This is a genomic window from Pseudomonas mandelii, from assembly GCF_900106065.1.
Classification (GTDB): Bacteria; Pseudomonadota; Gammaproteobacteria; order Pseudomonadales; family Pseudomonadaceae; genus Aquipseudomonas; species Aquipseudomonas mandelii.
In genome coordinates this window covers 1,087,099-1,198,725 of sequence record NZ_LT629796.1, presented here as the reverse complement: position 1 = coordinate 1,198,725, position 111,627 = coordinate 1,087,099, and the positions used below count along the sequence as shown (strand labels likewise).

Genomic DNA, 111,627 nt, shown 5'->3' with positions numbered 1-111,627 from the left:
CCAACAGGCCGGTGCCCAGCAATGCGGATAAAACCAAGGTATGGCGCATGACGCTCCCTTTTCTTGTTCTCTAAGTGTCTTCAATGAACCGCCGTCCCGTCCGCGGACGTGGAGGCATCACTGAGTTCAAACCATGCCATGCAGCAAAACCGAGAGCCCACGCATGAACTGGTCAGATCCCGACGGTATGAGCCGTGGGTCCGGCAGTAAATGCGTAGAGTCCGAAAGACTTGTGGGAAAAGGCAACGCATCCGACATCACGATGGTCATCCGTGACGGAATTGGATGTAGGCGTTTTCCTACTTTCTCGGCAGATAAAACAACGGCGACGTTAAATACGTCGCCGTTGCAAAACCTTATTTGCTGACGCTGACGCCGTAGAAGGAGTTCAAGCCAAACGGGCTGATCTTGAAGTCCTGCACGTTGTCGCGCATGGGTTGGAACACCGTCGAGTGAGCGATAGGTGTCATTGGAACAGCGTCTTTGAGGACGTGCTGCGCCTGTTTGTACAGTTCGGTGCGCTTGCCCTGATCGGTCGTGCGCTTGGCCTCTTTGACGATGCCGTCGAACTTCTTGTCGCACCACTTGGAGAAGTTGTTGCCCTGCAGCGAGTCGCAGCCGAACAGCACGTTCAGCCAGTTGTCCGGGTCACCGTTGTCGCCGCTCCAGCCAATCAGCATCGCGCCGTTTTCGCCGCCTTTGGAGCGCTTGATGTACTCGCCCCACTCGTAGGTCACGATCTTGGCCTTGATACCGATCTTGGCCCAGTCGGACTGCAGCATTTCAGCCATCAGTTTGGCGTTCGGGTTGTACGGACGCTGTACCGGCATCGCCCACAGGTTGATCTCGGTGCCTTCCTTGACGCCGGCTTCCTTGAGCAGCTCTTTGGCTTTCTCAGGGTTGTACGGCGCATCCTTGATGGTGGTGTCGTAAGACCACTGGGTTGGCGGCATGGCGTTGACGGCCAGTTGACCAGCACCTTGGTAGACGGAGTCGATGATCTGCTGCTTGTTGACGGCCATGTCCAGTGCCTGACGCACTTTCAATTGAGCCATCGGGTTCGGCTGATCGCTGCCCTTGATCTTGTCCATCACGTTGTAGGCGATGTAACCCAGGTTGAAACCAGCCTGGTTAGGCACCTTCAAGGTCTTGTCTTCTTGCAGCGCCTTCAGGTCGGCCGGACGTGGGAACAGAGTGATCTGGCACTCGTTCTTCTTCAGCTTCTGAATACGCACCGACGGGTCGGTGGTGATGGCGAAGATCAGGTTGTCGATCTTGACGTCGTCAGGCTTCCAGTAGTCCTTGTTCCCGGTGTAGCGGATGTTGGAATCTTTCTGGTAGCTCTTGAATACGAACGGACCGGTGCCGACCGGCTTCTGGTTGATGTCGGCGGCCTTGCCTTCCTTGAGCAGCTGGGCAGCGTACTCGGCGGACTGGACGGAGGCGAAGCTCATGGCCATGTTCTGGATGAACGCGGCATCAACTTCTTTAAGGGTGAACTTGACGGTGTGGTCGTCGACTTTATCGATCTTGGTGATGTTGGTATCCATCCCCATGTCGGTGAAGTACGGGAATTCGGTCGGGTACGCTTTGCGGAACGGGTCGTTCTTGTCAATCATGCGATTGAAGGTGAACAGCACGTCGTCGGCGTTGAACTCACGAGTCGGCTTGAAATACGGGGTGGTGTGGAACTTCACGCCTTCACGCAGGTGGAAGGTGTAAGTCAGGCCATCATCGGAGATGTCCCACTTGGTTGCCAGACCAGGAATCACGGCGGTGCCGCCGCGCTCGAACTGGGTCAGGCGGTTGAACATGGTTTCTGCAGAGGCGTCGAAGTCGGTTCCGGTGGTGTACTGGCCTGGGTCGAAACCGGCCGGGCTGCCTTCGGAGCAGAACACCAGGTTAGTCGCAGCGGATGCGAAAGGTGCGGAGGCTAACAAGCCTGCGCCGACTAAAAACGGAATGACCGCGTGTTTAAGCATGTTGGCCTCATGATTTGTTGTCATTTTTGGAATTAGAGGACGACCTCGTGAGCCGTGCCTGCGGATACTTATGCAGGGGCCATACCCATTGCAAGATCCAGAGCGACCACAGGCGTTAAACGGTGGCACGAACGTACCTTAATGTCGCATATGTATAAATTCATGCGCATTTGACCGTTTGCGCAGGGTTTTTTCGGTGCATCTGGCGCACCGCGACGGGGCAATCGGCACGACTTTCGCACCCGGTTGGAGCGAGGTGTTACTTATTTATACCCATCTTTGAGGGGCGTGGATGAGAGGTGTGGGCGTGAATGAGATTGAGTTGTAGTTGGGTGGGTAGGTGTTTGTTGTTTAAAGGGTTGTTGTGTCTGTGGGGGCAGATTGTTGCGTTACTGTCTGGCAGTGGACATCTGTGGGGATGATTTGGATCCGGAAGGTGATGGAGGCTACGTGGGAGTGGTGGGTAGTACCAAGGGTGCAACCTGTCTGCTGCTTGCGGTAGCACTATTGGCTGTTTTGATCCTTACTTCCAGATGACCCCAGTCCTCTGTAGGAGCGAGGCTTGCCCGCGAAGGCGGCCTGACAGCCGACCTGTCTCTTTCTGTTGCTCCCGATTGATCGTTCCCATGCTCCGCGTGGGAATGCCGCCCGGGAGGCTCCGCGTTCCATTTTTGTGTGTTGAAAGATGTGTAAAAAACACAGCGATTTCCCACGCATTTTTCAGGTTGCCGGGTAGGAAGCAGTGTCTCTAACCTCTGACTGTCGCTGAAGAACTCAGCGAACGGGTGTGAGAACCCGGGAACAGATATGTATGAATCTAGCGCCAGCATCACCATAATTGCCGCCAGCTATACGCTGCCTGTAATGCTCTATGGCGGCTGTGTGCGGGCGGACTTCGGTCCGGCCGGTTCTCTGTTCCCGGCTTTCTCACCCTGCACATAGCTGCCACCACTTTCCGTGTGAGAAACGAAAAGTGATGGCTCCAAAAATGAACAGGGAAAGCAAATGAGCAAAATTGTCCCCGATCCACCCTTCAACACCACAACCCCCACCGCCGAAGCCACCGAAGCCGAAACGCTCCTCAAAGACCGCGAAGCCATAAAACGCGCCCTCGATTACTACCTCGATCCCCCCGATCAATACGCCCCCAAACCCCGCCGTCCCAGCACCATGTTCATGGTCGCCCCGGACATGGACAGCGAAAGTCTCCTGGCACAAGCTTGCGAGTCATTGGCGTCCGCCAGTGTCATGGCCAGTGATTTCGCAGCAAACCTGATCGGCCCGCAGAGAAATACGGTATTGGCGATTCAGCAGATCATCATGCTGGCGGAGTTGGCAGTGAATCGGGCGCTGGATAACGTCGATCCGGCGTAGACCGCGTTATCGTTTTTCGCGAGCAGGCTCGCTCCCACTGGGGGCGAGTGTGTACATGGGTTTTGTGTACGACTCTGATCCCATGTAGGAGTGAGCCTGCTCGCGATGACGGTGGATCAATCACCACAAAATCATCAGACAAACCTGCCGGCTTTCCGCCAGGCAACAAAAAACGGCGATCACTTCAGTGACCGCCGTTTCTGTGTACGGGTTATCGAATCAAGGCATCAACACTTCAATCGCGCCATCTGCCGTCATGCTCACCTGGCTGGTGCCGGCCTCAACCTCTGGCGTCACCGGAGCGCCATCCATGCCGGCCGCTTTCATCATCATCGGCCCACGCATGTACGGCTGTGGATAACCGTTGCTGTTCAGGTTCAGGCTGACGATTTTGTAACCCTTGCCACCCAACGCATCGGTTGCCAGCTGCGCGCGGGCCTTGAAGGCGGTGACAGCTTCTTTAAGCAGCGCATCTTCGCTGGCCTTGCGCGTTGGCGTGGCGATGGCGAAGTCCATGCCACCCATTTTCAGGTCGGTCAGCAGTTCGCCGGTCAGCTTCGACAGTGCGGCGAAGTCGGAGCTTTCCATGCGCAGTTCGGCGCGTTCACGCCAGCCGGTGATTTTCTGGCCCTTGGTGTCGTAGATCGGGTAGCTGTTGCGGCTGCCCTGGCGCAGGGTGACTTCCTTGACTTGTTTGGCCTGGGCCAGCGCTTTGTTCATGGTGGTGCTGACGTCGGCGGCGAGTTTGGCCGGGTCGGTGTTCTGTTCTTCGGTGTAGAGGGTCACGATCATCTGATCGCGGGCCACTTCCTGGCTGACTTCGGCACGCAGGGCGATCTGGTTGTAATGAAGTTCGTCGGCGGCCAGGGCCGGGAGGCTGGCGACGGTGCCAACGCTAAGGGCAAGAAGGGCGGCGCTGCGGCGGAAACTGTGCATGAAAACTCCTTGGAGGTGCGCAGGGGTTAAGGTCCGAGCCTGCGTGAAACCATCAGACTCTAACTTTATTGATCCGGTTCGCACAGTTACAACTTCCATACAGATGGAATGGGGGAGACCGTGTCGAGGCCATTCGCGGGCAAGTCTCGCTCCTACAGGAATGTGTCGTACGCCAATCCTTTGAACGACACATTCCTGTAGGAGCGAGGCTTGCCGGCGAAGGCGTCCTTATAGACGCAGCAGTACTTCCTGCCATGTGGCTGTTTGCCGCACTTTTGCCTGCCAGCCCCCGTGCTTGGTTATACTCCGTGCGATCCGCCTGGAGCGCTCATCAGGAGAGCTCATGCTCGCCCCCGTTCAAATCACTTCCGCCACTCGCCAAAACCTTTGGCGGCTGACCTTCATCCGCACCTTGGTACTCGCCGCTCAGGCTGGTTCCGTGGGCCTGGCCTACTGGTTCGATCTGCTGCCGTTGCCGTGGGTGCAACTGGCGATGACCCTCGGCTGTTCGACGCTGCTGTGCGCGTTCACGGCGGTTCGCCTGCGCACCTCGTGGCCGGTCACCGAGCTGGAATATGCCCTGCAACTGGCCTGTGATCTGTTTATCCACAGTGCCTTGCTGTATTTCTCCGGCGGTTCGACCAACCCGTTCGTTTCCTATTACCTGGTGCCGCTGACCATCGCCGCCGTGACGTTGCCGTGGCGCTATTCGGTGATTCTGTCCGGTATCGCGCTGGCGCTTTATACGTTGTTGCTGGCGCGGTTCTATCCGCTGGAAACCTTCCCCATCGCCCGGGAAAACTTGCAGATCTACGGCATGTGGCTGAGTTTCGCCCTTGCCGCCGCCGTCATCACATTCTTTGCCGCGCGCATGGCCGAAGAGCTGCGCCGCCAGGAAGAACTGCGCGCCATCCGTCGTGAAGAAGGCCTGCGTGACCAGCAATTGCTGGCCGTCGCGACCCAGGCGGCCGGCGCCGCCCATGAGTTGGGCACGCCGTTGGCCACCATGAGCGTGTTGCTCAAGGAAATGCGCCAGGACCATCCCGACCCGCTGTTGCAGGATGATTTAAGCGTGTTGCAAGATCAGGTCAAACTCTGCAAAGAGACCTTGCAGCAACTGGTGCGCGCCGCCGAGGCCAATCGACGCCTGGCAGTGGAAATGCAGGACGTCACCGACTGGCTCGACGAAGCGCTGAACCGCTGGCACTTGATGCGCCCGGAAGCCAGTTACCGTTTCCAACGGCTGGGCCAGGGCACGGTGCCACGCATGGCACCGCCGCCAGACCTGACGCAAGCCTTGCTGAATTTGCTCAACAACGCCGCCGATGCGTGCCCCGAAGGGCTGCAAGTGACGCTGGACTGGAATGCCGAGGACCTGACCATCAGCATTCGCGACCATGGCGCCGGCGTGCCGCTGGCCATTGCCGAACAGATTGGCAAGCCGTTTTTTACCACCAAGGGCAAAGGTTTCGGCCTGGGCCTGTTTTTGAGCAAGGCCAGCGTGACACGCGCCGGCGGCTCAGTGAAACTCTACAGTCATGAGGAAGGCGGCACGCTCACCGAGCTGCGCCTGCCCCGTGTCGCCCGAGGAGACGAACATGAGTGACGAGATCCAAGTTGAAGGCGAAGAACTGCCGCATTTGCTGCTGGTAGACGACGATGCAACCTTTACCCGTGTGATGGCCCGCGCCATGGCCCGCCGTGGTTTTCGCGTCAGCACCGCCGGTTCCGCCGAAGAAGGGCTGACCATCGCCCAGGCCGACATCCCGGATTACGCCGCGCTGGACCTGAAAATGGACGGCGACTCAGGCCTGGTGTTGCTGCCCAAACTGCTCGAACTTGACCCGGAAATGCGCGTGGTGATCCTCACCGGCTACTCGAGCATTGCCACCGCCGTCGAGGCCATCAAGCGCGGCGCTTGCAACTATCTTTGCAAGCCGGCTGACGCTGACGACGTGCTGGCCGCGCTGCTTTCCGAGCATGCTGACCTCGACACCCTGGTGCCAGAAAACCCGATGTCGGTGGACCGCCTGCAATGGGAGCACATCCAGCGCGTACTGACCGAACACGAAGGCAACATCTCCGCCACTGCCCGCGCCTTGGGCATGCACCGCCGCACGCTGCAGCGCAAACTGCAAAAGCGTCCGGTCCGCCGCTGAACGGACGCTGAACGATTAACGCCAGCCCTCGCGATAACCCGAACCGATCATCTATGATCGGTTCGGGTGTGTTCTTTTCTTTATCGAGCCTTTTCCATGAATCAGAACGCTGAGTATTCCGCGGTCAACGATGCTGTGCGCGGGCAGTTTTTTCGCAAAGTCTGGGCGATGACCACGCCGTATTGGCGCAGCGAAGAGAAGGGCAAGGCCTGGACATTGCTGATCGCGGTGATTGCGCTGTCACTGTTCAGCGTGGCGATTTCGGTGTGGGTCAACAGTTGGTACAAGGATTTTTACAACGCCCTGCAAAAGAAGGACGAAGCGGCTTTCTGGCAACTGATTCTGTACTTCTGCGGGATCGCGGCGGTGGCGATTCTCGGCGCGGTGTATCGGCTCTACCTGACGCAGATGCTGACGATTCGCTGGCGGGCCTGGCTCACCGAGCAGCACTTCGCCCGTTGGCTCGGTCATAAAAACTACTACCAACTGGAGCAGGGCGGTTACACCGATAACCCTGACCAGCGGATTTCCGAAGACCTCAATAGCTTCACCTCCAATACGCTGGGCCTGGGGCTGGGCCTGATCCGCAACGTCGTCAGTCTGGTGTCGTTTTCGATCATTCTGTGGGGCGTGTCGGGCAGCATCGAAGTGTTCGGTTTCACCATCCCCGGCTACATGTTCTGGTGCGCTCTGGTTTATGCCGCCGTCGGCAGCTGGCTGACGCACTTGATTGGCCGTCGTTTGATTGGCCTCAACAACAATCAACAACGCTTCGAAGCTGACCTGCGTTTTTCCATGGTGCGAGTTCGCGAGAACGCGGAAAGCATCGCGCTGTACAACGGCGAACCCAATGAAAACCGCCGTCTGAGCGGGCGCTTCGGGCTGGTCTGGCATAACTTCTGGGACATCATGAAAGTGTCCAAGCGCCTGACCTTCTTCACCTCCGGTTATGGCCAGATCGCAATCATTTTCCCGTTTATGGTCGCCGCGCCGCGTTACTTCGCCGGCAAGATCGAGCTTGGCGAGCTGATGCAAATCAACTCCGCGTTCGGCAACGTGCAGGAGAACTTCAGCTGGTTCATCAGCGCCTACCAGGACTTGGCCGCTTGGCGAGCCACCTGTGATCGTCTGCTGAGTTTCCGCCAGGCGATGACCGACAACGAAGAGCGAGCGCCGGCGATTGATGTGCAGAATTCGGGTGCAGCCTTGAAGGTGCACAACCTGGGCCTCGATCTGGCCGACGGTCGTCACTTGCTGACCAACGCCGACATGACCGTGGAGGAGGGCGAGCGCGTCATGCTCAGCGGTCGTTCCGGCAGCGGCAAGTCGACCTTGCTGCGGGCGATGGGGCACCTGTGGCCGGCGGGTCATGGCAGCATTCGTCTGCCGACGGCGCGTTACCTGTTCCTGCCACAAAAGCCGTATCTGCCGATTGGCACGTTGCGCGAGGCACTGAGTTATCCACAGGCCGGCGGGACTTATCCGCACGAGCGGTATGTGCATGTGCTGGAAACTTGCCGCTTGCCGCACCTCGTTGCGCGCCTGGACGAGGCCAATCACTGGCAGCGCATGCTGTCGCCGGGTGAACAGCAACGGCTGGCCTTCGCTCGTGCGCTGCTCTATGCACCACAGTGGTTGTACATGGACGAGGCGACGTCGGCGATGGACGAAGAGGATGAGGCGTCGCTGTATCAGGCCTTGATCGATGAAATACCGGGGTTGAGCATCGTCAGCGTCGGGCATCGCAGCAGTCTGAAGCGTTTCCACCCACGGCATGTGCGCATTGAAAATGGTCATCTGGTGGACCAGACCGTGATCGCATAACACCACAATCCGTGTGGGAACGAGCTTTTGTGGCGAGGGGATTTATCCCCGCTCGGCGACGCAGCCGTCGCAAAACCACTGCACTCGGCATACCTGATGCACCGAGGCTGTGGGTTTTGGGATGGCTGCGCCATCCAGCGGGGATAAATCCCCTCGCCACTGGTTGCTCTTACAAAAGTGGGTGGTGGTGATCGTACAACCGCGTTGAGCTATGATGCGGTTTCAGCCGCAATTTTCGAGACAGACGTTCACCATGGAAAACCCGATCGACGCACCACGCCTCCCTCGCAAGCGCCGCAGCCTCGCACAGGAATTGGTGACGGTGCTGTCCGAGCAGATCCGCGACGGCCACCTCAAACGTGGCGACAAATTGCCCACCGAGTCGGCGATCATGGATGCCCATGGCGTCAGCCGAACCGTGGTTCGCGAAGCAATTTCACGTTTGCAGGCCGCTGGCCAGGTGGAAACCCGTCACGGCATCGGCACCTTCGTGCTCGACACCCCGAGCCCGAGCGGTTTTCGCATCGACCCGGCGACCGTGGTCACCCTGCGTGACGTATTGGCGATTCTGGAACTGCGCATCAGCCTCGAAGTGGAGTCCGCCGGCCTCGCTGCACAGCGCCGCAGCCCGGAACAGTTGGCCTTGATGCGCGCCGCGCTGGACGCCTTGAATGAAAGCGCCGCCCACGCCAGTGATGCCGTGGCGTCCGACTTCCAGTTCCACCTGCAAATCGCCCTGTCGACTGGTAACCGCTACTTCACCGACATCATGACCCACCTGGGCACCAGCATCATTCCGCGCACCCGCCTGAACTCCGCGCGCCTGGCCCATGATGATCAGCAGCACTACATGAGTCGCCTGAGCCGCGAACACGAAGAGATTTACGACGCGATTGCGCGCCAGGATTCGGATGCGGCGCGGGCGGCAATGCGTTTGCATTTGACGAACAGTCGGGAGCGGCTGCGCCACGCGCATGAAGAGGCTGAGGCGCAGCGCTGAGAGTTGCGGTTGGTGGGACCCAGTTTTTTTGTAGCGCTTTTGCTAACGCACCACGATGAGACGAAGGGGGTGTGATTCTTTTTTGATCCCGTCAATTTCTACCTCATACCAAAACTGGCTCTTCGCATTTAAGGGTGTAGCTGATTTCTAAACCCTCCTGACTTCAGCAAGCACCTGGCTATGTAATTGGTTAAATTTCTAAAGCCCAAGGCGGTACCTCGTAAGTGCTCAAGTCGCCCGTTGATAGCTTCTGTTGGACCGTTGCTGGTTCCTGGCCGGTCGAAGTAGGCAAGGATGCTCTCAGCGTATTTTTTCAGCGTTTCCCCCAAGCCTTTCACCTCGATGAGCGCTTTGGGCAAGTCGCTGGCTGTAATGATATTTATGACCTCTTCCATGAGTTTTTTACCACGTTTTCGATCCGGCTCGTTGTAGGCGCTGACCACCCGTTGGTACATGCTCCAGGTGCAATCCACTTCGAGGTGGTGCTCATCTGCAAACAGCTGGAACAGTTGCTTTTTGTTGGCGTCAGACAGGTAGCTGATCCGAGTCAGTAGCGTTCGACGGCTTTTGTAGAGCGGGTCATTTTTACGCCCTCTGCGGCCCAGGATGTCGTGTTGCACACGCCGGCGGCATTCATCCAGCATGTTGCTTGCCCAGCGCACGACATGGAAAGGATCCAGCACGGTTTGGGCTTGAGGCAGGGCTTCTTGCGCTGCAGATTTAAACCCCGTAAAACCGTCCATGGCAATGCTTTCGATCTGGTCACGCCACGATTTGGGGCGACTCTGTAGCCATTGCTTAAAGGCTTGTTTGGAGCGGCCTTCCAGCACATCGAGCAAGCGGGCCGGCCCGTTTTTGTTACGCACGGGCGTAAGGTCAACCACGATGGTGACGTACTTGTCACCACAGCGTGTATGTCGCCAAACATGCTCATCCACGCCCAGCACGGTCACACCGTCAAAACGTGTCGAGTCATTAAAAAGCAGGCGCCGTCCTTCGTTGATAATGGCATTATTAGCGGTGTGCCATGCAACATCAAGCTGGCTCGCAACACGAGATACCGACAGATGATCCAGCACGATGGCAGCTAATGCCCAGCGTATCGCCCCATATGAAAGCTTTGAACGTGGAGGTGCTGCACTGTTTGTATCTTCATGCCAGAAACAGCCGCAAGCACAACGCCAGCGACGGATACGCAGCAGCAATCTGGTTGGTCGTTGTCCGTAAGGTGTGTGAGCAAGATGCCTATCGACAGTACCGCGTGAAACACCAGCAGCCCCGCACTTGGGGCATGGCTCGGGTGCTTTGGTTAAACGACATTCGATGACGGCGCGCTCTGCACAAAGATGTTGTCCAGTGGCAGTCAGGCCGAGGTTATTCAGTTGGCAAAAGCTGGAAAGATCAGGGCTAGAAAAGGTAAGATTGTTCACGTCGGGGGCTTAGTTTTTGTTGGTGTGAGAGCTTACATTTTCTAAGATCCTCGACTCCTTTTCCAGCCGGTCAGATTTTTTCTACACCCTTAAATGCGAAGAGCCCCAAAACTCAGCCGTACTTTTGTTAACGATGGGCTCGAGTGTATACGTGGTGATTTTTGAGATGTGCTGCTCGGTGTCTTTAATATCAATTCCGCCGCGCCATAATTCTTCGTAACCGCTCTCATTGTGAAATTTTATAAAGTATTTGCATCGTTGTCCGCTAGCTTGACCTTTATATTTAACGGCAAGCTTAAATCTAAATTGCTGGATTTCTCCGAAGTTCTTTAGGTAGAGGGTAGTTCCGTCTGTTTCAGGGGCAGTGGGCGCGGCTAGTTCTGGTGATACTGGCGATTTTACAGGTTTTTCCACTTTTGTTAGTTCGACAGTGCTCATGGCGAATCTCCATATATAAAAAGTAATTTTGCGATAACTTATCCGCGACATCAGTTCATCAGATGCTTTTAATGTTGGCTACTGTCAGAATTGACAGTTGCGACCAGGGGTCGTTACGCGCTGGACCGCGCGCGTAGCCCATGACGATCAACAGCGCATGAGTCGCCTGAGCCGTGAGCACGAAGAGATTTACGACGCGATTGTGCGCCAGGATTCAGATGCGGCGCGGGCGGCGATGCGTTTGCATTTGACCAATAGCCGCGAGCGGCTACGCCATGCGCATGAAGAGGCTGAGGCGCAGCGTTAATGCTTTTTATCGCCGATAGCTGAGTTTGTATAAGTCGCAATATTCCAAAGCGCCGGGTTAATCAGGTGATGCACGCGCTATAGAAGATCTCGGTGGCCATAGCGGACAGTAATCTGATTAACAGAACTGTCCGCGTCTCTTATTGTACGAGCCTAAATTCCACCTTAGGGGAGTGTCTCACTTCCCCATCTCTTGTCACAGTGTATTGCACTTCAACACTGGCGCCTTCTGCCAAACCTGTTTCGAAGAAGCTTTTTTCGGCTCCGTATCCGTATGCATCTGATGGAATTTCTATAGTCACTGAATACACGATGGATTTGCCTGTAGAGGTTTTTACAATAAATGCTAATTCATCCCCCTTGTTCGCATCTGCGATGGGTGCCACTGTTATTGAGACTGATCCAATAATTTGGCTAACGCTCAAAACACCTTCTTCAACATTTTTAACTTTTGGGGGCGCCAAGTCGTTCTTTTGTACTGTCATGAATAAAGTCCTTCAACAATAAGTCGAACCATTTTGATAAACGCTCTTTTATAAGCGTTCTAAGGGGCCGGTTCGTTAACTCCTGAGGTGATTAAGTCACCGCAGTTGATGTCGTGCTACTGTCAGAATTTACAGTTCAGACGAACGGTCAGTGTTTTGTGTCGTGTGTTTACCTGTCCCGAGATTTGCGTTCAAAGGCAGGCTCGCTTCCATTTGGGATCTAATCAGTGGAATACCAAAGACTAATGGGTGCGAGCCTGCTCGTGATGGGGCAATCGCCTCAGCCGGTTTTCAGAACTGAACGATCCACCCGTACCGCCAATTCAGTCTTCGCCGATTTAACCTCGAAGGTCACACCCCCCTGCTTATCCACAACTCCGCGGGCAATGGGCACACCCTTGGACAACAACTCCAACGGCGCACCCTCCAGCGATTGCCCTGAAGCCAGTTCCAGTTTCAATTTAATCGTCATCATCAATCTCCTTATCAAGCCACGTTGCCAGTGGGGTTGTAATCCTTGAGCAGCAAGTAAGTACTCCAGCCCCACCAGTCATCGACGGTGGCGGTGTCGTTCAGGTTGTTGACGTCCTTGCGCCGCAGCACCTTGCTGCCTTCAACCCGGAACAACGGTGAAAAGTTGTTCGCAGGATTCAATACGGCTTGCAGATCCGGGGTCTTTTTCAAGGCGCCAAAATTATCGGGAACCGTGACGGTGCCGCTGAGATACGCCGCAAACACTTCATCCGCCGACACCTGCACCGCCTGATTCACCTGGACACGATTGGCGCTGTCGATGGCGTCGAAGTAGCGTTTGTCGCCGTACCCACGCCAGTGATCGCCGGTGCCGTTGCGCACATTGAGGCCGAACTTGCTGTCTTCGTCGTGCATGAAGCGGGTAATCAGTGAGCCCAGATCACTGGGCGTGACCACCGCAGCCAACTGTTTACGCGGCACGCGCAAATGGCCGGCAGAAAACAGGTCGGTCAGGTAGTGATCGGCAAACGCGTTCATCGCGTAGGCCAGTTCCAGCTGCTTTTCATCGTTGCTGCTGTGAGCCTTCACCGCTTGTTGCAGGGCTGCCGTGTGCCCGGAGATATAGGCCAGCAGCGCCCATTCGGCAAAGTGGTCAGCATTATTGGCGGCCAGTTTCAGATAGCGCCCCAAGGGAAACAGCGCCGAGACGAAACTGCCGCCGCCCGTGATTCTGTTCCACTCTTCTGACAACGTATCTCCGAGTGCGTCATACGCCTCGTGAGGCTGTTTGCCGTCTTTGATTGCCTGTTTAACGGCGGCGATTTCCTTCTGCATGACGCCGAGGATCAGCTTGGCTTCGGCATTGGACGCCGGCAGCACCGCCAGCGAGTTGAAGGCATTGGTAAAGCGCTGGACGCGGTCGGCAGGCGTGGCGCCTTCGCTGACTGGTTGATCGGGAATGCCATAAAAGTCACCGCCCAGGGCGACGATCTGACCATATGTCAGCGCCAGTCCATTGGGTAAATGCAGCGCTACCTGCGAGGCGGGCACAGCGGGCGCGTCCTTGATAAAACGCAGCAACGTACCGTCACCGATGGCCGTGTGCTCGCCGCCCTCAAACCTCAGCTGTGGCTTGCCTTTCAAGGCTTTGCCAGGCGTAGCGTTAGTTGTTTGAGGTGCGTCGTGATGTTCGCCGAGCTGCAGCATAAGCGAACTGTTGGCGGTGACGGCGATACCGTCTTCAGTAAAAAGATCGTCCAGGTTCGCGATGATCTGTTCTGGTTTTTCCTGCGGTTGAGCGTGTAGACCTGACATTTCTGGCTCCTTGATATGTCGTCGGTATGATTCAAGATGACTGTATGTATATACAGCTAATCAGAGCTTAGGTGAGAAACTTCCTACGTCAAGAAAATCTTCTTCCGACACAAATTTCCAGGCGCGACGATGAAATGCAGTTGACGGTTATTATTTAAGTTGTACGATGACCTACAACTCGGCCACAGGCTGAACGCTTTTCTCACACAAACGTTGCTACCCAGGGTGTTCGAATAATGAATCCACAAGAACTGAAGTCCATCCTCTCTTCTGGCCTGCTGTCTTTCCCGGTCACCGATTTCAATGCTCAGGGCGACTTCCATCGCGCGGGCTATATCAAGCGTCTCGAATGGCTGGCCCCATACGGCGCCACGGCGTTGTTCGCCGCAGGCGGCACCGGTGAGTTCTTCTCTCTGGCGGCCAGCGAATATTCGGAAATCATCAAGACCGCCGTCGACACCTGCGAAAACAGCGTGCCGATTCTGGCTGGTGTGGGCGGTTCCACTCGCCAGGCCATCGAATACGCACAGGAAGCCGAGCGCCTGGGCGCCAAAGGCTTGTTGCTGCTGCCGCACTACCTGACCGAAGCCAGCCAGGACGGCGTTGCCGCCCACGTTGAAGCCGTGTGCAAATCGGTGAACATCGGCGTGGTGGTTTACAACCGCAACGTCTGCCGCCTGACCGCGCCATTGCTGGAACGCCTGGCCGAGCGCTGCCCGAACCTGATCGGTTACAAGGATGGCTTGGGCGATATCGAGTTGATGGTATCGATCCGTCGCCGCCTCGGTGATCGCTTCAGCTACCTGGGCGGTTTGCCGACCGCTGAAGTCTATGCCGCTGCTTACAAGGCATTGGGCGTACCGGTCTACTCCTCGGCGGTGTTCAACTTCATCCCGAAAACGGCGATGGATTTTTACCACGCCATTGCCTGCGAAGATCACGCCACCGTTGGCAAGATCATCGACGACTTCTTCCTGCCGTACCTGGACATCCGTAACCGCAAAGCCGGTTATGCGGTGAGCATCGTCAAGGCCGGGGCAAAAATTGCCGGTTATGACGCAGGTCCTGTGCGTGCACCGCTGACCGATCTGCTGCCAGAAGAGTACGAAGCTCTGGCCGCGCTGATCGACAAGCAAGGTGCGCAGTAACACACCCGATTAATAAGGCCGCTGAGCAATCAGCGGCCTTTTGCGTGAGGAGATTGTTGTGGCTGATACAAAGCGTTTCGATAACTACATCAACGGTGAATGGGTGGCGGGCAGTGATTACTGCGCCAACATCAACCCGTCCGAACTGACCGACACCATCGGCGACTACGCCAAGGCTGATCTGGCCCAGGTCCACGCCGCCATCGACGCCGCTCGCGCTGCGTTTCCGGCCTGGTCGACTTCGGGCATTCAGGCTCGCCATGATTCTCTGGATAAAGTCGGCACCGAAATCCTCGCCCGCCGCGAAGAGCTTGGCACCTTGCTGGCCCGGGAAGAGGGCAAGACCCTGCCTGAAGCCATCGGCGAAGTGACCCGCGCCGGTAACATCTTCAAGTTCTTCGCCGGTGAATGCCTGCGCCTGTCCGGTGACTACCTGCCGTCGGTGCGCCCGGGTGTGAACGTCGAAGTCACTCGCGAAGCCTTGGGCGTCGTTGGCCTGATCACCCCGTGGAACTTCCCGATCGCGATCCCTTCGTGGAAAATCGCCCCGGCCCTGGCCTACGGCAACTGCGTCGTGCTGAAACCGGCCGATCTGGTGCCGGGTTGCGCCTGGGCGCTGGCGGAAATCATCTCCCGCGCAGGCTTCCCGGCCGGCGTCTTCAACCTGGTGATGGGCAGCGGTCGCGTGGTTGGCGATGCGCTGGTGCAGAGCCCGAAAGTCGACGGCATCAGCTTCACCGGTTCTGTCGGTGTCGGTCGTCAGATCGCCGTCAGCTGCGTCTCGCGTCAGGCCAAGGTTCAGCTGGAAATGGGTGGCAAGAACCCGCAGATCATTCTCGACGATGCCGACCTGAAGCAAGCGGTCGAGCTGTCGGTGCAGAGCGCGTTCTATTCCACCGGTCAGCGTTGCACGGCGTCGAGCCGCTTCATCGTCACCGCCGGGATTCACGACAAGTTCGTCGAAGCCATGGCCGAGCGCATGAAGTCGATCAAGGTCGGTCACGCGTTGAAAACCGGCACCGACATCGGTCCGGTCGTCTCGCAAGCGCAGCTTGAACAGGACATGAAGTACATCGACATTGGCCAGTCCGAAGGTGCTCGTCTGGTCAGCGGCGGTGGCTTGGTGACTTGCGATACCGAAGGCTACTACCTCGCGCCAACGCTTTTTGCCGACAGCACAGCTGCGATGCGCATCAGCCGTGAAGAGATCTTTGGCCCGGTGGCGAACATCGTTCGCGTCGCCGATTACGAGGCCGCACTGGCCATGGCCAACGACACCGAATTCGGTCTGTCGGCGGGCATCGCCACCACGTCGCTGAAGTACGCCAACCACTTCAAGCGCCACTCCCAGGCCGGGATGGTGATGGTCAACCTGCCGACGGCGGGCGTGGATTACCACGTTCCATTCGGCGGGCGTAAAGGTTCATCCTATGGTTCCCGCGAGCAAGGTCGCTACGCGCAAGAGTTCTACACGGTCGTGAAGACCAGCTACATCGGTTCGTAACGCAACACCCTCTGTGGGAGCGAGCCTGCTCGCGAAGGTCTTGAGGACGCGGCGGTAAACCTGATGCCCCGCGTCATCGTTGACCATCATCGTGAGCAGGCTTGCTCCCACAGAAAAACCAAAGATTCACCCGCGCATAAAAATAATCAGTGGGAGTACATGTACATGCAAGCGACCAAGCCGACTCACGTCCGCTATTTGATTTTGCTCATGCTTTTCCTGGTGACCACGATCAACTACGCCGACCGGGCCACTATCGCCATCGCGGGCTCCAGCCTGCAAAAAGACCTCGGCATCGACGCGGTCACCCTCGGTTACATCTTCTCTGCATTCGGTTGGGCTTACGTGGCCGGGCAAATTCCCGGTGGCTGGCTGCTGGACCGTTTCGGCTCGAAAAAAATCTACGCGCTAAGCATTTTCACCTGGTCGCTGTTCACCGTGCTGCAGGGCTATGTCGGCGAATTCGGCATGTCCACCGCAGTGGTTGCGCTGTTCATGCTGCGCTTCCTGGTGGGCCTGGCCGAAGCGCCATCCTTCCCGGGTAACGCCCGTATCGTCGCGGCCTGGTTCCCGACGGCTGAACGTGGCACGGCCTCGGCGATCTTCAACTCGGCGCAGTACTTTGCCACCGTGTTGTTCGCACCGCTGATGGGCTGGATCGTCTACAGCTTCGGCTGGCAGCACGTGTTTATCGTCATGGGCGTGATCGGCATCATCTTCTCGGGGATCTGGCTGAAGGTGATCTACAGCCCGCGCCAGCACCCGATGATCAACGACGCCGAGTTCAAGCACATCGCCGACAACGGCGGCATGGTCGACATGGACCAGGACAAAGGCAAAGGCAAAAAAGGCGACGGTCCGAAGTGGGACTACATCCGCCAGTTGCTGACCAACCGCATGATGCTCGGCGTGTATCTGGGCCAGTACTGCATCAACGGCATCACGTACTTCTTCCTGACCTGGTTCCCGGTGTACCTGGTGCAAGAACGCGGCATGACCATCCTCAAGGCCGGTTTCATTGCTTCGTTGCCGGCGATCTGCGGCTTTATCGGGGGGGTGCTTGGCGGGGTGATTTCCGATTACCTGCTGCGCAAGGGCCATTCCCTGACCTTCGCTCGCAAGGCACCGATCATCGCGGGTTTGCTGGTCTCCAGCAGCATCGTGGCGTGCAACTATGTTGATGTCGAGTGGATGGTCGTCGGCTTCATGGCCCTGGCCTTCTTCGGCAAAGGCGTGGGTGCGCTGGGTTGGGCGGTGGTGTCCGACACCTCGCCGAAACAGATTGCCGGCCTGAGCGGTGGCCTGTTCAACACCTTCGGCAACATCGCTTCGATCACCACCCCAATCGTGATCGGCTACATCATCAGCTCCACCGGTTCGTTCAAATGGGCGCTGGTGTTTGTCGGTTGCAACGCACTGGTTGCAGTGTTCAGCTACCTGGTGATCGTCGGTCCGATCAAACGTGTGGTGCTGAAAGAGCCGCCAGTCAGCGGTCCTGAAACCAATAACAAATTGTCTCAAGCGCATTCCTGAGGAGCGGCGTCATGCAGTTGATTGAACATTCCGACTCGCCGCGCTACATCCGCCTGCACGAGCGGGACAACGTCGTGATCGTGGTCAACGACCAAGGCGTACCGGCCGGTACCGAGTTTCCAGATGGCCTGGTGACGGTGGACTTCGTGCCGCAGAGCCATAAAGTCACCCTCGAGGACATTCCTGAAGGCGGCCAGGTGATTCGTTACGGCCAGACCATTGGCTATGCGTTGCAGCCGATTCCGCGCGGCAGCTGGGTCAAGGAAGATCAACTGCGCATGCCCACCGCGCCACCGCTGGACAGCCTGCCGCTGTCCACCGAAGTGCCTGCGGCCCAGGCACCGCTGGACGGTTACACCTTCGAGGGGTATCGCAACGCCGACGGTACCGTTGGCACGCGCAATATTCTCGGGATTACGACGACCGTCCAGTGCGTGACCGGCGTGCTCGACCATGCGGTCAAGCGCATCAAGGATGAATTGCTGCCCAAGTACCCGAACGTCGATGACGTGGTGGCGCTCACCCACAGCTACGGCTGCGGGGTGGCGATCACTGCCACTGACGCGTACATCCCGATCCGCACCGTACGCAATCTGGCGCGCAACCCGAACCTGGGTGGCGAAGCCTTGGTCATCAGCCTGGGCTGCGAGAAATTGCAGGCCGGGCAGGTGATGCACGAGGGCGACAGCTCGGTGGATTTGAGCGAGCCGTGGTTGTACCGCTTGCAGGATTCGAGTCACGGTTTCACTGAGATGATCGAGCAGATCATGGCGCTGGCCGAGACCCGTTTGAAGAAGCTCGATCAGCGTCGCCGGGAAACTGTGCCGGCGTCCGAGCTGATTCTGGGCATGCAGTGCGGCGGCAGCGATGCGTTTTCCGGCATCACCGCCAACCCTGCGCTGGGTTATGCCTCTGATTTGTTGTTGCGCGCTGGCGCGACGGTGATGTTTTCCGAAGTCACCGAGGTGCGCGACGCGATTTATCTGCTGACCTCCCGCGCGGAAACTGAGGAGGTTGCTCAGGAGCTGGTGCGGGAAATGGACTGGTACGACCGTTACCTGGCCAAGGGTGAGGCGGACCGCAGCGCCAACACCACGCCGGGCAACAAGAAGGGCGGGTTGTCGAACATTGTCGAAAAGTCTTTGGGCTCGATCGTCAAATCCGGTAGCAGTGCGATCAATGGCGTGCTCGGCCCTGGCGAGCGCTTCAAGCGCAAAGGGCTGATCTTCTGCGCGACCCCGGCCAGTGATTTTGTCTGCGGGACGTTGCAGTTGGCGGCGGGGATGAACCTGCATGTGTTCACCACCGGGCGCGGCACGCCTTATGGTTTGGCGATGGCGCCGGTGGTCAAGGTATCGACCCGGACCGAACTGGCACAGCGCTGGCCGGACCTGATCGACATCGATGCCGGGCGTATTGCGACCGGACGCGCTTCGATTGAAGACCTTGGGTGGGAGTTGTTCCACTACTACCTGGACGTGGCGAGCGGCAAGAAGCAGACGTGGGCCGAGCAGCACAAACTGCATAACGACATCACCCTGTTCAACCCGGCGCCGATAACATGAGATAGCGCTGGGTGAACTATGCTGGATTCGACTCGGAATGCGATCACCCAAGTAGAATTCACCGGCAGATAAGGCGCGCCGCCTCTCCATCGCTACAGCGATTACTGATCGTCAGTAGCAATGGAGGATGGCTTTCGATCAGCACCCTAAATACCTTGTCGATCAAGTGTTAATGCGGTGCTTTTAGCTTTTTATGGATGCCTCAGACTAAACCAATGACCACGCCAGATTATCCAGATAAACGTCGCCAGCGGTCACGGAGAAGTTGCCAGAAAAGCCGACGATCAATAGTTCATCAAAGGGTATTTCTGCAATTTCGAACGCTTTGTCTTCGGAACTGATAGGGGCGCCGTATACGACTTCTTCTTTCTTCATTGCAATAATATAGGCAGTACCACTTTCATTGCCGCCAGCTGCCTTGATCTGGAACCTCAGGCTATTCACATAGTTTCCAAATGAAAGTTTCAATCTGGAACCACTTGGCAAATATAGACTTTTATCGCCGAAGCCCGCCCCATCGGGAGCTTTTACTATTCCTGACGTTTTATCGTCCGGTTGATCTTCGACAGTAACGATTAAATTGTTACTGAATCGCACGGGTAGTTGCAACAAAAAAGACTGGAGGGGTTCTCTTTCCCAGTCCTCCTTGTTCTCTGAGACAGTACCGGTTTTTGAAGCGCCTGAAAATTTATCGCCTGTTGATTTAACTGACATATTTTTTACTCCTGTAATTTGTTTTATTTGCGGGATTATTAAGTGCCCGATGACTAAGCATTGGCTACTGTCAGATCTGACAGTAGCGACGAACGGTCCACATAAATATCAGCTCGAAATCAGTGGGATTTATAGAAAATCAGTGCAGGACGTGACCATGTCAGCGAAGTCGTTCTCTCACACGCAAAGGTCCCCAGTCGCTTATCATTAGCCCCCTAACGACGCCCACCCAAGGTTCCCCCCGGCATGCTGGCTATCTTCCTCGAAACCCTGAACATCACCGCGCCGGTGTTTGCCATGCTGTTTCTAGGGGTGTTGCTCAAGCGCATCGACTGGATCAACGACAACTTCATCCACACCGCGTCGGCCCTGGTGTTCAACGTCACCATGCCGGCGCTGCTGTTTCTAGGCATCCTGCATGCCGACCTGCACGCCGCGTTGCAACCGACGCTGCTGATCTACTTCTCGCTGGCCACCCTGGCGTGTTTTGCCATCGCCTGGGGCTGGGCGATCTGGAAGTGCCCGCGTGAAGATCGAGGGATTTATACCCAAGGCGCTTTTCGCGGCAACAACGGAGTCATCGGCCTTGCGTTGGCGGCCAGCATGTACGGCGATTACGGGATTTCTCTCGGGGCGATTCTCGCGGCGCTGGTGATCCTGTTTTACAACACGCTCTCGACCATTGTGCTGGCGGTGTACAGCCCGGTGATCAAGTCCGATCCGTGGAGCATCTGCAAAAGCGTGATGGTCAACCCGCTGATCATCAGCGTGTTGGCGGCGGCGCCCTTTGCCTATTTCAAGATCGGCTTGCCGGGATGGCTGGAAACGTCTGGCCAGTACCTGGCGCAAACCACGTTGCCGTTGGCGTTGATCTGCATCGGCGGCACGCTATCACTGGCGGCATTGCGCAAAAGCGGCAAGATGGCGCTCAGCTCAAGTCTGGTGAAGATGATCGGCTTGCCAGTGTTGGCGACGTTGGGGGCATGGCTTTGGGGATTTCGCGGGGCTGAGTTGGGGATTCTGTTTCTGTACTTCGGCAGCCCGACCGCCGCGGCCAGTTTTGTCATGGCCCGCCAGGCAAACGGCAATCATGAACTGGCGGCGGCGATCATCGTGATCACCACGTTGATGGCGGCGGTCACCACCAATGTCGGAATCTTTTTGTTGCAGTGGGGGGAGTGGATCTAGCGTCGGGATTTTCGCTGGTGTCCAGGGCTGGCAAGCCTCGCCCTGTAGGAGCGAGGCTTGCCCGCGAAGGCGCCAGTCCTGTCACCACAACTTTTGAAGACTCACTCAGGCTTCTGATAGCTGTCGATCACTTCCTGCGCCGCCCGAAACGCATCAATCGCCGCCGGCACACCGGCGTACACCGCGCAATGCAGCAACGCCTCGCGAATCTCTTCCACGGTGCAGCCGTTGTTCAGCGCGCCGCGGACGTGGCCTTTCAACTCCTGCGGGCACTTCAACGCCGTCAGCGCGGCGAGGGTGATCAGGCTGCGGGTTTTCAGCGGCAGGCCTTCGCGGTTCCACACGGCGCCCCAGGCGTGTTCATTGACGAAGTCCTGCAGCGGCTGGGTGAACTCAGTGGCATTGCCCAGTGCGCGGTCGACGAACGCATCGCCCATCACCTGGCGGCGGACTTCTACACCAGGCTTTTTGTTGTCAGTCATGGCATTTCCCTCTTGTGGTGTTGGCGACGCCAGGCGCGCAGCGATGTGAACAGCAGAAACGCCACCAGCGCCGGCAGGACGAAAAACAGCATCAAGTGTTCAAGCTTGCCGGCCAGGGGCATGCCGGTGGTGAACGACACCACGTGCAGACCGTAAGCGAGATACAACCCCAAAAACAGCAGACCTTCGGCGCGGGTCACCCGGTAACCGGTGTAGAACAGCGGCAGGCACAGCACCGCCACACCGAGCATCACTGGCAGGTCGAAATCCAGGGCATTGGGCGAGACCGACAGCGGCGAGGGGGCGACAAGCGCGGTCAGGCCGAGTACGCCCAGGAGGTTGAACAGGTTGCTGCCGATCACGTTACCCACGGCAATGTCCCGCTGACCGCGCAAGGCCGCGATCAATGAGGTGGCCAGTTCCGGCAGGGAGGTGCTGATGGCGACGATGGTCAGGCCGATGACCCGCTCCGACAGACCCAGATCGGTCGCAACCGCCACGGCGGCGCCCAGCAACAAATGGCCGGCGTAGACCAGCATCGCCAGTCCGGCGACGATCATCAGCACGCTGCTGAACCACGGTGCCTGGGGCGTTCCGTCGTGGGAGGGCGGACGGGTCGAGTGCCGCGACTGGCGCAGCAACAAGCCCAGGTACAGCGCCAGGGCCGCCAGCAGAACGATGCCGTCCATGCGGGTCAGCTCTTCATTCCACGCCAATACAAACACCAGCAGGCTGGCGCCGATCATCAGTGGAATATCCAGGCGCACCAGTTGCCGTGAAACCCGCAGCGGAATGATCAGCGCCGAAAGCCCCAAGGTGACGAGGATGTTGAAGATGCTGCTGCCGATCACACTGCCGACGGCGATGTCGGCGTTTTGCGCCAGGGTGGCTTGCAGGCTGACCGCCATCTGCGGTGCGCTGCTGCCCAAGGCGACGATGGTCAGCCCGATGATCAGCGGCCGCACCTGCAAGCGCGCCGCCAGGCGCACGGCGCCACGGACCATCAGTTCGGCACCGGCGATCAGCAACAGCAGGCCGCCGAGCAACTCAATCAGGCTGATCAGGGGTAAATCGGCAAGTCCGAAAATGGTCGGGGCTCCGTCTGTTAATCGCCGAGGGCTTGCACGCGAACCCGTGCGGTGCCGCTACGGAGCATACCCAGTTGTTCGGCGGCCTCGTGTGAAAGATCAATCAGGCGCCCGCGGGTGTGCGGCCCGCGGTCGTTGATTCGGACCACGCAGGACTTGTCGTTATTCAGATTGGTGACCTTCACCCGCGTGCCGAACGGCAATTGGCGATGGGCGGCGGTCAGGGAATTCTTGTTGAAACGCTCGCCGCTGGCAGTGCGTTTGCCTTGGTGTTTGGCGCCGTAATAGGACGCCGTACCGGTCTTGTCGTAGCCGTGTGGGTCGATGACGTCGTTACTGGCGCAACCGGCCAGCAGAGCGAGCAGGGCGCAGGCACCCAGTAGACGCTTCATTTAAAGGTATCCACATACAAATGTGGGAGCGAGCCTGCTCGCGATGGCGGGCTGTCTGACACATCAATGTTGGATGTGCTGCCGTCATCGCGAGCAGGCTCGCTCCCACAGGGATCGGAGCCAGGCTTTAAATCTGGCTCCATGCTCATCAGCCTTCGAGCTTGCTTTTCAGCAGTTCGTTGACCTGTTGCGGGTTGGCCTTGCCTTTAGAGGCTTTCATGGCCTGGCCGACGAAGAAGCCGAACATCTTGCCGCGTTTGGCTTCGTCTGCCGCGCGGTATTGCTCGACCTGCTCGGCGTTGGCCGCGAGCATTTCGTCCAGCACCGCCGAGATCGCGCCGCTGTCGGTCACTTGCTTGAGGCCGCGCTTGTCGATGATCTCGTCCGCGCTGCCTTCGCCGTTGGCCATCGCTTCAAACACCACCTTGGCGATCTTGCCGGAGATGGTGTTGTCCTTGATGCGCAGCAGCATGCCGCCCAGTTGCTCGGCCGAGACCGGCGACTGGTCGATTTCAACGCCTTGCTTGTTCAGCAGGCTGCCCAGTTCAACCATCACCCAGTTGGCCGCCAGCTTGGCGTCGCCGCTGATGCTCACGACTTTCTCGAAGTAATCGGCTTGCTCGCGGCTGGTGGCCAGGACGCTGGCGTCATACACCGACAGGCCGAACTGCGCCTGGAAGCGCTCGCGTTTCTGTGGTGGCAATTCCGGCAGCGTGGCGCGTACTTCGTCGAGGAACGAGTCTTCGATGACCACTGGCAGCAGGTCCGGGTCGGGGAAGTAACGGTAGTCGTTGGCTTCCTCTTTGCTGCGCATCGGACGGGTTTCGTCCTTGTTCGGATCGTACAGGCGGGTCTGCTGGATCACTTTGCCGCCGTCTTCGATCAGCTCGATCTGACGACGCACTTCGCTGTTGATCGCCTTCTCGATGAAGCGGAACGAGTTGACGTTCTTGATCTCGCAGCGCGTGCCGAATTCAACCTGGCCTTTCGGGCGGATCGACACGTTGCAGTCACAACGCAGCGAGCCTTCGGCCATGTTTCCGTCGCAGATGCCCAGGTAACGTACCAGCGCGTGGATGGTCTTGACGTAGGCCACGGCTTCCTTGGCGCTGCGCATGTCCGGCTCGGAGACGATTTCCAGCAGCGGCGTGCCGGCACGGTTCAGGTCGATGCCGGTGGCGCCGTTGAACTCTTCGTGCAGGCTTTTACCGGCGTCTTCTTCCAGGTGCGCACGGGTGACGCCGACACGTTTGATCGTGCCGTCTTCCATGGCGATGTCCAGGTGGCCCTTGCCGACGATCGGCAATTCCATCTGGCTGATCTGGTAGCCCTTCGGCAGATCCGGGTAGAAATAGTTTTTACGGGCGAACACGTTGTGCTGGCCGATCTCGGCATCGATCGCCAGGCCGAACATCACGGCCATGCGCACGGCTTCCTGGTTCAGCACCGGCAGTACGCCAGGCATGCCGAGGTCAACGAGGCTGGCCTGGGTGTTCGGCTCGGAACCGAACGTGGTGGAGCTACCGGAAAAGATTTTCGACCGGGTGGTGAGCTGGGTATGAATCTCCAGCCCGATCACGACTTCCCATTGCATGTGTTTCTCCTCAGAAGCCGGTTGGGGTGCGGGTGTGCCAGTCAGTGTTCAATTGATACTGATGGGCAACGTTCAACAGGCGACCTTCCTGGAAATACGGGGCGAGCAATTGCACGCCGACCGGCAGACCATCGACGAAACCGGCAGGCATGGACAAGCCCGGCAGACCCGCGAGGTTGGCGGTGATGGTGTAGACGTCTTCCAGGTACGCAGCCACCGGGTCGCTGTTTTTGGCGCCGAGCTTCCAGGCCGGGTTCGGCGTGGTTGGGCCGAGAATGATGTCGACCTCATTAAAGGCTGCCATGAAGTCGTTCTTGATCAAGCGACGGATCTTCTGCGCCTTCAAGTAGTAGGCGTCGTAGTAACCGGCCGACAGCGCGTAGGCACCGACCATGATCCGGCGCTGCACTTCCGGGCCGAAACCTTCGCCACGGGAACGCTTGTACAGATCGATCAGGTCTTTCGGGTTCTCGCAGCGATGGCCAAAGCGCACGCCGTCGAAACGCGACAGGTTGGAAGACGCTTCCGCCGGGGCGATCACGTAGTACGCCGGGATCGCGTGCTGCATGTTCGGCAGGCTGATTTCCTTGATCACGGCACCGAGCTTTTCCAGCTCCTTGATGCTGTTGTGGATCAGATCGGCAATGCGCGGGTCGAGGCCGGCGCCGAAGTATTCCTTGGGCACGCCGATGCGCAGGCCTTGCAGCGAGCCGTTGAGGCTGGCGCTGTAATCAGGCACGGGCTCGTCGATGCTGGTGGAATCTTGCGGGTCGAAACCGGCCATGTCTTGCAGCAGGATCGCGCAGTCTTCGGCGGTGCGAGCCAGAGGGCCGCCCTGATCGAGGCTGGACGCGTAGGCAATCATGCCCCAGCGCGAAACACGACCGTACGTCGGTTTCAGGCCGGTGAGGTTGGTCAGTGCGGCGGGCTGACGGATCGAGCCGCCTGTGTCGGTGCCAGTGGCCGCCGGCAACAGGCGCGCGGCAACCGCGGCCGCCGAACCACCGGACGAACCGCCCGGAACGTATTCCAGGTTCCACGGGTTTTTCACCGGGCCGTAGTAGCTCGACTCGTTGGCCGACCCCATGGCGAACTCGTCCATGTTGGTCTTGCCCAGGGTCACCGCGCCGGCAGCCGCCAGTTTGGCAACGACCGTGGCGTCGTACGGGGCTTTGAAGTTGTCGAGCATCTTCGAGCCACAGCTGGTGCGGATGCCCAGGGTGCAGAACAGGTCTTTGTGGGCGATCGGCGCGCCGAGCAGGGCGCCGCTCTCACCTTTGGCGCGGCGTGCGTCAGCGGCTTTCGCCTGCTGGAGCGCCAGGTCTTCGGTGAGGCTGATGAAGCTGTTGAGCTGCGGATCGAGCTGGGCGATACGCGCCAGCAGGGTTTTGGTCAGCTCTTCGGAAGAAAACTTTTTATCGGCGAGTCCGCGGGCGATCTCGGCCAGAGTCAATTGATGCATTGCAGGCTCTTTCCCTTTAGTCGATGACTTTCGGAACCAGGTACAGGCCGTTTTCGACCGCTGGTGCGATGGACTGGTAGGCCTCGCGATGATTGGTCTCGGTCACGACGTCTGCACGCAGGCGCTGGCTGGCTTCCAGTGGGTGGGCGAGCGGCTCGATACCGTCGGTATTGACCGCCTGCATTTCGTCGACCAGCCCGAGAATGCTGTTCAGGGCTGAAGTAATGTGTGGAAGATCGGCATCATTGAGGCCAAGGCAGGCCAGATGAGCGATTTTTTCCACGTCGGAGCGTTCAAGCGCCATGGGAATCTCCAGTGGAAAACAGAACGGACGGCGTCCGTGTGTTAGATTGTCGGAACACTACCGCATTTCTACGGTCATAAGGCCGCGATTGTGGGGGTTGGTGCACAGAAAAGCGGCCAATTTAACATATTGGCGCCTTGCCCAAAATCCCTGTCGTTGTTAGAGTTTGCCGCACTTTTTTACCCACGCGTTGCCTAGGGTCCCTTTCCCATGTTCAAGAAACTGCGTGGCATGTTTTCCAGCGATCTTTCCATTGACCTGGGCACTGCCAACACCCTTATTTACGTGCGCGAGCGCGGTATCGTCCTGAATGAGCCATCGGTTGTGGCTATTCGGACACACGGTAACCAGAAAAGTGTCGTTGCTGTCGGCACCGAGGCGAAGCGTATGCTTGGCCGTACGCCGGGCAACATTGCTGCCATTCGTCCGATGAAGGACGGCGTGATTGCCGACTTCAGCGTCTGCGAAAAGATGCTGCAATACTTTATCAACAAGGTTCACGAAAACAGCTTCCTGCAGCCAAGCCCGCGTGTGCTGATCTGCGTTCCGTGCAAATCCACTCAGGTTGAGCGTCGTGCCATCCGTGAATCGGCCCTTGGTGCTGGTGCACGTGAAGTGTTCCTGATCGAAGAGCCGATGGCTGCCGCGATCGGTGCCGGCCTGCCGGTTGAAGAAGCACGCGGTTCGATGGTCGTCGATATCGGTGGCGGTACCACTGAAATCGCGCTGATCTCCCTGAACGGTGTGGTGTACGCCGAATCCGTTCGTGTTGGCGGCGACCGCTTCGACGAAGCGATTATCACCTATGTGCGTCGCAACTACGGCAGCCTGATCGGTGAATCCACCGCCGAGCGCATCAAGCAGGAAATCGGTACGGCCTACCCGGGCGGCGAAGTGCGTGAAGTCGACGTTCGTGGCCGTAACCTGGCCGAAGGCGTTCCACGTGCCTTCACCCTGAACTCCAACGAAGTGCTGGAAGCTCTGCAAGAGTCCCTGGCCACCATCGTTCAGGCTGTGAAAAGTGCGCTGGAGCAATCGCCTCCGGAACTGGCTTCCGACATCGCCGAGCGTGGCCTGGTACTGACCGGTGGTGGCGCCTTGTTGCGTGACCTCGACAAGTTGCTGGCCCAGGAAACAGGTCTGCCGGTGATCGTTGCCGAAGACCCGCTGACCTGCGTTGCTCGCGGCGGTGGCCGTGCATTGGAAATGATGGATAAACACACCATGGACCTGCTGTCGAGCGAGTGATCTCGCCCGATGCATCTATGCTGTTGAGCGCGCAGGCGGCACTTTGCAGTGCTGCCTGTTTGCGTTTACCTTCTGTCAGTCTGTATCCAGGCCGGTCTGCCGTATGAATAAACAAAACATTTGCCTGGGAGGAGCGGCTTATTAAACCGCTTTTCACCAAAGGGCCTTCACTGGGCGTGCGCTTGTTGGTGCTGGTCGTGCTATCGGTCGCGCTGATGGTGGTCGATGCCCGCTTCACACTGCTCAAGCCAGTGCGTAGCCAAATGTCGCTGGTACTGATGCAGTCTTACTGGATCACGGACCTGCCGCAGCGGCTATGGCAGGGGGTGGCCAGCCAGTTCGGCAGCCGTACCGAGCTCGTCGCCGAAAACGAAAAACTCAAGACCGAAAACCTGCTGTTGCAGGGTCGCATGCAAAAGCTTGCCGCCCTCACCGAGCAGAACGTTCGGCTGCGCGAGTTGCTCAATTCCTCTGCGCTGGTCAACGAGAAGGTCGAAGTGGCCGAGTTGATCGGCATGGACCCTAACCCCTTCACCCATCGCATCATCATCAATAAAGGTGAGCGTGACGGTGTGGTCCTCGGTCAGCCGGTGCTCGATGCCCGCGGCCTGATGGGCCAGGTGGTCGAATTGATGCCTTATACCTCCCGTGTGCTGTTGCTGACCGACACTACCCACAGTATTCCGGTGCAGGTAAACCGCAACGGTCTGCGGGCGATTGCCAGCGGCACCGGCAACCCGGAGCGCCTGGAACTGCGTCACGTCGCGGACACGGCTGATATCAAGGAAGGCGATCTGCTGGTCAGTTCCGGTCTCGGTCAGCGATTCCCTGCGGGTTACCCGGTTGCGACCGTCAAGGAAGTGATCCACGATTCCGGCCAGCCGTTTGCCATCGTGCGTGCTGTGCCGACCGCGGCGTTGAACCGCAGCCGTTACCTGCTGCTGGTGTTCACCGACGGTCGCACAGCCGAAGAGCGCGCCAACGATGCGGCCCAGGCGCAAGAAGCGCTGGACCAGCACGGCGGTGGGCCGATCATTCCGGCGACCGTGCCTAAACCCGTGCCGGCGACCGTGGTGGTGCCCGCGCCTGCTGCTACGCCCGCCGCAACACCGGCAGCACCAGCACCGGCGGCACCCCCGGCCAAACCAGCGGCCGCCAAGCCCCCCGCATCGCAACCTGCCGCAACCAAACCGCCGGCCACTCAACCGGCCGCGGTGAAGCCTGCCACCAAACCGCCTGTCTCCGCGCCGGCTTCCACAGGGGGACGAGAATAATGGTCGGTGCAACCGCATCCCGAAATGACTGGATGATCTGGCTGACGTTTGCCATTGGCATGCTGCTCAGCGTTTCACCGCTGCCGCAATTCATGGAAATCCTCCGTCCGCTCTGGCTGGCCTTGCTGCTGGCCTTCTGGGCGTTGTACTTGCCGCAGAAGGTCGGCATGGTCACCGCGTGGTGCCTGGGCCTGGCCGAAGACGTGCTGTACGGCACGTTGCTGGGCCAGAACGCGTTGATCCTGACCCTGATCACCTTCCTGGTGCTGTCGCTGCAACAGCGCCTGCGCATGTTCCCGATGTGGCAACAAAGCCTGGTGATCCTGGTCATCTTCGGCCTCGCGCAGCTTGTTCAACTATGGCTCAGCGCTTTGACCGGCAATCGACAGCCCACACTGGCGCTGGTCTTGCCAGCACTGGTCAGTGCATTACTCTGGCCGTGGATCAGCTACGGTTTGCGCGGTTTGCGTCGGCGCTACAAGATCAATTAATTCGGTCAGGCATCTGCCAGTACCTCGACAGGGAGATGTCTAGATGAAAGTGCTTTACCTCGCCTCAGGCTCGCCGCGTCGGCGTGAACTGCTCACGCAGATCGGCGTGCCGTTCTCCGCCATCAGCGCGGACATCGATGAAACCCCTTTAACTCAAGAATCCCCGTCGGACTATGTCGAGCGCCTGGCGCGCGGCAAAGCCGAGGCCGGGCGCGGCGCGGTCGTGTCCGACGCCGATTTTTGCGTGCTGGGCGCCGACACCGCCGTGGTGCTCAACGGGAAAATTCTCGGCAAACCGGTGGACGAAGCCGATGCGTGCGCCATGCTTATGATGTTGGCCGGTCAGGAACACGAAGTGTTGACCGCCATTGCGGTGCTCGACGGTGAGCGTTGTGAGTCCCGGGTAGTACGCAGTCTGGTGCGCTTTCGCAACATCGCTCACGATGAAGCGGCGGCCTACTGGGCCAGTGGCGAACCCCGGGACAAGGCCGGTGGCTATGGCATTCAAGGACTGGGCGCGGTGTTTGTCGCCGGGCTCAATGGCAGTTACTCGGCAGTGGTTGGACTGCCGCTGTGCGAAACCGCTGAGCTGCTCGGCCATTTCGGCATACCCTGTTGGCAAACCCTTAACGCGCGCTGAGCGTCGTACTGACAAGATGCGGCCATTATCGTGAACATGCCTGGACGAGACCCTGCCATGAGTGAAGAGATTCTGATCAACATCACGCCGATGGAATCGCGCGTGGCAGTGGTCGAAAACGGTGTCCTGCAAGAGGTCCATGTCGAGCGCACGCAAAAGCGCGGGATCGTTGGCAACATCTATAAAGGCAAGGTCGTGCGGGTATTGCCGGGCATGCAAGCCGCCTTCGTCGATATCGGCCTGGACCGCGCCGCGTTCATTCACGCCTCGGAAATATCCCTGCGCGAAGGCCCGGCGGTGGAGAGCATCAGCGCACTGGTTCACGAAGGCCAGAGTCTGGTCGTCCAGGTCACCAAGGACCCGATCGGCTCCAAAGGCGCACGCCTGACCACTCAGCTGTCGATTCCGTCGCGTTATCTGGTGTACATGCCGCGCACGGCCCACGTCGGCATTTCGCTGAAGATCGAAGACGAAGCCGAGCGTGAACGCCTCAAGCAAGTCGTCACCGATTGCGTGGCCAAAGAAGGCATCAAGGAGGCGGGCGGTTTTATCCTGCGTACCGCCGCCGAAGGGGCCGGTGCCGATGAAATCCTCATGGACATCCGCTACCTGCGCCGTCTCTGGGATCAGATCAACGAGCAGATCAAAACCATCGGTGCGCCGAGTGTGATCTACGAGGACCTCGGCCTGGCGTTGCGTACGCTGCGCGACCTGGTCAGCCCGAAGATCGAGAAGATCCGCATCGACTCTCGGGAAACCTTTCAGAAAACCACGCAGTTCGTCGCCGAACTGATGCCGGAAATCGCCGATCGTCTTGAGCATTATCCGGGCGAGCGGCCGATTTTCGACCTGTACGGCGTCGAAGACGAAATCCAGAAAGCCCTTGAGCGCAAAGTGCCGCTCAAGTCTGGCGGTTATCTGGTGGTCGACCCGGCCGAAGCCATGAGCACCATCGACGTCAACACCGGGGCGTTCGTCGGCCATCGCAACCTCGAAGAAACCATCTTCAAGACCAACCTCGAAGCCGCGACCGCCATTGCCCGCCAGCTGCGCCTGCGCAATCTGGGCGGGATCATCATCATCGACTTCATCGACATGGAAGACGAAGAGCACCAGCGCCAGGTGCTGCGGACCCTCGAGAAGCAGCTGGAACGCGATCACGCCAAGACCAACATCATCGGCATTACCGAGTTGGGCCTGGTGCAGATGACGCGCAAGCGCACCCGTGAAAGCCTCGAACAAGTGTTGTGCGAACCGTGCAGCAGCTGTCAGGGCCGCGGCAAGCTCAAGACGCCGGAAACGGTCTGCTATGAAATTTTCCGCGAAATCCTCCGCGAGGCGCGTGCCTATCAAGCGGAAGGCTATCGTGTATTGGCGAACCAGAAAGTCGTCGACCGTTTGCTTGATGAAGAGTCGGGTAATGTCGCTGAGCTTGAAGGATTTATCGGACGCACCATTCGTTTCCAGGTGGAAACCATGTATTCCCAGGAACAATACGACGTGGTGCTGCTCTGAATCGCTGTGTTTCACCCTTACTAGAACGGCTGGCCTCAGCTTTTTGCAGTATTTTTGCCATGGGAGCCAACTGACATGGAACGTCTGACACGCATTTTGGCCGCACTGACCCGCTGGGGTCTTGGCCTGTGCGCGTTGGTCCTGGTGTTGATGGCGTTGTACGTCAGCCTCGGCCGGGAGCTGACGCCTCTGGTGGCCGAATACCGCGCCGACGTCGAAACCAAAGCCAGCGCCGCCTTGGGCATGCCGCTTCAGATCGGCAAGCTGGAAGGTAACTGGAGCGGCTTCGCACCGATTTTGCTGGCGCACGATGTGATGGTCGGCGAGGGCGCCAACGCCCTGCATCTGGATCAGGTGCGAGCGGTGCCAGACCTTTGGGAAAGCCTGTTGGCTCGCGAAGTGCGCATTGCCCACCTGGAACTCAACGGCCTGAAGATCAGCCTCAAGGAAGGCGCGGACGGTCAGTGGGCGCTGGAAGGGTTGCCCGTGCAACAGGACCAGCCGCTTGATCCGGAGCAACTGCTCAACCGCCTGCAAATGGTCCAGCAGCTATCGGTAATCGACAGTCAGGTGACGTTGCAACCTGTGGACCACTCGCCGCTGACCCTGACTTACGTTGGCCTGAATCTGAAAACCGGCGTCTCCCGCCAGCGCCTCGATGTCCGTCTTAATCTGCCAGATGGTCAACCGGTGGCCATGAGTGTGCACACGCGGATTCGCGCCAGCCAGTGGAAGGACGGCGAGGCCGAGGCCTACCTGAGCCTGCCGCAAAGCGACTGGTCGAAATGGCTGCCCGAGCGCCTGACTCGACAATGGAACTTCTCCGAGTTCAAGGCCGGTGGCGAGCTCTGGGTGAACTGGGGCAAGGGCGCGCTGCAAAGCGGCGCCATTCGTTTGAACGCGCCGCAACTCAAGGGCGCCTTCGTCGAACGCAAGCCGATCCAGATCAACAATCTGGCGCTCAACGGTTATTTTCAGCGCAGCACCGAAGGCATGCTGGTGACCCTTGATTCTCTGGCCATGAACTTCGGCGAGACCCGCTGGGAGTCGCGCTTGCAACTTCGACAAACCGCCGCCACCGACAAGGCTGAAGAACTTTGGCACTTGCAGGCCGACCGCCTCGACCTCACTCCGCTCACGCCGCTGATTAACGCCTTGGGGCCGCTGCCCGAAGGCGTTGCCACCGCGGTCGAGCGACTCAAGGTGACCGGTGGGCTGCGCAACGTGCTGATCGATCTGCGTCCCAATGCCACCGATGACAGCAAGTTCAGCTTTGCTGCCAACCTCGATCAGGTCGGCTTCGACGCGTATCACGGCGCTCCGGCAGCACGAAATGTCAGCGGCAGCATTAGCGGTGACCTCGGTCAGGGCGAACTGCGGATGGACAGCAAGGATTTTGTCCTGCACCTGGATCCGATTTTCGCCAAGCCGTGGCAATACATTCAGGCCAACGCCCGGCTGACCTGGAAGCTCGACAAGGAAAGCTTCACCCTGATCGCGCCGTACCTGAAGGTGCTGGGGGAGGAGGGCAAGATTGCCGGTGACTTCCTGATCCGCCTGCATTTCGACCACACCCAGGAAGACTACATGGACCTGCGGGTCGGCCTGGTGGACGGCGACGGTCGCTACACCGCCAAGTACCTGCCGACCATGCTCAGCCCGGCGCTGGACGAATGGTTGCGCACGGCGATTCTCAAAGGCGCGGTGGACCAGGGCTTCTTCCAGTATCAGGGCTCGCTGAACCAAGGCGCCGCCGACACCGCGCGCAGCATCAGCCTGTTCTTCAAGGTGCACGATGCCGAACTGGCCTTTCAGCCGGGTTGGCCGCATGTCAGCAAGGTCACCGGTGATGTGTTCGTGGAAGACAGTGGCGTGCGAGTTCTGGCCAGTAAGGGCCAATTGCTCGACACGCAGGTTCGCGACATTTACGTCAATATTCCCCATGCGCCGGAAGGGCAAAACGTTCACCTGTTCCTCGACGGCGGGTTTTCCGGCGGGTTGGGTGATGGCCTGAAGATTCTCCAGGAAGCGCCAATCGGCACGGCTGAAACCTTTGCCGGATGGGAAGGCGAGGGCGATCTGCAAGGCAAGCTGAAGCTGGATATTCCACTGGTCAAAGGCGAGCAGCCGAAGATTCTTGTCGACTTCAAGACCGCCAAGGCGCGGTTGAAGCTGGCCGAGCCTTCCCTGGAGCTGACGCAGCTCAAAGGTGATTTCCGCTTCGACAGCGCCAAGGGCTTGAGCGGGCAGAACATCACTGCGCGTGCCTTCGATAAACCGGTCACCGCGCAGATTTTTGCCGATGGCAGCGCCGGCAATCTCAAGACTCGTGTGACGGCCTCCGGTCAGGTCGAGGTCAAGAAGCTCACTGACTGGTTGAGCGTCACCCAGCCATTGCCGGTGTCCGGCCTGATCCCGTATCAACTGCAACTGAGCCTGGATGGCCCTGACAGCCAGCTCTCGGTCAATTCCAGCCTCAAAGGCGTGGCGATCGACTTGCCGGCGCCGTTTGGCATGACTGCCGATGCTGGCCGCGACACCACGTTCCGCATGACCCTGCAAGGGCCGGAACGCCGCTACTGGGTCAATTATGGTGCGCTGGCAGACTTCACGTTTGCGGCGCCGCCCGGCAATTTTGCCGACGGTCGTGGCGAGTTGTTCCTGGGCGGCGGCAGTGCCGTGCTGCCCGGCGCCAAAGGGCTGCGAGTGCGCGGCGTGCTGTCGGAACTGGATGTCGGGCCATGGAAGGATCTGGCGGACAAGTACGCTGGCCAGGATCCGGGCGGCAGTGCCAAGCAGTTGCTCAGCAGTGCAGACTTCAAGGTTGGCAAGCTCAGCGGTGTCGGCACGACGCTCGATCAGGCCTCGGTGCAGTTGAACCGCAAACCGGCTGCGTGGGCCTTGCAACTCGACAGTCAGCAGGTCAAGGGCAGCGCGAGCATCCCTGATGCGAAAGGCGCGCCGATTGCGATCAATCTGCAAACCGTGCGGTTGCCGGCACCCGACCCGACGGTCCTCGCCGACGAAAACTCACCGGATCCACTGGCCTCGGTGGACCCGACCAAGATCCCGGCGCTGGACATCACCATCAATCAGCTGTTCCAGGGGCAGGACCTCGTCGGCGCCTGGTATCTGAAAGTCCGCCCGACTGCCAAAGGTATTGCGCTCAATACTCTGGACCTGGGCCTCAAAGGTATTTTGTTGCAGGGCAGTGGCGGCTGGGAGGGCATACCCGGCAGCTCCAGCAGTTGGTACAAAGGACGGATCAGCGGCAAGAATCTCGCTGACGTGCTCAAAGGCTGGGGTTTCGCGCCGAGCGTCACCAGTGAAGAGTTTCACATGGATGTCGACGGTCGCTGGCCGGGTTCACCGGCGTGGCTGGCCACCAAACGTTTCTCCGGCACCCTCGATGCTTCGTTGAATAAAGGCCAGTTCGTTGAGGTCGAAGGCAGCGCCCAGGCCCTGCGGGTGTTTGGCCTGCTCAACTTCAACTCGATCGGTCGTCGTCTGCGCCTGGACTTCTCCGACCTGTTCGGCAAAGGCTTGAGTTATGACCGGGTCAAAGGTCTGCTGGCCGCGACCAACGGGGTTTATGTGACGCAGGAACCGATCCTGCTGACTGGCCCGTCGAGCAACATCGAACTGAACGGTACCCTGAACCTGGTGGCCGACCAGGTTGACGCGAAACTGCTGGTAACTTTGCCGGTGACCAACAACCTGCCGATTGCCGCGTTGATTGTCGGCGCACCGGCCATCGGCGGTGCGCTGTTCCTGATCGACAAGCTGATCGGTGACCGCGTGGCACGTTTCGCCAGCGTCAAATACACCGTCAAAGGCCCATGGAAAGAGCCGAAAATCACCTTCGACAAGCCTTTTTGAAAAGCCACTCCCCAGATCTATGGAGTAGCATGGTCCTCGGTCCTGATGCTACGCCCCTGATCTTTGTAGGCGCGAGGCTTGCCAGCGAATCGACGCACCGCAGTGTGTCAGGCAAGATGCCTTCGCGGGCAAGCCTCGCTCCTACAGGGTTGTGTTGATTCCCGATAAGGAAAAGGCCATGTCTTTTGCGGTGATTCAAATGGTCAGCCAGAGCGATGTGCTGGCCAACCTGGCCCGGGCCCGGCATCTGCTCGAAGAGGCGGCGGCGGGTGGCGCGCTGCTGGCAGTACTGCCGGAAAACTTCGCCGCCATGGGCCGTCGCGACATTGCTGACATCGGCCGCGCCGAGGCGTTGGGTGAAGGTCCGATCCTGCCGTGGTTGAAACAGACCGCCCGTGACCTCAAGTTATGGATAGTGGCCGGCACGTTGCCGTTGCCGCCGTTGGGCCATCCGACGTCCAAGGCGCATGCCTGTTCGTTGCTGGTCAATGATCAGGGCGAAACGGTGGCGCGCTACGACAAGCTGCACCTGTTCGACGTGGATGTGGCAGACAATCGCGGGCGTTATCGCGAATCCGATGACTATGCTTATGGCAGTGGGGTTGTGGTGGCGGACACGCCCGTCGGCCGGGTCGGCCTGACAGTGTGTTACGACCTGCGTTTCCCGGAGTTGTACAGCGAATTGCGGGCTGCGGGCGCGCAATTGATTACCGCACCGTCGGCATTTACCGCGGTGACCGGCGCAGCACATTGGGAGGTGCTGATTCGCGCGCGGGCCATCGAGACTCAATGTTATGTGCTCGCGGCCGCCCAGGGTGGGACGCATCCGGGACCGCGAGAAACCTGGGGGCACGCTGCAATCGTCGACCCTTGGGGACGCGTGCTGGCACAACAGGATCAAGGCGAGGCCGTGCTGCTGGCCGAACGCGATAGCAGCGAACAGGCGTCCATCAGGACGCGGATGCCGGTGTCCAGTCACCGGCGCTTTTTCTCGCAGGGCGCACAGCGACCTGCCCGGAACGACGAATTTAAGGCGTAAACATATGAGCGAGTTGTTGTCCTCCGTCAGTGAACACCTCCTGGCGCCCGGTGGCGTAACGATCGAGAGCCTGCAAGGTGTGCTCGGCGATCTGGCCGGTCCGGGCATCGATGCGGCGGATCTGTATTTCCAGGGGCAGATTTCCGAGTCCTGGGCGCTGGAAGACGGGATCGTCAAGGAGGGCAGCTTCAACCTCGACCAAGGCGTGGGCGTGCGTGCGCAATCGGGTGAAAAAACCGGTTTCGCCTACAGCAATGCCATCACCTTGGAAGCCCTCGGCGCTGCGGCCCGGGCGGCACGTTCGATCTCCCGCGCCGGGCAGAATGGCACGGTGCAGGCGTTCACCTCGGCGGACGTCACCCAGTTGTACGGGCCGGACAACCCGCTGGAAGTGATGAGCCGCGCGGAAAAAGTCGAACTGCTCAAGCGCATCGACGTCGCGACTCGCGCCCTCGACCCGCGTATCCAGCAAGTCACCGTAAGCATGGCTGGCGTCTGGGAGCGCATTCTTGTCGCTTCGACCGACGGTAGCCTGGCGGCCGATGTGCGGCCGCTGGTGCGCTTCAACGTCAGCGTGATCGTCGAGCAAAACGGTCGCCGCGAGCGCGGTGGTCATGGCGGTGGCGGTCGTACCGATTACCGCTATTTCCTCAGCGATGACCGTGCCATGGGCTACGCCCGTGAAGCGCTGCGTCAGGCGCTGGTCAACCTTGAAGCCATTCCTGCGCCGGCCGGTACGTTGCCGGTGGTGTTGGGTTCGGGCTGGTCCGGCGTGCTGCTGCACGAAGCGGTCGGCCACGGTCTGGAAGGTGATTTCAACCGCAAGGGCAGTTCGGCCTACAGCGGGCGCATGGGCGAGATGGTTGCGTCCAAGTTGTGCACCATCGTCGATGACGGCACGCTGGCCGGTCGTCGTGGTTCCCTGAGCGTCGACGACGAAGGCACCCCGACCGAGTGCACCACATTGATCGAAAACGGCGTGCTCAAGGGTTACATGCAAGACAAGCTCAACGCACGCCTGATGGGCGTGGCCCGCACCGGCAACGGTCGTCGTGAATCCTATGCGCATCTGCCGATGCCCCGGATGACCAACACCTACATGCTGGCCGGCGAAAGCGACCCGGAAGAAATCATCAAGTCGGTCAAGCGCGGCATCTATTGCGCCAACCTCGGCGGCGGGCAGGTAGACATCACCAGCGGCAAGTTCGTGTTCTCCACCAGCGAGGCGTACCTGATCGAAGACGGCAAAATCACTGCCCCGGTCAAAGGCGCGACGTTGATCGGCAACGGCCCGGAAGCCATGAGCAAGGTGTCGATGGTCGGTAACGATCTGGCGCTGGACAGCGGCGTGGGGACGTGTGGCAAGGATGGGCAGTCGGTGCCGGTGGGTGTCGGCCAGCCAACGCTGAAAATCGATGCGATCACTGTGGGTGGCACAGGATCGTAAAAGGATGGAGCTTCGGGTGAGCCGCTTGGCGACTCACCCGATTCGAGATTTAACGCAGGCCGCGTTGAGTCTCGTCCAGCTCACGGATGTACTTGAAGATTTTACGGCTCGATGCCGGTGGCTTGTTGGTCGCCAGTTCGTGCTGGGCCTGACGGATCAGGGAGCGCAACTGCTGACGATCAGCCTCCAGGTAGTCGAGCACGAACTTTTCCAGGACCGCATCGTCGCCCGCGATCAAGCGATCGCGCCAGCGTTCCAGGCCATGGAAACGTTCGTTGTACTGCCGGGTGGAGGCATCGAGTTGATCGAGCAGCGCCAGAATGGCGTCAGTGTCCTGATCGCGCATCAGTTTGCCGATGAACATAAGGTGCCGTTTACGCGCGATATTCGCGGTGTGCTTGGGCGCATCAGCCAGTGCCCGGCGCATAGCGTCGGTCAACGGCAGTTTTGCCAGCAAGTCAGGCTTGAGCGTTGTAAGGCGCTCGCCGAGGTCAACCAGAGCATGAAGCTCGCGTTTAACCTGGGATTTGCTTTTTTCTCCCGTATCGAGGGAGTCGTCGTAAGAATCAACCATGGTGGCCGTCCGCAAAGAAACGCCGCCATGATAACCAGTCGGGGGCCGCTTGTCCGGCCCGGTCGCTCGAAGGCCCCAGCCGAAAGCAGAATTTGAGTGGAGAACAGCATGAGTGCAGTTGAAAGCGTCGGCCCACAAGCGTTGCCGGCACTGCAAGAACAAGTCGAGCAGATCATCGCTGAAGCCAAGCGTCAGGGGGCCAGTGCCTGTGAAGTGGCCGTGTCCCTGGAGCAGGGCCTGTCCACCTCGGTGCGCCAGCGTGAAGTCGAAACCGTCGAATTCAACCGCGACCAGGGCTTTGGCATCACCTTGTACGTCGGTCAGCGCAAAGGCTCGGCCAGCACCTCGGCCAGTGGTCCTGAGGCGATTCGTGAAACCGTCGCGGCGGCGTTGGCCATCGCTAAGCACACCTCCGAAGACGAAGCTTCCGGCCTGGCAGATGCCGCCCTGATGGCCAGGGATCTGCAGGATTTCGACCTGTTCCATGAATGGGACATCACCCCGGAGCAGGCCATCGAGCAGGCGCTGACCTGCGAAGCCGCGGCATTTGCCGCCGACAGTCGGATCAAGAACGCCGACGGCACGACCCTCAGCACCCATCAAGGCTGTCGCGTTTACGGCAACAGCCACGGTTTTATTGGCGGTTATGCGTCGACCCGGCACAGCCTGAGCTGCGTGATGATCGCCGAGGCTGACGGCCAGATGCAGCGCGATTACTGGTACGACGTGAACCGTCAGGGTAACTTGTTGGCCGACCCGGTGAGCATCGGCCAGCGTGCCGCGCAACGGGCCGCGAGCCGATTGGGCGCGCGTCCGGTGCCGACCTGTGAAGTGCCGGTGCTGTTTTCCGCGGAACTGGCCGGTGGCTTGTTCGGCAGCTTCCTCTCGGCGATTTCCGGCGGCAGCCTGTATCGCAAATCGTCGTTCCTTGAAGGCACGCTGGGTCAGAAACTGTTCCCGGAATGGCTGACCATCGATGAGCGTCCACACTTGATGCGCGCCATGGGCAGTTCGGCGTTCGACGGTGATGGTCTGGCGACTTACGCCAAACCGTTCGTCGAGAAAGGCGAGTTGGTGTCCTACATCCTCGGCACTTACTCCGGGCGCAAGTTGGGCATGCCGAGCACCGCCAACGCGGGTGGCGTGCACAACCTGTTCGTCACCCATGGTGATGAAGACCAAGCCGCCTTGCTGCGCCGCATGGGGCGTGGCTTGCTGGTCACCGAGCTGATGGGCCAGGGCCTGAACATGGTCACCGGCGATTACTCCCGGGGCGCGGCGGGTTACTGGGTCGAGAACGGCGAAATCCAGTTCGCGGTCCAGGAAGTGACCATCGCCGGCAACATGCGCGACATGTTCAAGCAGATCGTTGCCGTCGGTAATGACCTGGAATTGCGCAGTAATATTCGCACCGGTTCGGTGTTGATCGAGCGGATGACCGTCGCGGGCAGCTAACGCTTGCCGCAACACAAAAAGGCGCGCCACCCATTGGGTGGTGCGCCTTTTTTATGCGCCGTTCATCGACCTCCTCGGGGAGTGAGCCTGCTCGCGATAGCGGAGTGTCAGACGACTCAGATATTGAATACTCGGCCGCCTTCGCGACCAGGCTCGCTCCCACACTGGCTGCCGGTGTGTGCTTTCGGGGTTGTTTTGGTTCTCATTATCATATAATAATAAATCTCATTACCGAATGAGCCCGGATCATGAGTTCTGCCTTGCACGAGCAGCCTTACCTCGAAAGCTGGCGCTGGATGAGTCGCCAGATCCGTTGCGCGATGGACCCCGACGAGCCGCGCCTGATCGAACATTACCTGGCTGAAGGCCGGTATCTGGCGTGTTGCACGGCCACTTCTCCCTGGACCATCGCCGAGACGTCCTTCCGTTTGTTGCTCGACACCGCCGCCGATGTCGCGCTGCCGTGGCACTGGCGGACTTACTGCCTCGACCAAGCCTGGCGCCCGCTGCGCGAACTCGAACGCCTTTCTCTGTGCAAATGCCGCCTCAAGCGCTGGCAAAGCTACACCTGGCAATTGGCGATCTGCGAGTTACAGCCCTCGATTCCCCTAAACGAACTGGTGCAAGGATTTTCTGATGACAGACCCTCAGACTCGTATTGAGCGTGACAGCATGGGCGAGCTTCAAGTCCCGGTGGACGCCCTCTATGGCGCACAGACCCAACGTGCGGTGGATAACTTCCCGATCAGCGGCAAGCCGATGCCGGTGCAGTTCATCCGGTCGCTGATTCTGGCCAAAGCCGCCGCTGCCCGTGCCAATGTCGAGCTCAAGCAAATCAGCGAATCCCAGGGCAAAGCCATCGTCGATGCGTCACTGGGGCTGCTTCAGGGCGACTTCATGCAGCACTTCCCGGTGGACATCTTCCAGACCGGTTCCGGCACCAGTTCCAACATGAACGCCAACGAAGTGATTGCCACCCTGGCCAGCCGCCTGCTTGGCGAGCCGGTGAACCCTAATGATCATGTAAACTGCGGTCAAAGCAGCAACGACGTTATCCCGACCACCATCCATGTCAGCGCTGCACTTGCCTTGCATGAGCAGCTGCTGCCGGCGCTGGTGGGTCTGGTGCAGGTCATCGAGCGAAAGGCTGAAGAGGTTCATCACCACGTCAAAACCGGTCGCACGCACTTGATGGACGCCATGCCGGTGCGCATGAGTCAGGTCCTGAATGGCTGGGCGCAGCAGCTCAAGGCCAACATCGGTCACTTGCAGGACTTGCTGCCGAGCCTGCAATCCCTGGCTCAGGGCGGTACGGCGGTCGGCACCGGGATCAATGCACATCCGCAATTCGCAGCGCGTTTCAGCCAACAGCTGAGCGAGCTGACCCACGTTCAGTTCACGCCGGGCAAGGATCTGTTTGCGCTGATCGGCTCCCAGGACACCGCGGTGGCAGTCTCCGGCCAGCTTAAAGCGACAGCGGTTTCGTTGATGAAAATCGCCAACGACCTGCGCTGGATGAACTCCGGCCCGCTGGCCGGCCTCGGCGAAATCGAACTTGAAGCCTTGCAGCCGGGCTCTTCGATCATGCCCGGCAAGGTCAACCCGGTGATCCCGGAAGCCACTGCCATGGTCGCCGCCCAAGTGATCGGCAATGACACAGTCATCACCATCGCCGGTCAGTCAGGCAATTTCGAGCTGAACGTGATGCTGCCGATCATCGCCCAGAACCTGCTGAGCAGCATCGAATTGCTGGCCAACTCAAGTCATCTGCTGGGTGAGAAGGCCATCGCCAGCTTCAAGGTCAACGAATCTCGAATCAAAGAGGCGCTGTCGCGCAACCCGATTCTGGTGACCGCACTCAACCCGATCATTGGTTACCAAAAAGCCGCTGAAATCGCCAAGAAGGCCTATCAACAGGGGCGTCCGGTGATCGATGTCGCCCTGGAGCACACCGACCTGACGCGCAGCCAACTGGAAGAATTACTCAACCCAGAGAAGCTCACCGCAGGCGGCGTGTAATCACCGCTACCGCTTTGGAGGCTCACCATGGAGCACTGGAAACGCACGATCGAAAGGGCCAATCGCCATTTCATGCTGGGCGAATTGGTCGATGCCCGCGAGGCTTACTTGCAGGCACTTGCCCTGGCCCAGGTGTTGTTCGAGCGCTGGGCGGATGCCGACGAAGCGGTGGCGGCCTGCGTGATTTCCCATCACAACCTGGCGGATCTGCATTTGCGTCTGAACCAGCCGGAGGAGAGCGCCGAATATTTGTGCGCGATCCATCAGCGGTTGTTGCAAACCCTGCAGGACCCGCGCCTGCCCCCGGCACTGCGTGAAGCCGCACAGCGCCAAAGCAGCAAAACCTATGTCGAGCTGCTGAATTTCATCAGCGACCACGGCGAATATCCGCGCACCCACCGTTTGCTGCACACCGATACCGCATCGCCTGCGCCTCTACACCATGGAGTCCATTGAAATGGCTTTTACCTTGCCTGCCCTGCCTTACGCTTACGATGCCCTGGAACCGCATATCGATGCGCAGACCATGGAGATCCATTACACCAAGCACCACCAGACCTACATCAATAATCTCAACGCCGCGGTCGAAGGCACCGAATTTGCCGAGTGGTCGGTGGAAAAACTGGTCGCCAGCGTCCGGCAGCTGCCGGAAAAACTCCGCGCGGCGGTGATCAATCAGGGCGGCGGCCACGCCAACCATTCGCTGTTCTGGGAAGTGATGGCGCCTCACGGTGGCGGCAAACCCGAAGGTGCGCTGGCCAAGGCGATTGATGAGCAACTGGGTGGCCTGGACAGTTTCAAGGATGCCTTCACCAAAGCTGCGCTGACCCGCTTTGGCAGTGGCTGGGCCTGGCTCAGCGTCACGCCGCAAAAGACCCTGATAGTGGAAAGTAGCGGCAACCAGGACAGCCCGTTGATGAATGGCAATACGCCGATCCTTGGCCTGGATGTGTGGGAGCACGCTTACTACCTGCAATATCAGAACCGTCGTCCGGAATACATCAATGCGTTCTACAACGTGATCAATTGGCCTGAAGTCGCTACGCGTTATCAGGCTGCGCTGGTTTAAGTCCTCTATAAAAACAATCCAAGGCTGACTATGGGCACTGAAACACTGGCGTTTGGCAGCGGACGAATGTTTCGTTACGCGTTGGGATCGCTGTTGCTGCTGGCGGGCATGTCGTTGTTGGTAGCGCACGGGCTGGCGTGGCTCGATCTCGAACCCAAGCTGCTGCGTGCACTGCAGGGCGGGGCGATTTGTGCCCTGGGCACTGCGTTGGGCGCGGTTCCGGTGCTGGTGATTCGCCGCATGCCGCAGGCGGTCAGCGATACGTTGCTCGGTTTTGGTGCCGGAGTGATGCTCGCGGCGACGGCGTTTTCGCTGATCGTTCCGGGGATCTCGGCTGCTGAAAGCCTGGGGCTGACACCCTGGGCGGCCAGTGGCCTTATCAGCTTCGGCATCATGCTTGGCGCGTTCGGGCTGTTTCTGGTGGACCGTAAAGTGTCGGGCGCCTCGCCAGAAATGCTCGTTGGAGCCCTGGAGCGCCCGGTCATCCCGCCACGGATCTGGTTGTTTGTATTTGCCATCATTGCCCATAACATCCCCGAAGGCATGGCAGTCGGGGTTTCGGCCGGTGGTGGGATGCCGGATGCTGACAGCCTGGCCATGGGCATTGCGTTGCAGGATGTGCCGGAAGGGTTGGTGATTGCGCTGGTACTGGCAGGGGCGGGGATGTCGCGGGTCAAAGCTTTCCTGATCGGTGCGGCATCAGGTCTGGTGGAGCCGGTCTTTGCGCTGTTGTGCGCCTGGCTGGTGAGCCTGGCCGAATTGCTGTTGCCGTTAGGGTTGGCGTTGGCGGCGGGGGCGATGTTGCTGGTGGTCACCCATGAAGTGATTCCCGAGTCGCGGCGCAATGGTCACGACAAGCTGGCGAGTCTTGGGTTGTTGATCGGGTTTTGTTTGATGATGGTGATGGATACGGCGCTCGCTTAGGCGAATGTTCAACCGCCTTCGTCGAAGAAGTTATTGATCAGTGCGACCAGCGCATCCATCGCTTCCTGTTCCTGCTCGCCTTCAGTGCTCAGGTGGATTTTGGTGCCCTTGCCGGCGGCGAGCATCATCATGGCCATGATGCTTTTGCCATCGACCGCGGATTCTGGCGTACGACCTACTCTGATGGTGCAACCCGGGAACTGACCCGCAACGCCAACGAATTTTGCCGAAGCGCGGGCATGAAGGCCCAGCTTGTTGATGATTTCAATTTCCCGAGCAGGCATCGCGATGTGAATCCTTTAGCTGAGGTCGCGGTGGCGAACCTGGACGTTCTTCAGGGATTGTTGCAGGACCTGGCCCAGACGTTCGGTCAGGTAGACGGAGCGGTGATGCCCGCCGGTGCAGCCAATGGCGATGGTGACATAAGCGCGGTTGCTGGCGGCAAAGCGCGGCAACCACTTGAGCAGGTACGTGGAGATGTCCTGGAACATCTCTTCGACGTCCGGTTGTGCCGCCAGGTATTCGGCCACCGGTTGATCAAGCCCGGATTGGTCGCGCAATTCCGGCTTCCAGTAAGGGTTGGGCAGGCAGCGCACGTCGAACACCAGGTCTGCATCAACCGGCATGCCCCGCTTGAACCCGAAAGACTCTACCAGGAACGCCGTGCCCGCTTCCGGCTGGTTCAGCAGACGCAGCTTGATGGTATCGCGCAGCTGATACAGGTTCAGGTTGGTGGTATTCACCTTGAGGTCCGCCAGATCGGCGATCGGACCCAGCAGGGCACTTTCGTCCTGAATTGCCTCGGCCAGCGAGCGATTGGCGTTGCTCAGCGGGTGGCGGCGGCGGGTTTCCGAGAAGCGTTTGAGCAACGTTTCTTCGTCGGCGTCCAGGTACAGCACATCACACTTGATATGCCGGCTGCGGACTTCTTCAAGCAATTCCGGAAACCGTGACAGGTGACTCGGCAGGTTGCGAGCATCGATGGATACCGCGACCAGCGGTTGTGCCAGCTCGGTATGAATCAGCGCGCGCTCGGCCAGTTCCGGCAGCAATCCGGCGGGCAGGTTGTCGATGCAGTAGTAGCCGTTGTCCTCGAGAACATCGAGTGCGGTACTTTTACCTGAGCCGGATCGGCCACTGACGATGATCAAGCGCATGGTTAATGACCGTTTTGCTCGTCCAGGACAACCTGATACAAGGCTTCATTGCTCGGGGCGCTGCGCAGTTTTTCGCGCACTTCCTTGCGGTCGAGCATGCTGGCGATCTGGCGCAGTAACTCCAGGTGCGCATCGGTAGCGGCTTCCGGGACCAGCAGAACGAACAGCAGGTCGACCGGGGCGCCGTCGATGGCGTCGAAATCAATGGGTGCATCAAGGTGCATCAGGGCGCTGATGGGCAAGGTGCAGCCCTTCAGGCGGCAGTGGGGAATGGCGATGCCGTTGCCAAAACCGGTTGAGCCGAGTTTTTCACGGGCAATCAGAGCCTCGAAGACATCTTGCATCTCCAGATCCGGCACTTCTTTGTGGATAAGGTTGGCAATTTGCTCGAGGGCTTTCTTTTTACTGCCGCCCGGCACGTTCACGAGGGAACGGCCGGGGGTCAGGATGCTTTCAAGTCGGATCATGGGTTGGGAGTGTTAACGACCGGTCGCGCCCTGAAGGAGGCTTTGGGTCTTTTCCTTATGCTTTTTGAGTTGTTTATCCAGCTTGTCGGTCAGTGCGTCGATCGCCGCGTACATATCGGTATGCTCCGCGTTTGCGACCACTTCATTGCCGGGAATATGCAGCGTGGCTTCGATTTTCTGCTTGAGCTTTTCGACCGTCATCGTGACCTGCACGTTGGTGATCTTGTCGAAATGCCTCTCTAATCGTTCGAGTTTTTCGCCGATGTAGGTGCGAAGAGGTTCGGTCACTTCCAGTTGGTGTCCACTGATGTTGACTTGCATACAGCTTCTCCTTCGTTGCCAGTGCATAAAGCGGCAGGCAGAAATGCCTGCCACTGGAACGCTGTGGCGTGGCTCTACATCAACCGCTTGCGTTCGCTCGAAGGCGCGATCCCGAGGGATTCGCGGTACTTGGCGACGGTGCGGCGAGCCACCTGAATGCCTTGTGCCTCCAGTAAACCAGCGATCTTGCTGTCACTCAACGGCTTTTTCTGATTTTCCGCGGCAACCAGTTTTTTGATGATCGCGCGGATCGCTGTGGACGAGCATTCACCGCCTTCGGAGGTGCTGACGTGGCTGGAGAAAAAGTATTTCAGTTCATATATGCCCCGAGGGGTATGCATGAATTTTTGCGTGGTGACCCGTGAAATCGTCGACTCGTGCATCCCCACCGCTTCGGCGATGTCATGCAGGACCAGCGGCTTCATCGCTTCGTCGCCGTATTCAAGAAAGCCGCGCTGATGCTCGACGATCTGAGTGGCTACTTTCATCAGGGTTTCGTTGCGGCTTTGCAGGCTCTTGATGAACCAGCGGGCCTCTTGCAACTGATTGCGCATGAAGGTGTTGTCGGCGCTGGTGTCGGCGCGGCGCACAAAACCGGCGTATTGGGCGTTGACCCGCAGCCGTGGCACCGATTCCTGGTTCAGCTCGACCAGCCAGCGCTCATTGTCCTTGCGCACGATCACGTCAGGGACAACATATTCGGCTTCACTGGACTCGATCTGCGAGCCCGGTCGCGGGTTGAGGCTCTGCACCAGCTCGATGACCTGGCGCAGTTCATCTTCCTTGAGCTTCATGCGACGCATGAGCTGGCTGTAATCGCGGCTGCCGAGCAGGTCGATGTAGTCGGTGACCAGGCGTTTCGCTTCGGCCAGCCAAGGCGTCTTGGCTGGCAGTTGGCGCAATTGCAGCAGCAGGCATTCGCCCAGGTTGCGGGCGCCAATGCCGGCCGGTTCGAATTGCTGGATGCGGTGCAGGACGGCTTCGATTTCGTCCAGTTCGATGTCCAGTTCCGGATCGAAGGCCTCGAGAATTTCCTCGAGGGTTTCGTCCAGGTAGCCCTGATTGTTGATGCAGTCGATCAGGGTCACGGCGATCAGACGATCGGTGTCGGACATCGGTGCCAGGTTCAGTTGCCACAACAAATGGCTTTGCAGGCTTTCACCGGCCGATGTGCGGGTGGTGAAATCCCACTCGTCGTCATCGTTGCTCGGCAAGCTGCTGGCACTGGTCTGGTAGACGTCTTCCCACGCGGTATCAACGGGAAGCTCGTTGGGAATGCGCTCGTTCCAGTCGCCTTCCTCGAGGTTATCCACCGTCGGGGCGGTTTCCTGGTAGGAGGGTTCCGAAATGTCGGCGTTGGGGAGCTGTTCGGCTTTGTCGGCCAAGGGGTCGGCGTTATCGAAGTCGTCGCCTTCTTCCTGGCGTTCGAGCATCGGATTGGACTCCAGGGCCTCCTGGATTTCCTGTTGCAGGTCCAGGGTCGACAATTGGAGCAGGCGGATGGCCTGTTGCAGCTGCGGTGTCATCGTCAGCTGCTGGCCCATTCTCAAGACTAGCGATGGTTTCATGGCAGGGGCTTAACACCTTATTCGCCGGCGCACATGCGCCATCCACTACAGGGCGCCGGAGCGCCAAACATAAGCAAATTATATGCCCGAAACTGCAGCGTTTGCCTAGAGCGCTGTAACAATAAAAAAGTATTGATTTTTTATCGAGACGAGCGCTCGGACAATCAGCCAGACACCTTACTGCTTAAAGGCGGAATTCATGGCCCAGATACACTTCCTTGACCAGTTCGTTGGCCAGGATGGTGGCGGAGTCACCTTCAGCTATCAGTTGACCATCGTTGACGATGTAGGCGGTTTCGCAGATATCCAGGGTTTCACGGACGTTGTGGTCAGTGATCAGCACGCCAATGCCTTTGGCCTTGAGGTGGTAGATGATCTGCTTGATGTCGCCCACCGAAATCGGGTCCACGCCGGCGAATGGTTCGTCGAGGAGGATGAATTTCGGGTTGGTGGCCAGTGCCCGGGCGATTTCCACCCGACGACGTTCACCACCGGACAGGCTCATGCCTAGGTTGTCGCGGATGTGGCTGATGTGGAATTCCTGCAGCAGGCTTTCCAGTTCCTTGCGACGCTCGGCCTTGTCGAGTTCCTTGCGGGTCTCGAGGATGGCCATGATGTTATCGGCGACCGAGAGTTTGCGGAAGATCGACGCTTCTTGCGGAAGATAGCCGATACCGGCCTTCGCACGACCGTGCATTGGCTGGTGGCTGACGTCCAGGTCGTCGATCAGCACGCGACCCTGATCGGCCTGCACCAGGCCGACGATCATGTAGAAACAGGTGGTCTTGCCGGCGCCGTTAGGGCCTAGCAGGCCGACGATTTGACCGCTGTCGATGGACAGGCTGACGTCACGCACGACCTGGCGGCTCTTGTAGCTCTTGGCCAGATGCTGAGCTTTCAGAGTTGCCATTAAGGAGCCTTTTTCGCGTCGTTTTTCGGCTTGGGCTGGATCACCATGTCGATGCGCGGACGCGACTCGGTAACCTTGCTACCCGTAGCACGCCCGGCGCTCGCAAGCTTTTTCTGGGTGTCGTAGACGATTTTCTCGCCCTGGGTGACGTTGTTGTCCTTGTCGACGACTTTTGCCTTGTCGATCAGCACGACGCGGTTTTGCGAGGCGTGGTACTGGATGGTCACGCCCCAGCCCTGAACAGGCTTGGTGTCGCCGGCCGTCTGCATCTGCTCGAAGTAGGCGAGGTTGCCCACCGAGGTCACCACGTCGATGTCGCCAGCCGGGGTACGGGTGATGGTCACGGTATTACCGGTGACCTTCATCGAGCCCTGAGTGATGATCACGTCACCTTTATAGGTGGCAACGCCATTCTTGTCGTCCAGTTGGGCGTCGTCGGCCTGAATGCGGATAGGCTGCTCTTGATCGTTCGGCAGAGCCCAGGCGCTCACGCTTCCCAGTGCTGCGCCCAGACTGAGCAAAATAGGGAGAGTTTTAACGAGCCTCATACTGTCCTCTTACGTTCGATAGCAGGTGTATCCTGCTTTCTTTCAAATACGCTTTCATTCCGTTGCCTGTCGATACACCGCCAGCGCCGTCGATTCTAACGGGTTGATCGGTCTGCGCATATTGCTGCTGCGGGAACACCGTCATTCGGGTGGTGGTAATCAGGGTTCGGCGGTTTTTCTCGTCGAAACGGGTGATGCGCACCGAGTCGATCAGCTCGACCTGAGTGCCGTCCGGGTTGACTTCGCCGCGCTCACTCTGGACGTGCCACGGAAACTGCGTACCGCGAAACATGTTCAGGTCAGGGTTGGTCAGCAACGTCACCTCGCTCGCTTTCAGGTGTTCGACCTTGTCGGACGTCATTTCGTACTGCAGTTTGCCGTCCGGCAGGTACTGAACGCTGTGGGCGTTGAGGGCGTAATAGTCGATTGCGCTTTCATCGACCGTGACCACCGGCTTGTCGAGGAAGCGTTCCGGGCTGATGTTCCAGTAGCCGACCGCGGCGAACAGCGCCGCGATGCAGCCGAACACCAGGATGTTACGAATCTTTTTGCTCAGCATAATGGGCTCACAGGTACGCGGCGTTGGCCGCATCGAGGCGGCCCTGGGCGCGCAGGATCAATTCACAGAATTCGCGAGCGGCACCCTCGCCACCACGGGCCAGGGTGATGCCATGGGCGTGTTCACGCACGAAGCTGGCAGCGTTTGCTACGGCCATGCCCAGACCCACGCGGCGAATCACCGGCAGGTCCGGCAAGTCGTCGCCCAGGTAGGCGACCTGTTCATAGCTTAGGTTGAGTTGGGCAAGAAGTTCGTCGAGCACCACCAGTTTGTCTTCACGACCCTGGTAAAGGTGTGGAATGCCCAGGTTCTTCGCCCGCCGTTCGACCACCGGGGTCTTGCGGCCGCTGATGATAGCGGTCTGCACGCCGGCTGCCATCAACATCTTGATGCCTTGACCGTCTAGGGTGTTGAACGTCTTGAATTCGCTGCCGTCTTCGAGAAAGTACAGGCGCCCGTCGGTCAGCACGCCATCGACGTCGAACACCGCGAGTTTGATCTGTTTGCCACGTTGCAGCAGGTCCGTGCTCATTACATTACTCCTGCACGCAGCAAGTCGTGCATGTTCAAGGCGCCGACCGGGCGGTCTTCGCTGTCGACCACGACCAGTGCGTTGATCTTGTGGTCTTCCATGATTTTCAGGGCTTCGGCGGCGAGCATTTCGGCGCGAGCAGTCTTGCCGTGCGCGGTCATGACCTGATCGATGGTGGCGCTGTGGATGTCGATGCTGCGGTCCAGTGTGCGGCGCAAGTCACCGTCGGTGAAGATCCCGGCCAGTTTGCCATCGGCTTCCAGGATCACGGTCATGCCCAGGCCCTTGCGAGTCATTTCCATCAGCGCATCCTTGAGCAGCGTACCGCGCTGAACCTGCGGCAGCTCCTGGCCAGCGTGCATGACGTTTTCGACTTTCAGCAGCAGGCGTCGACCCAGCGCGCCGCCTGGATGGGAAAAGGCGAAGTCTTCAGCGGTAAAGCCCCGGGCTTCCAGCAGCGCAACGGCCAGGGCATCGCCCATGACCAGCGCGGCGGTGGTCGACGAGGTCGGTGCCAGGTTCAGCGGGCAGGCTTCGTGCTCTACGTGAACGTTGAGGTTGACCTCGGCGGCCTTGGCCAGCGGCGAGTCCGGGTTGCCGGTCACGCTGATCAATTTGATGCCCAGACGCTTGATCAGGGGCAGCAGCGTGACGATTTCATTGGTGGAGCCGGAGTTCGACAGCGCGAGAATGATGTCGTCGCGGGTGATCATGCCCATGTCGCCGTGGCTGGCTTCGGCCGGGTGCACGAAAAAGGCCGTGGTGCCGGTGCTGGCCAGGGTGGCGGCGATCTTGTTGCCGATGTGCCCCGATTTGCCCATGCCGACCACGACCACGCGGCCTTTGCTGTCCAGAATCATCTCGCAAGCGCGTACAAAATCTGCGTCGATATGGGGCAGCAAGCCTTGTACGGCTTCCAGTTCGAGGCGGATGGTGCGTTGTGCAGATTGAATCAGGTCGCTGGATTGGCTCATGTCAGAAATCGTATAGCCTGATGAAAAGGCGGCGATTATAGCGGTAATGATCAAAACCCTCACGCAAGTTCGTCACGCTTTGTCATTCCCTGTTACTGAATCCCTTCTGAACAAGGCTTTTTGCCTGTCAAGTTGCTGAACATGGGCCGGCGTGGGCCTTGGGCGCTTGGCCTTTGCAGTGATATAGTTCGCCGCCAGTTCGGCCTGCCCGGGGAGGTATGTGCTTTCGTCAGAAAGACAGGCGTCCGAGTGTGAGGCTGCATCGCAAGGAGTTTAGATGAGTGCCGATAACGCCTACGCGGTCGAGCTGAAGGGACTGTCCTTCAAGCGCGGTGCGCGCAGCATTTTCAATAACGTCGATATCCGTATCCCGCGCGGCAAGGTCACCGGCATCATGGGGCCTTCCGGGTGTGGCAAGACCACGCTGTTGCGGTTGATGGGCGCGCAGTTGCGGCCCACCAAGGGCGAAGTCTGGGTCAATGGCCAGAACCTGCCAAAGCTGTCGCGCAGCGATCTGTTCGATGCGCGCAAGCATATGGGTGTGCTGTTCCAGAGCGGCGCGCTGTTTACCGACCTCGACGTGTTCGAGAACGTCGCCTTTCCGCTGCGCGTTCATACCGAGCTGCCGGAAGAAATGATCCGTGACATCGTCCTGCTCAAATTGCAGGCCGTGGGGTTGCGTGGCGCCATCGAGCTGATGCCTGACGAACTGTCCGGTGGCATGAAGCGCCGTGTCGCGCTGGCGCGGGCGATTGCCCTCGATCCGCAGATCCTCATGTATGACGAACCCTTTGTCGGCCAGGACCCTATCGCCATGGGCGTGTTGGTGCGCCTGATCCGCTTGCTCAACGATGCGTTGGGCATCACCAGTATCGTGGTCTCCCATGATCTGGCCGAGACCGCCAGCATCGCCGACTACATCTATGTGGTGGGCGACGGCCAGGTGTTGGGGCAGGGCACTCCCGAGGAGCTGATGAACTCGCAGGAACCGCGGATTCGTCAATTCATGACCGGCGATCCCGACGGTCCGGTCGCATACCACTTTCCAGCGACGGATTACCGCGCAGATCTTCTGGGGAAGCGTTGATGCGCAAGATTTCACTATTGGAACGCGTGCGTCGGTTCGGCCATGCCGGCATCGATGTGCTGGCGGTGTTCGGCCGTTCGGCGATTTTCCTGTTTCATGCCTTGCTCGGTCGCGGTGGTATCGGCGGCGGCTTTGGCCTGCTGATCAAGCAACTGCATTCGGTGGGCGTGATGTCCCTGGTGATCATTGTGGTCTCCGGGGTGTTCATCGGCATGGTGCTGGCGCTGCAAGGCTTCAACATCCTGTCCAGCTACGGTTCGGAGCAGGCGGTGGGGCAGATGGTTGCGCTGACGCTGTTGCGCGAACTCGGCCCCGTGGTCACGGCACTGCTGTTCGCCGGGCGTGCAGGTTCGGCGCTGACCGCCGAAATCGGCAACATGAAGTCCACCGAACAGTTGTCCAGTCTGGAAATGATTGGCGTCGACCCGCTCAAGTACATCATTGCCCCGCGCCTGTGGGCCGGCTTCATTTCCCTGCCAGTGCTGGCGATGATTTTCAGCGTGGTGGGTATCTGGGGCGGTTCGTGGGTGGCTGTCGACTGGCTGGGTGTCTATGAAGGTTCCTACTGGTCCAACATGCAGAACAGCGTGACGTTCACCGATGATGTGCTCAACGGCATCATCAAGAGCATCGTCTTTGCCTTCGTCGTGACCTGGATCGCCGTATTCCAAGGCTATGACTGCGAGCCCACTTCCGAGGGGATCAGTCGTGCCACTACCAAGACCGTGGTGTACGCCTCTTTGGCTGTGCTCGGCCTGGACTTTATTTTGACCGCCTTGATGTTTGGAGATTTCTGATGCAAAACCGCACCCTGGAAATCGGTGTCGGCCTTTTCTTGCTGGCTGGCATCCTGGCTTTGCTGTTGCTAGCGTTGCGGGTCAGTGGCCTGTCCCCAAGTGCCACCACCGATACTTATAAACTTTATGCATATTTCGACAATATCGCCGGTTTGACGGTCAGAGCTAAAGTGACCATGGCCGGTGTGACCATCGGCAAGGTCACGGCGATCGATCTGGACCGCGACAGTTTCACCGGTCGAGTGACGATGCAGCTGGAAAAGCGCGTAGATAACCTGCCGACCGACTCCACTGCATCTATCCTGACCGCTGGCCTGTTGGGCGAGAAGTACATCGGTATCAGCGTGGGCGGCGAAGAAGGCTTGCTCAAGGATGGTGGAACCATCCACGACACCCAGTCGTCGCTGGTGCTCGAGGACCTGATCGGTAAATTCCTGCTCAATACCGTTAGCAAAGACGCCAAATGAGGAGCTTTTGAATGATCTCTACCTTGCGACGTGGCCTGTTGGTATTACTCGCGGCCCTGCCGTTGATGGCTAACGCCGTGGCAGCGCCCTCAGCGCACGAAATCGTGCAGGACACCACGACTCGGTTGCTTGCAGACCTGTCGGCCAACAAAGAGAAGTACAAGCAGGACCCACAAGACTTTTACACGGCGCTGAACACCATCGTCGGGCCGGTCGTGGATGCCGAGGGCATTTCCAAAAGCATCATGACGGTCAAATACTCGCGCAAAGCAACGCCGGCGCAGATGAAGACCTTCGAAGAAAACTTCAAGAGAGGTCTGTTCCAGTTCTATGGCAACGCCTTGCTCGAGTACAACAATCAGGGCATCACCGTCGACCCTGCCAAGGATGAGTCCGGAGACCGTACCAGCGTTGCCATGACGGTCAAAGGCTCCAACGGCTCGATCTATCCTGTGTCTTACACTCTCGAGAAAATCAACGGCGAGTGGAAACTGCGCAACGTGATCATCAACGGCATCAATATCGGCAAGCTGTTCCGCGATCAGTTCGCCGATGCGATGCAGCGCAATGGCAATGACCTGGACAAGACCATCAACGGTTGGGCCGGGGAAGTCGCCAAGGCCAAGGATAAAACCGCAGACGCCTCCGAGAAGTCTGCCCAATGAGTGTGTCGGCCATTCGCATGAGCGAAACCGGCGAGCTGCGACTGAGCGGCATGCTGGATTACCGCACCGGCCCTGGTCTGCGCAAGCAGGGGCAGGCGTTGATCAAGTCCAGCAAGGCCGCCGAACTGGTGGTTGATTGTTCGGCAGTGTTGAAGTCCAGCAGCGTAGGCTTGTCCCTGCTGCTGTGCTTCATGCGCGATGCAGAGGCGGCCGGCAAGGCGCTGAGCATCCGCGGAATGCCAGAAGACATGCGTGAAATCGCTCAGGTCAGCGAATTGACCGAGCTGTTGGCGCATCCCTAACCAGCATCTATAAAGAAGCCCCCCGTCAGAGTCCTGCTTCGCGGGGTTCGCAGGCGCGGGGCTTTTTTGTATGATGTCCGACCCGCGCGCACAGGGCGCCGATTGAGGTTGAGCATGCAGGCCGTAGAAGTGAAGAGCTTCCTTGAAGGAAAGCTGCCCGGAACGTTGGTAGAAGTTGAGGGCGAAGGCTGCAATTTCCAGCTGAACGTGATTAGCGATGAACTGGCGGCGTTAAGCCCGGTGAAGCGTCAGCAGCAGATCTATGCCCATTTGAACCCATGGATCACCGATGGCAGCATCCATGCGGTCACTATGAAATTTTTCAGCAGCGCGGCCTGGGCCGAGCGCACCTGAGCCCAAGGGCGTCGAGATTCTTATGGATAAATTGATTATTACTGGCGGCGTTCGTCTTGATGGCGAAATCCGCATCTCCGGGGCGAAGAACTCTGCCCTGCCGATCCTGGCTGCAACCCTGCTGTGCGATGGCCCGGTAACGGTTGCCAACCTGCCGCACCTGCACGACATCACCACCATGATCGAGCTGTTCGGCCGCATGGGCATTGAGCCGGTGATCGACGAGAAGCTCAGCGTCGAAATCGACCCGCGCACCATCAAGACCCTGATCGCACCGTATGAGCTGGTGAAAACCATGCGCGCATCGATCCTGGTGCTGGGCCCGATGGTTGCCCGTTTCGGTGAAGCCGAAGTCGCCCTGCCTGGCGGTTGCGCCATTGGTTCGCGTCCGGTTGACCTGCACATCCGTGGTCTCGAAGCCATGGGCGCGGTCATCGACGTCGAAGGCGGCTACATCAAGGCCAAGGCGCCAGAAGGCGGCTTGCGCGGTGCGCACTTCTTCTTCGACACCGTCAGCGTGACCGGTACCGAAAACATCATGATGGCCGCCGCCCTGGCCAAGGGCCGCAGCGTGTTGCAGAACGCCGCTCGCGAACCTGAAGTCATCGACCTGGCGAACTTCCTGATTGCCATGGGTGCCAAGATCACTGGCGCCGGCACCGACACCATCACCATCGATGGCGTTGAGCGTCTGCACCCGACCACCTACAAAGTGATGCCTGACCGTATTGAAACCGGCACCTACCTGGTGGCGGCAGCCGTCACCGGCGGTCGCGTGAAGGTCAAGGACACTGATCCGACCATCCTCGAAGCGGTTCTTGAGAAACTCAAGGAATCGGGCGCGGAAATCACCTGCGGCGAAGACTGGATCGAGCTGAACATGCACGGCAAGCGGCCAAAAGCCGTCAACGTGCGGACCGCTCCGTACCCGGCGTTCCCGACCGACATGCAGGCGCAGTTCATCTCCCTCAACGCCATTGCCGAAGGCACGGGCGCCGTGATCGAGACGATCTTCGAAAACCGCTTCATGCACGTTTACGAACTGCACCGCATGGGCGCCAAGATCCAGGTGGAAGGCAACACGGCCATCGTCACCGGTACCGAAAAGCTGAAAGGCGCGCCAGTGATGGCCACCGACCTGCGTGCTTCGGCCAGCCTGGTAATCTCGGCACTGATCGCCGAAGGCGACACCCTGATCGACCGCATCTACCACATCGACCGTGGTTACGAGTGCATCGAAGAGAAACTGCAGATGCTCGGCGCCAAGATTCGCCGCGTACCGGGCTAGTTTCTGCTGCATGGGCGCAGGGACGCGTCCGTTGAATTTGTTTCAAGTCGAGCCAGTTTCTGGCTCGATGTGTGTCCGGCGCCGTTTGCGACCGGGCATCAGTAGCCTGATAAGGACTGACGTTTCCCATGTTGACCATCGCACTGTCCAAGGGCCGCATCCTTGACGACACCCTGCCGCTTCTGGCTGAAGCGGGCATCGTGCCGACCGAGAATCCGGACAAGAGCCGCAAGTTGATTATCCCCACGACCCAGGCCGACGTGCGCCTGCTGATCGTGCGCGCCACCGATGTGCCGACCTACGTCGAGCATGGTGCCGCGGACCTGGGCGTCGCCGGTAAAGATGTGCTGATGGAATATGGTGGCCAGGGTCTGTACGAACCGCTGGACTTGCGAATTGCCCTCTGCAAGCTGATGACCGCCGGCCGTGTCGGTGATGTCGAACCCAAGGGCCGCCTGCGGGTAGCGACCAAGTTCGTCAACGTTGCCAAGCGTTACTACGCCGAGCAGGGCCGTCAGGTCGACATCATCAAGCTCTACGGCTCGATGGAGCTGGCGCCGCTGATCGGTCTGGCGGACAAGATTATCGACGTGGTCGACACCGGTAACACCTTGCGTGCCAATGGCCTGGAACCCCAGGATTTCATCGCTGACATCAGCTCCCGGCTGATCGTCAACAAAGCGTCGATGAAAATGCAGCATGCCCGTATCCAGGCGTTGATCGACACCCTGCGCAAGGCAGTGGAGTCTCGACACCGCGGCTGATTCACCTGCGCGACGTTAAGTCGCGCCCGTCTATCCGCCTCATAGCCAGAATTCTCAGGTGCCCAAGCGGAAACGACTGCTAAGTTAGGGCGCCTGAGTTTTTGCCATTCCTATGAGGCTCTCGCTATGACCGCACCGACTGCAATTCGCCGACTCAATGCTGCTGACCCGGATTTCGCGCATCATCTGGATCATCTGCTGAGCTGGGAAAGTGTGTCTGACGACTCGGTCAATCAGCGAGTGCTGGACATCATCAAAGCCGTGCGCGAGCGTGGCGACGCAGCGCTGGTGGACTTCACCCGGCAGTTCGACGGCCTGGACGTTGCGTCCATGGCGGATCTGATCCTGCCGCGCGAACGCCTGGAACTGGCCCTGACCCGCATCACCGTGCCTCAGCGTGAAGCGCTGGAAAAAGCCGCGGCCCGCGTGCGCAGCTACCACGAAAAACAGAAACAGGATTCCTGGACCTACACCGAAGCTGATGGCACGGTGCTGGGCCAGAAGGTCACGCCACTGGATCGCGCCGGTCTGTACGTCCCGGGCGGCAAGGCGTCGTACCCATCCTCCGTGTTGATGAATGCAATTCCGGCCAAGGTCGCCGGTGTGACCGAAGTGGTCATGGTGGTGCCGACACCGCGCGGTGAAATCAACGAGCTGGTGCTGGCGGCGGCGTGCATCGCCGGTGTTGACCGCGTTTTCACCATTGGCGGCGCGCAAGCGGTTGCCGCATTGGCTTACGGTACCGAAAGCGTGCCGAAGGTCGACAAGGTGGTTGGCCCGGGCAATATCTATGTCGCCACCGCCAAGCGCCATGTGTTCGGCCAGGTCGGCATCGACATGATCGCCGGTCCGTCGGAAATCCTCGTGGTGTGCGATGGCCATACCGATCCGGACTGGATCGCCATGGACCTGTTCTCCCAGGCCGAGCACGACGAAGACGCCCAGGCGATTCTGGTCAGCCCGGACGCAGAGTTCCTGGACAAGGTCGCGGCCAGCATCGCCAAACTGCTGCCGACCATGGAGCGCGCCCAGATCATCGAAACCTCGATCAATGGCCGTGGTGCGTTGATCAAGGTTCGCGACATGGAGCAGGCCATCGAAGTGGCCAACCGCATTGCGCCGGAACACCTGGAGTTGTCGGTCGCCGATCCGCAAGTCTGGCTGCCGCTGATCCGTCACGCCGGCGCGATCTTCATGGGCCGTCACACCTCTGAAGCCCTGGGCGATTACTGCGCAGGCCCGAACCACGTGTTGCCGACGTCCGGCACCGCGCGGTTCTCTTCGCCGCTGGGTGTGTACGACTTCCAGAAACGCTCGTCGATCATCTTCTGCTCCGAGCAGGGTGCGTCCGAACTGGGCAAGACCGCTTCCGTGCTGGCCCGTGGCGAGTCGCTGACTGCCCACGCCCGCAGCGCCGAATACCGCATCGTTGATGAGCAAAAGGGGAACTGAGCATGAGTAAATTCTGGAGCCCGTTCGTCAAGGATCTGGTGCCTTACGTGCCGGGCGAGCAGCCGAAACTGGCGAAACTGGTGAAGCTCAACACCAACGAAAATCCTTACGGCCCATCGCCAAAAGCGCTGGCGGCGATGCAGACCGAACTCAACGACAACCTGCGTCTGTACCCGGACCCGAACAGCGATCTGCTGAAAAACGCCGTGGCTACGTATTACGGCGTGCAGACCAACCAGGTGTTCCTCGGCAACGGTTCCGATGAAGTCCTGGCGCACATCTTCCACGGCTTGCTGCAACACGACAAAGCGGTGCTGTTCCCGGACATCAGCTACAGCTTCTATCCGGTCTACTGCGGGTTGTATGGCATCCAGTTCGACGCGGTGCCGCTGGACGAGCAGTTCCAGATCAACCCGGCGGCCTACGCCCGACCAAACGGCGGGATCATCTTCCCGAACCCGAACGCACCGACCGGTTGCCTGCTGGCACTGGACGCGGTTGAGCAAATCCTCAAGGCCAGCCCGGATTCGGTGGTTGTGGTGGATGAGGCCTACATCGACTTCGGTGGCGAGACGGCGATCAGCCTGGTGGACCGTTATCCGAACCTGCTGGTGACTCAGACCTTGTCCAAATCCCGCTCGCTGGCCGGCCTGCGGGTGGGCCTGGCGGTGGGGCATCCGGATTTGATCGAGGCGCTGGAGCGGATCAAGAACAGCTTCAACTCCTATCCGCTGGATCGCCTGGCAAATGTCGGGGCGGCGGCGGCGTTCGAGGATCGCGAGTACTTCGACAAGACGTGCCGGTTGGTCATCGAGCATCGTGAGTGGGTGGTTGCGCAACTTGAAGCGAAGGGCTTTGAAGTGCTGCCGTCGGCGGCGAACTTCATTTTTGCCCGTCATCCAAAGCACGACGCGGCCGGGCTGGCGGCGAAATTGCGCGAGCAAGGCGTGATCGTCCGGCACTTCAAGCAAGAGAGGATTGCCCAGTTCCTGCGGATTTCCATCGGCACGCCGGAACAGAACCAGGCACTGATTGATGGTTTGGGGAATTTGTAAGACGTCGGTCGGTAATGGGGGCACTGATCGGGCTTGGAAGTAGGAGCCTGATCAGTGCCGTCGCTGTAACGGATCAGCTTTGTTGTACGTCAAACTCGCCGGTAACTGTCCGCGGCGATGAATCATCTGTGATGAACTCAAATTCACCTTTGGCCTTTGTCATGCCTTCAGTGAACGTCACTGTTATCGAACCGGTTTTAACATGGTGGCTGTTCGTACCGTCAAAGAGAACCCACTTAGGATCGTTCTCGTTGAAATCATCTGGGTATTTTTTTGTTACTTTTTGATTGTCGACGATTCCAGTCGGAAATCCGATAAAAATTGAAAGCGTGTTTTTTGTCCCGCGGATATATCCAGCAGGTTTTTCCCCCGCAAACTTGTGAAGTTTAACTTCGGCCGCACTAAAGTGAGGGTCAACACTGATTGTTGCATTAAAAGTACCTGAGTCCTTTTGAGATTTTTGTGTGGCCATGAATAAAGCTCCCTTCGGTCAAATTAAGAGTGGAAGACAAAAGCGTCATTCCTCCTGCGGTATTAACGTTAACGACGGGAGCTTTCGAAAGGTACTGTCATAAATGACAGTTCATTAGCTTTATTTGGAATAAGTTTCTGTTCTTGCATATCAAATACTTCAGGTGTGGCAGGAAGATAGTTCTGGCCGCGAAGAACCCTGACGCGATTTAGCTGTTACGCCACGCCATCGTTCTCCACGGGCAAGTCGGACCGCCGCACCGTGCGCGCCTACAGAGGGTTACTCGTGATGCGGTTCGCCCAGAAACGTCAGCGAACTGAACACCCCCCGCGTCGCCACATCCGGATTGTCCTTCAGCACGATCTCCATCTGCGCCGAAATCACGTTCAACCCTTCATTACGCACCACCACCTGCGCACGCCCGTCCTCATCTGTCTCGGTACTCAATGTATTCGGCGCACTTCGATAGTCGCCAATCAACTTCACCCCCGCCGCCGGCTTCCCATCCAATAACACCTGCACGGGCAGCAACTTGCCCGGTCCGACCGTCAGAGGATCAACCTCCGGCAGAATCAGCAGTTTCATCTGATCAAGCTTGGGTAACTTCGCCCCAGGCTGATAAATCGCCAGGCTGTATTTGAACGTCTGTGTCGACTCGATGGCCCCCGGCACTTTGCTGCGTCCTTCGTTGATCCATTTTTTATCCGCCGTTTGCGACCACATGCCGTTGTCCAGCGCCACCGCCATCACGGCAGGCGGCTTCAGCGGTTGCAGACGTGCGTGATCGGCCAGGCGCTGGACGGTCACCGGGATCATTTTGCCGTTGACGTCATAAGCCCAGGCGCCGCTGATTTTTTGTGCCTTGAAGGCGTTGTCTTCGGCGCCGTGGCCGTAAATCACTTCGATGTTGCCGCGACGCTGTTCGGTCCAGAGACCATGGGCCGAGACCTGGCCGGTAAACAACAGGCCGAGCAGCAGGCTGAGCAGTGCGGGTTTGAGGTTTTGCATTGAAACTTCCTTTTACAGATTGAGTGTGAGGCTGACGGTGAAATTGCGCGGCTCACCGGGGTTGACCCAGTAATTGCTATAGGAGCGCTCGTAGTATTTCTCGTCGAAAAGGTTGTTCAGGTTCAGGCCGACAGTGACGTATTTGCTGGCCTTGTAATGGGCCAGAAGGTCGACGGTGTGGTAGGACGGCAGCTCGAAATCGCTGCCGGATTCGCCTGAACGATCGCCGACGTAAGTGAACGCCGCGCCGACGTCGGAGCCTCGTAAATGGCCATCCTGAAATTCATAAACGCCCAGCAGGCTGCCGCTGCGCTTGGCGACGCCAAGGATTCGGCTGCCGGTGGGAATTACCTTGTCGCCCTCGGTGACCTCGGCGTCGATGTAGGCGAAGGCACCGATCACCCGCACGGCGTCGGTCACTTGCCCGGTGACTTGCAGGTCGAATCCCTGGCTGCGGGCCTTGCCCATGGCGCGGCTGGTGTCCGTGCCCGGGTCTAGTGCAAGGACGTTTTCCTTTTCAATATGGAAGGCGGCGAGGGTGGTGCTCAAGCGGTCGTCGAACAGCTCGCTCTTGATCCCGACTTCGTAACCGACGCCTTCTTCCGGGTCGAAGGATTGGCCGCCAGCGTCCAGGCCGTTGTTCGGCTTGAACGAGGTGGAGGCGTTGGCGAACAGCCCGACTTCGGGTGTCAGCTGATAAAGCAGGCCGGCCCGTTGGGTCAGTGCGTCGTGGCTTTGGCGGCTGGTGGCACCGCGGCTGTGATCGTCGATGCTTTGCTCGAAATGTTCGAAGCGTGCACCGAGCATGCCGCGCAGTTTGTCGGTGAAGACAATCTGGTCCTGCAGGTTCAGCGCCCGGCTTTCGACGTGTTCAAAAAGGTCGGTGCCGGAGCGCTTGCCGTTGGGTTTCGGCTGACCGTAGACGGGCTGATAAATGTCGATAGCGTAGGGGCCGCCGGCAATGGTCGTGACCCGTTCGTTCTTGCGGAAGTTTTCATACTCGCTGCCAATCAGCAGTTCGTGCTGCCAACTGCCGAGGTCGAACAGACCGCGCAATTCGAGTTGGGTGATGCTGTCGTGCCAGTTTGTGTCGCGCTCGCGATAGCGCCGATTCACAGTGTGGCCGTCGGCATTCAGCGGGCGACTTTCGGAAGCGTAGCCCCAGAGTTTGCCTTCCTTGTAATGGCTGGCCAGGCGCAGCTTCCAGTTGTCATTGAGATGGTGTTCGAGGGCTGCTTGCAGCAGGTTGTTGTGGTTGTCGATGTTGCCGTCATTGGGTTCGCCAAGGAACGTCGAACGGGACACGCCACTCCATTTGTTGTTCGGCGCGACGATGCCGCGATCGAACGTGGAGCTGTGACGGACGAATTCGCTCTCCACCAAGAGGCTGGTGTCCGGGTTCAGTTGCCAGCTGAAGGAGGGCGCGACAAACACTCGCTGGCTGTCGACGTGATCGCGGAAGCTGTGGTTGTCCTCGACGGCCAGGTTGATTCGCGACAGCACGTTGGCTTCGTCATCCAGCGGCGTGTTGACGTCGAGGGCGGTGCGATAGCGGTCCCAGCTGCCGGCGCTGGTTTGCAGGGTGGTGAATGCTTCGGGCTGGGGTTTCTTGGTGACGATGTTCACCGTGCCGCCCGGATCGCCGCGCCCGTAGAGACTGGCGGCGGGTCCTTTGAGCACTTCGATGCGCTCGATGTTAGCGACGTCCGGGGTGCTCGGATAACCCCGGTTGGCGCTGAAGCCGTCCTTGTAGAATTCCGAGGTGGTAAAGCCGCGCACGCTGTATTCGTAAAGTGTCAGGCCACCGAAGTTGTTCTGCTTCGATACACCGCCAGCAAAATCCAGGGCGCGCTCGACACTGGTGCTGCCCAGGTCATTGAGCACACTGACGGGAATCACGCTGATGGATTGCGGGATGTCGCGGATCGCGGTATCGGTTTTGGTCGCGCTGGCAGACCGCGTGGCACGGTAGCCCTGGACCGGGCCGGTGGGCGATTCGTAGTCGGAGGTGACGCTGATGGCGTCCAGTTCGAGGGTGCCGGGCTCTTCGGCGAAGACCGGATCCACCAGCAGGCCGAGGGCAAGACCTGCCACGGAAGCCATTGTTCGAGACGACATGTTATGTTGTTCCAATAGTGATATTGAAACAATATAACATGCCTAATGAGAATGTCTGCTGTTAGCCAGCGATCCTCGGGACAGGGTCAGTTTTCTTCTTTCTCTTTAACCGGCGCCGGCGGCGGACGCAGGCCGATCTCAGCCGTGAGCTTGAGCTCTTTGCCGTTGCGCATCACCTGAATGGTGACCTTGTCGGTCGGTTTGATCCGCGCGACCTGGTTCATCGAGCGCCGACCATCACCGGCCGGTTCGCCGTCGATGCTGAGGATCACGTCACCCAATTGCAGGCCAGCCTTCTGCGCCGGACCGTCACGGAAAATCCCTGCGACCACAATGCCCGGGCGCCCCGACAGACCAAACGACTCCGCCAGTTCCTGACTCAACGGTTGCACTTCGATGCCGAGCCAGCCGCGAATCACCTGCCCGTGTTCGATGATCGACTTCATCACTTCCATGGCCAGTTTGACCGGGATCGCAAAACCGATGCCTTGCGAGCCGCCGGACTTGGAGAAGATCGCCGTGTTGATGCCGGTCAGGTTGCCGTTGGCATCCACCAGCGCACCGCCGGAGTTACCGGGGTTGATCGCAGCGTCGGTCTGGATGAAATCTTCGTAGTTGTTCAGGCCCAACTGGTTACGGCCAGTGGCGCTGATGATGCCCATGGTCACGGTCTGACCGACGCCGAACGGGTTGCCGATGGCCAGGGCGACGTCACCGATGCGGATGTTGTCGGAGCGACCGACGGTGATCGACGGCAGGTTTTTCAGGTCAATTTTCAGCACCGCGAGGTCGGTTTCCGGGTCGCTGCCGATGACGCGGGCCAGGGTTTCGCGACCATCCTTGAGCGCGACCACGATCTGGTCGGCGCCGCTGGTGACATGGTTATTGGTCAGCAAATAACCTTCCGGACTCATGATCACCCCGGAACCCAGGCTCGACTCCATGCGCTTCTGCTTGGGCGAGTTGTCGCCGAAGAAGCGCCGGAACTGCGGGTCTTCAAACAAGGGATGGTTCGGTTTGTTGATGACTTTGGTGGTGTACAGGTTCACCACCGACGGCGCGGCGATGGTGACCGCGTCGGCATAGGACACCGGACCTTGCTGCGTCGTGGTGGTTTGCGGGGCTTGCTGCAGGTTGACGTCGAGGCTCGGAAGCCCGACCCACTGCGGGTAACGCTGGATGATCAACAGAGCGATAAGCACGCCGGCCAACAGCGGCCAGCCGGAAAAACGCAGCGCCTTGAGCATTAAGCACGTCCTGAGAGGTTGCAGGCGGCATGAGACCGCCCATAATGTCGCGCATTATACGAGGCGCAGCTCGCCTCTGAACGGGATATTTAGGAGTCTTTTATGGCCGTCGCCTTGAGCACCCTGGTCGAAGAAGCCGATCGTTACCTAAACAGTGCCAGGATTGCCGATTACTGCCCCAACGGCTTGCAGGTCGAAGGTCGGCCGCAGGTGATGCGCATCGTAAGCGGCGTCACGGCAAGCCAGGCGTTGCTCGACGCCGCAGTCGAAGCTCAGGCCGATCTGGTGCTGGTGCATCACGGCTATTTCTGGAAAGGCGAGAATCCGTGCATCACCGGTATGAAGCAGCGTAGGTTGAAAACCCTGCTCAAGCACGACATCAGCCTGCTGTCCTATCACTTGCCGCTGGACCTGCACCCGGACGTCGGTAACAACGTGCAGCTGGCGCGTCAGCTCGACATCACGGTCGAAGGCCCGCTGGATCCGGACAATCTCAAGGTTGTCGGCCTCGTTGGCTCGTTGAGCGAACCGATGACGCCCCGTGATTTCGCTCGCCGAGTGCAGGAAGTCATGGGCCGCGAGCCGTTGCTGGTCGAAGGCAGCGAGATGATCCGCCGGGTCGGCTGGTGCACCGGTGGCGGCCAGGGTTACATCGATCAGGCCGTGCTGGCTGGCGTCGACTTGTATATCAGCGGTGAGGCGTCCGAGCAGACCTTCCACAGCGCCCGGGAAAACGACATCAGCTTCATCGCCGCCGGCCATCACGCCACCGAGCGCTATGGCGTGCAGGCGCTGGGTGATTACCTGGCCCGGCGGTTTGCCCTTGAGCACATCTTCATCGATTGTCCGAATCCGATCTGATTACCACCAAAAATCAAATGTGGCTGTCTGCTGGCGATCGCTGCATCACATGCGACATTGATGTGACAGATACACCGCAATCGCGAGCAAGCTCGCTCCCACTGGGTCTTTGGTGCCCAAACGAGGGGGTATATTCATATACCCTTTCGATCTAGCTCGCGTCCTGATTAGAAGAGGACGCTGTGCTAGGATTCCTCGCTCGAACACGGCCCGCTGGCCGTCCATAAGATCGTTTTCGTGAGTAGCCATGGTCGACAAACTGACGCATCTGAAACAGCTGGAGGCCGAAAGCATCCACATCATCCGCGAGGTCGCCGCCGAGTTCGATAACCCGGTGATGCTGTACTCCGTCGGTAAAGACTCCGCCGTGATGCTGCACCTTGCGCGCAAGGCATTCTTCCCGGGCAAACTGCCGTTCCCGGTGATGCACGTCGACACCCGGTGGAAGTTCAAGGAGATGTACGCGTTCCGCGACCGCATGGTTGAAGAACTCGGCCTTGACCTGCTGGTACACGTGAATCCCGATGGCGTCGCGCAGGGCATCAACCCGCTGACCCACGGCAGTGCCAAGCACACCGACATCATGAAAACCGAAGGCTTGAAACAAGCTCTCGACAAGTACGGCTTCGACGCCGCTTTCGGTGGCGCTCGCCGCGACGAAGAGAAGTCCCGTGCCAAAGAGCGCGTGTACTCCTTCCGTGACACCAAGCACCGCTGGGACCCGAAAAACCAGCGCCCGGAACTGTGGAACGTCTACAACGGCAACGTCAACAAGGGCGAATCCATTCGTGTGTTCCCGTTGTCGAACTGGACCGAACTGGACATCTGGCAGTACATCTACCTCGAAGGCATCCCGATCGTGCCGCTGTATTTCGCCGCTGAACGCGACGTCATCGAGATGAATGGCACCTGGATCATGATCGATGACGAACGCCTGCTCAATCACCTGAGCGACGAAGACAAGGCGCGCATCGTCAAGAAAAAAGTCCGTTTCCGCACGCTGGGTGACTACCCGCTGACCGGTGCGGTCGAGTCCGAGGCCACCAGCCTGACCGACATCATTCAGGAAATGCTCCTGACGCGAACTTCCGAACGCCAGGGCCGAGTCATCGATCACGATGGCGCAGGCTCGATGGAAGAAAAGAAACGTCAGGGGTACTTTTAAGCTTCGAGTTACAAGCGGCAAGCTGCAAGTTAAGGGCGGTATGCGTAATTTCGTAGTTTGGTGCTTGTGGCCGGTTGCTGCGAGCCGTTATCGGATGACTCGCAATGGATTTCGAGAAGCTGATTGTCTGGCAGAGAAGTAAGTGTTTGGCGGTAAGGATCTACAGGGAGTTTGCGAGATGTGGGGATTTTGGCTTCAAGGATCAAATTACCCGCTCCGCACTATCGGTGCCTTCCAATATTGCTGAAGGGATGGAGCGTTGTGGTGCCAAGGAAAAAGTACATTTTCTTTGGGTGGCAAAAGCCTCGTGTGGTGAGTTGCGCACTCAGATCCTCATCGGCCGTGATATTGCCTACATTACTGATCCTCTGGCTGACGATTGGATTAAAGAAACCCGCGAGCTTTCAAGAATGCTATGCGGCTTGATCAACAAAATTTCTGAGTAGCTGTACGCCGACAAGCTTGCCGCTTGAAGCTTACAGCTTGGAGCTCGAATGCAATGAGTCACGCATCTGATTTGATCAGCGAGGACATCCTCGCCTACCTGGGCCAGCACGAACGCAAGGAAATGCTGCGCTTTCTGACCTGTGGCAACGTCGACGACGGCAAGAGCACCCTGATCGGGCGCCTGCTGCACGACTCCAAGATGATCTACGAAGATCACCTGGAGGCCATCACCCGCGACTCGAAAAAAGTCGGCACCACCGGCGAAGACATCGACCTGGCGTTGCTGGTCGACGGCCTGCAGGCCGAGCGTGAGCAGGGCATCACCATCGATGTCGCCTACCGCTATTTCTCCACCGCCAAGCGTAAATTCATCATCGCCGACACCCCCGGCCATGAGCAGTACACCCGCAACATGGCCACCGGTGCGTCCACCTGTGACCTGGCGATCATCCTGGTCGACGCCCGCTACGGCGTGCAGACCCAGACCCGCCGCCACAGCTTCATCGCCTCGTTGCTCGGCATCAAGCACATCGTGGTCGCCATCAACAAGATGGACCTCAACGGCTTCGACGAAACCGTGTTCGAGTCGATCAAGGCCGATTACCTGAAGTTCGCCGAAGGCATCGCGTTCAAGCCGACCACCATGGCCTTCGTGCCGATGTCGGCATTGAAAGGCGACAACGTGGTGAACAAGTCCGAGCGCTCGCCGTGGTACACCGGCCAGTCGCTGATGGAGATTCTCGAGACCGTCGAGATCGCCAATGACCGCAACTACACCGACCTGCGTTTCCCGGTGCAGTACGTCAACCGTCCGAACCTGAACTTCCGTGGCTTCGCCGGCACTCTGGCCAGCGGCGTCGTGCACAAGGGCGACGAAGTCGTTGTGCTGCCGTCGGGTAAGAGCAGCCGCGTGAAATCCATCGTCACTTTCGAAGGTGAGCTGGAACACGCAGGTCCTGGTCAAGCGGTGACGCTGACCATGGAAGACGAGATCGACATCTCTCGCGGCGACTTGCTGGTGCACGCCGACAACCAGCCGCAAGTGACCGACGCTTTCGACGCCATGCTGGTGTGGATGGCCGAAGAGCCGATGCTGCCGGGCAAGAAATACGACATCAAGCGCGCCACGAGTTACGTGCCGGGTTCGATCACCAGCATCGTCAATCGTGTTGACGTGAACACCCTGGAAGAAGGTCCTGCCAGCTCGTTGAACCTGAACGAGATCGGTCGGGTCAAGGTCAGCCTCGACGCAGCCATCGCACTGGACGGTTACGCCAGCAACCGCACCACCGGTTCGTTCATCGTCATCGATCGGTTGACCAACGGCACCGTGGCCGCCGGCATGATCATCGCCCAGCCGTTGGCGCATGGCAGCAGCACGCACCACGGCAAACTGGCGCACGTGGCCACCGAAGAACGCGCCCAGCGTTTCGGTCAACAACCGGCCACCGTGTTGTTCAGCGGCTTGTCGGGCGCGGGCAAAAGCACCTTGGCTTACGCGGTTGAACGCAAACTGTTCGACTTGGGTCGTGCGGTGTTTGTCCTTGATGGTCAGAACCTGCGTCACGACCTGAACAAAGGTCTGCCACAGGATCGCGCCGGGCGTACCGAAAACTGGCGTCGTGCCGCGCACGTTGCGCGTCAGTTCAACGAAGCCGGTCTGTTGACCCTGGCGGCCTTCGTGGCGCCGAGTGCTGAAGGTCGTGAGCAGGCTCGGGAACTGATCGGCAAGGAGCGTCTGCTGACGGTCTACGTCCAGGCCTCGCCGACGGTCTGCGCCGAGCGTGATCCGCAAGGCTTGTACGCGGCGGCGGGGGATAACATCCCGGGCGATTCCTTCCCGTATGACGTGCCGCTGGACGCCGACCTCATCGTCGACACCCAGTCGCTGTCGCTGGAAGAAAGCGTCAAGCAAGTGCTGGATCTGCTGCGTAAGCGTGGCGCGATCTAAGCGTTAGCCGTTAATAAAAAACCCGCCAATGAGTGATCATCGGCGGGTTTTTTTGTTTCTGTTTGGACGCCTTCGCGGCAAGCCTCGCTCCTACGGGTTTGTGTCGCGTCATAGGTTGCGATCACCCCAAATCCGTAGGAGCGAGGCTTGCCCGCGAAGAGGCCGGCACAGGCGCCTGATTACTTCGCCGGATACTCCCGATGCATCTGCCCAAGCAACGCATCCTTGTCTTCCCACAACTGATTGATCCAGCCCTGAAACTGCAAGCGATACTCCCCATCCTGGTCGTAGTTCTTGCCAATGAACTGCGGCGGAATCTTCAGTTCCTGAAAGTGCACCACCACATCCTTCACATTCCCGCACAGCAGATCCCAGTAACCGGGACGCCCGGCCGGGTAGTGAATGGTCACGTTGACGATCGACTCAAGCTGTTCACCCATCGCATCCAGCACAAACGCAATGCCGCCAGCCTTGGGCTTGAGCAGGTACTTGAACGGTGATTTCTGCTGCGCATGCTTGCCTTCAGTGAACCGGGTGCCTTCGACGAAATTGAAAATCCCCACCGGGTTATGGCGAAACTTGTCACAGGTTTTGCGGGTGGTTTCCAGGTCTTTGCCTTTCTTCTCCGGGTGCTTTTCCAGGTAGGCCTTGGAATAGCGCTTCATGAACGGAAAACCGAGCGCCCACCAGGCCAGGCCAATCACCGGCACCCAGATCAGTTCCTGTTTGAGGAAGAATTTCAGCGGCTGGATGCGCCGGTTGAGCACGTACTGCAACACCATGATGTCCACCCAGCTCTGGTGGTTGCTGGTGATCAGGTACGAGTGCTTATAGTCCAGCCCTTGCAGGCCACTGAGGTGCCAGCGGGTGCGGCAGACCAGGTTCATCCAGGCCTTGTTGTTGCTGATCCAGGCTTCATGGGTGTGGCTCATCAACCAGAGCGAGAAGCGCTGGGTGAGGGCAAAGGGCAACACCTTGATGATCGCTACGCAGAACAGAAACGAGCACAGCAGAATGGTATTTAACGCCAGCAACAACGATGCAATCACGCCGCGCACGGCGGCAGGTAGAAAAGCCAGCATTTAAAGATCCAAAGGTCGGTTGGCAGCTTGAATCGCGGTCAGCGCGATGGTGTACACGATGTCATCGACTTGCGCGCCGCGCGGCAGGTCGTTCACGGGTTTGCGCAGGCCTTGCAGCATCGGCCCGAGGCTGACGCAATCGGCACTGCGCTGCACAGCTTTGTGCGTGGTGTTGCCTGTGTTCAGGTCGGGGAACACGAACACCGTGGCGCGCCCGGCGACCTGGCTGTTCGGCGCCAGTTGCCGGGCCACGGTTTCGTTGGCGGCGGCGTCGTATTGCAACGGGCCGTCGATCAGCAGCGAATTCTGTTGTTCGTGGGCGAGCAGCGTCGCTTCGCGAACCTTTTCGACTTCTTCGCCGCTGGCCGATTCACCGCTGGAGTAGCTGATCATCGCCACGCGCGGGGTGATGCCGAATGCGGCTGCCGAGTCGGCGCTTTGCAGAGCGATCTCGGCCAGTTCGCTGGCGCTCGGGTGCGGGTTCATCACGCAGTCGCCGTAGACCAGCACTTCTTCGGGAAACAGCATGAAGAACACCGACGACACTAGCGTGCAGCCCGGCGCCGTCTTGATCAGCTGCAGGGCCGGGCGGATGGTGTTGGCGGTGGAGTGGATGACCCCGGAGACAAGACCGTCGACTTCATCCAGCGCCAGCATCATGGTGCCGATCACCACGGTGTCTTCCAGTTGTTGCTCGGCCATCGGTGCGTTGAGGCTTTTGCTTTTGCGCAGCGCAACCATCGGTTCGACGTAGCGCTCGCGAATCAGGTCCGGGTCGAGAATCTCCAGACCCGGCGGCAGCTCGATGCCCTGGGCGCGGGCCACGGCTTCGACGTCTTCCGGTTTCGCCAGCAACACGCAACGGGCGATGCCGCGCGCCTGACAGATCGCCGCCGCTTGCACGGTCAGCGGCTCGCTGCCTTCGGGCAGGACGATGCGCTTGTTGGCGGCCTGGGCACGCTGGATCAGTTGATAACGGAACACCGCGGGCGACAGGCGCATTTCACGCGGAGTGCCGCAACGCTGGTGCAGCCAGTTGGCATCCAGGTGACTGGCAACGAAGTCGGTGATGATCTCCGCACGCTCGCGGTCGTCGATCGGGATTTCCTTGTTCAGACCGTTCAACTGGTTGGCGGTGTCGTAGGAACCTGTGCTCACCGACAACACCGGCAAGCCCGCCTGCAATGCGCCACGGCACAGGTCCATGATGCGCGGATCGGGCAGGGTGTCGCTGGTCAGCAACAGGCCGGCCAACGGCACGCCATTCATGGCGGCGAGGCTGACGGCGAGGATGATGTCGTCGCGATCGCCGGGGGTCACCACCAGCACGCCGGGCTTGAGCAGCTCCACAGTGTTGCGCATGGTGCGGGCGCAGATGATGATTTTGGTCATGCGCCGGGTTTCGTAATCGCCGGCATTGAGAATCTGCGCGCCCATCAGGTCGGCGACGTCGCGGGTGCGCGGCGCGTTCAATTCCGGCTGGAAAGGAATGCAGCCGAGCAGGCGAAAATCACCGCTGCGCAGCAACGGCGAATGTTCCTTCAAGCGCGAAGCGAACGCCTCCATGCTTTCGTCGGTCTTGACCTTGTTGAGGATCACGCCGAGGACTTTCGGATCTTTGGGGCCTCCGAACAATTGCGCCTGCAATTCCACGCGGCCAGACAGTTCGGTCAGTACTTCGTTTTCCGGTGCCGAGACCAGGATCACTTCGGCGTCGAGGCTTTTTGCCAAGTGCAGATTCACCCGCGCGGCGTAACTGGCGCTGCGGGTCGGGACCATGCCTTCGACGATCAGCACGTCCTTGCCGACGGCCGCTTGCTGATAAAGGGTGATGATTTCTTCGAGCAGCTCATCCAGCTGACCGTCGCCAAGCATACGCTCGACGTGAGCCAGACCGAGTGGCTGCGGCGGTTTCAAACCGTGGGTGCGCGCCACCAGTTCGGTGGAGCGTTCCGGGCCGGTGTCACCCGGATGCGGCTGGGCGATCGGTTTGAAAAAGCCGACTTTGAGGCCGGCGCGCTCAAGGGTGCGCACCAGCCCAAGGCTGATGGAGGTCAGTCCCACACCAAAATCGGTGGGTGCGATAAAAAAAGTTTGCATGCGGATTCTCTAAGGGTGCATGGCAATGGCGATCATCTATAGCTGACGATCTACCGAAATTCAGTCGCCAAGGTTATCGCTAACCGAGGCTTGTGCGCACCAACCGCAATCAAAGGGCTGGCCTATTTTTTCAATACGTTGCGCGGGGTCCAGGACCCAGGCGCGAGATTGCCACGGCGGCTGGTGGCGCAGGTGCTGGGTGTGACCGCAGGAAAGCTCGGCCACCCAGTGCCCGTCCTCATCTTGATGGAAGCCTGTGACCGTCGAGCCTTTCGCCGTCATCCGTCTGTCCGGGTTGTGTTCGCTTTCGGGCGATTGCTTCGCTAAACTTGGCCATTCTTCATTCTTATGCAAAAGGTCTCGCCCCATGCTGATCGCCGCCAATAAGGCTGTCTCCATCGACTATACCCTGACCAACGACGCTGGTGAGGTCATCGACAGCTCCGCCGGCGGCGCGCCGCTGGTCTACCTGCAAGGCGCAGGTAACATCATCCCGGGCCTGGAAAAGGCACTGGAAGGCAAAGCAGTCGGCGACGAGCTGACCGTAGCCGTTGAACCTGAAGATGCCTATGGCGAATATGCTGCCGAACTGGTCAGCACCCTGAGCCGCAGCATGTTCGAAGGCGTCGACGAACTGGAAGTGGGCATGCAGTTCCACGCTTCCGCGCCTGACGGCCAGATGCAGATCGTTACCATCCGCGATCTGGACGGCGACGATGTCACCGTCGACGGCAACCACCCGTTGGCCGGTCAGCGCCTGAATTTCCAGGTCAAGATCATCGCCATCCGTGACGCCAGCCAGGAAGAAGTCGCTCATGGTCACGTCCATGGCGAAGGTGGCCATCACCACTGATTTTCTGCGCTAAGCTCAGAGAACTGGAGAGGCGCCCGAGGGGCGCCTTTTTAGTCCGCGGCTGTCCCTGGCGACATCGCCAAGTGGCTGTTTCGAGTAGAACACGGGAATCTGGAGTTCGTCATGAGTGCTTTTCACGACCTTAAATTGACAGCCCTGGATGGACAGGAGCTACCGCTGGCACCCCTCAAGGGGCACGTCGTGCTTGTGGTCAACGTCGCTTCCAAATGTGGCTTGACCCCACAATACGCGGCGCTGGAAAACCTCTACCAGCAATACAAGGACAAAGGCTTCAGCGTGCTGGGCCTGCCGTGCAACCAGTTTGCCGGGCAGGAACCGGGTACCGAGCAAGAGATCCAGGAATTCTGCAGCCTCAACTATGGCGTGACCTTTCCTTTGTCCAGCAAGCTGGAAGTCAACGGTCATGATCGTCATCAGCTGTACCGTTTGCTCGCGGGCGAGGGTGCGGAGTTTCCGGGGGACATCACCTGGAACTTCGAAAAATTCCTGCTGGGCAAGGACGGCCGAGTGCTGGCGCGGTTCTCGCCGCGCACAGCGCCGGATGATCCGACGGTCATCCATGCGATTGAAAAAGCGCTGAGCTAAATAAAGAAACATCAAAAGATCGCAGTCTTCGGCAGCTCTTACGGGTGTTCACCTTCCCCTGTAGGAGCTGTCGGAGGCTGCGATCTTTTGCTTTTGGATCTTAATCACCCAAATCAATAGTGCTGTTCAAGGCTTGCGACTCTCCATATTATCGCCGTCATAAAGTCATTTTCCTCGTGGAGCGTCCCATGCCCGTCAAAGCCCTGTTCAAACCGTTCCACCTCGGCAGCCTCGAACTGCCGACCCGTGTCGTCATGGCGCCGATGACCCGCTCCTTCTCCCCGGGCGGCGTACCCAATTCCAAAGTGATCGAATACTACCGTCGTCGCGCCGCTGCCGGCGTCGGCCTGATCGTCACCGAAGGCACCACCGTCGGGCACAAGGCCTCTAACGGCTATCCGAACGTGCCGCATTTCTACGGTGAGGCCGCGCTGGCCGGCTGGAAGAAAGTGGTCGACGCAGTCCACGCCGAGGGCGGCAAGATCGTTCCGCAGTTATGGCATGTGGGCAGCGTGCGCCGCATCGGCACCGAGCCGGATGCCAGCGTGCCGGGTTACGGTCCGTCGGAGAAATTGAAGGACGGTCAGGTCGTGGTTCACGGCATGACTAAACAAGATATCCAGGACGTGATCGCCGCGTTCGCCCAAGCCGCTAAAGACGCCCAAAGCATTGGCATGGACGGCGTGGAAATCCACGGCGCCCACGGTTACCTCGTGGACCAGTTTTTCTGGGAAGGCAGCAACCAGCGCACCGACGAATACGGCGGCAGCCTGGCCAACCGTTCGCGTTTTGCCATCGAATTGATTCAGGCTGTGCGTGCAGCCGTCGGCGAAGGCTTCCCGATCATCTTCCGTTTCTCGCAGTGGAAGCAGCAGGATTACACCGCGCGCCTGGTGCAAACACCGGAGGCGCTGGGGGAATTCCTCAAGCCGCTGTCCGACGCCGGCGTGGACATTTTCCACTGCTCGACGCGTCGGTTCTGGGAGCCGGAGTTCGACGGTTCCGAGCTGAACCTGGCCGGCTGGACCCGCAAGCTCACAGGCAAGCCGACCATCACAGTGGGCAGCGTTGGCCTGGATGGCGAGTTCCTGCAGTTCATGGTCAACACTGACAAGATCGCGCAGCCGGCCAGCCTGGAAAAACTGCTGGAGCGCTTGAACAACGACGAGTTCGATCTGGTGGCGGTAGGGCGTGCGCTGCTGGTCGACCCGGACTGGGCGCAGAAAGTGCGTGATGGTCGTGAGGAAGACATCCTGCCGTTCAGCCGTGAGGCATTGATGACCCTGGTTTAAGCAGCGACTGGAAGGGCCTCTTCGCGAGCGGCTCGCTCCCACAGGTTTTGTGAATGACGCAGAACCTTTGTGGGAGCGAGCCTGCTCGCGAAGACGGATTCAATGTCACCCACCAGTCAGGATAAGGTCTGTGCCTCAGGCACCGCCAACTCCCCCACACAAGCCCCTCGCAACTGCCCCTCGAACTGCTCGATAATCGCCGCCCAGCCCTGACGACTCGCATGCTGGCGCGCATTGAGCCGCACGCAACGCAAGGTTTCGCGCTCCTCCAGCAACCACGTCGCAGCATCGCAGAACGCCTCTTCGTCCCCCGGCATCGCCAACACGCCGTTGTAGCCATGACGGATATGTTGAGCGGCGGCCGCCTGATCGTAGGCCACCACGCCCAATCCCGAGGCCAGCGCTTCAAGCACCACATTGCCGAAGGTTTCGGTCAGGCTCGGAAACAGAAATACGTCCGCTGACGCATAGTGACTGGCCAACGCTTCGCCTCGTTGTGAGCCGCAGAAAATCGCGTCAGGCAGCTCCTTCTCCAAAAAACCTCGCTGTGGCCCGTCGCCGACCACGATCAATTTCAGTTTGCGCTGTGGATAAGTGGCCTTCAGGCCGTCAAAACAGCGCTTGAGCAAGCCGAGGTTTTTCTCCTGCGCCAGGCGTCCGACGTGGATGACCGCGATGTCTTTCTCGGCGAGCCCCCACTGTTCGCGTAAAGATTGCAGGCGTTTGACTGGATGAAACAATTGGCTGTCGACCCCTCGGGACAACAACGCCAGACGTTCGAAATGGCGCCGTTCCAGTTCCAGTCGCTGGCTGATGCTGGGCACCAGAGTCAACGTCGAACGGTTGTGAAACCAGCGCAGGTAATGAGTCAGCAAGCGCGACAGCAGGCCGAGCCCGTATTGATTGGAGTACTGCTGGAAATTGGTGTGAAAGCCGCTGACCACTGAAATCCCCAAACGCCGCGCCGCTCGCAACGCCGACAATCCCAGCGGCCCTTCCGTGGCGATGTAGAGCACGTCCGGACGATGACGTTTCCAGCGCCGCAGCAGCTTGTGCATCGACGACTGACCCCATTGCAAACCCGGATAGCCCGGCAATGGCCAGCCGCGACACAGCAGCAACTCATCGCTGCTGGCCGCCAGAAGATCGCAGCCCTGACGCGGCCGCACCAGTTCGACCTGATGCCCGCGCGCGCGCAAGCCATCGCACAAGCGGCCGAGGGTATTGGCCACGCCGTTGATTTCCGGTGGGAAGGTTTCGGTGATGAGGGTGATATGCAGAGCTGTCGTCATGACCCCAGTGTCGGCTGGGGGCATGTCGTCATTGTGGCGTTTCGATGATGGATTTGTGACGGTGTCAGCGTTGGGTCACCAGATTCTCTGCGCCGCGCTCACGCACCCAGAACAGCGTCGCACCGGCCACGGCCGCCGGCATCATCAGGATGTTGACCACCGGAATCAGCAACACCAGGTACACGATCCCGCCAAAACTCATGCTCTGCCAGCGCTTCTCGCGCAGCCAGGCGAGCATTTCGTTCCAGCCCAGTTTGTGGTTGTCCGCCGGGTAGTCGATGTACTGGATCGCCATCATCCACACCCCGAACAGCAGCCACAGCGGCGCGGCGATGATGTTGACCACGGGGATGAACGAGAGAATGAACAACCCGATTGCCCGCGGCAGGAAGTAGCCGAGTTTGCGCATTTCCCGGGACAGAGTGCGCGGGATCATGGCGACCAGTTCACCCCAACTGAACGCCGGGAAGTCATCGGTGCCACGCACCACCACTTCGACCTTCTCCGCCAGGAAGCCGTTGAACGGCGCGGCGATGACGTTGGCGAGCATGGTGAAGGTGAAAAACACCATCAGAACCACCAGCACGACAAAAATCGGCCAGAGGACGTAACTGAGAAAACTCAGCCAGTCGGGCAGGGACGGCATCAGCGTATCGACCCACAGGCTGAATTGATGGCTGGCCAGGTAGATCAATCCGACGAACAGCACGAGGTTGATCACCAAGGGCAACAATACGAACAAACGCAGGCTGGGGCTCAAGACCAGCTTGAGGCCTTCGCGCAGGTATTGCGGGCCGGACAGAACGGGGGCGGGCATAACGTGCTCCGAGCAAAGGGTAAACGCGCCGACCTTACCGGCTTTGCCTGACAGGCGAAAGCGCGGCAGCGACATCGACATTAACTGTAACAAAGGCGCCTATAAATCCATCGTGACCGGATAGAGACCGCCTATGAGCTGGATTGTTAAACCGTATTTCCTTAATCTTCGCCCCCTCGATACGCTGCACCCATTCTTTTTACAGGACTGTCGAACCCGAGCCTTCCCCAAGGCTTTCAACGGTCCTTTTTTATTCCCGCCGGCAACCCGGCGTTCCGCGCCAGGTGTTCCGGGCCGGTCAACAGGAGCAGGTCATGTCTGAAGTCCGTCATTCGCGAGTGATTATTCTCGGTTCCGGCCCTGCCGGTTACAGTGCCGCGGTCTATGCCGCCCGTGCCAATCTCAAGCCACTGCTGATCACCGGCATGCAGGCCGGCGGTCAACTGACCACCACCACCGAAGTCGACAACTGGCCGGGCGACGTCCACGGCCTGACCGGCCCGGCGCTGATGGACCGCATGAAAGAGCACGCCGAGCGTTTTGAAACCGAGATCGTTTTCGATCACATCAATGCCGTGGACTTCGCTGCCAAGCCGTACACCCTGATCGGCGACAGCGCGACTTACACCTGCGACGCCCTGATCATCGCCACCGGCGCCAGCGCCCGTTACCTCGGCCTGCCTTCGGAAGAAGCGTTCATGGGCAAAGGCGTATCGGCCTGCGCAACTTGCGACGGTTTCTTCTACCGCAACAAGCCAGTGGCTGTGGTCGGCGGCGGCAACACCGCTGTTGAAGAAGCGCTGTACCTGGCCAACATCGCCAGCACCGTGACCCTGGTCCACCGTCGCGAAACTTTCCGCGCCGAGAAGATCCTGATCGACAAGCTCAATGCCCGCGTTGCCGAAGGCAAGATCATCCTGAAGCTGAACGCGAACCTGGACGAAGTCCTGGGCGACAACATGGGCGTCACCGGTGCCCGCCTGAAGAACAACGACGGCAGCTTCGACGAGCTGAAAGTCGACGGCGTGTTCATCGCCATCGGCCACACCCCGAACACTTCGCTGTTCGAAGGCCAGCTGACGTTGAAAGACGGCTACATGGTTGTGCAGGGCGGCCGCGACGGCAACGCAACGGCCACCAGCGTCGAAGGCATCTTCGCTGCCGGTGACGTGGCTGACCACGTTTACCGTCAGGCCATCACCTCGGCCGGCGCCGGTTGCATGGCGGCACTGGATGCCGAGCGTTACCTCGATGATCTGCAGAACGCCAAGTTCTGAAATCGTTGAAATGAAAAAACCGGCTTCGGCCGGTTTTTTTGTGCCCACAGCAAAAGCGTTCACCAGACCCCTGCAGGAGCGAGGCTTGTGTTGGTCAACCGCGAAACCGTTCCTGGACGAAGTCCATGACCTTCAGCGATTGATAGATCGCATTGGCGGCAACGCGCCCGAACGGCCCACCGTTCCAGTCCAGCAAGTACGGCTTGAACAGTTCATGCCGAGCAGTTTCCCCGCACACCGCTTCAGCAATCACCCTGCCGCCAATCGAACCGGTATTCAGTCCATGACCGCCAAATGAAGTGCACGCCCAGACACCTGGTTCCAGCCATCCCAGGTTGGGCATTTTGTTGGTGGAATACCCCATCAGACCGGACCAGGCCAATTCGATCCTGACCGGCGCCAGTTGCGGATACACCGACACCATGTCGGCCTTGAGCATGGCCGCCAGGGCTTTTTCATTCTGTTCGTGACGGGTCGTGATACGTCCGCCCCACAACAGGCGATCGCCTTCGACAATGCGGTAATAGTCCGAGGCGCGACGGTCATCGGAAAACGCGGCGCCTGACTCGAGAACGCTTTTGATCGAATCGCCCAGGTGTTCGGTCAGCACCACGTAGGTGGCAATCGGCAGGTAGGCGCGGCTGAGCTTTTGCAGCTCCGGTCCGCCGTAACCGCCGGCGCAGAACACCAGGTCCTGACAGCGCACGCTGCCGTGAGCGGTCTGGACAATCTTGTCGGCCCCTTCGCGACGCCAGGTGAGCATTTTGGAGTGTTCGAAAATGCGACTGCCCGCCGCTTCAATGGCAAGGGCCAGGCCCAGGCAATAATTCAACGGGTGGAAATGTAGGGCATTCGGGTCCTCCACACCCTGGAAATAACGTTGGGTGTGCGCCCGTTCGCGGACCTGGGCGGTGTCGAGGAAGTTGAGTTCGTAAGCGAAGTCGCGGCGCATTGTGTCGATGTGGTTTTTCACGCTGGCGCTGTCGTCGTAGCGCTTGACCCGGATTGTGCCGGCGGACGGATTGCAGCCGGTGAGGGCCAGTTCGGCGATGTTGCGGCGGACAATCTCTACTCCTTCAACCGACATCTGGAACAGCGTTCTGGCGTTTTCCAGTCCCAGTTTTTTGCGGATCGCTCCAGACCCTTCGGCCCAGCCCGGCGAGACCACGCCGCCATTGCGGCCGGAGGCTCCCCACGCGACCTGATGGGCTTCGAGGATGATCACACGCTTGCCGCGCCGGATCAGTTCGAGGGCGGCGGTGAGGCCGGCGATGCCGGCACCGATGATGCAGACGTCGCAGGTTTCGTCGGTGTTCAATTCGGGCCTGGCCGCACGGGGCAGCGAGGTTTGGGAATACCAGGTGTTGGGGAAGGACATGGTCGATCCTTGATAAGTTGCCGGACATTCAAGCGAGGGCTGGCCTTCGTGGGAGCGAGCCTGCTCGCGATGGCGGTCGAACATTCAACATTAATGCTGAATTTGATGGCCTCATCGCGAGCAGGCTCGCTCCCTCAGGGGAGGGCGGTGTTACTTGATGGTCGAGTAGTCGACGCCGTACCACTTGTCCGACAGTTTGGTCAGCGTGCCGTCCTTGTGCATTGCGCCGATGATTTCACTCAGTTTCGCCTTCAGCTCCGGGTCCCCCTTGTCGGTGGCAACGGCCAACGGTTCGTAGAACACCACGCCGTTGTCGACAGCGCGTAATGGGTAACCCTTCTTGACGGCCGCATCCAGCGTGCTGCGTTGGGTGAGGATGGCGTCGAGTCGAGCACCGTCGCCCAGGCGCAGATCGTCCAGCGGTCCGACGGAGCCGGCGTAGGTCTTCATTTTTTCGGTTTTAACGTCGTAGACGACGGGTGGCACGTCAGTGGTTTCGATGGCCAGTGCCTGGCTGAAATAGTCCTCGGACGTCGTGCCGCCTTCGACGCCGATGGTTTTGCCATTCAACGCCTTGTGGTCGGTGACCGTGGATTTGTTGTGCACCGCAAACACGTAGGGCACGTAGTAGTAGGTGCCGGGAAAGTCGAGAATCCGCGCACGGCTCTTGGTGGCGGTCATCGAGCCGACGGACACGTCCCAGCGGCCATTCCACTTGCCGGCGGTAATCACATCCCAGTCGGGCGTGATGAATTTGGCCTCGACGCCGAGACGCTTGGCGATCTCCTTGGACACGTCGATATCAAAACCGTCGATTTCATTCTTGTCGTTGATGAACCCCTGCGGGGGCCAGGTCGCCGAGGTGGCGACGGTCAACGTCTTGCTGCTTTCGATCTTGTCCAGAACGGCACCGGCGTTCGCGGCGCCGACGAACAACAGTGACAAGGCGGCAGCAAGGGTGATTGCGGGTTTTTTACTGAGCATGTCCATCTCCACTTTTCGTTATTGTTATGCGGGGGTAAAGCGCTTCTCAGTGCCCGATGATCTGCGACAGGAATTTCTGTGCGCGTTCGGTCTGCGGGTTTTTGAAAAACTCGGCCGGGGTGGCTTGTTCGATCACCTGGCCCTGATCCATGAACAGCACTCGGTCGGCGACCTTGCTGGCAAAGCCCATTTCGTGGGTCACGCAAATCATCGTCATGCCGTCGGTGGCCAGCTCGCCCATCACGTCCAGCACCTCGTGGACCATTTCCGGGTCCAGCGCCGAGGTTGGTTCATCGAACAGCATCACTTTGGGGTTCATGCACAGCGCCCGGGCAATGGCCACGCGCTGCTGCTGGCCGCCGGACAGTTGCGACGGATATTTGTGGGCATGCTCGGCAATCCGCACCCGCTCCAGATAGACCTGCGCGCGTTTTTTCGCCTCGGTGGCCGACACGCCTTGCACCAGTTGTGGGGCCAGAGTCAGGTTGTCCATCACGCTCAAGTGCGGGAACAGGTTGAAGCTTTGGAACACCATGCCGATTTCGCTGCGCACGGCGCTGACACTTTCCGCTTCACTGGTGAGCGTAATGCCGTTGACCTGAATGTGGCCCTTCTGGAAATTTTCCAGGTGGTTGATGCAGCGAATCATTGTCGATTTGCCCGAACCCGACGGGCCGCACACCACCAGGATTTCGCCAGTGGCGACGTTCAGGTCGACGTCGCGCAGGGCGTGAAAGTTGCCGTACCACTTGTTCAGGCCGGTGATTGAAATCATCGAGGGACTGGTCTGCGCAGCAGGGGCCAGGTCGCGTTGTTGGGCGGTATCGGTACGAGTCATCACGCATCAACCCCTTGCCACGGATCGATTGACCCGTTTTTCGATTCGCGCCTGGACCCGTTCCAGAATGAACGACAGGGCCCAGTAAATCATCGCGGCGGTGATCAGCATTTCCAGGTGGCGGAAGTCTGCGCGCCCCTGGGTCTTGGCCAGGTACATCAGTTCCCAGACACCGATCACCGACACCAGCGAACTGTCCTTGAGCATGGCGATGAACTGGTTGCCGGTGGGTGGAATGATCACCCGCAAGGCCTGCGGCATGATGACCCGGCTCAGGGTCTTGAACGGGCTGATGTTCAGCGCCCGCGAGGCTTCCCACTGGCCGACCGGAATGCTCTGGATGCCGGCCCGGAAAATCTCGGTCATGTAGGCGCCGTAACACAGGGACAGCGCGAGGATACCGGCAGGCACCGCATCGACCACGTAGCCCAGTTGCGGCAGACCCAGGTAAATCAGGTAGATCTGAATCAGCAACGGCACGCCGCGAAAGAACGAGGTGTAGAACGAGGCGAGGGCATTGGCCAGGCCGTTGTTCGACAGCTTGGCCACTGCGCCGACCAGCGCCAGCACAAAGGCCAGGACGATGGCCACTGCAGAGATGTACAAGGTGGTTGCAGCGCCCTGGATGATCAGGAAACCGATCTTGTCGAGGATGAAGCTGTAAGACAGGTCGAAGGTGTCGAAGAACGCCAGAAACAGGATCAGTAGTTCGATCCACACCACCGTAGTCTGCACTTTGAACTTCAGGCGCCCGAGGACGTGGAAGTTCAAGGTGCCCAGTACGGCAATGCCCAGCCCGATGGCGACGTTGCGTGCCGTCAGGCTGTCCGGGGCATTGCCCAGCAGCGGATGCAGAAAATGACTGAGGGCGCTGTTGCCCAGGTTCATCAGGTAGGCGCCGAGGAACAACACCACGGCTACGCCGAGCAGGAAGTGAGGATCGTTAGACTTTTTCTTATAAATTATATTGTCGTGATACATGTCTGCCTCAGCTTGTCGGTGGTGATGTTCTCGCTAGGTAAAAGGGTCTTTGGTCAGTATTGCGACGTCGATTCCGGGACCACAAGCGAACTTAATTCGCTACGTCAGTCCCGGAACGCACTTCGCTGTCAGGACAGTCTTGCCAGGCACGCCTCGAGGATATCCAGCCCTTCCTCCAGCACCGTCGCCTCGGTGGTCAACGGCGCCAGCAGCCGAATGATGTGCCGTGATTTGCCGCTCGGCATCAACAGCAGACCCGCGTCACGCGCCAACGCCAGCAATTGTGTGAGCTGCGCCGAGGCGGGGGAGCCGTTGGCATGGGTCAACTCGATACCGCGCATCGCACCGACGCCGGTCAAACGACCCAGATACGGTGAAAGTTTGCTTGCGCGCCAGGACTCGTAACGGCTGACAATCGCTTCTTCCTGTTGCGACCCCCAGGCTTGCAGGTTGGCATCCGTCATTTCATCCAGCGTTGCCAATGCGGCGGCGCAGGCGATGGGGTTGCCCGAATAGGTGCCGCCCAGTCCACCTTTGGGCAAGGTGTCGAGCAGCGACTTGCGCCCGACTACCGCGCCCAGTGGTACGCCGCCGGCGATGCTTTTGCCCAGCAGGATCAGGTCCGGCTCGATGCCCAGGCGCGAAAAGGCAAAACGCTCGCCGGTGCGGCCAAAGCCGGACTGGATTTCATCGGCGATCAGCAGAATATTTTTTTCATCGCAGAACGTGCGCAGCGCCTGTGCGAACTCGACATCCATCGCCAGAAATCCCGCTTCACCTTGAACCGGTTCGACGATAAAACAGGCCACGTCATTGACGTCGATTTCGACGCTGAACAGTCGATCCATCGCCTTCAGCGCTTCGGCGCAGGTCACGCCGTTGTCCTTGCTTGGAAAGGGCAGGTGATACACAGGCCCCGGCAGCGCGCCGACTTTCTGTTTGTACGGTGCGACTTTGCCGTTGAGGTTGAGGGTGGCGAGCGTGCGGCCATGGAAGGCACCGTCGAAGGCAATGACGGCTGTGCGACCGGTCGAGCCACGGACGATCTTCAGGGCGTTTTCCGCCGCTTCTGCGCCGCTGTTGGTGAGCATGCCACTGACAGCGTAGTCCACCGGAATGAACGCCGTCAGGCGATCCATCAGTTCGATGTAGGGCACATGCGGTGCGGCGTTGAACGCGTAGTGCGTCAGCCGCGTGGCTTGTTCGCGAATGGCCTCGACGATGCGCGGATGGCAATGGCCGAGGTTCAGTACGCCGATGCCGCCGACGAAGTCGATGTAGCGTTTGCCATCGGTGTCCCAGACCTCGGCGTTTTTGCCGTGGCTGAGCGTGACGGGATGAACGACGTTGATCGACTGGCTGATGGTTTCGCTGCTCATGGATGACCGACTCTGAAGAAGGGATGCTTCTTTTTATCTAAGCCGTGAGCAGTGGGTGGGGGCAAACGAAATAAAGTGGACGGGTCAATCTTAAAAGTCGGGATGTGTGCGAATAAGAGATGGGCAGGCAAAGCGTAACTTGTGGCGAGGGAGCTTGCTCCCGCTGGGTCGCGCAACGGCCCCAAAAAAGAGGGACCGCTACGCAGTCCAGCGGGAGCAAGCTCCCTCGCCACAGGTTCTGTGTCGCTCGTGAAGTGTTTCGCGGACTTTGATTAACGGCGAGTCAGCGGCTGTTGGGTGAATTTCACGCCCGCCAGACCCTGCGCAATCAACGCGCGGATATTGCCGTGGTCGTTGCCTTCAGGCGTGGCCACGACCGAGCGGTAATGCTCGCCAAAGGCCAACAGCGCCTCTTCATCGGTCAGGCCTTCCAGCAGCGCCAGGCCCAGGGTCTTGCACGAACCTTCGTTCTGCCCGGCGGCGTTTTCCACGCCGCCGTTGTTGAAAGCCTGAGGCTGGTAGTCGTAACCCGTGGCGATGAACGCCAGGGTGTCGGCGAAAACATGCTCACCGCTCTTGAGGCTGGCGCGCAGGGTGTTCAAATCACTCATTGGGTTTTCCTTTGGCGAACGCCGCTTGTTGTTCGGCGTTGGCTTCTTGCTGGTATTGGGCTTTCCACTCGGCGTAAGGCATGCCGTAAACCACTTCGCGAGCGTCATCGAGGCTGACCTCGATCTGGCGTTCGTCGGCGGCGGCCTTGTACCACTTGGACAGGCAGTTGCGGCAGAAGCCCGAGAGGTTCATCAGGTCGATGTTCTGCACGTCCTTGCGGCTGTCCAGGTGGGCGACCAGCCGGCGAAAGGCGGCGGCTTCAAGTTCCAGGCGTTGTTGATCGGTCATGGGGGCCTCTGCGAGGCAGCTTCGAGCGGTAAGCTTCAAGCTGCAAGATGGGTTGCGATGGCTTGTAGCTTAACGCCTGAAGCTTGAAGCTTGAAGCTTGAAGCTTAGCGGCTTGCAGCGAGCGTAATCGACACCGACTCGGCGAATCGCAGGGCGTGGGGTTTGTCGACTTCAACTTCGGCGTACAACACCGACGCGTTGGCCATGACCAGATCGAGGATCTCCTGGGTCAGGCGTTCGAGCAGGGCGAAGCGATTGCCTTCCACGTGGGCGATGATCGCCTTGGTGATGGTCCGGTAATTCAGCGCGTGATCGATGTCGTTGTCACGCACCGCTTCCTGAGCGGCATACAGGATGGTCAGGTTGATCAGAACATCCTGCTTGTTGAGGATTTCATCCTCGTTGATCCCGATGAAGGTCCGCAGGCACAGGTCCTTGACCCGGATGCGTGCCATTCCTGGTTGAAGTTGTGGCATTGCTACTTGCTCCGTCCAATCAATTGCAGGAACTCCTGGCGGGTGGTGCTCGACTCGCGGAAGGCGCCGAGCATCACCGAGGTGTTCATGGTCGAATTCTGTTTCTCGACGCCGCGCATCATCATGCACATGTGCCTGGCTTCGATGACCACCGCGACACCGGCCGCGTCAGTCACCTGTTGCACCGCATCGGCGATCTGTCGGGTGAGGTTTTCCTGTATCTGCAGGCGGCGGGCGAACATGTCCACCAGCCGCGCGATCTTCGACAGGCCCAGCACCTTGCCCGTCGGAATATAAGCCACATGGGCCTTGCCAATGAAGGGCAGCAGGTGATGTTCGCACAACGAATACAGTTCGATGTCGGCGACGATGATCATCTCGTCGGTGTCTGACGCAAACAGTGCGCCGTTGACGATCTCCTCGACACTCTGGTCGTAGCCGTGGCAGAGGTACTGCATGGCTTTGGCTGCGCGAACCGGGGTGTCTTGCAGTCCTTCGCGGTCGGGGTTTTCGCCGAGACCGATGAGAATTTCGCGATAGCTCTCGGACAGGGCGTTCTGGTGCAGGGATAACGTCATGGAACATCCTCGCGGGGGCTGCTTATTTGAGGTGCCGTCCGCCATTGACGGTCAGGGTCGTGCCAGTGACATAAGGGTTGTCGAGCAAATAACGCAGGCTCTGGTAGATCACTTCGCTGCCGGGTTCGATGCCCAGCGCGGACTTGGCCAGGGCCTTGGCGCGGTATGCCGCGTTGTCGTCGGGGTTGAACATTAGCAGGGCTGGCGCGATACCGTTGACCTTGATTGTCGGCGCGTATTTCGCGGCGAAGGACAGGGTGAGGCTGTCGAGCCCGGCTTTGCTGGCGCAGTAGCCAATGTGTTTGCTGCTGCCCTTGCGGGTCACGTCATCGCTGATGTGCACGATGTCGGCGGGGCTTGAGCGTTCGAGCAAGTCGGCACAGTGCAGGTTGATCAGGTAGGGCGCCAGCATGTGCACGCTGAACATGCGGGTAAAGGCCTCGGCGTCGGTGTCCGGGGTTTCGGCCAGCCATTCGGAAGCGTTGTGGACAATGGCTCGCAGGCTGTCGGTGTGGGTTTTCAGTTGGGTGATGAACGCGAGGATCCCCGCTTCAGTGGAGAAGTCGGCAAATACCGCGGTGGCGCCCAGGTCGCGCAATGTCTGCACGCCTGGGCGTTCGCTGCGGTAACTGAAGATCACCGGATGGCCGTCTTCGAGCAAACGTTGCGCACAGTGCAGGCCGACACGCTGGCCGGCACCGGTGATGAGGATCGGAGCTGCGGAAGAGGTCATGAACGGCTCGCGTCGCGGTAAGAGCAAAACTATACCAGCGCGCAGCGGCATTCACCTATTGCGGGGCTCCCACAAGGGGGATCAGTGGTTTTGGGGAGTGGGCTTGGCGGGCAACGGGCGTGCTGGCGTGCTGTTCAACCAGCTGGCCAGCAGGCGGGTCGATAGCGGAATGAAGAAGTAGACCATCAACGGCGTCAGGCACAGGGTGCTGATGAGCACGCGCGGCAGCAGGCTCATGTCGTCGAGCAACGGCCCCATTACAAAGTTGAACAGCAGGGAAACCGGAAAGAATGCCAGCCAGATTGCCACCGCCTGCTTCCAGCGGGGTGGGCGCTGGCCGACCGCGCCGAACCAGCCTTCAATGCCACTCACGCGATGTTCCGTCTTGTGCGCAAACAGATCGCTGCCGCGCGCCAGCCATGCGGTACGCGAAGCGGAATGCTCCCAGGCGTGCATGGTTTGCTCGTTGGCAAAGCGGAAAATAATCTGGAATTCGTTATCGCCGGGCGGCGGAGCGAGCACACCTGAGCCGAGATAACCGGGGAAGTCGGTGGCCAGTTGTTCGCCTTCGCGCAACCAGGCCATCAGGTCCTGATAACGCCCATCGGCGACGCGGCGCGCAACCATCAGCGTGACGGGTGAGGTAGACATGGTGAATCTCCGTATAACAGATGCGTCACTCCGGGTAGGAGTTTCGCCAGGCGCAGCGCCGGGGTGATGGGCTGCGTCTTGAGACAAGCAAGGATTATTCCTGATTCTGACGGATACGCCAGCGACATTGGTCGTTTATCAGTCTTGAACAAGCATGGGGTGGAAGAGTTAGAATGGGATCCAATTTTGCGCGCGGACTTCAATTGCCACATGCCTGTCCTGACTGAAGGTGTCCCAGATTTGCAGCGAGGAGCTGCACTGGAACAGGAAGAGCTGTTTCCCATCCGTGAAGTAGCGCGCCTGACGGGTATCAACCCCGTTACGTTGCGGGCATGGGAGCGACGATATGGCCTGATTCAGCCCACACGCACCGAAAGCGGGCATCGGCTGTACTCGATGGCGGATATCGAAAAGGTCCGCAGCATTCTCGGCTGGATCGATCGCGGCGTCGCGGTCAGCAAGGTCGGCAAGATACTGGCCAAGACCGAGCCGCTTAAAGCCCTGGCGAAAATCATTCCCGACGAACTCGTTCAGGCCGACTACGCCCAGTGGCAGCAGGAGGTTCAGGTGGCGGTGACGGCGTTTGACGAGGTTAAGCTGGAGCAAGTCTATGGACAGATTTTTTCCAGTTACCCCCTGACCGTGGTGTTCCAGGACATCCTGATGCCGATCTGGAAGCTGATGCTGCAGCGCCATCACGCGTTCGGTCAGACCAGCGAATGGCTGTTTCTGGATGGTTTCCTGCGTTCTCGTGTGTTGCAGCGCATGTTGCTGGTGCGCGTCATGCAGCCTCGACGCGTGATTGTCTGCGCCTTGGCCGATCAGGCTCATGAACTCGAAGTGCTGGTCACGGCGCTGTACCTGAGCAGTGTCGACTCGGCTATTCAACTGCTGGCGATCGGTCAGCCCTTCGACGAGTTGACCCTGGTTTGCGAGTGTATCAAGCCCACGGCACTGGTGCTGGTGTCCAACCACGCGCCGGCCCCCGAGTTGCCTCGACGTCTGAATCGACTGGCCTTGAGCCTGGATTGTCAGTTGCTGCTGGCTGGCGATGCGTCGGACCTGGCACAGGACAGCCTGGCCGGATCGTCGATCGGTTGTCTGGGAAATGAGGGGATGGTGATGCGTCAGCGTTTGAAACAGTTCCTGGCAGGAAACCTGGATACCTGAGATCAGATGTGCAGGGCGGGATGTGTCAGACGATGTTGCTGAAGGATGTACTGACGCAGACGTTCGGTCTCATCCTTGTCGCTCTGGCTTAATTCGTAAGCGTAGAAACCTTGCTCGGTTTCACGCTCGAAGGTGCCGCGCAATGCAATCCGCTCATAGCCTGACGGACTGAACCACAACGCGAAGTGTTTGGGCGGTTTGGTCTTGTTGCGAACTTCCAGCAAAACCCCTTTGAACGATATTTCATGCACCCACATCGTGCCGGGCTGGCCTTTGGCATTTTCCAGTGCCACCGGCTCTTCAAGCGTCAGGCGCCATGGTCGTACCATTGGCCCGTCTTCATAAATACTCGGCACGCCCAGACGCAAATGCAGCGCATGAAATTCGTCTTCCACCAGATGCAGCGGAAAGGTCATTTGCTGGTTTTCGAAGTTGGCCTGGATGGTGACTTGCTCATGGGCCGCCAGGCGCGTGAGCAAATCACGGATTTGCGATCCACCGTTGACGAGCAGACTCGACGTCGCATCCCGCACATTGAGCTGGGGGTTGTGTTGCATGGTCTGGATAAAATCCAGCTCATCCTGTGTCAGGAGTGCGTCGCGTTGCATGGCTTGCTCGAAAGGAATAGTTACAAAGTCATCGGTGATTGTAGTTAATGACCATTAATTCGCTGTTTTGTTTTTACCGTTCGTCGCTTTAAGCGCGGCAAGCTCGGCCTGCATCTCAGCCAATTGTGCTTCCAGTTGCGCAACTCGCTGCTGTGCCTTGACCTGCACCGTAACGTCTTTCTGCACGCCTACAAAATAAGTTTGCCCATCGCTTTCGTTCTTCACTGTAGAAAGGGACAGTTCATTCCAGAACGGGGTGCCGTCCTTTCGGTAGTTTCTCAGGATTTCCCGGCAGGAGCCGCCAAGGGTCAACGCTTTGCGAATTGCGGTGAGGGCTTCTTTTTGATCCCGGTCACCGGCCTGCAGGAAACGGCAATCCTGGTAAAGAATTTCTTCGCTGGTGTAACCCGTCAGCCGCTCGAACGCCGGGTTTACGTAAATCAGGATGTTGTCCTGGTCACCTTCCTTTTCGGCAATCACGATGCCGTCGTTGGAGGCGTTGATTACCATTTGCAACAGTTGAGCGTTGATCATCGGAGAATCCTTTCCGTATTGATAGGGATTTGCATTCTAAAAGATCAAACGAGCCCGTGCTGTTAATATCTGTGTCTTTTACAGCTTCAGGATCGATTGATGAAAGTTGCCATCATTTCCGGCTCGGTGTACGGCACGGCAGAAGAAGTTGCCCGCCACGCCGCCTCTCTTTTAAACGGCGCGGGTTTCGAAACCTGGCACAACCCGCGCGCGACACTGGCCGATGTCCAGGCCTTCGGCCCGGAAGCATTTCTGGCGGTGACGTCGACCACCGGCATGGGTGAATTGCCGGATAACCTGCAACCCCTGTATTCGATGATCCGTGACCATTTACCTGCTGCCTGGCGCGGTTTGCCGGGGGTGGTGATCGGCTTGGGCGATGCAAGTTACGGCGATACGTTCTGCGGCGGCGGCGAGCAGATGCGTGAGTTGTTCGCCGAACTGGGCCTGCGTGAAGTGCTGCCGATGTTGCGTCTGGACGCCAGCGAAAGTGTGACTCCGGAAACCGATGCCGAGCCTTGGCTGGCCGAGTTGATCAGGGTGCTGCGGAGCTGACCGGCCGCTCGCGCAGCAGGGCAAGCCAGGCTTGTGCAGCCTTCGACAAGTACGCCCCCTGCCGCCAGATAAAGGCAATGTCCCAGCGTAACGAATCCGGGGCATTCAAGGTCAGGCGCACCACGCCTGGCCGCACCAGCCCACGCGCCACCACGCTGGGCAGCAGCACCACGCCTTGGCCGGCGGCCACCAGTGCGGCAAGAAAATCCGCCTGGCCGCTGCGCCCACCTTCCTTGGGTGTGAACCCTAGCTGATGACAAGCCTGCAGCAACCGGTCGTTGAGCACGAAGCTGCGCTGATACAGCAGAAACGGCGTATCGGCCAATTCCTCCAGTCCGATCACTGTCTTGGTCGCCAACGGATGATCGGCGGGCAGCAGCGCATCCAGCGGCTCATCGCAGAAAGGCTGAAAGGCGAACTGCGGATCCTTCGGCAACAGACTGCCACCGAGTTCGAGCTCACCACTCAACACCGCCTGTTCGATGTTCAGGCTACCGCCCTCCAGTAACTGAATGCTGATGTTCGGGTAGCGCCGCCGGTACTCGGCAAACAGCCCGGCGAACAGCGCGTCACTGCCCAGCAGCGGCAGTCCCAGACGCAATTCCCCGCGAGCCAGTTGGCTCAAATCGTCCAACTCACTGAGCAACTCGTTGCGCAGCCGCAGCATGCCTTCGGCCCGTTGCAGCACCACGCTGCCGGCGGCGGTCAGGCGCAGCTGCGACCCCAAACGTTCGAGCAACGGTGTGCCCAGACTTTGTTCCAGCTGAGCGACCTGCTTGCTCACCGCTGATTGGCTGATGTGCAGAGTCTTGGCGGCTTGGGTGAAACCCCCTTGGTGCATCACTTCGACGAAGCTGCGTAGCTGCTTGAATTCCATGCGCCTGATTCCAGATTGGAATAGAGCCGAGTCTAACAATTCGTTTCGGGGATAGCAGCCCGCTCCGTAAAATGAGCATCTGTGAGGACCGAAACCATGAATTCATCCATCTTCAAACGCCTGGCTCGATTGACCGCTGAACTGGCCGTGCTGCTCGGCATCTACCTGCTCGGCTGCGAAATTGCCGCGGGGTTGGCTTGGCCGATCCCGGGTGGCGTCATCGGCATGGCGCTGTTGCTGCTGGCTTTCGCGGTTGGCGGGATCAAACCGGCGGCGTTGCAAATGGGGGCCGGCCTGTTGATGGCCGAGATGCTGCTGTTTTTTATTCCTGCGCTGATGAGCCTGCTCGATTACGGCAGCCTGATGCGCGACGACGGTTGGCGGATTCTGCTGGTGATCGGCGTGAGTACGCTGATGGTGATGCTGGTCACCGCGTTTACCGTGGAAGGGGTGGTGCGGTTGCGGAGGTCCCATGAAGCTTGAGCTGATGCCGATGTTCTGGCTGGCCTTCACGCTGTCGGCCTATTTATTCAGTCGCTGGATCTACCGGCGCACCGGGCGTTATCTGCTGTCGCCGCTGATTCTGGTTCCGGCGCTGCTGCTGGCCCTCGCTGTGCCGCTGCATACCGCGTACTCGGAGTATTCGAGCAACACCCATTGGCTGATGTGGGTGCTGGGGCCGGTGACCGTCGCGTTCGCCGTGCCGATCTGGCAACAGCGGCAGATGCTGATGCGGTATTGGTCGGCGTTGTTGCTCGGAATGCTGGCGGGCAGTGCGGCGTCCATCGGCACCTCGTTCGGTCTGGCCAAGGCGCTGGCGCTGGACAGTTCGGTGACGATGTCGCTGGTGCCACGCTCCATCACCACGCCGTTTGCCATGCCGCTGGCTCACGACCTCGGTGGCGTGCCGGAACTGACGGCGGTGTTCGTGATGTTCACTGGTGTGTTCGGGGCGATGCTCGGCGGCATTCTGCTGAAGTGGCTGCCGTTGCGCAGCGCCCTTGCGCGCGGTGCGTTGTTTGGCGTCGGCGCGCACGGTGCCGGTGTCAGTCGGGCCCATGAAGTGGGCGGTGAGGAAGGCTCGGTTGCGGGGCTTGTCATGGTTCTGACAGGGCTTTTGAACCTGTTTGCCGCCCCCTTGTTGGCGGCGGTCCTTTGACATGGATCCAGTCTTTCTCCTGAACTGACTCGTTAGGCCACCAAGCTGGCTGCCAATGCAACTACGCGAAATCCGGGGGCGACTAGACTGCGGTAACGACAGTAAAACTATAAGAACAGGAGGTCCTTGCCGTGAAAGTTGCTCCCGTCCAATCCCCCCAGAGTGTCAAAGACCAGGTCAGTGCCGCCGAGTGGCAGACCCGCGTCGACCTGGCGGCCTGTTATCGTCTGGTGGCCTCCCATGGTTGGGACGATCTGATCTTTACGCATATCTCGGCCAAGGTGCCGGGCACCGAAGATTTCCTGATCAACCCGTTCGGGCTGATGTTTCACGAGATCACTGCGTCGAGTCTGGTCAAGGTCGATCAGGCCGGCAACAAGCTGATGGACAGCCCTTACGAAATCAACCCGGCGGGTTACACCATTCACAGCGCCGTGCATGAAGTGCGTCACGATGTGGTGTGCGTGTTGCACACTCACACCGCTGCGGGTGTGGCGGTGTCGGCACAGAAGCAGGGCATTCTGCCGATCAGTCAGCAGTCATTGTTTGTGCTGTCCAGCCTTGCGTATCACGCCTACGAAGGCGTTGCCCTGAACCATGAAGAGAAGGCGCGCCTGCAAGCCGACCTGGGTGAAAACAATTTCCTGATGCTGCACAACCACGGCCTGCTGACCTGTGGCAGCACCATCGCCGACACGTTCCTGATGATGTTCACCTTTCAGCGCGCCTGCGATATCCAGGTGCTGGCGCAGAATGGTGGCGCCGAGCTGATTGCTATCGAGCCGCAGATTCTGGCGGGCGCCAAGGCAATGATTGCCGGCGTGACCAAAAGTGCTCAAGGGATGGGCGGCGCGTTGGCCTGGCCGGCGTTGCTGCGCAAACTCGATCAACTAGACCCGGGTTATAAATTCTAATGGCACTTGCCGAGATCCCCCTGTGTGTCTGGCGAAAGCGCGGCCAGACGTTCGTATTCCGTGGCCAGACCATCCATTACTGGACGGCGGGGCAGGGTGAGCCGTTGCTGCTCATCCATGGTTTCCCGACCGCCAGTTGGGACTGGCATTACTTGTGGCAACCGCTGGCGCAGCGCTATCGGGTAATTGCCTGCGACATGCTCGGCTTCGGCGACTCGGCCAAACCGGTCAACCATGAATACAGCCTGTTGGAGCAGGCCGATCTGCAACAGGCGCTGCTCGCGCACCTGAACGTCGAACAGCCGGTGCATGTGTTGGCCCACGATTATGGCGACAGCGTGGCTCAGGAACTGTTGGCCCGGCATTACGAGACGCGCGTCGATATCGCCAGTTGTGTTTTCCTCAACGGCGGCCTGTTTCCTGAAACCCATCGCCCGGTGTTGATGCAAAAACTGTTGCTCAGCCCCTTGGGCTGGATGATCGGGAGAGCTTTTACCCGCGACGGACTGGTGAAAAGTTTCCGGCAGATATTTGGTCCGCACACTCGACCCACCGAAAGCGAGATGGACGATTTCTGGGGCCTGATCGACAGCAATCACGGCCCGCGAATCATGCATAAGCTCATCGCTTATATTCCTGAGCGGCGTGTTCAGCGCGAGCGTTGGGTCAGCGCCATGCAGCGTGGCGAGGTTCCGCTGCGGGTCATCGATGGTGAAGTCGATCCGATTTCCGGCGCGCACATGGTCAAGCGCTATCGGGAACTGGTCCCCAACCCGGACACGGTGCTGCTGCCTGATATTGGCCATTACCCGCAGACTGAAGCGCCGGCGCAGGTGCTCAAGCATTATCAGGCGTTTCGGGATCGGCTGATTTCTCCGCCGCGCAGGGCGGCCTGTTCCTGACTATCCCCCAGCCTTATCAAGCACTATTCAGCTTTACCTGTGTTTATTGTGACCAGCAGCCTGGTGCCTGACACTCGGACGTATTGTCCTTGGTCTGCTGGAGTTCCCCCCATGAATGAGTCTGTGCGCTTCGAAGATAAAGTTGTGATCGTCACGGGGGCCGGCGGCGGCCTGGGCCGGGCTCACGCGCTGCTGTTCGCCAAACAGGGCGCTAAAGTGCTGGTCAATGATCTCGGCGGCTCGGCGCAAGGGGAAGGCGCCAACGCCTCGGCAGCCGACCGCGTAGTGGCGGAAATTCGTGAGGCGGGTGGCATCGCCGAAGCCAACCACGACTCCGTTACCGATGGCGACAAAATCGTACAGCATGCCCTCGACGCCTTCGGCCGCATTGATGTCGTGGTCAATAACGCCGGGATCCTGCGCGACAAGACCTTCCACAAAATGGACGACGCCGACTGGGACCTGGTTTACCGCGTCCACGTCGAAGGCGCCTACAAAGTCACCCGCGCCGCCTGGCCGCACATGCGCGAGCAGAACTATGGCCGGGTGATCTTCACCGCATCGACTTCGGGCATCTACGGCAATTTCGGCCAGTCCAACTACGGCATGGCCAAGCTTGGCCTCTACGGCCTGACCCGCACACTCGCCATCGAAGGTCGCAAGAACAACATCCTGGTCAATGCCATCGCGCCCACCGGCGGCACTCGCATGACCGAAGGCCTGATTCCGCCGCAAGTTTTCGAGCAACTCAAGCCGGAACTGGTGAGCCCGTTGGTGGTGTACCTGGCCAGTGAAAACTGCCAGGAAACGTCCGGGTTGTTCGAAGTCGGTGGCGGCTGGATGGGCAAGGTGCGCTGGGAACGTAGCCTGGGCGCCGGGTTTGATCCGCGGGTGGGCTTCTCGCCGGAGGATGTGGCGGCGCAGTGGGAGCAGATTTGTGATTTCGAAGGGGCGGCGCATCCGAAGGACAATATTGAGGCGCTTAAAGAGATGATGGGGAATTTGCAGAGGTATTCGATTTAAGAGTGTAAGGGGAGCAAGCATGAATGCTTGCTCCCTTATGTTTATTCTTCGGGTTTGAAGCCTGGTTTGCCATTTATGTTTCGCCATGATTTAACTTTCGCAACGATAGCTTCGGGTGTTGATTCTTCGTCTGAATCTGCGTAGTAAATCAAGTCGGAGCCGTCGGGGTGCTCTGTTAGTTCTTCAAACAAAAGTACTGCATCAATCTGTTCCTTCTCTGTCGGGTATTCTGATTGGCAGATTCTGGAAACGAACTTAAGGAATTCTGTTTCGGTGTAGTCGGAGAGGTCAAAGAGGCTCATGTCATTTATCTCCTTTGTGTATTTCTGAGTGTCGTTTCGGGGTGACGATTCGGATGTTGTCCATGTCAAATATCTCGCCATCTTTTGAAATTTGGTTCACATGGTGTAGCTCAAGTATTCCTGTTTCAACGCATTGGAAGTGGCTTTTATTGTATTGAGATTCTGGTAGTAAACCGCTATGCCGTGTCCGTGTGGGCCCGCAATCACTTCGGTCGCTGTTAGCGGTATAGGTGTTATGTGATCGGGTGCTTGTCCGATCGTATGGACAGGCACACTGATGTCTAGGAAACCTGGTCTCGGTGGCTTTTGCATATTCATATCCTTTTGAATGTGCAGGGCGATTTAGAATGGGCGCGTTGTTGGTATGTCTTTTAATAAAGTCGAGTTGTTGCATCGTGCCCATAAAGGTTACAACCAAAACCAGAAAGTCTGGGTCCGAGAGATGTGTGGGCTGTTACATACAGGGTTGAGAGAAGTTTCGATGCGGCAGGAATAAAGACGCGAATGTCTTTCGCGTAAAGAGATGTTTCTTATGCGGTTATAGGAAATATCTTGCAGGAGATTCTTCAGCGAAAATCCCCATCGCCATCCCCAAAACCCTCGCCCATAAAAAAGGCCGCTGCAAACGCAGCGGCCAAAGCAAGACGTTGGATCAAGGAGCTACAAATCAACGTCAGTGAACACAGGGCGATCAATCGAAAAAGCGTCGATTCATCTGGATTCTGTCGCCAATGGCGTGGACTGAACGCACGCCATCGATTCGCGCTTTCTGGCGGTTTGCCGTGAAAGCCCGGCAAGAATAAGCCGTTGAGCTGAAAGGAAAAACAGCGATTCACGACATGCACTGTTGCAGTCTAAGCAATAGTCCCACGCGCCACGTCCCCTGTAGCAGCTGCTGCCATGCATTCTGCTGATAGTCCCCCATCCAGCCCATCCATACCCCGCGCAAACCCCCGCCCCATCCGGCTATTCATCCTTTAGAGGTACACCACGAATACCTCCTTGGTGCGCTTATCGCTCCCAACGTGCGGCAGTAGGGTGGGGCCTTCTGTCACTCACCGGGGAAGACGCATGACAAAAACAACAATGCGCGCCATCTTCACACCGCAAGCGCTGGCCGCTGCGGTTGCCTTGGGCTGCTGTGCCCAGGCGCAGGCTGTTGCGTTCAACATTGGCGAAATCGAGGGTACGTTCGACTCCTCGCTGTCCGTCGGCGCGAGTTGGGGCATGCGCGATGCCGATAGATCTTTGGTGGGCACCGTCAATGGCGGGACCGGTCAGTCTTCGACCGGTGATGACGGCCGGCTGAACTTCAAGAAAGGCGAAACCTTCTCCAAGATCTTCAAGGGCCTGCACGACCTCGAATTGAAATACGGTGACACCGGCGTCTTCGTCCGTGGCAAGTACTGGTACGACTTCGAGCTGAAGGACGAAGACCGCGAGTTCAAGCCGATCAGCGACAGTGGCCGCAAGGAAGGCGCCAAGTCCTCCGGTGCGCAGATTCTCGATGCCTTCGTTTATCACAACTATTCCATCGCCGATCTGCCGGGCACCGTGCGTGCCGGCAAGCAGGTGGTGAGTTGGGGTGAAAGTACCTTCATCGGTAACTCGATCAACAGCATCAACCCGATTGACGTCTCAGCGTTCCGTCGGCCGGGCGCCGAGATCAAGGAAGGGCTGATTCCGGTGAACATGCTGTTCGCCTCCCAGGGCCTGACTGATCAGCTCTCGGTGGAAGGTTTCTATCAACTGGAGTGGGACCAGACCGTCGTCGACAACTGCGGCACCTTCTTCGGCAACGACGTGGTGGCGGATGGTTGCAACAACAATTACACCGTCGGCAGTCCGGCGATTGCACCCTTGGCGCCCTTGGCATCGGCTTTCGGTCAGCCACTCCAGGTGACCCGCGAGGGCCTGGTCGTTCCCCGGGGTGGCGACCGTGATGCGCGGGATTCCGGGCAGTGGGGCACAGCATTGCGCTGGCTCGGTGACGACACCGAGTACGGCCTGTATTTCATGAACTACCACAGCCGCACGCCGACGGTCGGCACCACCACGGCCGGCCTGTCGACACTGGCCAGCCTGCCGGGGATGGTGAGTGTGGCCAACCGTCTGGCGCCGGGCAGCGGTGCGGGACTGGCGCAAAGCGTGATGCTGGGGCGCGGTCAGTACTACCTCGAATACCCGGAAGACATTCGCCTTTACGGCGCAAGCTTCTCCACTACCTTGCCGACCGGCACCGCGTGGAGCGGCGAGATCAGCTATCGGCCGAATGCACCCGTGCAGGTCAGCACCAACGACCTGACCCTGGCCTTGCTCAACCCGATTGCCGGTGGCGCTGCATCACCGATCGCCACCACCCCGGGCGCTGACAACAAAGGCTATCGCCGCAAGGAAATCACGCAGATCCAGAGCACCCTCACGCAATTCTACGATCAAGTGTGGGGTGCCCAGCGCTTGACCCTGGTCGGCGAAGCGGCGGTGGTTCACGTCGGTGGCCTGGAGTCGCGCAGCAACCTGCGTTACGGCCGCGACTCGGTGTACGGCCAGTATGGTTTCGGCGGCGATACCGACGGTTTCGTCACCTCGACCTCCTGGGGCTACCGTGCCCGAGCGATCCTCGATTACGCCAACGTGATCGGCGGGATCAACCTCAAGCCCAACCTGTCCTGGTCCCATGACGTCGCGGGTTATGGCCCCAACGGGCTGTTCAACGAAGGCGCCAAGGCGGTCAGCGTCGGTGTCGATGCCGACTACCGCAACACCTATACCGCGAGCCTGAGTTACACCGATTTCTTCGGTGGTGACTACAACACCCTGGAAGACCGCGATTTCCTGGCACTGAGCTTCGGCGTGAACTTCTGATCTGGCTGAGAAGGATGAATTTGATGCGCAAGATGATTCTGCAATGCGGCGCCCTGGCCTTGAGCCTGCTGGCGGCCAACGTGATGGCGGCGGTGTCGCCGGACGAAGCGAACAAACTCGGTACTTCCCTCACGCCGCTCGGCGCCGAGAAGGCCGGTAACGCCGACGGTTCGATCCCGGCGTGGACCGGTGGCCTCCCGAAAAACGCCGGCGCGGTGGACAGCAAAGGCTTCCTGGCTGACCCGTTCGCCAGCGAAAAACCACTGTTCGTGATCACCCCCGCCAACGTCGACAAGTACAAGGACAAACTCTCGGAAGGCCAGGTGGCGATGTTCAAGCGCTACCCGGAAACGTACAAGATCCCGGTTTACCCGAGTCACCGCACCGTGGCCGTGCCACCGGAAATCTACGAGTCGGCCAAGCGCAGCGCGCTGAACGTGAACAGCATCAACGACGGTAACGGCCTGGCCAATTTCACCGGCAACCGCTACTACGCGTTCCCGATTCCGAAGAACGGCGTGGAAGTGTTGTGGAACCACATCACCCGTTATCACGGCGGTAACCTGCGACGCATCATTACCCAGGTGACGCCGCAGACCAACGGCAGCTACACGCCGATCCGCTTTGAGGAAGAGATCGCCGTTCCGCAATTGATGAAGGACCTGGACCCGGAAAAAGCCGCCAACGTGCTGACCTTTTTCAAGCAGTCGGTAACGGCGCCGGCGCGTCTGGCGGGGAACGTGCTGCTGGTGCACGAAACCCTCGATCAGGTGAAAGAACCGCGCCTGGCATGGATCTACAACGCCGGCCAACGTCGCGTGCGCCGCGCCCCGCAAGTCGCCTACGACGGGCCGGGCACTGCCGCTGACGGCCTGCGCACATCCGACAACTTCGACATGTTCTCCGGCGCGCCGGATCGCTATGACTGGAAACTGGTCGGCAAGAAGGAAATGTACATCCCCTACAACAGCTACAAACTCGACTCGCCAAGTCTCAAGTACGACGACATCATCAAGGCCGGCCACATCAACCAGGACCTGACCCGCTATGAGCTGCACCGGGTCTGGGAAGTGATCGGCACGGTCAAGCCGAACGAGCGGCACATTTACGCCAAACGCCACATGTACATCGACGAAGACAGCTGGCAAGTGGCGCTGGTGGATCACTATGACGGTCGCGGTCAACTGTGGCGAGTGGCCGAGGGTCACGCCCAGTATTACTACGATCACCAGACCCAGGCGTACACCCTGGAAGCGCTCTACGACATCATTGCCGGTCGATACATTGCGCTGGGGATGAAGAACGAAGAGAAGCACAGCTTTGAATTCGGCTTCGAAGCCAAGGCGGCGGACTACACGCCATCGGCGTTGCGTGCCGAGGGCGTCCGGTAAGGGCGTTGATACATTCGCAGTGCAGAAGGCGACCGGTGGGTCGCCTTTTTTATGGCTGCCAATCAGCGTTCTGAATACTTCTCAACAAGCGGGTTGGAGAGGGCTAGGGTTGCCGGACAATTATAAATAGGCACGCCGCAATGACCGCCATGACCCCGTGTCTTGACCGTTCTGGATTCCTGCCCCGTCTGTCCTCTCATCACCTGTCGCGTGATCGATTGACCGGTCCCTTGTTAGCGTCCACGTCCCGGGTGAAATTACTCTGCGCGCCCGCCGGCAGTGGCAAGACTGCGCTGCTCGCCGACTGCCTTTTACAGGCGCCGCCGCCATGCCGGGTGTGCTGGTTGCCGTTATCTGGCATAGCGATGAGCACGGTGGATTTTCGTCAGCGAGTGGCAGAAGCGCTGGGGCTGGCTTCGGCAGAAGAGCCGGCGATGCTCGGTGCGCTGGCTCGATTGCAGGCGCCGACCTGGCTGTTTCTCGATGATTATTGCCGCGTTCCGAACCCGGAACTCGATCAACTGCTGGATCGCATGCTGGCCGTCAGCAGCCCGGCGCTGATCTGGTGGCTGGGTGCCCGCCGTCGCCCGCAATGCAACTGGCCGCGGTTGCTGCTCGATGATGAATTGTACGAATGCGAGCGCGCCACGCTGGCCTTCAATCAAACGGAGATTGCCTCGCTGTTGCGCCACCTGACACCGGCCGATGCCAGCACCGCTGCCAGCAAGATTATCCAGCGCAGTGGTGGCTGGTGCGCCGGTGTACGCATTGCGCTGCTGCAAAAATGCGACTGGTCGCGCAACGACCCGCATCACAGCCGACCTGACACATTGCTCGATTACCTCGAACACGAACTGTTTTCCGGCCTGACCCCGGAGTTGACGGAAGCCTGGCGGGTACTCGCGCATTTGCCACGCTTCAACGCTCGGCTGTGCGATCACCTGTTTGGCGCAGGGGAGGGCGCGCAATGCCTGAAGACGTTGCAGGATCTGGGGGGCTTTATCGAGCCCTGGCAGGACTCCGCCGACTGGCTGCAGATCTTCTCCCCACTCACGCAATTGATGCGCGATGAACAATGGCCGGCCGGACGTTCCTGGCATCGCCGTGCCTGTCAGTGGTTTGCCGCCGAGCAGGACTGGAAAGCTGCGTTCGAACAGGCCTTGCTGGCCGAAGAGTTCGAGGTCGCGGTCAGCCTGTTGCAGCATTTCAGTTTCGAGCATTTATTCGAGGAGCAGACCGTCGTGCTGTTGTTGCGGTTGTACGAGCAACAAGGTGACGCGCTGATGTACGGTTCGCCGCAACTGGTCGGGTTGATCACGGCGGCGTCGTTGTTTGCCGGGCGGTTTGAGCAAGCCGCCGATTGCATCGAGCAGTTGTCACGATTCATCCCGCAGCCCTCGGCGATTCTGCAGCGGCAACTGATCGCACGGTGGCAGGCGCAGCAGGGTTGGCTGCTGCATCTTCAAGGGCGGATGGACAGTTCAAGCGCGCATTTTCTCGATGCGCTGAATGTGCTCGGTCCTGACCTCTGGCCTGTGCGCTTGATGTGCCTGTCGGGTTTGACGCAACAGGCCCTGCTCAGGTGCGAGCTCGAAGTGGCACAAGCCATCAATCGCGATGCGTTGTGCCTGGCGCGTGCGCAAGGCTCGCTGGTTTTCGAAGGGCTGCTGGAACTTGATCATGCGCAATTGCTGGAGCAACGTGGTGCTCCTCAGCGAGCCGACCATTTGCTCGCCAACGTTCAGAACATGCTCACTCAACAGCAGCGGATTGCCGAACCCCTGCTGGGGCGAATTGCCTTGCACCGTGGGCGCTTGAGTTTATGCCAAGGCTTGGATACGCAGGCTGTTGCGTGTTTCGAAGCGGGGCTGTCTATCTGTATGCGCAACCACGACAAACGGGTGCTTTACGGTTTCCTCGGTTTGGCGCAGGTGGCGGCCAATCAGCGCGACTATGCCCAAGCATTTGTCTATCTTCGCGATGCCGAGCGCTTGATGCAGCAACGGCAGATTCCCGACACCGTTTACCGCGGTGTGCTATTGCAGATCAGCAGTCAATTTTGGCTACAGCAGGGGCGCCCGGAACTGGCCCATGAGGCGCTCAGTCGAGTACTGCGCCACTATCGTGGCCCGCATGCACGGCAGGCGCCTCCCGCGACCCTGATGTTGATCGCACGGATCGATTATCTGTTGGTGTTGGCAAAGGTCGACCTGCACCAGGCCAAAGACCCGCTGAGCCATTTCGCCGAGGCACTCGAACAATCGCAGCTCGCAGGCATGCTGGCGCTGGAGGTCGAATTGCTGTTCGGCGCAGCCGAAGTCGCGTGGCAGAACGGTGACAGCGTCGGTGCCCGAGATTGGTTGCGCAAAGGGTTGAATCTTTCTGAGCACCATGGGCTTCGCCAAGCGCTCGTTGAGTTGCAATTGCGAAAGCCTGATCTTCTGCCAGTACTGGATGATGGTTGGGATCGTTCGGAAAAAAATCTGCAGGTGAGTGAAGTCAATCCGCTCAGTCAGCGTGAAGTGGAGGTGCTCAAGCTGATTGCTCTGGGCAATTCGAATCAACAAATAGCCGAGCAGTTGTTTATCTCCTTGCATACGGTGAAAACACATGCACGGAGAATTCACGGGAAGTTGGGCGTGGAGCGCCGGACTCAGGCGGTTGCGAAAGCCAAGAGTGTCGGTTTATTGGATTGAAGAGCGCAATACGTTTTATTAAGGGGGAGGCGCCCTCAGAGTGCGAATAGTCGGTTCTGTTTTACGTTGTTTTCAGGTTGGGAAAAATTGCACTGGAAGATGTTTCATCTTATATGTAAGGTCTGGTGTTTTAATGATTGATTGAAGATTGGGGTGAGGCGGTTGTCACAGTGTAAAACTCAGCGGTGGCTGAGTGCGTCGCTTTGTTGTGAGGGGTACGATTTCATCTATTTCGTTTTTTCTTTATGTGTCGCTTCTGTGTTTAAGTTGCTTGTACAAATGTTGAAAGATTTTTTGAGTTTTTAATAATAAGGCGATCTGTTTTAGTTTGGTCTCAAGTTAATCGGCAGCAACGTGCCGTTTTTTATGATCAAACTAACGAGATTTCTAATGCAAGACGAGCAAGCAACAAATGCAATGCTGGAACAAGTACGTGAAGCACGTAACAATTTACTCGAAGCACTCAGGAAAATTCCTTCGTTCAAGGCGGTTCTTCAGGTTGTCCTGACGACCGAATTTCAGAAGATGGATTCAGAGGGCTCTATAGCACGCCGTTTTGTAAATCTTCGTTCGGGTGCAAGTCCAACATCTGCGGAACCCACCGGCAACCTGCTAGATGTGTTTTTTGAGTGCTTAAAGCGCGGCAGGCCACCCCAATACACTGCTGATATATATGGAATGTATGAGCTGGATAAGATCGGCACAGAAACCTTCAGGCTGAAATATCTGGATGTGGCAAACGTTGGAAAAATGATCGCCGAACTGATGCAAAACCTGCCTGAGAAATGCAGTTCCGTATTAGGTGAATATTGGCGCGTATCCTCTCTGGTTGATAGTGGAAATCGTCCTTTACCGTCGCCTAAACAGGAGTTGCGCACTCTTCAGGCGCGACTTTTCTGGCGCGAACTGGACCTGGCGGCCAGCGAGAATCTGTTGTCCAAAGGCGACGTCGCGACCATCAATGGTTTAATCGGTTCGGGACTGCCAAGTACCTGCTATGCCGTCTCGGTTGAAAAACAACAGGGGGGTTTTTCGACGCTGGCATCCACCTTTGTGATTTCTCTTTCTGGCGCTGTTGCAAATGAACTGAATCCAGCAGTCAGTCAAGAGGTTGTTCTTTATTCACCATTCGGTGGATTGGAAAAATTCGGCACCGTGAGTGACCTTCATAAAACGTTGCAACAGCGGTTATCCGATGCGTCAAACCGCACCGAACTTTTGCAGGGGCTGCCGGAGGACGAGCGAGGTCTGGTATCGAGTGTTCCAGCGATTCGCTACGCGAGAATCCTTGAAGATCTGTTTGAGCATTGCAATAACGGCGTGCTGGCGAGGCAAAGTCTTGATGTCATCTATCAAGTACGAAAATTAGTGACCGTCGGCGCGCATACCGAGGCGGCGTGGGTACCGCTGGATTCTGTTCTGTCCATGGATACATTTGTACGCTCTGAAAATGCGCGAAATGTGCTCTTGATCAAGGCGATGCTGGAGAACGCTCGGCCCGAGTGGTTTAAGAAGGCCTATGTCACCAATCAGCAGCTATATGTCGGTCTGGAGAAGAACTTGCTTGAAAGCCAGATTCAGCTTCATGAGTTGACCAAGGACGTGGTGACTCTTGCAGCTTATGCCCGACAGGCCGTAGAGGCGTTTATCTCGCCGGGAACCGACGAGCGAATCGATCCTGACACGGTGTTCGTGAATATTCAGCACTCGGTCAGGATGGCGAATGGTAAACGGGTAGAACACATTGAGCGGAAAACACTGACCCAAGCGTTCATGTATGGGGCACATGATCAGGCAGGGCGCTACACGATTACGCTGGAGAAAAACCATGACCTCGCCAGACTGACGCCTGAAAACATAATGCGAGCCATTGAAACGCTGGATCTGCGTCTGGCGTACGGCCCCGCACGGCAGAGAGTGTATGGCCAGCAGAACGTCAAGGAAGCGATGCGGGAAGTGTTGGGTCGAAAGACAGCTTTGACCCTGTTCGGCGCCATCTTGCAAAAACACGTCACCTCGACTGCGCAGGATATTGTTCAGCGTTACAACTTTGGTGATCCCTCTATTGAAGCGTCTGGGATTGCGTTAAGCGCTTTCTATAACTTCAAGCCCTTGAAGGATCTCATTGTCTACCGGAGGAAAGGAGGAGACTCGAATCTCAAAACGTACGTGCTCTATGCACCGGGCTCCCCGATGAATAAAGACTGGTACGAATTCTCCGATCTGGACAGTCTGCAACGGTATATAGGGTTGTGGGCCCTTGAAGAAGAGGGACGCACCTACCTTCGAACCCAAGTGCATGTGAGTGATCGACATAACCTGGAACATGAAGTGTTCGGCAAGGAATGGCCGCGTGGTGAACCGAGGGAGAGGATTCAGGGCAGAGCATGGTGGGACCAGGTCAATCTTGTTGCCTGGGTTGAAAGTGAAATGTTAAAGGGCAGTATTCAAAGTGTCCTTGACTGGGAAGACGCGGAAGAAAAGGCCGTCACGCCCCATTGGTACCGAAACGCCCCTACGTCTGATCGCCGGCTGTTCAATCGATTGACCACGGACTTCAAGGCCATCTATAACGCGTCAAAAGACATATTTCATATTGAGGGCCTTCAAAAGTTTTCTCGTGAATTGGTCATGAACCATTTGAATGAGTATCTGGGCCGGGCGGGCGATCGCCGAATCGATCCTGATCGAGTCATGGTGAAGTTTCATAAAGGCGCAATGACGCTGACACAGTTATTTATCAATTGGCATCTGTGGCGCAGCGATACGAATGTGTTCGAGAAAATCTTGCTGCCTGGATCGAATACGCTTAGAGACAGTATCCGGGTGTCTGAGTTCTGGTGGAAGGACACGGGCGAGCCAATGACTGAGCTGAATTCCAGTACGCTCAATCAGCTAATCGACTTGATGCCCGGCAAGCATTACAGCCATTATCTGAAATCAAACTTTCTATGGACGCCGGATATTGATCTGCGGGCAAACCTGTATCGGGAGCTCAAGAAAAACGAGATGTTCAGGGCGGCACTGACGCAAAAGCTCAATGGCACGTTGCCGTCGGCGCATTATGATTGGCTGATCGAGTCAATCAAGGGGCTGGATCGAGACACAAGGACGCCAGACGGTGTTTCACCCGGCAGTGAACCTGGCGAAGGGGTTTATGAATTCTGGCTTGAAGGTGCCCGCATAGCGGGGGGTTACGTTTTTGGTGAGGGGCATGTGAAGTTTGCCTATATCCCGAATTCGCCTGGCAAGTCCTTTATCTGGGTCGGTGATTTATCCAAGGCTATCCAGAACGATCGACTTTTGGGCGAGCATCTTCGGAGTCTGGCCGGTTTACGTGGGCAGGACAGGGTCGGCGCCTACATCAGCAAGTCCGGAGATCCGCAAGGTTCGCTGCCAGTACCGGGGTTGGGCGGAACCCATCCGGTCTACAACTTCAAGGCCGAGTACGAAAGTCTGATTAATCGAGCACTTGATGATCTGGATGTCCTGACCACCACGCCAGTCGAAGCGTTTTGGCAGGAGACCAAGATTCTTCTCGAAGTGGCATTGGATGTGATCTCGATCTTTGTCCCGCCGGTGGGATTCGCCGTCAGTGTGTTGAAGATCAGTCATTCGATCGTGCAAGGCATCATTGCATCCAGCCATGGGGATTCTGCAGGCGCCAATGCGCATTTTGCTGCCGCATGGCGTGGGGCAATCCTCATGTACCTGGGTAAGGTCGCTTCGGTAGGATCGGCGGCCTCTGCACTTGGTCTGCTGTCCACAATCAGGGATCTGACCGACGTGCTCTCGGCCGTCACGGGCGTTCCGGTTGGAATCAGTTATGTCACTGCGGTGGCTGTGCCGCACTGGACCCCCGAGAGTTCGACCCGCGTGATCGGTTGATGGTCGGGACCCACATCAAGGCGTTATCCAGAGCATAAATGATCGGAGCTGATCAGTTCCGATCTTCAGACATCGGCGGTGTCTCATACCCCATCCGCCAACTCACGGCCCGTGTCGCCGCCAGCAATCGCTGCGCCGCCGGGCCGTTTTCGTCAGCGTGAAACAGTGAGGTCGGGCCGACAATGGTCAAGACCGCCGCCACGTTCCCCACCGCGTTGAATACCGGTGCCGACAAGGCGTCCACCCCCGGCATCAATAACCCATGCACATGATGCAGGCCGCGTTCGCGGATCTGTTCGCACAACTGCGCATACGCCTGATCATTCGCCAAGGCGTGGTCGGCAGTGTCTTTCAGTTCCTGGTCGCGCAAGTCCACGGTTTCGCGCTTGGGTAGAAACGCGCCAAACACCAGGCCGGTGGACGAGCTGAGCAACGGCAGCACCGAACCCAATTGCGTCACCACCGTCACCGCACGCACCGCCGGTTCGATGTGCACCACGGTCGCGCCCTGATTGCCCCATACCGCCAGAAAGCAGGTTTCGTTCAGTTCATCGCGCAACTCGGCCAAGGGCAGGGCGGCGACTTTCAGCACGTCCATACTGTTGAGGGCGGCGAGGCCGACGCGCAAGGCTTCACGGCCCAGGCCGTAGTGGTTGGTTGCTGCGTTTTGTTCGGCAAAACCGCTGGCGATCAGCGCCTGCAAATAACGATGGACCTTGCTCGCTGGCATCTGCACGTGTTCGGCCAGGCGCGACAATGAGGTCGAGGGCGACAACTCGGCCAGGGCCTTGAGGATGTCGGTACCGACCTCGGCCGAGCGGACTTTCTGCTTATCGTTGTTGCGCGGCGTTTCCATGGAGGCGATGTGATCCCGGGACGAATGGGCGTCTTTATAGCTTGACGGTCAATACCAATCAAATTACGTTATGCGTAATCGAATTACGATAAAAATAACCCTGGCGTGCCGAGACCTCTGCAGCAGAGCGACAGGCCATTGCCTACTCCCTGTTCAGGAGGCTCCATGAACCTCGATTCAACGGCGCCAGCGCTGGCTTATCAGTCAGGCTTCGGCAACGAATTCAGCAGCGAAGCGTTGCCCGGCGCACTGCCCGTCGGCCAGAACTCCCCGCAAAAAGCCCCTTACGGCCTCTACACTGAACTGTTCTCCGGCACCGCGTTCACCATGGCCCGCAGCGAAGCGCGACGCACCTGGATGTACCGCATTCAGCCGTCGGCCAATCACCCGGCGTTCGTCAAACTGGAGCGGCAACTGGCCGGTGGTCCGTTGGGTGAAGTGACTCCCAATCGCCTGCGCTGGAACCCGTTGGACATCCCGACCGAGCCGACCGACTTCATCGACGGGCTGGTGAGCATGGCCGCCAACTCGGGCGCGGACAAACCCGCCGGGATCAGCATCTACAGCTACCGCGCCAACCGTTCCATGGAACGCGTGTTCTTCAATGCCGACGGTGAACTGTTGCTGGTGCCCGAGCAGGGTCGCCTGCGCATCGCCACCGAACTGGGCCTGCTGGACCTGGAGCCGCTGGAAATCGCCGTGCTGCCGCGCGGTCTGAAATTCCGCGTCGAATTGCTTGACCCGCACGCTCGCGGCTACATCGCTGAAAACCACGGCGCACCACTGCGCCTGCCGGATCTGGGGCCGATCGGCAGCAATGGTCTGGCCAACGCGCGAGACTTCCTGACCCCCGTCGCGCATTACGAAAACCTCAAGCAACCGACCACCCTGATACAGAAATTCCTCGGCCAGTTGTGGGGCTGCGAGCTCGATCATTCACCACTGAACGTGGTCGCCTGGCACGGCAATAACGTGCCTTACAAATACGACCTGCGCCGTTTCAACACCATCGGCACGGTCAGTTTCGATCACCCGGATCCCTCGATCTTCACCGTCCTGACCTCGCCGACCAGTGTCCACGGCCTGGCCAATCTGGACTTCGTGATCTTCCCGCCACGCTGGATGGTGGCCGAGAAAACCTTCCGGCCACCGTGGTTCCACCGCAACCTGATGAACGAATTCATGGGCCTGATCAAGGGCGAGTACGACGCCAAGGCCGAAGGCTTCTTGCCCGGCGGCGCGTCGTTGCACAGTTGCATGAGTGCTCATGGCCCGGATGGCGAAACCTGCACCAAGGCAATCAACGCTGACTTGGCTCCGGCGAAAATCGACAACACCATGGCGTTCATGTTCGAGACCAGCCAGGTGCTGCGCCCGAGCCGTTTCGCCCTGGATTGCCCGCAACTGCAAACCAATTACGACGCCTGCTGGGCCTCGCTGCCCGCCACTTTCGACCCGACCCGGAGATAACCCATGACTCAGACTTCCATCACTCGTAGCTGGGTTTCTTCCGCCAACGGCCACGCTGATTTCCCACTGCAAAACCTGCCGCTGGGCGTGTTCAGCGTAAAAGGTTCGGCACCGCGCAGCGGTGTGGCCATTGGCGAACATATTTTTGATCTGGAAGCGGCACTGGACGCCGGCCTGTTCGACGGCCTGGCAAAAACCGCCGTAGAAGCCACCCGTGGCGGCCAGCTCAATGCGTTTTTCGAATTGGGCCGTGAGGCTCGCGTGGCGCTACGCGAACGTCTGCTGGACCTGTTCGCTGAAGGCAGCACCCTGCATGGCAAGATCGAAGCCCAAGGCGCAAAACTGCTGCCGCTGGCGGCGAATTGCGAGATGCACCTGCCGGCGAAAATAAACGATTACACCGACTTCTACGTCGGCATCGAGCACGCACAGAACGTCGGCAAACTGTTCCGTCCCGACAACCCTTTGCTGCCGAACTACAAGTACGTACCGATTGGTTATCACGGTCGTGCCTCGACCATTCGCCCCTCCGGCACCGACGTTCGCCGCCCGAAAGGCCAGACCTTGCCGGCCGGTCAGACCGAGCCGACCTTCGGCCCGTGCGCACGTCTGGATTACGAGCTGGAACTGGGCATCTGGATCGGCCCGGGCAACGAGATGGGCGACTCGATCGCCATTGGTGATGCGGCCGATCACATTGCCGGTTTCTGCCTGCTCAACGACTGGTCGGCGCGCGACATCCAGGCTTGGGAATACCAGCCGCTGGGGCCGTTCCTGTCAAAAAGCTTTATCACCAGCATCTCGCCGTGGGTAGTGACGGCCGAAGCGCTGGAGCCGTTCCGCCGTGCTCAGCCGGCACGTCCGGAAGGCGATCCACAGCCGTTGCCGTATCTGTTCGACAAGCGCGATCAAGCCGCAGGAGCGTTCGATATCGAGCTGGAAGTGCTGTTGCTCACCGAAGGCCTGCGCGAGCAAAAACTCCCGGCCCATCGCCTGACCCTCAGCAACACCAAACATATGTACTGGACCGTGGCGCAAATGGTCGCGCACCACAGCGTCAACGGCTGCCAGTTGCAGGCCGGTGACCTCTTTGGCTCGGGCACGTTGTCGGGGCCGGAAAGCGGTCAATTCGGCAGCTTGCTGGAAATCACCGAAGGCGGGAAAAAGCCGATCGAGCTGGCGTCGGGCGAGGTGCGCAAATTCCTCGAAGACGGCGACGAAATCATCCTGCGCGCCCGTTGCAGCCGCGACGGTTTTGCCTCCATCGGTTTCGGCGAATGCCGTGGCAAAGTGATCGCGGCGCGCTAAGAGGATCCGGTCATGGAGCTTTATACCTACTACCGTTCGACGTCGTCGTACCGGGTGCGCATCGCGTTGGCGCTCAAGGGCCTGGATTACCAGGCACTGCCGGTCAACCTGATCGCACCGCCAGGTGGCGAGCATCGGCAAGCGCCGTATCAGGCCATCAACCCACAAGGGCGCGTGCCGGCCTTGCGAACCGATGAAGGCGGCCTGTTGATCCAGTCGCCGGCGATCATCGAGTACCTGGAGGAACGTTATCCACAGGTGCCGTTGCTGTCCAAAGACCTGGCCGCGCGCGCTCATGAGCGTGGTGTTGCGGCGGTAATCGGCTGCGACGTGCATCCGCTGCATAACGTCAGCGTGCTCAACAAGCTGCGGCAGTTGGGCCACGATGAACCGCAGGTGGTGGAGTGGATCGGGCACTGGATCAGCCAAGGGCTGGCGACGGTGGAACAGTTGATCGGTGATGACGGTTACTGCTTTGGCGACGAACCGGGCCTGGCGGATGTGTATCTGATCCCTCAGCTCTATGCCGCCGAACGTTTCAATATTTCGCTTGAGGCGTATCCACGGATTCGCCGAGTGGCGGCGTTGGCCGCAACCCATCCCGCCTTCATCAAGGCCCACCCGGCGAACCAGCCAGACACCCCTTAAAGCCCCACGCGCCCCCCCTGTAGGAGCGAGGCTTGCCCGCGAAGAACGATAACGAGGTCGTGCTGACAGACCGAGGCGCCCGGTTCGCGGGCAAGCCTCGCTCCTACAGGGGGCGTTAGTGGACGATCGAGTTGGGCGGCAAATGCCCCAGTCGTTCAGTCAGGCGAATCCGCTGGATCGGGTCATCACTGAGCAGCAGCGCATGCTCCAGGTCGAAACGCTCGGCGTTCGGGCAATCCAGCCGTTGATAGAGGCTGGCCCGGGCGAGGTAATCGGCGGCGTTGGCGTTGCCCAGTGCCAGCACGCGTTCAGCGTCGATCAAGGCGCCGATGTAGTCATCGTGGGCAAGGTGCAACTGACGCAGATTGCGTGACAGCCGTTGCAGCATCTGCACAGGGTCGGCGGTCAGCATGTGCTCGGCGTTGAGTTGCATGTTCGGGCCGTACTGGCGTTGCAGCAGTTCACGGCAATCATTGGGGTACAAGCGGCGGCCACCGCAGGGGTCCAGCAGATGATCGGCGCCCGGCACCCGCAGCAGGAAATGACCGGGGAAATTGACCCCGACCAAAGGGATCTCCAGGCGCTTGGCCAACTCCAGTGCGATCAGCCCCAGGGACAACGGCTGGCCGCGCCTGAGTTCCAGCACTTTGTTGAGCAGGGCCACTTGCGGGCGCAACGGGGTGAAATCGTCCTGGGCGAACCCCAGGTCATTCATGCGCCGCAGCAGCGGCTGGGCCAGTTCGCTCACCGGCAGCATCGGCAAGCCATGGCTGACCCGCTGTTGCAGGTCTCGGAAGTCTGCCAGCACCTTCTCGGCATCCACCTCTTTGTCATGTTCGGCCGCCATCCACAGCGCGGCCTCGAACAGCGCGGGTGGTGATCGTTGCAGGCAGTCAAAAAAACGTTGGCGCGGCGTCATCGAAATCTCCGGGCAATGCCTCGTTTTAGCCCCGTCGCCGGCATTCGTCCAGTACCGCACACATGAGGTCGCAGGTTATGCCCGAAAGCCTGCAATGCAGCGCCGCTTATTCCGGTGCGCTTCTGCAAATTTTGGGCGCAAGCCTATACTGGCGACTACAAGAAGTGATTCGGGAGCCCGACGATGTTCGCTCTCATGCAAAGCACTCGCCTTGAATCGCTGCATCTGAGCGTCGACCCGGTCACCGGGTTGAAGGCGGTCATTGCCATTCATAGCAGCCGCCTGGGGCCTGCCCTGGGGGGATGTCGTTACCTTGCCTATCCCAGCGACGAGTCTGCGGTCGAGGATGCCATTCGCCTGGCGCAGGGAATGAGTTACAAAGCTGCGTTGGCCGGCCTGGCGCAGGGCGGCGGGGTGGCGGTAATTGTTCGACCGGTCCATGTGGAAAACCGCGCGGCGCTGTTCGAAGCCTTCGGCCGCTGCATCAATCAGCTCGACGGGCGCTACATCACGGCGATC

110 protein-coding genes and 1 pseudogene (2 of these 111 cut by a window edge) are annotated in these 111,627 nt (G+C 59.0%); 58 read left to right on the top strand and 53 right to left on the bottom strand.

Features of this window, described 5'->3' with window-relative positions:
• Together BLU63_RS05555 and BLU63_RS05550 are read right to left on the bottom strand one after the other, a co-directional pair.
• Nucleotides 1-49, bottom strand: partial view of an ABC transporter substrate-binding protein gene (locus BLU63_RS05555; RefSeq protein WP_010463409.1) — the start only. It extends 1,553 nt beyond the left edge of the window; 49 of the gene's 1,602 nt are visible here — the first part of the coding sequence; its start codon is at nt 47-49; the stop codon falls past the left edge of the window.
• A 307-nt stretch (nt 50-356) separates the two neighbouring features.
• Complete coding sequence (locus BLU63_RS05550; protein ID WP_083375031.1) at nt 357-1,982, bottom strand: ABC transporter substrate-binding protein; 1,626 nt, start codon at nt 1,980-1,982, stop codon at nt 357-359.
• Nucleotides 1,983-2,987: 1,005 nt separating this feature from the next.
• On the opposite strand from BLU63_RS05550, the gene BLU63_RS05545 reads away from it, so the two are divergent.
• Nucleotides 2,988-3,356, top strand: coding sequence for a DUF6124 family protein (locus tag BLU63_RS05545; protein WP_083375030.1), 369 nt, complete (start codon nt 2,988-2,990; stop codon nt 3,354-3,356).
• A gap of 219 nt (nt 3,357-3,575) precedes the next feature.
• Here BLU63_RS05545 and BLU63_RS05540 read toward each other — a convergent pair whose 3' ends face one another.
• A complete protein-coding gene (locus BLU63_RS05540) occupies nt 3,576-4,292 on the bottom strand; it encodes an SIMPL domain-containing protein (RefSeq protein ID WP_010463403.1) in 717 nt (238 codons plus the stop codon).
• A 343-nt stretch (nt 4,293-4,635) separates the two neighbouring features.
• On the opposite strand from BLU63_RS05540, the gene BLU63_RS05535 reads away from it, so the two are divergent.
• From BLU63_RS05535 to BLU63_RS05520, 4 genes are all read left to right on the top strand, one after another.
• A complete protein-coding gene (locus BLU63_RS05535) occupies nt 4,636-5,898 on the top strand; it encodes an ATP-binding protein (protein ID WP_010463401.1) in 1,263 nt (420 codons plus the stop codon).
• Nucleotides 5,891-6,451, top strand: coding sequence for a response regulator transcription factor (locus BLU63_RS05530; RefSeq protein WP_007901386.1), 561 nt, complete (start codon nt 5,891-5,893; stop codon nt 6,449-6,451). The genes BLU63_RS05535 and BLU63_RS05530 overlap by 8 nt, the downstream gene beginning before the upstream one ends.
• A 96-nt stretch (nt 6,452-6,547) precedes the next feature.
• Nucleotides 6,548-8,275: an ABC transporter ATP-binding protein/permease gene (locus BLU63_RS05525; RefSeq protein ID WP_083375029.1), complete on the top strand. Its 1,728-nt coding sequence runs from the start codon at nt 6,548-6,550 to the stop codon at nt 8,273-8,275.
• A gap of 253 nt (nt 8,276-8,528) precedes the next feature.
• On the top strand, nt 8,529-9,275 hold the full coding sequence (locus tag BLU63_RS05520) for a FadR/GntR family transcriptional regulator (RefSeq protein WP_010463396.1): 747 nt from the start codon (nt 8,529-8,531) through the stop codon (nt 9,273-9,275).
• A gap of 128 nt (nt 9,276-9,403) precedes the next feature.
• Here BLU63_RS05520 and BLU63_RS05515 read toward each other — a convergent pair whose 3' ends face one another.
• Nucleotides 9,404-10,705, bottom strand: a complete 1,302-nt coding sequence (locus BLU63_RS05515; protein WP_011920678.1) for an ISL3-like element IS1411 family transposase — start codon at nt 10,703-10,705, stop codon at nt 9,404-9,406.
• Between the two features lie 81 nt (nt 10,706-10,786).
• Entirely contained in the window at nt 10,787-11,143 is a 357-nt protein-coding gene (locus tag BLU63_RS05510) for a hypothetical protein (RefSeq protein WP_083375028.1), read from the bottom strand.
• A gap of 124 nt (nt 11,144-11,267) precedes the next feature.
• Here BLU63_RS05510 and BLU63_RS05505 point away from each other — a divergent pair.
• A pseudogene (locus BLU63_RS05505) lies at nt 11,268-11,450 on the top strand (FCD domain-containing protein); the annotation flags it as partial.
• Between the two features lie 139 nt (nt 11,451-11,589).
• Here the strand turns inward: BLU63_RS05505 and BLU63_RS05500 are convergent.
• The 3 genes from BLU63_RS05500 to BLU63_RS05490 form a co-directional block, all read right to left on the bottom strand.
• Nucleotides 11,590-11,934: a hypothetical protein gene (locus BLU63_RS05500; protein WP_083375027.1), complete on the bottom strand. Its 345-nt coding sequence runs from the start codon at nt 11,932-11,934 to the stop codon at nt 11,590-11,592.
• Between the two features lie 280 nt (nt 11,935-12,214).
• Nucleotides 12,215-12,406 carry a hypothetical protein gene (locus BLU63_RS05495; RefSeq protein WP_010463387.1) on the bottom strand — a complete coding sequence of 64 codons (192 nt, stop codon included), beginning with the start codon at nt 12,404-12,406 and terminating at the stop codon, nt 12,215-12,217.
• Nucleotides 12,407-12,420: 14 nt separating this feature from the next.
• On the bottom strand, nt 12,421-13,722 hold the full coding sequence (locus BLU63_RS05490) for a phospholipase (protein WP_083375026.1): 1,302 nt from the start codon (nt 13,720-13,722) through the stop codon (nt 12,421-12,423).
• A gap of 236 nt (nt 13,723-13,958) precedes the next feature.
• On the opposite strand from BLU63_RS05490, the gene kdgD reads away from it, so the two are divergent.
• The 4 genes from kdgD to garD all read left to right on the top strand — a co-directional run bounded on the left by kdgD (nt 13,959) and on the right by garD (nt 19,472).
• On the top strand, nt 13,959-14,870 hold the full coding sequence (gene kdgD / locus BLU63_RS05485) for a 5-dehydro-4-deoxyglucarate dehydratase (RefSeq protein WP_083375025.1): 912 nt from the start codon (nt 13,959-13,961) through the stop codon (nt 14,868-14,870).
• A 58-nt stretch (nt 14,871-14,928) separates the two neighbouring features.
• Entirely contained in the window at nt 14,929-16,374 is a 1,446-nt protein-coding gene (locus tag BLU63_RS05480; protein WP_083375024.1) for an aldehyde dehydrogenase family protein, read from the top strand.
• 75 nt (nt 16,375-16,449) lie between these two features.
• Nucleotides 16,450-17,907 carry an MFS transporter gene (locus BLU63_RS05475; RefSeq protein ID WP_224795491.1) on the top strand — a complete coding sequence of 486 codons (1,458 nt, stop codon included), beginning with the start codon at nt 16,450-16,452 and terminating at the stop codon, nt 17,905-17,907.
• An 11-nt stretch (nt 17,908-17,918) separates the two neighbouring features.
• A complete protein-coding gene (garD, locus tag BLU63_RS05470) occupies nt 17,919-19,472 on the top strand; it encodes a galactarate dehydratase (RefSeq protein ID WP_010463378.1) in 1,554 nt (517 codons plus the stop codon).
• 207 nt (nt 19,473-19,679) lie between these two features.
• Here the strand turns inward: garD and BLU63_RS05465 are convergent, their stop codons facing one another.
• Nucleotides 19,680-20,186 carry a hypothetical protein gene (locus tag BLU63_RS05465; protein ID WP_083375023.1) on the bottom strand — a complete coding sequence of 169 codons (507 nt, stop codon included), beginning with the start codon at nt 20,184-20,186 and terminating at the stop codon, nt 19,680-19,682.
• 246 nt (nt 20,187-20,432) lie between these two features.
• Between BLU63_RS05465 and BLU63_RS05460 the strand changes: the two genes are divergently transcribed.
• Complete coding sequence (locus tag BLU63_RS05460) at nt 20,433-21,374, top strand: AEC family transporter (protein ID WP_083375022.1); 942 nt, start codon at nt 20,433-20,435, stop codon at nt 21,372-21,374.
• Between the two features lie 101 nt (nt 21,375-21,475).
• On the opposite strand, the gene BLU63_RS05455 is transcribed toward BLU63_RS05460, so the two are convergent.
• The 6 genes from BLU63_RS05455 to gatC all read right to left on the bottom strand — a co-directional run bounded on the left by BLU63_RS05455 (nt 21,476) and on the right by gatC (nt 26,696).
• A complete protein-coding gene (locus BLU63_RS05455; protein ID WP_010463373.1) occupies nt 21,476-21,856 on the bottom strand; it encodes a carboxymuconolactone decarboxylase family protein in 381 nt (126 codons plus the stop codon).
• Nucleotides 21,853-22,911, bottom strand: a complete 1,059-nt coding sequence (locus BLU63_RS05450) for a calcium/sodium antiporter (RefSeq protein ID WP_077747414.1) — start codon at nt 22,909-22,911, stop codon at nt 21,853-21,855. The genes BLU63_RS05455 and BLU63_RS05450 overlap by 4 nt, the downstream gene beginning before the upstream one ends.
• Before the next feature lie 50 nt (nt 22,912-22,961).
• A complete protein-coding gene (locus BLU63_RS05445) occupies nt 22,962-23,336 on the bottom strand; it encodes a septal ring lytic transglycosylase RlpA family protein (protein ID WP_083375021.1) in 375 nt (124 codons plus the stop codon).
• Between the two features lie 148 nt (nt 23,337-23,484).
• Entirely contained in the window at nt 23,485-24,930 is a 1,446-nt protein-coding gene (gene gatB / locus BLU63_RS05440) for an Asp-tRNA(Asn)/Glu-tRNA(Gln) amidotransferase subunit GatB (protein ID WP_010463367.1), read from the bottom strand.
• Between the two features lie 10 nt (nt 24,931-24,940).
• Nucleotides 24,941-26,392, bottom strand: coding sequence for an Asp-tRNA(Asn)/Glu-tRNA(Gln) amidotransferase subunit GatA (gatA, locus tag BLU63_RS05435; protein WP_010463365.1), 1,452 nt, complete (start codon nt 26,390-26,392; stop codon nt 24,941-24,943).
• Between the two features lie 16 nt (nt 26,393-26,408).
• A complete protein-coding gene (gene gatC / locus BLU63_RS05430) occupies nt 26,409-26,696 on the bottom strand; it encodes an Asp-tRNA(Asn)/Glu-tRNA(Gln) amidotransferase subunit GatC (protein WP_007901429.1) in 288 nt (95 codons plus the stop codon).
• A gap of 210 nt (nt 26,697-26,906) precedes the next feature.
• Here gatC and mreB point away from each other — a divergent pair, with 210 nt between their 5' ends.
• The 8 genes from mreB to tldD all read left to right on the top strand — a co-directional run bounded on the left by mreB (nt 26,907) and on the right by tldD (nt 38,229).
• Entirely contained in the window at nt 26,907-27,944 is a 1,038-nt protein-coding gene (gene mreB, locus BLU63_RS05425) for a rod shape-determining protein MreB (protein WP_002555108.1), read from the top strand.
• A gap of 140 nt (nt 27,945-28,084) precedes the next feature.
• Nucleotides 28,085-29,218, top strand: coding sequence for a rod shape-determining protein MreC (gene mreC, locus BLU63_RS05420; protein WP_077747417.1), 1,134 nt, complete (start codon nt 28,085-28,087; stop codon nt 29,216-29,218).
• Nucleotides 29,218-29,709, top strand: a complete 492-nt coding sequence (gene mreD, locus BLU63_RS05415; RefSeq protein ID WP_010463359.1) for a rod shape-determining protein MreD — start codon at nt 29,218-29,220, stop codon at nt 29,707-29,709. The genes mreC and mreD overlap by 1 nt, the downstream gene beginning before the upstream one ends.
• Before the next feature lie 43 nt (nt 29,710-29,752).
• Complete coding sequence (locus tag BLU63_RS05410) at nt 29,753-30,349, top strand: Maf family protein (protein ID WP_077747418.1); 597 nt, start codon at nt 29,753-29,755, stop codon at nt 30,347-30,349.
• 57 nt (nt 30,350-30,406) lie between these two features.
• The gene (gene rng, locus BLU63_RS05405) at nt 30,407-31,864 is read left to right on the top strand and encodes a ribonuclease G (RefSeq protein WP_010463355.1); all 1,458 of its coding nucleotides are present in this window, start codon (nt 30,407-30,409) and stop codon (nt 31,862-31,864) included.
• A 75-nt stretch (nt 31,865-31,939) separates the two neighbouring features.
• Nucleotides 31,940-35,743 carry a YhdP family protein gene (locus BLU63_RS05400; RefSeq protein WP_083375020.1) on the top strand — a complete coding sequence of 1,268 codons (3,804 nt, stop codon included), beginning with the start codon at nt 31,940-31,942 and terminating at the stop codon, nt 35,741-35,743.
• Between the two features lie 178 nt (nt 35,744-35,921).
• Complete coding sequence (locus BLU63_RS05395) at nt 35,922-36,782, top strand: carbon-nitrogen hydrolase family protein (protein ID WP_083375019.1); 861 nt, start codon at nt 35,922-35,924, stop codon at nt 36,780-36,782.
• A 4-nt stretch (nt 36,783-36,786) separates the two neighbouring features.
• Nucleotides 36,787-38,229: a metalloprotease TldD gene (gene tldD, locus BLU63_RS05390; protein WP_010463350.1), complete on the top strand. Its 1,443-nt coding sequence runs from the start codon at nt 36,787-36,789 to the stop codon at nt 38,227-38,229.
• Between the two features lie 49 nt (nt 38,230-38,278).
• On the opposite strand, the gene yjgA is transcribed toward tldD, so the two are convergent.
• The gene (gene yjgA / locus BLU63_RS05385) at nt 38,279-38,803 is read right to left on the bottom strand and encodes a ribosome biogenesis factor YjgA (protein ID WP_083375018.1); all 525 of its coding nucleotides are present in this window, start codon (nt 38,801-38,803) and stop codon (nt 38,279-38,281) included.
• 108 nt (nt 38,804-38,911) lie between these two features.
• Here yjgA and pmbA point away from each other — a divergent pair, with 108 nt between their 5' ends.
• From pmbA to BLU63_RS05355, 6 genes are all read left to right on the top strand, one after another.
• A complete protein-coding gene (pmbA, locus tag BLU63_RS05380) occupies nt 38,912-40,258 on the top strand; it encodes a metalloprotease PmbA (protein WP_010463346.1) in 1,347 nt (448 codons plus the stop codon).
• Nucleotides 40,259-40,506: 248 nt separating this feature from the next.
• Complete coding sequence (locus BLU63_RS05375) at nt 40,507-40,920, top strand: FagA protein (RefSeq protein WP_077747419.1); 414 nt, start codon at nt 40,507-40,509, stop codon at nt 40,918-40,920.
• Nucleotides 40,895-42,277, top strand: coding sequence for a class II fumarate hydratase (locus BLU63_RS05370; protein ID WP_083375017.1), 1,383 nt, complete (start codon nt 40,895-40,897; stop codon nt 42,275-42,277). Before BLU63_RS05375 ends, BLU63_RS05370 begins: the two co-directional genes overlap by 26 nt.
• A gap of 27 nt (nt 42,278-42,304) precedes the next feature.
• On the top strand, nt 42,305-42,733 hold the full coding sequence (locus BLU63_RS05365; RefSeq protein ID WP_010463340.1) for a hypothetical protein: 429 nt from the start codon (nt 42,305-42,307) through the stop codon (nt 42,731-42,733).
• A gap of 1 nt (nt 42,734) precedes the next feature.
• Nucleotides 42,735-43,346, top strand: coding sequence for a superoxide dismutase (locus BLU63_RS05360; RefSeq protein ID WP_083375016.1), 612 nt, complete (start codon nt 42,735-42,737; stop codon nt 43,344-43,346).
• Nucleotides 43,347-43,376: 30 nt separating this feature from the next.
• Nucleotides 43,377-44,270, top strand: a complete 894-nt coding sequence (locus tag BLU63_RS05355; protein ID WP_010463335.1) for a ZIP family metal transporter — start codon at nt 43,377-43,379, stop codon at nt 44,268-44,270.
• A gap of 8 nt (nt 44,271-44,278) precedes the next feature.
• On the opposite strand, the gene BLU63_RS05350 is transcribed toward BLU63_RS05355, so the two are convergent.
• The 10 genes from BLU63_RS05350 to BLU63_RS05305 all read right to left on the bottom strand — a co-directional run bounded on the left by BLU63_RS05350 (nt 44,279) and on the right by BLU63_RS05305 (nt 51,306).
• On the bottom strand, nt 44,279-44,554 hold the full coding sequence (locus tag BLU63_RS05350) for an HPr family phosphocarrier protein (RefSeq protein WP_010463334.1): 276 nt from the start codon (nt 44,552-44,554) through the stop codon (nt 44,279-44,281).
• A gap of 15 nt (nt 44,555-44,569) precedes the next feature.
• Entirely contained in the window at nt 44,570-45,427 is an 858-nt protein-coding gene (rapZ, locus tag BLU63_RS05345; protein ID WP_010463332.1) for an RNase adapter RapZ, read from the bottom strand.
• A 2-nt stretch (nt 45,428-45,429) separates the two neighbouring features.
• Nucleotides 45,430-45,894: a PTS IIA-like nitrogen regulatory protein PtsN gene (ptsN, locus tag BLU63_RS05340; RefSeq protein WP_010463330.1), complete on the bottom strand. Its 465-nt coding sequence runs from the start codon at nt 45,892-45,894 to the stop codon at nt 45,430-45,432.
• A gap of 12 nt (nt 45,895-45,906) precedes the next feature.
• Nucleotides 45,907-46,215, bottom strand: coding sequence for a ribosome hibernation-promoting factor, HPF/YfiA family (hpf, locus tag BLU63_RS05335; protein WP_007941242.1), 309 nt, complete (start codon nt 46,213-46,215; stop codon nt 45,907-45,909).
• A gap of 74 nt (nt 46,216-46,289) precedes the next feature.
• On the bottom strand, nt 46,290-47,783 hold the full coding sequence (locus BLU63_RS05330; RefSeq protein ID WP_010463324.1) for an RNA polymerase factor sigma-54: 1,494 nt from the start codon (nt 47,781-47,783) through the stop codon (nt 46,290-46,292).
• Between the two features lie 184 nt (nt 47,784-47,967).
• Nucleotides 47,968-48,693 carry an LPS export ABC transporter ATP-binding protein gene (gene lptB, locus BLU63_RS05325; RefSeq protein ID WP_010463322.1) on the bottom strand — a complete coding sequence of 242 codons (726 nt, stop codon included), beginning with the start codon at nt 48,691-48,693 and terminating at the stop codon, nt 47,968-47,970.
• Nucleotides 48,693-49,241: a lipopolysaccharide transport periplasmic protein LptA gene (lptA, locus tag BLU63_RS05320; RefSeq protein WP_042932376.1), complete on the bottom strand. Its 549-nt coding sequence runs from the start codon at nt 49,239-49,241 to the stop codon at nt 48,693-48,695. Before lptA ends, lptB begins: the two co-directional genes overlap by 1 nt.
• Nucleotides 49,228-49,800, bottom strand: a complete 573-nt coding sequence (gene lptC / locus BLU63_RS05315) for an LPS export ABC transporter periplasmic protein LptC (protein WP_010463318.1) — start codon at nt 49,798-49,800, stop codon at nt 49,228-49,230. The genes lptA and lptC overlap by 14 nt, the downstream gene beginning before the upstream one ends.
• A 7-nt stretch (nt 49,801-49,807) precedes the next feature.
• Entirely contained in the window at nt 49,808-50,332 is a 525-nt protein-coding gene (locus BLU63_RS05310; RefSeq protein ID WP_007941249.1) for a KdsC family phosphatase, read from the bottom strand.
• The gene (locus BLU63_RS05305; protein WP_010463314.1) at nt 50,332-51,306 is read right to left on the bottom strand and encodes a KpsF/GutQ family sugar-phosphate isomerase; all 975 of its coding nucleotides are present in this window, start codon (nt 51,304-51,306) and stop codon (nt 50,332-50,334) included. Before BLU63_RS05305 ends, BLU63_RS05310 begins: the two co-directional genes overlap by 1 nt.
• A gap of 277 nt (nt 51,307-51,583) precedes the next feature.
• Here BLU63_RS05305 and BLU63_RS05300 point away from each other — a divergent pair, with 277 nt between their 5' ends.
• The 10 genes from BLU63_RS05300 (at nt 51,584) to hisC (ending at nt 59,537) form a co-directional block, all read left to right on the top strand.
• Entirely contained in the window at nt 51,584-52,393 is an 810-nt protein-coding gene (locus BLU63_RS05300; protein WP_010463312.1) for an ATP-binding cassette domain-containing protein, read from the top strand.
• Complete coding sequence (gene mlaE, locus BLU63_RS05295; protein WP_010463310.1) at nt 52,393-53,190, top strand: lipid asymmetry maintenance ABC transporter permease subunit MlaE; 798 nt, start codon at nt 52,393-52,395, stop codon at nt 53,188-53,190. Before BLU63_RS05300 ends, mlaE begins: the two co-directional genes overlap by 1 nt.
• On the top strand, nt 53,190-53,657 hold the full coding sequence (gene mlaD / locus BLU63_RS05290) for an outer membrane lipid asymmetry maintenance protein MlaD (protein WP_010463308.1): 468 nt from the start codon (nt 53,190-53,192) through the stop codon (nt 53,655-53,657). Before mlaE ends, mlaD begins: the two co-directional genes overlap by 1 nt.
• Nucleotides 53,658-53,668: 11 nt before the next feature.
• On the top strand, nt 53,669-54,322 hold the full coding sequence (locus BLU63_RS05285; protein WP_010463306.1) for an MlaC/ttg2D family ABC transporter substrate-binding protein: 654 nt from the start codon (nt 53,669-53,671) through the stop codon (nt 54,320-54,322).
• On the top strand, nt 54,319-54,624 hold the full coding sequence (locus tag BLU63_RS05280; RefSeq protein ID WP_010463303.1) for an STAS domain-containing protein: 306 nt from the start codon (nt 54,319-54,321) through the stop codon (nt 54,622-54,624). Before BLU63_RS05285 ends, BLU63_RS05280 begins: the two co-directional genes overlap by 4 nt.
• A gap of 114 nt (nt 54,625-54,738) precedes the next feature.
• Entirely contained in the window at nt 54,739-54,978 is a 240-nt protein-coding gene (locus BLU63_RS05275) for a BolA family protein (protein WP_007912386.1), read from the top strand.
• 22 nt (nt 54,979-55,000) lie between these two features.
• Complete coding sequence (gene murA, locus BLU63_RS05270; protein ID WP_010463300.1) at nt 55,001-56,266, top strand: UDP-N-acetylglucosamine 1-carboxyvinyltransferase; 1,266 nt, start codon at nt 55,001-55,003, stop codon at nt 56,264-56,266.
• 128 nt (nt 56,267-56,394) lie between these two features.
• The gene (gene hisG / locus BLU63_RS05265) at nt 56,395-57,030 is read left to right on the top strand and encodes an ATP phosphoribosyltransferase (protein ID WP_007901570.1); all 636 of its coding nucleotides are present in this window, start codon (nt 56,395-56,397) and stop codon (nt 57,028-57,030) included.
• A 126-nt stretch (nt 57,031-57,156) separates the two neighbouring features.
• On the top strand, nt 57,157-58,482 hold the full coding sequence (hisD, locus tag BLU63_RS05260; protein ID WP_083375015.1) for a histidinol dehydrogenase: 1,326 nt from the start codon (nt 57,157-57,159) through the stop codon (nt 58,480-58,482).
• A gap of 2 nt (nt 58,483-58,484) precedes the next feature.
• Nucleotides 58,485-59,537 carry a histidinol-phosphate transaminase gene (hisC, locus tag BLU63_RS05255; protein ID WP_083375014.1) on the top strand — a complete coding sequence of 351 codons (1,053 nt, stop codon included), beginning with the start codon at nt 58,485-58,487 and terminating at the stop codon, nt 59,535-59,537.
• 73 nt (nt 59,538-59,610) lie between these two features.
• On the opposite strand, the gene BLU63_RS05250 is transcribed toward hisC, so the two are convergent.
• The 4 genes from BLU63_RS05250 to algW form a co-directional block, all read right to left on the bottom strand.
• Nucleotides 59,611-60,009 carry a hypothetical protein gene (locus BLU63_RS05250; protein ID WP_083375013.1) on the bottom strand — a complete coding sequence of 133 codons (399 nt, stop codon included), beginning with the start codon at nt 60,007-60,009 and terminating at the stop codon, nt 59,611-59,613.
• 279 nt (nt 60,010-60,288) lie between these two features.
• Nucleotides 60,289-61,017 carry a DUF4198 domain-containing protein gene (locus BLU63_RS05245; protein ID WP_083375012.1) on the bottom strand — a complete coding sequence of 243 codons (729 nt, stop codon included), beginning with the start codon at nt 61,015-61,017 and terminating at the stop codon, nt 60,289-60,291.
• 12 nt (nt 61,018-61,029) lie between these two features.
• Nucleotides 61,030-63,135 carry a TonB-dependent siderophore receptor gene (locus tag BLU63_RS05240; protein WP_083375011.1) on the bottom strand — a complete coding sequence of 702 codons (2,106 nt, stop codon included), beginning with the start codon at nt 63,133-63,135 and terminating at the stop codon, nt 61,030-61,032.
• 86 nt (nt 63,136-63,221) lie between these two features.
• On the bottom strand, nt 63,222-64,382 hold the full coding sequence (gene algW, locus BLU63_RS05235; RefSeq protein WP_010463285.1) for a Do family serine endopeptidase AlgW: 1,161 nt from the start codon (nt 64,380-64,382) through the stop codon (nt 63,222-63,224).
• Between the two features lie 102 nt (nt 64,383-64,484).
• Between algW and BLU63_RS05230 the strand changes: the two genes are divergently transcribed.
• The 4 genes from BLU63_RS05230 (at nt 64,485) to cysN (ending at nt 68,806) form a co-directional block, all read left to right on the top strand.
• Entirely contained in the window at nt 64,485-65,243 is a 759-nt protein-coding gene (locus tag BLU63_RS05230; protein WP_010463283.1) for a Nif3-like dinuclear metal center hexameric protein, read from the top strand.
• Nucleotides 65,244-65,490: 247 nt separating this feature from the next.
• Nucleotides 65,491-66,408 carry a sulfate adenylyltransferase subunit CysD gene (gene cysD, locus BLU63_RS05220; RefSeq protein WP_010463281.1) on the top strand — a complete coding sequence of 306 codons (918 nt, stop codon included), beginning with the start codon at nt 65,491-65,493 and terminating at the stop codon, nt 66,406-66,408.
• Between the two features lie 104 nt (nt 66,409-66,512).
• A complete protein-coding gene (locus tag BLU63_RS05215) occupies nt 66,513-66,854 on the top strand; it encodes a four helix bundle protein (RefSeq protein ID WP_010463279.1) in 342 nt (113 codons plus the stop codon).
• 53 nt (nt 66,855-66,907) lie between these two features.
• A complete protein-coding gene (gene cysN, locus BLU63_RS05210; RefSeq protein ID WP_010463277.1) occupies nt 66,908-68,806 on the top strand; it encodes a sulfate adenylyltransferase subunit CysN in 1,899 nt (632 codons plus the stop codon).
• Between the two features lie 179 nt (nt 68,807-68,985).
• Here the strand turns inward: cysN and BLU63_RS05205 are convergent, their stop codons facing one another.
• Genes BLU63_RS05205 through BLU63_RS05195 form a run of 3 tightly spaced genes read right to left on the bottom strand, consistent with a single transcriptional unit; the run spans nt 68,986 to nt 72,387 of the window.
• The gene (locus BLU63_RS05205; RefSeq protein ID WP_077747431.1) at nt 68,986-69,888 is read right to left on the bottom strand and encodes an acyltransferase; all 903 of its coding nucleotides are present in this window, start codon (nt 69,886-69,888) and stop codon (nt 68,986-68,988) included.
• Nucleotides 69,889-71,988, bottom strand: a complete 2,100-nt coding sequence (gene pta / locus BLU63_RS05200) for a phosphate acetyltransferase (protein WP_010463273.1) — start codon at nt 71,986-71,988, stop codon at nt 69,889-69,891.
• A gap of 60 nt (nt 71,989-72,048) precedes the next feature.
• On the bottom strand, nt 72,049-72,387 hold the full coding sequence (locus BLU63_RS05195) for a DUF3565 domain-containing protein (RefSeq protein WP_042932938.1): 339 nt from the start codon (nt 72,385-72,387) through the stop codon (nt 72,049-72,051).
• On the opposite strand from BLU63_RS05195, the gene BLU63_RS05190 reads away from it, so the two are divergent.
• From BLU63_RS05190 to BLU63_RS05180, 3 genes are all read left to right on the top strand, one after another.
• Nucleotides 72,356-72,841 carry an FKBP-type peptidyl-prolyl cis-trans isomerase gene (locus BLU63_RS05190; RefSeq protein ID WP_010463269.1) on the top strand — a complete coding sequence of 162 codons (486 nt, stop codon included), beginning with the start codon at nt 72,356-72,358 and terminating at the stop codon, nt 72,839-72,841. The two genes, BLU63_RS05195 and BLU63_RS05190, sit on opposite strands and share 32 nt — an antisense overlap.
• 123 nt (nt 72,842-72,964) lie before the next feature.
• Nucleotides 72,965-73,447 (top strand): glutathione peroxidase, encoded by a 483-nt coding sequence (locus tag BLU63_RS05185; RefSeq protein WP_010463268.1) that lies wholly within the window; start codon nt 72,965-72,967, stop codon nt 73,445-73,447.
• Nucleotides 73,448-73,635: 188 nt separating this feature from the next.
• Entirely contained in the window at nt 73,636-74,739 is a 1,104-nt protein-coding gene (locus BLU63_RS05180; RefSeq protein ID WP_077747433.1) for an NADH:flavin oxidoreductase, read from the top strand.
• Nucleotides 74,740-74,855: 116 nt separating this feature from the next.
• On the opposite strand, the gene BLU63_RS05175 is transcribed toward BLU63_RS05180, so the two are convergent.
• Nucleotides 74,856-76,055, bottom strand: a complete 1,200-nt coding sequence (locus BLU63_RS05175) for a glycosyltransferase family 4 protein (protein WP_077747434.1) — start codon at nt 76,053-76,055, stop codon at nt 74,856-74,858.
• A gap of 40 nt (nt 76,056-76,095) precedes the next feature.
• Complete coding sequence (cysZ, locus tag BLU63_RS05170; protein WP_010463261.1) at nt 76,096-76,848, bottom strand: sulfate transporter CysZ; 753 nt, start codon at nt 76,846-76,848, stop codon at nt 76,096-76,098.
• 314 nt (nt 76,849-77,162) lie between these two features.
• Here cysZ and trxB point away from each other — a divergent pair, with 314 nt between their 5' ends.
• Nucleotides 77,163-78,125: a thioredoxin-disulfide reductase gene (trxB, locus tag BLU63_RS05160; protein ID WP_010463259.1), complete on the top strand. Its 963-nt coding sequence runs from the start codon at nt 77,163-77,165 to the stop codon at nt 78,123-78,125.
• A 94-nt stretch (nt 78,126-78,219) separates the two neighbouring features.
• On the opposite strand, the gene BLU63_RS05155 is transcribed toward trxB, so the two are convergent.
• The 11 genes from BLU63_RS05155 to BLU63_RS05105 form a co-directional block, all read right to left on the bottom strand.
• Nucleotides 78,220-79,503, bottom strand: a complete 1,284-nt coding sequence (locus BLU63_RS05155; protein WP_083375010.1) for an NAD(P)/FAD-dependent oxidoreductase — start codon at nt 79,501-79,503, stop codon at nt 78,220-78,222.
• A gap of 150 nt (nt 79,504-79,653) precedes the next feature.
• Nucleotides 79,654-80,487 carry a transporter substrate-binding domain-containing protein gene (locus BLU63_RS05150; protein ID WP_077747458.1) on the bottom strand — a complete coding sequence of 278 codons (834 nt, stop codon included), beginning with the start codon at nt 80,485-80,487 and terminating at the stop codon, nt 79,654-79,656.
• A 46-nt stretch (nt 80,488-80,533) separates the two neighbouring features.
• Entirely contained in the window at nt 80,534-81,262 is a 729-nt protein-coding gene (locus BLU63_RS05145; RefSeq protein WP_010463253.1) for an amino acid ABC transporter ATP-binding protein, read from the bottom strand.
• Nucleotides 81,263-81,331: 69 nt separating this feature from the next.
• Complete coding sequence (locus BLU63_RS05140; protein ID WP_077747437.1) at nt 81,332-82,306, bottom strand: amino acid ABC transporter permease; 975 nt, start codon at nt 82,304-82,306, stop codon at nt 81,332-81,334.
• Nucleotides 82,307-82,434: 128 nt separating this feature from the next.
• Nucleotides 82,435-83,685, bottom strand: a complete 1,251-nt coding sequence (locus BLU63_RS05135; protein WP_083375009.1) for a 2-aminoadipate transaminase — start codon at nt 83,683-83,685, stop codon at nt 82,435-82,437.
• A gap of 272 nt (nt 83,686-83,957) precedes the next feature.
• Entirely contained in the window at nt 83,958-84,296 is a 339-nt protein-coding gene (locus BLU63_RS05130) for a HopJ type III effector protein (RefSeq protein ID WP_077750181.1), read from the bottom strand.
• Complete coding sequence (locus tag BLU63_RS05125; RefSeq protein ID WP_008150700.1) at nt 84,289-84,585, bottom strand: DUF1244 domain-containing protein; 297 nt, start codon at nt 84,583-84,585, stop codon at nt 84,289-84,291. The genes BLU63_RS05130 and BLU63_RS05125 overlap by 8 nt, the downstream gene beginning before the upstream one ends.
• A 104-nt stretch (nt 84,586-84,689) precedes the next feature.
• The gene (gene folX, locus BLU63_RS05120; RefSeq protein WP_007970304.1) at nt 84,690-85,061 is read right to left on the bottom strand and encodes a dihydroneopterin triphosphate 2'-epimerase; all 372 of its coding nucleotides are present in this window, start codon (nt 85,059-85,061) and stop codon (nt 84,690-84,692) included.
• Nucleotides 85,062-85,063: 2 nt separating this feature from the next.
• Nucleotides 85,064-85,639: a GTP cyclohydrolase I FolE gene (gene folE, locus BLU63_RS05115; RefSeq protein ID WP_010463237.1), complete on the bottom strand. Its 576-nt coding sequence runs from the start codon at nt 85,637-85,639 to the stop codon at nt 85,064-85,066.
• Nucleotides 85,640-85,661: 22 nt separating this feature from the next.
• Nucleotides 85,662-86,372 carry a dihydromonapterin reductase gene (gene folM, locus BLU63_RS05110; protein WP_010463235.1) on the bottom strand — a complete coding sequence of 237 codons (711 nt, stop codon included), beginning with the start codon at nt 86,370-86,372 and terminating at the stop codon, nt 85,662-85,664.
• Between the two features lie 81 nt (nt 86,373-86,453).
• Nucleotides 86,454-87,023, bottom strand: a complete 570-nt coding sequence (locus BLU63_RS05105) for an antibiotic biosynthesis monooxygenase (protein WP_077750183.1) — start codon at nt 87,021-87,023, stop codon at nt 86,454-86,456.
• Nucleotides 87,024-87,233: 210 nt separating this feature from the next.
• On the opposite strand from BLU63_RS05105, the gene BLU63_RS05100 reads away from it, so the two are divergent.
• Nucleotides 87,234-88,193: a MerR family transcriptional regulator gene (locus tag BLU63_RS05100; protein ID WP_083377244.1), complete on the top strand. Its 960-nt coding sequence runs from the start codon at nt 87,234-87,236 to the stop codon at nt 88,191-88,193.
• Nucleotides 88,194-88,195: 2 nt separating this feature from the next.
• On the opposite strand, the gene BLU63_RS05095 is transcribed toward BLU63_RS05100, so the two are convergent.
• Both BLU63_RS05095 and BLU63_RS05090 read right to left on the bottom strand, forming a co-directional pair.
• The gene (locus tag BLU63_RS05095; protein ID WP_010463228.1) at nt 88,196-88,801 is read right to left on the bottom strand and encodes a hypothetical protein; all 606 of its coding nucleotides are present in this window, start codon (nt 88,799-88,801) and stop codon (nt 88,196-88,198) included.
• 54 nt (nt 88,802-88,855) lie between these two features.
• Nucleotides 88,856-89,335: a PAS domain-containing protein gene (locus tag BLU63_RS05090; RefSeq protein ID WP_010463226.1), complete on the bottom strand. Its 480-nt coding sequence runs from the start codon at nt 89,333-89,335 to the stop codon at nt 88,856-88,858.
• 99 nt (nt 89,336-89,434) lie between these two features.
• Here BLU63_RS05090 and BLU63_RS05085 point away from each other — a divergent pair, with 99 nt between their 5' ends.
• Nucleotides 89,435-89,890, top strand: a complete 456-nt coding sequence (locus tag BLU63_RS05085) for a flavodoxin (RefSeq protein WP_083375008.1) — start codon at nt 89,435-89,437, stop codon at nt 89,888-89,890.
• On the opposite strand, the gene BLU63_RS05080 is transcribed toward BLU63_RS05085, so the two are convergent.
• Complete coding sequence (locus BLU63_RS05080) at nt 89,871-90,767, bottom strand: LysR family transcriptional regulator (protein ID WP_010463222.1); 897 nt, start codon at nt 90,765-90,767, stop codon at nt 89,871-89,873. The two genes, BLU63_RS05085 and BLU63_RS05080, sit on opposite strands and share 20 nt — an antisense overlap.
• Nucleotides 90,768-90,863: 96 nt before the next feature.
• On the opposite strand from BLU63_RS05080, the gene BLU63_RS05075 reads away from it, so the two are divergent.
• The 5 genes from BLU63_RS05075 (at nt 90,864) to BLU63_RS05055 (ending at nt 94,765) form a co-directional block, all read left to right on the top strand.
• Entirely contained in the window at nt 90,864-91,250 is a 387-nt protein-coding gene (locus tag BLU63_RS05075) for a CidA/LrgA family protein (RefSeq protein WP_010463220.1), read from the top strand.
• The gene (locus BLU63_RS05070; protein WP_010463218.1) at nt 91,240-91,926 is read left to right on the top strand and encodes an LrgB family protein; all 687 of its coding nucleotides are present in this window, start codon (nt 91,240-91,242) and stop codon (nt 91,924-91,926) included. Before BLU63_RS05075 ends, BLU63_RS05070 begins: the two co-directional genes overlap by 11 nt.
• Before the next feature lie 131 nt (nt 91,927-92,057).
• Nucleotides 92,058-92,840, top strand: coding sequence for a class II aldolase/adducin family protein (locus tag BLU63_RS05065; RefSeq protein ID WP_010463216.1), 783 nt, complete (start codon nt 92,058-92,060; stop codon nt 92,838-92,840).
• Nucleotides 92,840-93,742, top strand: coding sequence for an alpha/beta fold hydrolase (locus BLU63_RS05060; protein WP_010463214.1), 903 nt, complete (start codon nt 92,840-92,842; stop codon nt 93,740-93,742). Before BLU63_RS05065 ends, BLU63_RS05060 begins: the two co-directional genes overlap by 1 nt.
• Before the next feature lie 111 nt (nt 93,743-93,853).
• A complete protein-coding gene (locus tag BLU63_RS05055; protein WP_010463212.1) occupies nt 93,854-94,765 on the top strand; it encodes an SDR family oxidoreductase in 912 nt (303 codons plus the stop codon).
• Nucleotides 94,766-94,806: 41 nt separating this feature from the next.
• Here BLU63_RS05055 and BLU63_RS05050 read toward each other — a convergent pair whose 3' ends face one another.
• Nucleotides 94,807-95,067 (bottom strand): bacteriocin immunity protein, encoded by a 261-nt coding sequence (locus tag BLU63_RS05050; protein ID WP_010463210.1) that lies wholly within the window; start codon nt 95,065-95,067, stop codon nt 94,807-94,809.
• Nucleotide 95,068: 1 nt separating this feature from the next.
• A complete protein-coding gene (locus BLU63_RS33610; RefSeq protein ID WP_331716976.1) occupies nt 95,069-95,461 on the bottom strand; it encodes a hypothetical protein in 393 nt (130 codons plus the stop codon).
• A gap of 677 nt (nt 95,462-96,138) precedes the next feature.
• Between BLU63_RS33610 and BLU63_RS05040 the strand changes: the two genes are divergently transcribed.
• From BLU63_RS05040 to BLU63_RS05025, 4 genes are all read left to right on the top strand, one after another.
• Nucleotides 96,139-97,932: a DUF1302 domain-containing protein gene (locus tag BLU63_RS05040; RefSeq protein WP_083375006.1), complete on the top strand. Its 1,794-nt coding sequence runs from the start codon at nt 96,139-96,141 to the stop codon at nt 97,930-97,932.
• 23 nt (nt 97,933-97,955) lie between these two features.
• The gene (locus tag BLU63_RS05035) at nt 97,956-99,323 is read left to right on the top strand and encodes a DUF1329 domain-containing protein (protein WP_077750189.1); all 1,368 of its coding nucleotides are present in this window, start codon (nt 97,956-97,958) and stop codon (nt 99,321-99,323) included.
• 140 nt (nt 99,324-99,463) lie between these two features.
• Entirely contained in the window at nt 99,464-102,019 is a 2,556-nt protein-coding gene (locus tag BLU63_RS05030; protein ID WP_083375005.1) for a LuxR C-terminal-related transcriptional regulator, read from the top strand.
• Between the two features lie 390 nt (nt 102,020-102,409).
• On the top strand, nt 102,410-105,907 hold the full coding sequence (locus BLU63_RS05025) for a dermonecrotic toxin domain-containing protein (protein ID WP_083375004.1): 3,498 nt from the start codon (nt 102,410-102,412) through the stop codon (nt 105,905-105,907).
• Nucleotides 105,908-105,959: 52 nt separating this feature from the next.
• Here the strand turns inward: BLU63_RS05025 and BLU63_RS05020 are convergent, their stop codons facing one another.
• Nucleotides 105,960-106,763 carry an IclR family transcriptional regulator gene (locus tag BLU63_RS05020; RefSeq protein ID WP_010463197.1) on the bottom strand — a complete coding sequence of 268 codons (804 nt, stop codon included), beginning with the start codon at nt 106,761-106,763 and terminating at the stop codon, nt 105,960-105,962.
• Between the two features lie 165 nt (nt 106,764-106,928).
• On the opposite strand from BLU63_RS05020, the gene hmgA reads away from it, so the two are divergent.
• From hmgA to maiA, 3 genes are read left to right on the top strand one after another with little or no spacing between them, the layout of a single operon-like run.
• Nucleotides 106,929-108,233: a homogentisate 1,2-dioxygenase gene (gene hmgA / locus BLU63_RS05015; protein WP_083375003.1), complete on the top strand. Its 1,305-nt coding sequence runs from the start codon at nt 106,929-106,931 to the stop codon at nt 108,231-108,233.
• A gap of 3 nt (nt 108,234-108,236) precedes the next feature.
• The gene (fahA, locus tag BLU63_RS05010; RefSeq protein ID WP_083375002.1) at nt 108,237-109,541 is read left to right on the top strand and encodes a fumarylacetoacetase; all 1,305 of its coding nucleotides are present in this window, start codon (nt 108,237-108,239) and stop codon (nt 109,539-109,541) included.
• A gap of 12 nt (nt 109,542-109,553) precedes the next feature.
• A complete protein-coding gene (gene maiA / locus BLU63_RS05005) occupies nt 109,554-110,189 on the top strand; it encodes a maleylacetoacetate isomerase (protein ID WP_083375001.1) in 636 nt (211 codons plus the stop codon).
• A gap of 115 nt (nt 110,190-110,304) precedes the next feature.
• Here maiA and BLU63_RS04995 read toward each other — a convergent pair whose 3' ends face one another.
• The gene (locus BLU63_RS04995) at nt 110,305-111,108 is read right to left on the bottom strand and encodes a SirB1 family protein (RefSeq protein WP_010463189.1); all 804 of its coding nucleotides are present in this window, start codon (nt 111,106-111,108) and stop codon (nt 110,305-110,307) included.
• Nucleotides 111,109-111,291: 183 nt separating this feature from the next.
• Here BLU63_RS04995 and BLU63_RS04990 point away from each other — a divergent pair, with 183 nt between their 5' ends.
• Nucleotides 111,292-111,627, top strand: the 5' end (the start) of a protein-coding gene (locus tag BLU63_RS04990) for a Glu/Leu/Phe/Val dehydrogenase family protein (RefSeq protein WP_010463187.1). 684 nt of this gene lie beyond the right edge of the window; only the first 336 of its 1,020 coding nucleotides appear in the window; its start codon is at nt 111,292-111,294; its stop codon lies off the right edge, out of view.

What these genes read in the sequence shown, in the direction of transcription:
- gatB (WP_010463367.1), bottom strand. Translation starts at nt 24,930, where the DNA reads ATGCAATGGGAAGTCGTGATCGGGCTGGAGATTCATACCCAGCTCACC.
- rapZ (WP_010463332.1), bottom strand. Translation starts at nt 45,427, where the DNA reads ATGCGCTTGATCATCGTCAGTGGCCGATCCGGCTCAGGTAAAAGTACC.
- hisG (WP_007901570.1), top strand. Translation starts at nt 56,395, where the DNA reads ATGTTGACCATCGCACTGTCCAAGGGCCGCATCCTTGACGACACCCTG.
- BLU63_RS05330 (WP_010463324.1), bottom strand. Translation starts at nt 47,783, where the DNA reads ATGAAACCATCGCTAGTCTTGAGAATGGGCCAGCAGCTGACGATGACA.
- BLU63_RS05490 (WP_083375026.1), bottom strand. Translation starts at nt 13,722, where the DNA reads ATGTCAGGTCTACACGCTCAACCGCAGGAAAAACCAGAACAGATCATC.
- rng (WP_010463355.1), top strand. Translation starts at nt 30,407, where the DNA reads ATGAGTGAAGAGATTCTGATCAACATCACGCCGATGGAATCGCGCGTG.
- trxB (WP_010463259.1), top strand. Translation starts at nt 77,163, where the DNA reads ATGTCTGAAGTCCGTCATTCGCGAGTGATTATTCTCGGTTCCGGCCCT.
- BLU63_RS05060 (WP_010463214.1), top strand. Translation starts at nt 92,840, where the DNA reads ATGGCACTTGCCGAGATCCCCCTGTGTGTCTGGCGAAAGCGCGGCCAG.
- BLU63_RS05105 (WP_077750183.1), bottom strand. Translation starts at nt 87,023, where the DNA reads ATGTCTACCTCACCCGTCACGCTGATGGTTGCGCGCCGCGTCGCCGAT.
- fahA (WP_083375002.1), top strand. Translation starts at nt 108,237, where the DNA reads ATGACTCAGACTTCCATCACTCGTAGCTGGGTTTCTTCCGCCAACGGC.
- murA (WP_010463300.1), top strand. Translation starts at nt 55,001, where the DNA reads ATGGATAAATTGATTATTACTGGCGGCGTTCGTCTTGATGGCGAAATC.
- BLU63_RS05275 (WP_007912386.1), top strand. Translation starts at nt 54,739, where the DNA reads ATGCAGGCCGTAGAAGTGAAGAGCTTCCTTGAAGGAAAGCTGCCCGGA.
- BLU63_RS05545 (WP_083375030.1), top strand. Translation starts at nt 2,988, where the DNA reads ATGAGCAAAATTGTCCCCGATCCACCCTTCAACACCACAACCCCCACC.
- hisD (WP_083375015.1), top strand. Translation starts at nt 57,157, where the DNA reads ATGACCGCACCGACTGCAATTCGCCGACTCAATGCTGCTGACCCGGAT.
- gatA (WP_010463365.1), bottom strand. Translation starts at nt 26,392, where the DNA reads ATGCATCAATTGACTCTGGCCGAGATCGCCCGCGGACTCGCCGATAAA.
- BLU63_RS33610 (WP_331716976.1), bottom strand. Translation starts at nt 95,461, where the DNA reads ATGCAACAACTCGACTTTATTAAAAGACATACCAACAACGCGCCCATT.
- BLU63_RS05240 (WP_083375011.1), bottom strand. Translation starts at nt 63,135, where the DNA reads ATGTCGTCTCGAACAATGGCTTCCGTGGCAGGTCTTGCCCTCGGCCTG.
- BLU63_RS05040 (WP_083375006.1), top strand. Translation starts at nt 96,139, where the DNA reads ATGACAAAAACAACAATGCGCGCCATCTTCACACCGCAAGCGCTGGCC.
- BLU63_RS05535 (WP_010463401.1), top strand. Translation starts at nt 4,636, where the DNA reads ATGCTCGCCCCCGTTCAAATCACTTCCGCCACTCGCCAAAACCTTTGG.
- BLU63_RS05180 (WP_077747433.1), top strand. Translation starts at nt 73,636, where the DNA reads ATGCCCGTCAAAGCCCTGTTCAAACCGTTCCACCTCGGCAGCCTCGAA.
- BLU63_RS05520 (WP_010463396.1), top strand. Translation starts at nt 8,529, where the DNA reads ATGGAAAACCCGATCGACGCACCACGCCTCCCTCGCAAGCGCCGCAGC.
- BLU63_RS05350 (WP_010463334.1), bottom strand. Translation starts at nt 44,554, where the DNA reads ATGCCTGCTCGGGAAATTGAAATCATCAACAAGCTGGGCCTTCATGCC.
- BLU63_RS05310 (WP_007941249.1), bottom strand. Translation starts at nt 50,332, where the DNA reads ATGAGCACGGACCTGCTGCAACGTGGCAAACAGATCAAACTCGCGGTG.
- BLU63_RS05190 (WP_010463269.1), top strand. Translation starts at nt 72,356, where the DNA reads ATGCTGATCGCCGCCAATAAGGCTGTCTCCATCGACTATACCCTGACC.
- BLU63_RS05370 (WP_083375017.1), top strand. Translation starts at nt 40,895, where the DNA reads ATGACAGACCCTCAGACTCGTATTGAGCGTGACAGCATGGGCGAGCTT.
- BLU63_RS05215 (WP_010463279.1), top strand. Translation starts at nt 66,513, where the DNA reads ATGGATTTCGAGAAGCTGATTGTCTGGCAGAGAAGTAAGTGTTTGGCG.
- BLU63_RS05030 (WP_083375005.1), top strand. Translation starts at nt 99,464, where the DNA reads ATGACCGCCATGACCCCGTGTCTTGACCGTTCTGGATTCCTGCCCCGT.
- mreD (WP_010463359.1), top strand. Translation starts at nt 29,218, where the DNA reads ATGGTCGGTGCAACCGCATCCCGAAATGACTGGATGATCTGGCTGACG.
- tldD (WP_010463350.1), top strand. Translation starts at nt 36,787, where the DNA reads ATGAGCGAGTTGTTGTCCTCCGTCAGTGAACACCTCCTGGCGCCCGGT.
- BLU63_RS05460 (WP_083375022.1), top strand. Translation starts at nt 20,433, where the DNA reads ATGCTGGCTATCTTCCTCGAAACCCTGAACATCACCGCGCCGGTGTTT.
- ptsN (WP_010463330.1), bottom strand. Translation starts at nt 45,894, where the DNA reads ATGATCCGACTTGAAAGCATCCTGACCCCCGGCCGTTCCCTCGTGAAC.
- BLU63_RS05025 (WP_083375004.1), top strand. Translation starts at nt 102,410, where the DNA reads ATGCAAGACGAGCAAGCAACAAATGCAATGCTGGAACAAGTACGTGAA.
- garD (WP_010463378.1), top strand. Translation starts at nt 17,919, where the DNA reads ATGCAGTTGATTGAACATTCCGACTCGCCGCGCTACATCCGCCTGCAC.
- BLU63_RS05365 (WP_010463340.1), top strand. Translation starts at nt 42,305, where the DNA reads ATGGAGCACTGGAAACGCACGATCGAAAGGGCCAATCGCCATTTCATG.
- BLU63_RS05395 (WP_083375019.1), top strand. Translation starts at nt 35,922, where the DNA reads ATGTCTTTTGCGGTGATTCAAATGGTCAGCCAGAGCGATGTGCTGGCC.
- BLU63_RS05230 (WP_010463283.1), top strand. Translation starts at nt 64,485, where the DNA reads ATGGCCGTCGCCTTGAGCACCCTGGTCGAAGAAGCCGATCGTTACCTA.
- BLU63_RS05465 (WP_083375023.1), bottom strand. Translation starts at nt 20,186, where the DNA reads ATGTCAGTTAAATCAACAGGCGATAAATTTTCAGGCGCTTCAAAAACC.
- BLU63_RS05280 (WP_010463303.1), top strand. Translation starts at nt 54,319, where the DNA reads ATGAGTGTGTCGGCCATTCGCATGAGCGAAACCGGCGAGCTGCGACTG.
- kdgD (WP_083375025.1), top strand. Translation starts at nt 13,959, where the DNA reads ATGAATCCACAAGAACTGAAGTCCATCCTCTCTTCTGGCCTGCTGTCT.
- BLU63_RS05035 (WP_077750189.1), top strand. Translation starts at nt 97,956, where the DNA reads ATGCGCAAGATGATTCTGCAATGCGGCGCCCTGGCCTTGAGCCTGCTG.
- BLU63_RS05130 (WP_077750181.1), bottom strand. Translation starts at nt 84,296, where the DNA reads ATGAGTGATTTGAACACCCTGCGCGCCAGCCTCAAGAGCGGTGAGCAT.
- BLU63_RS05510 (WP_083375028.1), bottom strand. Translation starts at nt 11,143, where the DNA reads ATGAGCACTGTCGAACTAACAAAAGTGGAAAAACCTGTAAAATCGCCA.
- BLU63_RS05550 (WP_083375031.1), bottom strand. Translation starts at nt 1,982, where the DNA reads ATGCTTAAACACGCGGTCATTCCGTTTTTAGTCGGCGCAGGCTTGTTA.
- cysN (WP_010463277.1), top strand. Translation starts at nt 66,908, where the DNA reads ATGAGTCACGCATCTGATTTGATCAGCGAGGACATCCTCGCCTACCTG.
- BLU63_RS05100 (WP_083377244.1), top strand. Translation starts at nt 87,234, where the DNA reads ATGCCTGTCCTGACTGAAGGTGTCCCAGATTTGCAGCGAGGAGCTGCA.
- BLU63_RS05085 (WP_083375008.1), top strand. Translation starts at nt 89,435, where the DNA reads ATGAAAGTTGCCATCATTTCCGGCTCGGTGTACGGCACGGCAGAAGAA.
- BLU63_RS05080 (WP_010463222.1), bottom strand. Translation starts at nt 90,767, where the DNA reads ATGGAATTCAAGCAGCTACGCAGCTTCGTCGAAGTGATGCACCAAGGG.
- maiA (WP_083375001.1), top strand. Translation starts at nt 109,554, where the DNA reads ATGGAGCTTTATACCTACTACCGTTCGACGTCGTCGTACCGGGTGCGC.
- BLU63_RS05185 (WP_010463268.1), top strand. Translation starts at nt 72,965, where the DNA reads ATGAGTGCTTTTCACGACCTTAAATTGACAGCCCTGGATGGACAGGAG.
- BLU63_RS05050 (WP_010463210.1), bottom strand. Translation starts at nt 95,067, where the DNA reads ATGAGCCTCTTTGACCTCTCCGACTACACCGAAACAGAATTCCTTAAG.
- lptA (WP_042932376.1), bottom strand. Translation starts at nt 49,241, where the DNA reads ATGAGGCTCGTTAAAACTCTCCCTATTTTGCTCAGTCTGGGCGCAGCA.
- BLU63_RS05205 (WP_077747431.1), bottom strand. Translation starts at nt 69,888, where the DNA reads ATGCTGGCTTTTCTACCTGCCGCCGTGCGCGGCGTGATTGCATCGTTG.
- BLU63_RS05195 (WP_042932938.1), bottom strand. Translation starts at nt 72,387, where the DNA reads ATGGAGACAGCCTTATTGGCGGCGATCAGCATGGGGCGAGACCTTTTG.
- cysD (WP_010463281.1), top strand. Translation starts at nt 65,491, where the DNA reads ATGGTCGACAAACTGACGCATCTGAAACAGCTGGAGGCCGAAAGCATC.
- hmgA (WP_083375003.1), top strand. Translation starts at nt 106,929, where the DNA reads ATGAACCTCGATTCAACGGCGCCAGCGCTGGCTTATCAGTCAGGCTTC.
- yjgA (WP_083375018.1), bottom strand. Translation starts at nt 38,803, where the DNA reads ATGGTTGATTCTTACGACGACTCCCTCGATACGGGAGAAAAAAGCAAA.
- hisC (WP_083375014.1), top strand. Translation starts at nt 58,485, where the DNA reads ATGAGTAAATTCTGGAGCCCGTTCGTCAAGGATCTGGTGCCTTACGTG.
- mreB (WP_002555108.1), top strand. Translation starts at nt 26,907, where the DNA reads ATGTTCAAGAAACTGCGTGGCATGTTTTCCAGCGATCTTTCCATTGAC.
- BLU63_RS05530 (WP_007901386.1), top strand. Translation starts at nt 5,891, where the DNA reads ATGAGTGACGAGATCCAAGTTGAAGGCGAAGAACTGCCGCATTTGCTG.
- BLU63_RS05145 (WP_010463253.1), bottom strand. Translation starts at nt 81,262, where the DNA reads ATGATTTCAATCACCGGCCTGAACAAGTGGTACGGCAACTTTCACGCC.
- cysZ (WP_010463261.1), bottom strand. Translation starts at nt 76,848, where the DNA reads ATGCCCGCCCCCGTTCTGTCCGGCCCGCAATACCTGCGCGAAGGCCTC.
- BLU63_RS05500 (WP_083375027.1), bottom strand. Translation starts at nt 11,934, where the DNA reads ATGACAGTACAAAAGAACGACTTGGCGCCCCCAAAAGTTAAAAATGTT.
- mlaE (WP_010463310.1), top strand. Translation starts at nt 52,393, where the DNA reads ATGCGCAAGATTTCACTATTGGAACGCGTGCGTCGGTTCGGCCATGCC.
- BLU63_RS05285 (WP_010463306.1), top strand. Translation starts at nt 53,669, where the DNA reads ATGATCTCTACCTTGCGACGTGGCCTGTTGGTATTACTCGCGGCCCTG.
- BLU63_RS05095 (WP_010463228.1), bottom strand. Translation starts at nt 88,801, where the DNA reads ATGCAACGCGACGCACTCCTGACACAGGATGAGCTGGATTTTATCCAG.
- BLU63_RS05360 (WP_083375016.1), top strand. Translation starts at nt 42,735, where the DNA reads ATGGCTTTTACCTTGCCTGCCCTGCCTTACGCTTACGATGCCCTGGAA.
- gatC (WP_007901429.1), bottom strand. Translation starts at nt 26,696, where the DNA reads ATGGCGCTTGAACGCTCCGACGTGGAAAAAATCGCTCATCTGGCCTGC.
- BLU63_RS05400 (WP_083375020.1), top strand. Translation starts at nt 31,940, where the DNA reads ATGGAACGTCTGACACGCATTTTGGCCGCACTGACCCGCTGGGGTCTT.
- BLU63_RS05525 (WP_083375029.1), top strand. Translation starts at nt 6,548, where the DNA reads ATGAATCAGAACGCTGAGTATTCCGCGGTCAACGATGCTGTGCGCGGG.
- folX (WP_007970304.1), bottom strand. Translation starts at nt 85,061, where the DNA reads ATGCCACAACTTCAACCAGGAATGGCACGCATCCGGGTCAAGGACCTG.
- BLU63_RS04995 (WP_010463189.1), bottom strand. Translation starts at nt 111,108, where the DNA reads ATGACGCCGCGCCAACGTTTTTTTGACTGCCTGCAACGATCACCACCC.
- BLU63_RS05055 (WP_010463212.1), top strand. Translation starts at nt 93,854, where the DNA reads ATGAATGAGTCTGTGCGCTTCGAAGATAAAGTTGTGATCGTCACGGGG.
- BLU63_RS05175 (WP_077747434.1), bottom strand. Translation starts at nt 76,055, where the DNA reads ATGCCCCCAGCCGACACTGGGGTCATGACGACAGCTCTGCATATCACC.
- lptB (WP_010463322.1), bottom strand. Translation starts at nt 48,693, where the DNA reads ATGGCAACTCTGAAAGCTCAGCATCTGGCCAAGAGCTACAAGAGCCGC.
- folM (WP_010463235.1), bottom strand. Translation starts at nt 86,372, where the DNA reads ATGACCTCTTCCGCAGCTCCGATCCTCATCACCGGTGCCGGCCAGCGT.
- BLU63_RS05020 (WP_010463197.1), bottom strand. Translation starts at nt 106,763, where the DNA reads ATGGAAACGCCGCGCAACAACGATAAGCAGAAAGTCCGCTCGGCCGAG.
- BLU63_RS05375 (WP_077747419.1), top strand. Translation starts at nt 40,507, where the DNA reads ATGAGTTCTGCCTTGCACGAGCAGCCTTACCTCGAAAGCTGGCGCTGG.
- folE (WP_010463237.1), bottom strand. Translation starts at nt 85,639, where the DNA reads ATGACGTTATCCCTGCACCAGAACGCCCTGTCCGAGAGCTATCGCGAA.
- hpf (WP_007941242.1), bottom strand. Translation starts at nt 46,215, where the DNA reads ATGCAAGTCAACATCAGTGGACACCAACTGGAAGTGACCGAACCTCTT.
- pta (WP_010463273.1), bottom strand. Translation starts at nt 71,988, where the DNA reads ATGCAAACTTTTTTTATCGCACCCACCGATTTTGGTGTGGGACTGACC.
- BLU63_RS05300 (WP_010463312.1), top strand. Translation starts at nt 51,584, where the DNA reads ATGAGTGCCGATAACGCCTACGCGGTCGAGCTGAAGGGACTGTCCTTC.
- mlaD (WP_010463308.1), top strand. Translation starts at nt 53,190, where the DNA reads ATGCAAAACCGCACCCTGGAAATCGGTGTCGGCCTTTTCTTGCTGGCT.
- BLU63_RS05090 (WP_010463226.1), bottom strand. Translation starts at nt 89,335, where the DNA reads ATGATCAACGCTCAACTGTTGCAAATGGTAATCAACGCCTCCAACGAC.
- BLU63_RS05305 (WP_010463314.1), bottom strand. Translation starts at nt 51,306, where the DNA reads ATGAGCCAATCCAGCGACCTGATTCAATCTGCACAACGCACCATCCGC.
- BLU63_RS05155 (WP_083375010.1), bottom strand. Translation starts at nt 79,503, where the DNA reads ATGTCCTTCCCCAACACCTGGTATTCCCAAACCTCGCTGCCCCGTGCG.
- algW (WP_010463285.1), bottom strand. Translation starts at nt 64,382, where the DNA reads ATGCTCAAGGCGCTGCGTTTTTCCGGCTGGCCGCTGTTGGCCGGCGTG.
- BLU63_RS05410 (WP_077747418.1), top strand. Translation starts at nt 29,753, where the DNA reads ATGAAAGTGCTTTACCTCGCCTCAGGCTCGCCGCGTCGGCGTGAACTG.
- BLU63_RS05150 (WP_077747458.1), bottom strand. Translation starts at nt 80,487, where the DNA reads ATGCTCAGTAAAAAACCCGCAATCACCCTTGCTGCCGCCTTGTCACTG.
- lptC (WP_010463318.1), bottom strand. Translation starts at nt 49,800, where the DNA reads ATGCTGAGCAAAAAGATTCGTAACATCCTGGTGTTCGGCTGCATCGCG.
- BLU63_RS05355 (WP_010463335.1), top strand. Translation starts at nt 43,377, where the DNA reads ATGGGCACTGAAACACTGGCGTTTGGCAGCGGACGAATGTTTCGTTAC.
- BLU63_RS05245 (WP_083375012.1), bottom strand. Translation starts at nt 61,017, where the DNA reads ATGCAAAACCTCAAACCCGCACTGCTCAGCCTGCTGCTCGGCCTGTTG.
- BLU63_RS05540 (WP_010463403.1), bottom strand. Translation starts at nt 4,292, where the DNA reads ATGCACAGTTTCCGCCGCAGCGCCGCCCTTCTTGCCCTTAGCGTTGGC.
- pmbA (WP_010463346.1), top strand. Translation starts at nt 38,912, where the DNA reads ATGAGTGCAGTTGAAAGCGTCGGCCCACAAGCGTTGCCGGCACTGCAA.
- BLU63_RS05495 (WP_010463387.1), bottom strand. Translation starts at nt 12,406, where the DNA reads ATGACGATTAAATTGAAACTGGAACTGGCTTCAGGGCAATCGCTGGAG.
- BLU63_RS05250 (WP_083375013.1), bottom strand. Translation starts at nt 60,009, where the DNA reads ATGGCCACACAAAAATCTCAAAAGGACTCAGGTACTTTTAATGCAACA.
- BLU63_RS05455 (WP_010463373.1), bottom strand. Translation starts at nt 21,856, where the DNA reads ATGACTGACAACAAAAAGCCTGGTGTAGAAGTCCGCCGCCAGGTGATG.
- BLU63_RS05445 (WP_083375021.1), bottom strand. Translation starts at nt 23,336, where the DNA reads ATGAAGCGTCTACTGGGTGCCTGCGCCCTGCTCGCTCTGCTGGCCGGT.
- BLU63_RS05125 (WP_008150700.1), bottom strand. Translation starts at nt 84,585, where the DNA reads ATGACCGATCAACAACGCCTGGAACTTGAAGCCGCCGCCTTTCGCCGG.
- BLU63_RS05070 (WP_010463218.1), top strand. Translation starts at nt 91,240, where the DNA reads ATGAAGCTTGAGCTGATGCCGATGTTCTGGCTGGCCTTCACGCTGTCG.
- BLU63_RS05140 (WP_077747437.1), bottom strand. Translation starts at nt 82,306, where the DNA reads ATGTATCACGACAATATAATTTATAAGAAAAAGTCTAACGATCCTCAC.
- BLU63_RS05135 (WP_083375009.1), bottom strand. Translation starts at nt 83,685, where the DNA reads ATGAGCAGCGAAACCATCAGCCAGTCGATCAACGTCGTTCATCCCGTC.
- BLU63_RS05075 (WP_010463220.1), top strand. Translation starts at nt 90,864, where the DNA reads ATGAATTCATCCATCTTCAAACGCCTGGCTCGATTGACCGCTGAACTG.